This window comes from Maribellus sediminis (assembly GCF_011799805.1).
GTDB classification, from domain to species: domain Bacteria; phylum Bacteroidota; class Bacteroidia; order Bacteroidales; family Prolixibacteraceae; genus Draconibacterium; species Draconibacterium sediminis_A.
On sequence record NZ_WXUB01000001.1, the window covers coordinates 1,095,757 to 1,211,099 of the forward strand.

Sequence of the window (115,343 nt, forward strand, 5' to 3'; positions counted from 1 at the left end):
TAAATACTTCGGCAATGGTTGTTTCATCCGTGTCAAGGCGCTCGCCGCCCGAACTGGTAGAATATACTCCGCCCCGTACATGATACCTTCCGGTAAGTAACTCGGCACGTGTAGGCGAGCACACCGCACAAACATAAAAGCGGTCGAAAGTTACTCCCGTTTCCGCCAATTTGTCGATATTGGGCGTTTCAATATTGGTATTTCCGTTAATGCTCAGATCACCCCAAGCCTGGTCGTCGGACAATATAATTACGATATTGGGTTTGGACGGAGACTGTTTGTTTGTGCAGGCATTAAAAAAAAGAGAAGCCAGAAGTAATAAGATCAGGTTTTTCACAATAGCAGGTTTAAGTTGATTTTAAAAATAGAAAAACCAATCTGTTTTATCGCCTCAAAAAGGAAATATTCTTTTCTTAAAATTCTGATTTACCATAAAACTGAATTGAAACGGAAAAGAGCTACAGTTTCACCTGCAGAAATGCAGTTTTCTTTTTCTTACAATGCCAGGTTTACCACCGTGATCCCGGCGCCGCCAAAATCAACATGTTCGTCCTTGTAGTTGCGAACCATGGGTTCCGAACGCAAATAATCGCGGATGGTTTGTTTCAGAATGCCGTGTCCTTTACCGTGCAGGATGCGGAGTTGTCCCACTTCGAACATAATGGCCTCGTCGATAAATTCGGTGATCTTTGCAATGGCTTCGTCAACGCGTTGCCCGCGAATATCGATCTCGGGTTTGAAGGTCAGGCGGCGTTCCGAGAAATTTTCGGTCACCCTGGTGGCACGTGCACCTCTTGTTTTGTCGAGCTTTTTTGCTTCGTTATTACTGATGCGCTCAATGTTTTTTCGCGGGATGGTGGTCATCAGCTGGCCAAAAGCAACCACGGCATTTTTCTCGTTTACTTCGATGAGGTCGCCGATGGTGTCCTGTCCTTTTAAACGCACTTTATCGCCCGGACGCAGTTCAATGCGTTCTTCAAGCTTGTCTTGCGGAATGGACTTTTTAAATTCCTCGGGGCGGCGTTTATTTCGGTTCGACTCGCGCTGACGTAGTTTGTCCATTTTACCGGCAATCTGCTGGTCATCGGCCATCGATTTTTTTCCAACCTCTTTTTTCAGCGCATCCAGGCTTTCGCGTGCTTCGCGGGTTTTTTCCTTGTCGGCCTGTGCCTGCTTGATCTCACGGATGGTATTTTCGATGCGTTTGTTAACGTCTTTCAGCAAGGCATCAGCTTCTTCCTTCGCCTTTTTCAGGATCTCCTTGCGCTGTTTCTGAATCTCTTCCAGCTCGCTTTGGTAATTCTCCGCCGTGTTGTCCAGTATCTTTTCCACCTTGCGGATCTTCATCCGTTTGGTTTCCCAGTAGCGCTTGTCACGGTCGATCTGGCGCAGGTTGCGGTCGAAATCAATATGGTCTTTACCGATCTTCTCGGTGGCTTTTTCAAGAATGTCTTCGGGCAACCCGATTTTACGTGCTATTTCAAAAGCAAAGGAACTTCCCGGTTTCCCGATCTCCAGTTTGAAAAGCGGATTCATCAGGTGCGAATCGTACAGCATGGCGCCGTTTACAATCCCATCGGCCGATGAGGCAAAGTGCTTGAGGTTGGTATAGTGCGTGGTAATTACGCCAAATGTACGCAGCTGGTTCAACTTGTCGAGGATAGCTTCGGCAATCGATCCGCCCAGCATGGGCTCGGTTCCGGTTCCGAATTCATCGATCAGTACCAGTGTTTTTTCATCAGAATTACGCACGAAATGTTTCATGTTCATCAGGTGCGAACTGTAGGTACTCAAGTCGTTGTCCATCGATTGTTCGTCGCCGATGTCGATAAACAGTTGATTGAAAATACCTGTTTTACTGCCTTCGCTGATCGGGATGAGCAAACCGCACTGCAACATGTATTGCAACAAACCGGTGGTTTTCAGACACACCGATTTACCCCCGGCATTCGGACCTGATATCAGCAGAATGTGTTCTTCGTCGGTGAGTTTTATATCCAGCGGAACGATCTTGCGGTTTTCCCTGCGCAGCGTTTGCTGCAAAAGCGGATGAATGGCGTGGTACCATTCAATCAGCGACTCCTCGTGCAGTTCAGGATTGATGGCATCGAACTCGACAGCCAGCAAAGCCTTTGCCCGCAGAAAATCGATTTCGCCCAGGAAGTCGTAGGAATAAAACAGCTCGTCGAGGTAGGGGCGGATGTCATTCGAAAAGTTGGTAAGGATCTTGATCACTTCGCGGCGTTCGGCATATTCCAGTTCACGGATCTCGTTGTTGAGTTCCACAATTTCTGTAGGCTCGATGTACGAGGTTTTTCCGGTAGCCGATTCGTCGTAAACAATGCCTTTCAATTTGCGTTTGTTGGCGGCAGGCACCGGGATAACAGCGCGCCCGTCGCGGATGGATACGGCGGCATCTTCATCCACCCAGCCATCTTTCTGCGCCTGTTTTAGTATGCTGTGCAGGCGTTTCGACATGCTCGACTGCATATTAAAAATGCTGCGGCGTATCTGTGCCAACTCGGGCGAGGCATTGTCGCGTATCTTTCCAAATTTATTGATGATGGTGTCGATGCGGTCGTAAATGTAAGGGAACACCTGAACGTTGGCAGTTTTTTCCTTTAGCCGCGGAAAAACTTCCTCTTCCTGTTTGGCAAAAAAATTAACGATGGCCCGCACGGCTTCCAGCGAACGTTTCAGGTCGAAGAGCTCAACGGGCTCGAGGAAACGGCCTTCGATACGAATTTTTTTCAGTGCTTCGCGCAGGTCGTAATAGTGCCCGGCAGGAAAATTATCGTGTTCGCGTACGATCCTGCAAAATTCTTCGGTGAGCCCCAGTTGCAGCGCAATGGCCTCGTACGAAGTTTGAAACTGCATCGCTTCCACCCATTCCGTTCCCATGGTGCTGATGCATTTGTTACTCAGCATTTCACGGATGCGGTCGAAACCAATTTTCGCCTCAAAATTATTTGGATAGATGTTTTGCATTGCGGTGCAAAAGTAATGTTCAAAGTTCAATGTTCAAAGAGATAAGTTCAGAGTTCAGAGTTCAGAGTTGCGAGCTTAGAGCAATGAGCCGCGAGCTTGTGTCTCGTTCCAAATTGGATATTGAATATTCAGCATTGAATATTGGGAATTATTTGCTGCTGATCTGTAGAGATCGCGTCGGTCTCCGTCAGCTGACGGATTCCTCGAGATGACCCCGCTCTCGCACGATTGTATCGTGTGAATTAGCCCACAGGACGGAAGCGTCGGAAGCATGTTAGGAAATGTCAGTCACTACGATTAAGGGCTAAAGCCCGTTTTAGCATAGTTCTGCTTTACCCCGGGCTTAAGCCCGGGGTAATTCAAGACTAGTGAACCCCGGCTTTAGCCATTAAAGTCCGGTATTCGTGTTCCCGCTGCCTCGCTGTTGCGCGATTGTAAAGCTGAAGCAATCTCTTTTATTTAGCCGCGAGCTTCGAGCAGTGAGCCACGAGCTTGTTTGGCTTTCCAAATTGGAAATGGGCTATTCAGAATTCAATATTGAAAATTGTTTGGCTAACTCTGAACACGTCTGCTGGCGCATGCCGGGCTGACACTGAACTCTGAACTCTGAACATTGAACACTGAATACCGTGCCTTCCGCCTCCTTAACATAGTTTAATCTTTTTTGATGCCTGTTAATAGCTTTATTCCTGACCTTTGGAAAAACAAAGCCAGCTTATGAAGCACCTTTTACTCGCAACCTTATTGTTATCAGGTTTGTGTACCCTCGCCCAGGAAAAACGCATGACCATTCAGGGAAAGATCGTAGATGCAAGAGGTAATCCCGTTCCCGATGTGTACATTATCAACCTGGTGAGCAACGAAAAGGATATCACGCTGAATAACGGCGTTTTTACGATTCAGATCTTCCCGACTGATTCATTGATTCTTTCGCACATTTCGTATTTCAGAAAAGTGGTAACGGCCAACGCATTGCTGCTGAACCCGGTGGTGACACTCGAATCGGAGAGTATAAATGTTGAGGAGGTAACAGTTTCGCCCGAACAAAAGACGGATGCCGACAATGCCCTTGAAAACATCGAACAAATTGACTGGGACCCCAGGCCGAAGGTAGGCGATGGTTTTTCCGAAGCCGACAGGGTGAGCCAAACCATGAAGGAAAACAACCGCCTATTACGCACCGAAGCTGCCTCGGTATCCTTACTGAAATTCTCAGTAGGCGATATGCTGGCCAAATGGAAGAAAAAACGGCAGCGGCGGAAAAATCGCCGATAGCGTTGTAAGGGAATAAAGAACCGTTCTTTATGCGTAGCGACAAAGAGAGAACGGTTCTCTCGGAAGTCATTGAATAGCGCGAGATTATTTGATGCCGGCAATATGAGATTGCGTCTCCCGGGCACCCGAAATCCGCAACAACAACTTGCAATTGACCCCTGACAGTAATTACAGATTAACCCTTAAGCTATATGTGTTTTTGGGATGGACGAAACAAGAAGCAATGGGAGCAAAGTTAAATAATGCGATATTTCTGTAATAAATTTATGTTATAGTTCATAATACAAAATGAAAATTCCTTTATTAGTATAGCAAAAACTATCTTTCCTATGTAAAAGACTACAATTCGAAACTCTACAAAATCTACTATGAACAATAAACAAAAAACATTTTTACTGGCGTTTAGCGCCCTAATTTTGGGAGCTTTTGGTTTACAAGCCCAATCAACAGGGCGTCAAATGGACGATCCCGCTCTAAGCGATACTACCGGAAGAAGCATTGAAGCATACTTTGTTCCGGCCACAAAAGAAATTAAGACCCCGGATGCCGATGGTTTTATTCAACGTTGGAATCTCCTGGAACCCATTAGCAAACCAAACCGTACGAATACTGTTTTCACCGACAGTTACCTAAGGGAAGCTTTTGATACACTTTATTTTCCGAACCAGTTTACCATTCTTCCAAAAGATGGTGAAAAAGTAACAGTTGCAAACCAGCAACTAGCCTGGCATGCCCTGGATAGTAAACTGTTTAATGTAAAATTATTCCGTTTCGCTTACGGGTTAAATAAACCCATTTACGGTGTGGTATTTTGGGCTGTAACAGTGGTTAACAGTCCGCAGGAAATGAAAAATGTAAGGATGGCAGTGGGCTCAAATTCTGCATCCATGTGGTGGCTAAACGGAGAAGAAGCCGTATTACTTTCAGGTGACAGGCGCATGGTTATGGACGATTGTGTATCGCCCCGCCTGACACTTAACAAAGGGAAAAATATAATTCGCGGGGTTGTAATCAATGGCCCGGGTATGAGTGATTTCTGTGTTCGCTTCCTTGATGAAAAAGGGGAGCCGGTAAAAAATATCACCATAAGTTGCGAATAAAATTATTCAGTCATTCTATTAAAATTTTACTGGAATTATTATGAAACGAATAAAAATAGTAGGCTCAATAGCCCTGTTATCATTACTGTTAACCGGAACAATATCAGCTCAGGTTGGGAAACCATTTATACACGATCCTTCAACAATTGTTGAATGCGAAGGAAAGTACTATACGTTTGGCACATTTGGAGGCGGATTAATATCAGAAGATGGCTGGACATGGAACGGAGGTGCCGAAAGACCCGGAAGAGGAGCTGCTCCTGATGCCCTGAAAATTGGTGACCGTTATCTCGTAGCCTATAGTTCAACCGGCGGTGGCCTGGGAGGCGGTCACAACGGGAGAATACTTACCATGTGGAACAAAACCCTCGATCCAAATTCACCCGATTTTAAATTTACTGATCCCATTGAAGTTGCATCATCGGAAGGCATGGAAGATTGTGATGCCATTGACGCCGGGCTGCTGCTTGACCCAACTACGGGACGCTTATGGTGTACCTATGGTACGTATTTCGGATTTATTAGAATGGTTGAACTTGACCCCGAAACAGGAGAACGTGTTGAAGGTAATGAAGCCATTGATATAGCTATTGACTGTGAAGCCACAACCCTGATGTATCGTAACGGATGGTATTATCTGCTGGGTACACACGGAACCTGCTGCGATGGTGCCAACTCAACCTATAATATTGTTGTTGGCCGCTCAAGGGAGATAACCGGCCCTTATGTTGACAATGTAGGAAGAGAAATGTTAAAAGGAGGTGGCAAAATGGTTATTGCTGCACACAACCGGGTTACCGGCCCCGGACACTTCGGCCGTTGGATTATTGATGAGGGCGTTGAAAAAATGTCATGTCACTTCGAAGCCGATTTTGACCAGGGCGGGCGCAGCGTATTGGGCATTCGTCCTTTGTTGTGGAAAAACGACTGGCCGGTAGCAGGTGAGAAATTCAAAGAAGGTACCTACAAAATTGAATCGGAACGCAGGGGTTATGGCTTAGAATTGGAAGTTGATTTTGTGCGTATGCCACGCGGACCCCGACGATTTGGTCAGGAGGATAATGAGCCAATACTTCCCATTGAATCACAAAAATTAGAAGATGTAATTGCTACTTGGCCAACAGGAAACATCGGTGTAAGAATATCCGACTACATGTTCCGCCCACATCAGAAATGGACCATTACAGCGGTTCCCGGTGCAGGAGGATATCCCGGGGGTCCCTACTATAAAATAGTTATTGAAGGAACCGAACGGGCACTGACAGCAACAGCTGAAGCCGAAGTAATAACAGTTCCGGAATTTACCGCTGCTCCCGAGCAATTGTGGCGAATTGATCAGTTGGTCGACGGAACCTACAGAATTATGCCAAAGGTGGTTCCAAATTCCGACAAGAAGTATGCATTGATATCGATTGGCGACAGCACACCTACTCTTGCTGAATTTGACCCCAACAGCGACAATTCAAAATGGAATTTCAAGGATCACTAGAGGGAATAAAGAACCGTTCTTTATGAGTAGCGACACATAGAGAACGGTTCTCCCGAACGTCATTGAATAGTGGAGATTGTCTACCGCCGGAGGAATGAGATCGCTTCTCCCGAGGGTTCGGGATCGCGATGACGATGGATAGGTTTTTTATGCAGCGGACAATGATATATTCGGTTCGGAGATGATTTTTTACTGTCCGCTGCCGACACCCTTTATAACAAATGTCATTGCGATCCGATCCGTCAGCCGACGGAGAGGAGAAGCAATCTGTTTTATTTAGCCGCGAGCTTGTTTGTCGACCCAATTGGAAATTGGATATCCTGAATTGAATATTGGAAATTGCCCCGCAAACTTAACCCTGAACCCTTTCCTCTTTGCTCTCTGCCCTTTGCGCTCCGCCCTCTGCCCTCCGCTCTTTTCCCTCTGCTGTTATCTTATGTTTAAAAACTTTTGCTAAATTCGTGGGTATTAATGTGGTGATACCCCGTGACCGAACAGCAGCGAGAGATTTTTTTCACCCTTTAGTATCTGATGATTTATAGGAATTTCCTGTTAAGAATTAATTTACAATAAAAGCATTTAGATATGGTTATAGAATCTGCTTTGTTCATTTCGTTTGCGACATGGTTAGGGAGTAAGATAGCTGATAAAGGTTTTGAAGATATTTATTCAAAACTAACACAAGATGATAAGTTTGATAAACTATTTTTGCATTGTGTTAACGAAACTTCGAAAAAATTCGAAGAAAAATATCCAGATATACTTGGTAATTCGATAAGTTATTTTTTTACACAAGAAGAAGTTTTTGACGAATTATGTAAATTATTATTCGTTAACCAAGATATTAACTTAGATATTATCTCAGATTCTTTTTACGAGGCTACTTTACCTAAAGACTTTATTCTTGAATTTGTTTCAGAATTGAAGAATACCTTAGCTTCTAAGCCAGATTTTCAGGCACTTCTGTCAAACAAGGAGTTGTTTATCGCAGTAAAAGGAATTTCTAAGGATTTAGATGAACTCACTAAAAATTCAAGTCTGACCCTACAGGAAGTAAATCAAATAAAGAATATCCTTCAAGAGAGATTTAAAAACAAATTTAGTTTAGAAAGCTTTTTGTCTTTGTACACTAAAAATCTTGTAAATAATTTAGGAATTCTAAATTTTATCGGACTCGGTATCGATCCATCAATTAAGAAAGGAAAAAGAAAGGATTTAGAAAAAATCTTTGTAAAACCAAATTTAAGGTTAATTAGTAAGTTTCATATTGAAAAAGAAAAGAATGGTAAGATTAAGTATTTTGATGAGGAAAACGAGTTTGGTGAAGGAATTATAATATCTTACGAGCACTTATTTGACAGGCCATATAATTATGTGATATTAGGTAGTCCTGGTGCAGGCAAATCATTATTAATAAAATCAGTTGTATGCCATATTGCAAATAATGAACGAAAACAATTTTCAAACAAACGAATATTATCTTATATACCCTTTAGGATTGAACTAAAGAATTATTTATCATATAAAAGAGAAAAAGGAGGTAATCTCTTAAAGTATTTAACCGTTCTTTTGGAAGAAGAATATTCGGTCCCTAGTATTTTGGAAGAAAATTTATTTTCTGTTTTTTCGAATGAAAAAGTAATTGTATTTTTTGATGGACTAGACGAAATATTCAATGCTTCGGATAAAGGACATATAAAAAATGATATCCAAAATTTTCATAATATTTTTCCAAAAATAAGATCGATCACAACTTCTAGATTTATCGGTTACAACGAAGTCAAATTGGATGAAAAATTATTCTGTGAATTAAATATATTACCATTCAATCCCAAACAAGTAGAAGAATATGTAAAGAAATGGTACAATATTGAAGAAGAGGATGAAAAAATAAGAGAAATTGAAACACAGGATTTCATCTCTAAGATGAACAACGTAGATGGAGAATTATTATCCAATCCTTTACTGTTGTCACTGATTGTGATATTATTTAGGAATAACCTAAAAATTCCTGAATCAAAGCTGGAAATTTATCAAAGTTGTACCAATACTTTAGTTGATAAATGGGATGCGAGTAAGAATTTAGAGTTAAAAATAAGTGAAGAGATATTACAGAAAAAGGAACCAATTCTTGCAGATTTAGCATTCTGGCAATATGAACAGTTAAGTTCTAGAAAGACTAATATAACATATCAGAGAGCTAAACAAATAGTTTCAGAATCACTCATCAGAAAAAAAGTCGCTGACGAATTCAATTGTGACCAATTGGCTGATTCGTTTCTAAGCTACGCCCAAAAACGATCAATTTACTTTGATAACAATTTTACACATAAAACTTTTCTTGAATATTATACCGCATATTGGATTTATTCAAACATTGAAAAGAAACATAACATAAAGGAACGTAATAAGATTATTAAGAAATATATTAACAATCCTTTTTGGTTTATTGTATTGGAACTTCTTCTTAATATGATTGATAAAGACCAACCAGACTCTGAAATTATAGATTCAATTTTTGCTCAGCATATTGGAAGTAGTCTTTCACTGTCTTTTTTGATTTATATTGTACCAAACATAATAAATGTAAGTTCTGAAATTGTTATCAGGCTATACAAGGAAAGTATTTTTTATCTAATATCTACTATTGAAATAGATCAAAAAAGAAAGGATTTATTTGAAAAGATAGTTAAAAATGCACTCACATTTGAACATGGGGCCAAACTCATTACTGCATTCAACCAGATAGAAGAAAAAGATAGAAATTTAAATTATTATATTCTTATTAACGAAATGGAGTTTAGTCCAAAATATGCTGAAGTGAATATAGGTTTCCAATTCATAAAAGATTCTGAGCATTATAAATCTTTTATAGTAAAAGATCCATATTTATTCCAAATAGATAGAACGTACATATCTGATGAAATAGAACAAGAGACTTTTGTTGAAAAGACAATTGAATACCTCAGATTATTTAATCATGAAGAAATATTTCAAAATCATCCAAGTTTATATGATTCTTATTCGCTGGGATCATTCATGGGATATTTTTTCTATTTCCAACTTAGAAGTCGAAATATAGAAGATTTAGCACATAATATAGCGTTGTTAGAAAAGGAATCTTTATCATATATTTCATTGATTCGCTTTGTTGTAAGTAGAAGTTTTTATTATTCAAAGCCAGAAATTGAATCATTAAATTATTTATGTGAAAGGATTATCCATACAGAAACACACGATAAAATAAAATTACTTTTTATTTCAATCTTAAAAGAAATTCTTTCAAACAGATTTATTCAAAGAGGTGATAAAATTGAGATTGAAAACTTAGCAACTACATCTAAACTTAAAAGCCTTTTGAGAAAAGTTAAAAGAATGAAAAATAACAAAAAATTTATAGAAACGGCAGTGAAGGAATTAAAACTTATTGATAGAGACATTATTGAGGTTATGGAATCAATTGGCAATTGAAAGTACTCCCTCACTGGCGCAGCTTTGTAAACCGTACCTCCGCTGGCGCACATTTGTAATGTGTGCCTCAGCCAATGGCTGAAAAACATTTGCCGTGATAATGGCAATATATAGCGGCTCGGAATGTAAGCCGTGCCCTTTAAATAAACCAAAAAGCAAAAAAATGGAAAACCTTAATCCGCTCATTATTATCATCCCAATTCTGGTGCTGTTTTTTATTATTCTTTTTTTTCTGCCTATCGGGCTATGGTTTGCTGCAACTGTTTCCGGGGTTCGTATTTCCTTAATGGAGCTGTTATTGATGCGGATTCGGAGATCGCCGATACAGGAAATCGTAAGTGGTTTAATTGTTTCGGCCAAAGGAGGATTAAACCTGAGCCGCGAAGAGTTGGAAGCATTTGCATTAAGCGGTGGCAATATTCAAAATGTGGTGAATGGAATGGTGGCCGCTAAACAAGCCGGTTTTCCCTTGTCGTTTAATAATGCTGCAAAAGCCGATGCCCAGGGACTGGATATCGTAGCATCGGTAAAAGAAAAAATGCGCGAAACACAAAAAGTTCAGTTTGAGTAAACCCGCTTATTGCGCGATTGCATCGCGTGAAAGTTAAACCACAAAATAAAATCGTGCAGGAGCGCAAACAGCCTGCCGGTGGCTTCGACAAAATGAACCTTTAAAGATTGAAATACGAACTGATAGCCTGAATTTAAAATCAAACCAAAACTTATGAAAACCTTTACCCGAATTCTTGTTTTAATGCTGCTGCTTCCGGCAGTGGGGTGTAACGACGACGATGACAGCCCTGAATTCTTCCTTTTTGTTGAAAATTTTGAATACAGTACCGGCGTTTTACTCTCGGGACCGGAGCCGCCAATTTTGCAAATCGATTATCCAACTTACAGGTATCATGAGCAGGCAAATATACTGGAGGGTGAAATCGATTTTGAGCTTAACAAGCATTTGAAACTAATTTACGGAAGCGGTGTCACGTTAAGTGGAACTGCAGGTGGAGGCGGAGCAAGCGGCTTATACGAAATTACCGAACTGCCATTTGAAAAGGGGGTGTTTACGCTGCATGAGATAGCGCCCGACGGAAGCATTTCGGTAACTTACAGGGACTCCCTTTTTACCCTGGCCGTGAATGAAAAATTTATCTATGCCAAAACCACTATTGATACCGTTCCTTTTTATGCCGTTGGAAGTGAAGAAGCCGATACCTGCATTACGCAAACAACCACTACACGCGTCATCTCGAATTTTGGTTTTATCCCCCGCGAGAATATACAGGCCTGGGAGTGGTAAGGCGCTGCAAGCTGTTAGCTGCAAGCTTGTTTCGCATGTTCGACGGAAATTCAATATTGGAGATTAAAGAACCGTTCTGTATTAGCGACGACTAGGAGAGAACGGTTCTCTTTGAGGTTCGACTCGCCCTGCACGATTTTTTGACGTCCTGCACCTTTTTTTCGATTCCCTGTTGGATTTTTCGGATTCCTGCAGCTTATTTTGACGTCCTGTAACATTTTTTTCAAATCCTGCTAAGTTTTTTCCCGTCCTGTTTAGCAGGAAAGCCTGAAAATGTAACAGGGAGGATTAAAACCTTACGGGGCGGCTCAAAATCATACAGGACGGCTACCGCTATCGCGCGCTTGATTCGCATGAATTAGCCCACAGGATGGAAGCGTCGGTTCGGAAATGTGAGTCACGTGATTAAGGGCTAAAGCCCGTTTTAGAACAGATCTGCTTAACCCCGGGCTTAAGCCCGGGGTAATTCAAGACTAGTGAACCCCGGCTTTAGCCATTAAAGTCCGGTATTCGTGTTCCCGCTGCCTCGTTGTTGCGCGATTGTAACGCGGAAGCAATCTAATTTATTTAGCGTCGAGCTTCAAGCCGCGAGCTTGTTTGGCGTTGCAAATTGGAAATTGGCTATTCGGTTGTGAATAGAGGGAATGAGTTCTTGTCGTAAAGTTGTTTTGTTTTAGAAATAAATGATCAACCACCTCGACCTTTGCTTCGTTCCTACGCAAAGCCCACTCCTCCTGACCAGGAGGAGAAACGTTCGAATTCCTAACTTACATTGAAATAAAAGATATATTGAAATACGAATCCATTCCCCTCATCTCTGAGGAGGGGTGTCAGCGAAAATAAATTTACCATGTAATACAAAATCAAAATTCGCTGACGGGGTGGTGTAAAAGCTTCAAGCCGCGAGCTTGTTTGGCGTTGCAAATTGGAAATTGGCTGTTCGGTATTGAATAGAGGGAATGAGTTCTTGTCGTATAGTTGTTTTGTTTTATAATTAAATGATCAACCACCTCGACCTTTGCTTCGTTCCTACGCAAAGCCCACTCCCTGCCTGAACTGTGAACGCCCGCCTGACTATTCGGGCAGGGCAGGCAGGCTCCTGACCAGGAGGAGAAACGTTCGAATTCCTAACTTACATTGAAATAAAAGATATATCGAAATACGAATCAATTCCCCTCATCTCTGAGGAGGGGTGTCAGCGAAAATAAATTTACCATGTAATACAAAATCAAAATTCGCTGACGGGGTGGTGTAAAAGCTTCAAGCCACGAGCTTGTTTGGCGTTGCAAATTGGAAATTGGATATTCTGTATTGAATATTGGTAATAAGCCCCAAAACGAAAGTGTTAAGTTAAATACATGTTGTAAAAAACATTCATTTTTACCTTTGTTTTCGGGGTGTTTTCGCAACATTTGTTACTTTTGATAAGTACGTAACAGTACATTTAAAAATAACCATTAATCCGGATGATAACCTCCATTCCATCAATAAGCTGCATTGTTAAAGAACGATCCTGAATGCCTGTTAATAAGGTGCCTTGTCACTCTTATTTAGCCATTGTTTTAAAAAAATACGAATTAACTAACACAACAATTCATGAAAAAAATGCTCCGAATAGTCATTGCTTTGTTCCTGCTGACTAGTACACACCTTTTTGCCAAAGATTCAAAAATAAAGCTGGGTGATGTTCCCCGTGAAGAGATCGAAATGGAAATTTATGCCGCCGATTCATCGGCCCCGGCTGTGATTTTAAACGATCTTGGCGATTTGACTTTTCAAGTGCAGAATTCCCTCGAATATTCGTTCAAAAGGATCGTTCGCATAAAGATTTTAACGAAAGAAGGACTTGACTACGCCAATTTCTTTATTCCGCAGTACGACGGTGGTTCGTCAAGAGAAAGTCTGAGAAGCATAAAAGGCTTTACTTACAACATAACCGACGGAAAGGTGGAGAAAACCAAACTGGATAAGGAGTCGATTCACCGGGAGCAGACTTCCGATTCGTATGAGACTACCAAAATCACTTTTCCGAATGTGCAACCCGGTTCGGTTATTGAACTTGAATACACCATCATTTCCAACTTATTCGGAAAATTAAGAGGCTGGAATTTTCAGTCTGATATCCCTGTGCGTGAATCGGAATACACGGTAGAAATCCCGGAGTATTTTACATACCGAATTCACTCGAAAGGTTATGAGCCCATGGATGTTTCAGAAACAAGTTATGGTTCGCTGAATGGACTTACTACAAATAAGTACCATTGGAAAGCTTCCAACATGCCGGCTTTTAAGGATGAACCGTTCATGCTGGCCAGCGACGGATATATTGCAGGTCTCGATTTCGAATTATCCAAGGTAAACATTCCGGGCAGTGTGTATAAAGATTTCTCGAGTAGCTGGCAATCGGTAAAAACGGAAATGACAGACGAATACCAAACGGAATTGAACGGGGGAGCTTATTTAAAGGATGCTGAGATGGCTATAAATGTTTCGTGTGCCGATAATTTATCGAAAACCAAAGCAGCTTTTGAATACATTCAGCAAAACATGAAATGGAATGAACGCTATGGTATTTATCCTGCAGAAACACTTCGTAAAGCCTTTAACGATAAGGAGGGTAACTGTGCCGATATTAACCTGATGCTTGTGGTACTGCTAAACCGCCTGGGAATTGAAAGTTACCCAGTATTGGTTTGTTCCAGAGGTAACGGCATACTTAATATGTTTATCCCAAAAATTACGGCTTTTGATTATATGGTTGCGGTAGCCAATGTCGACGGACAGGAGGTGTTGCTCGATGCCACAGATGCGGTTAGCAAATGCGGCGACCTGCCTTTCAGGTGTTTGAATATGCAGGGCCTGAAAATCGCTCCGTGGAATGTGGCGTGGGTAGAGTTAATGAATTTTAAAAGCGAAAAGCGGGTGAATTGCAACCTCAACCTTAGTGATTTGGATAATATAAGCGGTCAGGTCGTATATAGTCACAAGGATTATTCGGCTTACCTGTTTCGGAAAGAAACCGAAGATAAAACCGATGACCGGATTATTGAAGACTTTGAAGCAGATTACGACTGGATTTTGGTTGACGAATTCAAGAAGAAAGATATGCCGGATAATGACCGCGCCGTGTCGGTTCAATACGATTGCGAATTCACCGACATTTTTCAGGAAAGTGGCGACATGCTTTATGTCAATCCAATAGTGGTTGAACGGCAGAAGACCAATCCTTTTACGCTTAAGGAAAGAAAATACCCGGTTGATTTTGGTTTCTCGAGCCGTGAAGACCTGGTCTTTATCATTTCTTTGCCCGAAGGTTACAAGGTTGAAACATTGCCCGAGCCTATTAAGGTTGTTTTACCCGAGGATGGTGGAAGCTTTACCTACCTGGTGCAGGAAAGTCCGCTTGGAATACAGGTGTTGAGTAAGGTGGAAATTAAACGGTCGGTTTTTGTCGACTCGGAGTACGCGTACATCAAAGAACTCTTCGACCAAATTGTGAAAAAGCAGTCGGAAATGATCGTGTTAAAAAAACAATCTTAAACTATGAAAGTAAATTGTTTAACGGCCCTGTTGCTGGTGGTGTTCAGTTTAAACGTATTCGGCAAAGAGGAGAAGAAATATCTGGTTTCCGATATTCCGGAAATCCTGAAAGAGGATGCTAATTCAGTAATACGGGTCGACGAGAAGCTCTACACGGTTGTTGATAATGAACAACTGAACCTGACACGTAAATTTGCCATCACCATTCTTAATTCCCGGGCCGAAGACCTGGCATCGTTTGGAATTTACTACGATAAATTCATGAAGATCGGTAAACTGAATGCACGTATTTACGATGCCGAAGGTAATTTAGTTGATAAAGTAAAGTCGTCGGATATTATGGATCTTAATATTGCAGCGGGACAGTCGGCCGCCATCGACGATTCGCGGATAAAAACCTACACCGCAAGACACAACAGTTTCCCCTTTACCTTCGAGTTCGAATACGAAATTGAAATAAAGGCAACACTGTTTTATCCCGACTGGCAGCCGGTTAAAAATTATTATCAGTCGGTAGTCTTTGATATGCTTTCGATTCAGGTTCCTCCGGGAATAGATTTTAGCTATAAGGAAAGCAACCTGACAACTCCGGTAGTGATGGAAGAGGTAGACGGAGCGAAAAAATACACCTGGAAACTGAACGATTTTCAGGCTTTGGAACCTGAGCCGTATTCGCCTGACATTTCTGAATTCACCCCTTTTGTATATACCCGGGCAAAGGATTTTGTAATGGATGACTACCCCGGCACCCTCGATTCGTGGGCCACGCTTGGTCAGTGGGTTGAGACTTTAAACCGTGGGCGGGACGAGCTTAGCCCTGAAACCATTGCCAAACTGAATGAATTGGTTGCCGGCTGCACCACTACCGAAGAAAAGGTGGCGAAGATTTATAGTTACCTCCAGTCGAATACACGTTATGTAAGTATTCAGCTGGGGATTGGTGGCTGGCAGGCCATTCCGGCGAATGAGGTGGACGAAAAAGGCTATGGCGATTGTAAGGCCTTATCGAACTACATGAAAGCGATGTTGCAGGCTGTTGGTGTCGATTCGAAATATGTATTGATCTCGGCCGGTTCAAGCGCCCGGTCATTGGATGAGGAGTTTCCAAAATCGCAGTTTAACCATGCCATTGTGATGGTTCCCAACGAGAATGACACCATTTGGCTCGAATGTACCTCGCAGCGAAATCCTCTCGGTTACCAGGGCCGTTTTACCGGTGCCCGAAAAGCACTGGTTGTTGATGGAGAAAAGACCAGGCTGGTAGAGACCACACATTATTCGGCCGAACAAAATGTGGTAAAAAATGTGGGCGAGTTCAAATTACTGGCCGACGGTAGCGCAACGGTATCTACGCAAAGTAGTTTTGGCGGTTTGGATTACGACGACATCAGAAGCATGTACTTTGAAGGCGCCGAAGAACAGGAAAAGTTTTTGTATGACTGGATTGATTTAAATGGAGTGAAAATAGACAACTATTCACTAAAACGTGAGGAAGGCAGAATCCCGCAGTCTGAACTTCAGCTGAATATGCAGGTAAGAAATTACGGCACCTCCATGAACGACCGCATGTTTGTTCCGGTAAATGGATTCAACAGGTGGACGAATGTTCCCAAACGAATTCGCGATCGTAAGACCGATATTGTAAAACGCTATTCATTTACCGAAGAAGATGAATACACCTATGTTCTTCCCGAAGGTTTCGAAATTGAAAGCATTCCTGAAAACATAAATATTGAAAACCAGTTTGGAACGTTTAATACGGCCACGAAAGTGGAAGACGGGAAAATTACGTATTCCAGAAAGCTGGTACTGTTCGAAGGAACTTTTCAAAAGGAAACTTATCCCGATCTGATCGATTTTTATAAGAACATTTCAAAAAGTGATAAAAACTCGTTTGTATTGAAACAAGGGGCGTAGTAAAGAGCAAAGAGCAAAGAGCAGAGGGCAGAGAGCGAAGAGCACAGAGCACATAGCAGGGAGCTAATAATATGTTTTTAAGGAACCGTTCTTTTTAAAGAGAACGGTTTCTTCGTTTTTGAAGAAGACGATAAGGACGGCGGATCATTTTGTTTTCTTCCCATAAACTCAACATTCAAAACATGCTGGTGTTATACTCACAAACAACTCATGCATGGCGATACCAACTAAAAGCAGCGCAACGCCAGAATACGATGTAGAAATGCTCGACCGGATTGTTGCCTTTCTGAACAGCGTTGGAATACCGGTGACCGAGACCCAATTGGATGATGCCTGTTTTCTGCCGGGGATGTTGCCAAAAGAAAATGGTGTATTGATCGATCGGGCACGCTTAAAGTACCCCGGCGATTTGTTGCACGAAGCCGGTCATGTTGCGGTAACCGAAGCTCATTTTCGCCCATTGATCGGAACTCCTGAAATGCCCGGAAGATGGCCGAATCAGGGAGAAGAGTTTGGAGCCATTCTCTGGTCGTATGCAGCAGTTCGCGCCATGGGAATTCCTGCTGAAGTTGTGTTTCATGGCGATGGCTATAAAGGTGACGGGGAGTGGCTCATCGAACAGTTTGAAAAGAAAAACTACATCGGCCTGCCACTTTTTGCCTGGATGGGATTTTGTTCAGCAGAAGAAAATGCTGATGAGCAATCACGGTTTCCCAATGTGCTAAAATGGCTGCGATAAAAATTCCTCCACTATTGTTGTCACAGATAAATCGTTAAGTTGGCTGCCTATCTTCTTTTTGATCTGATCAGCTAATTCGAATTTGAACAAGGATCAAAAAGAAGGATCGAATTGCCAAACATCGCGCAGGTTGCCGAAATGCTCGCAGGTTCGTCCTCCAACGATGTATCCGTAATTGCCTATTGCAAAACTGCCGGCCGATTTTCTGGCTAAACCTTCGAAGGTGATCGATGTCCACGCATTGCTGTTTGGATCGAACGAGAACCAGGAAGAAGTTCCGCCGCAGTACGAGAACATACCGGTACCCATGTACAATTTACCCATCAATTCAAAACCAGTTGTTTCCCGGTTCGGGGCAGGAACTGTGCCAGCCTGGTTCCATGAATTTTTTTCAAAATCATACTCCCACATGTCACGGCTGTTTAATCTGTAGTCTCCCAGGATAAAAGCTTTGTCGTCTACAGTATATGCTTCAATATCATCGTGGCTGCTGATTTCGGCTATATTGTTTTTTTGTATCCAACTGTCGCCGGTCGGATCGTACTCCCAAAAATCGGTTTTTGCCTGGTAATTGCCGTATGCGCCGCCTCCCAGGTATCCTTTTCCGGCGTGTGTGAATCCGAATGCACCATGGCGAGCTCCTCCCGGGAAATCTGATTTTTGGGTCCATGAACCATTTGTGATATCAAACTCCCATACTTCATTTAGGTTATCTTCATCGGTATACATATTGTCGGTATAACCACAGCACACATACAATTTATCGTCGACCACAAACCAGGCTGTTTCCCCACGTTTTATTGCCGGAAGTGGTTCGAGTTCTTTCCAACTGTCAGTTTCCGGATCGTATTCCCACAAATCGGAATAATGGTTTCGGAAAGTTTCATACGATCCCAGCCCTATGTATCCTTTCCCTTCGTAAGAGAAAGATACCGGATCAAGTCGCATATCGCCGGGAAAGTCATTTAGCTTTTTCCATCGCGCCTTGTAATTGATAAAAAGTGAATCGGAAGTAGTTGCCTGCTGATCGAGCGACTGCACAACTATGGGTAAGGTTTTTGTTACCGCTACATATTCGTTCGGAATGATCTGATTATTAATCCGGCACGTGATTTCTCCGGGAAAGCAAGAAATGATCGGTACTTCTTTGTCTCCGATAAATACGCGGTTTTTTGCTGCATCGGGATGAAAATTTTGTCCATAAATGTTAAAACTTTCATTGTAAGTTGTTATTTCATTAGGAGAAATTCCGTTAATCTGAGGAGGCTTAATTTTTAACTTGTTGCTGAAGGTTTTATTCGCACCTTCCAGTTCAACTTTTATTTCAAGCTGTGAGTTGCTGATCTCTTTAGGGATCACTGCTTTGAGCGTAGTTGGTGTAATTTCTGAAATGGAAACACTTACGGAATTGAAATACACCTTGCCCAAATCTGAATCTATTGGAAAATCGGTGCCAATGACTGTAACGGTGTCGTAAATCGCTGCAGTGGCTGGAGAATATCCAAGGATTACCGGATTGATATAACTAAACAAATCTCGGGATACTGACCGTTGACCATACAAAAGAACAAATACATTAACAGGTGTAATACTAGCCACCTCAGGAATTTCTACAGTAATTAACGAATCATTGCAGCTAAGAATTTTTGCGCTTGCATTGTCATTGAAAATCACATGAATCTGATCAGAAAAGAAGCTGAAGTTTTTCCCGAATATTTTCATTTCATTTCCCCATTTTGCACGCATAGGACTTATTGAATCTATTTCAGGAGCCGGAGATGTGAATTCGTTGGCAAAACTAATTCGTTCGCTATAAACCAGAAAGTCGGCCGTTCGGGCCCAGGCATGTACATAATAGGTTTTGCCCGGTGTTAAATCAACTTTACCTGTGGCGCCAAAAGTATCATTACCTTTGGTATCGGAACTAATTATTTTGGCATTAATGCCGTCGGCCGAACTAACCGTTGAATACATAAATCCCTTTTCAATGATCGGCGTACTTCCCTGCGAACGGATCTCTGCATTAAAATACACACCGTTTTCGTTTTGATAAACCTGCTTAGAAATACCTAAGCGCGGGAATTCCCGGTCGACATACTCCTCTTCTTTGCAACTTGTGAATATTGTAGAAAGCACTATGGCTAAAACTATTGCTAATATGGTATTTTGTATGAGGTGTTTCATTTTTTGTTTCCGGTTAGGTATATACCCATGTTTATTCCTACTTTCCTGAAAGATGTTTTATTGTTGCTATTTTGTGCTTTTGTTTGAGTATAGGTGGCAAAAACAAAAAACGGAATCTTATTTCTACTCAGATTGAAATCGCAACCTAAGCGCAGAAACCAACCCAAAGAGGATGGCGAAAATGGCGACTCACTTAATTCCTGAGTTTCTACTTTATCACTTTTCTCTGTTTCGATGATTAACCGTGAATCTATCGAAATGTTAACATCGAATAATGTTCCTGCTGCTATTGTTGGACGAAACTTACCCTTTGGATAGGTATATCTGAATCCAAACGAAGGTTCGAAAATGGTCTGAGATAGAAAGCTTTCAGAATAGGTTCGCCAAATGCCTGTGTTGTATTCATTGGAACCATGATAATTTACTTTAGTAAATGCAAGACCGAAGTCTAGTGAGATTTTTTCGTTTAGAGCCGGAGAATATAAATTCAGCATGATTCCTCCTTCTAATGCCGAAGTCGAGGGGTATTCCATAACTGGATAATCGCCGGATGAGACATTTAGCTTCCATACACCAAAACCTACCAGAGGACTTAGTTTTGCTCTTAAAGGAGGAAGCGGCTTTTCGAAAACAATGCATTCCTGATCGGTACAAACATAATCATGGTAGTCTTTTGTAATTTTTAATAGCGATTTATGGCTGAGTCTGGCTTTGTCAATTTCGGGTTGAATTTCCATGCAGTCTGCCATAGAGGTCTTTAACAATCCAATATAACGATTAGTATTCTGAATGGTCTTTCCTATTCCCGGCACCTCTTTTTCTATTTCCTCTTCCTGTAATCTCAACATTTGCATGTTTTTATCTTCCAAAAAATACATGTAGGTATATGATGTGGCGTAAAAATACAGTTTAGTAATTCCATCAAGTATAAATTCCAGAAACACCTGTTTCGTACCATCTTCTGTCTCAATTGATTTAGAAATATAATACTTGCTGTTGGTAAAACGGTAAGCTTTTATATCCGATGGTTCAAACTTAATAGGTTCAGCATCCTTGTTCGTTTTAAAAGCACAAAAGCTACTGTTTCGCACATTGCCTCTATAGTCCACCAGACCATGAACAGTATCGTTTTCCCAGGTAATGTAGTACCCAGGACGAAAATCGGTCTGACCAGATGCAGTTGTTGCAGTAAATAGTAAAATAATTAAAAGGAGTCGAATCGCTTTAAGCTGACTGGAATAAAAAATGTGCCTTCGAAAGGGGGAATAATTAGTAAACATCATCATAAAAGTTCGTCCATATTTGCTTATAAATATATAAATTTTATCACGCCATTAACATTTTAAGAATTTGAAAATGATTTTGTTTTATTTTAACCAGTTCGCTTTTTGGGTGTGCAACTAGAAATAATTCACCGTCAACTATCATGTGGTTTATCCGATTTTATTTCAAAAGTAACACTTTGCCAAAATCTAAAGAAGAGAGAAGTTTTATCCTTATTCGTGATCCTTGTAGGCGGCCATAAAGTCGTTGTTCTGGTTAATGTCTTCGAAATAAGCCATATCGTTTGATACAAAAACCGAAATCTCGGGGTGGTTCATCAATAAAAGAGGAACATATGCCGATTTTTTCCAAAAGTCTCTTTCTGCGTCATAGCGGTAAATGAAATTATAACGGGTGTCGTAAACATATCCGTTGTTGCGGTACGAGAAACCAACAGGAAATTGACTATAGCCTCCTGTTTCTATAGGATTTTGGTTTTTCTCAATCCATAAGTCGCCGTTTTCGATGTATTGATAAGTACGTTCAGCAACCATCATGTACATATTATTGTCGCTTTTGAATGCAAAACCAAATGCATATTCGAAATTCACCGGGAAATTACGCAGACGGGAATATTCTTCATTTTCAAAATCGCATAGCCAGTGTTCGCCCGTGTCGGTAATAACATGAGTACCGTTGGCAGTTTCGAAATAAGTTGCCGTTCTAAAACTGAATGGCAAATTGCCTTTTTGGGTCCAGGTTTTTCCTGGGATGTCGTACACCCAAAGGTCGTTATAGGTTTCGCCCAGCCAGTCTTGCCCGCCAACCAGGTACAGGCTGTCATTGTTTGTAATGTACAAGGCTCCCTTGGTGTTATGTGGAAAATAGTCGCTGTCCTCAGTCTGCCAGCTGTCGTTTTCGGGATCGTAAATATGAACTACTGGCCGCCATATTTCGTGAATGTAAGCCCGGTTGTTGTACGTGAAAAACTGGTTTTGAGTGGCGCTGTAATCCAGGCTGCTTTTCCTGGTCCACGAGTGTTTGATCACAAAATCGCCGGAATGAGTCACCGATTTCATGCCGCTTTGGTAGCGAATGCTCACGTTCATATCGTCGAAGAGCTGCTCTACGTAATACGTGGAAGGCACCAGGGCTTCAATTTTTGTATTGCTTAGCGACAGAATTTCCGCTTCTTTATCGTCGAAGTACAGCGCATGATGATCGCCGTACAACATGAAATTTTGTCCGGTGATGGTGAGGTAATCACCTGCAAAACCTGAGTTGGATGACAAGTTCTCGATTTCGGGCCCCAGAATGCGGAGGTATGCCGACGAGGTGGTGGATTTCTCGCCCACCTGTAATTCTATTTTGGTTTCGCCGCTAAAGGCCATTTCGGGGATAGTACATACTATCGAATCGGCACCGGACCTTAGTACCGGCGCTATAGTTCCATTTAAATAAATAAGATTGTTGCTTAATTTATGGCTGAAATTTGAACCGATGATCAGCAACTCAGCTCCTTCTGCAATTTCTTTTGGCGAAAAATCGGTAATAACCGGTTCCGCTGCTCCCTGGCTGGTAAAAGTAACAGTGGTGCCGTAAACCGTTTTTTCGGTAGTTCTTACATAGGCGCGGCATACAAACTGCTCGCCATTCTCCAGGTCGCTGCTGATTCTCACTGCGAAATCGTCTTCATTTTTTAGCGAGAGGCTGAACTCGTTATATGGATTGCTCCAATAAAATCCCCTGTCAACAATGGTGAAATCGTCTGCATTGGGCACACTTGCCGAAAAGCTGACTCCTGTGGAATTGATATCAGCGACAGGATTGGTGATTACAAAAGGATACGTTTTTTCCTGAATTTCGGCGTCTTTTTCGCAGGCAAACAAAAAAATGACCAACACCAGTAATGAAATGATTGCTTTTGTTTTCATGGTTAAAAGTTTATGGAGGTGATCACTTGCAGGTCGGAATTATCAATGGTTTGGATCGATTCCTTTTTTAGGAATTTATTGTAGCGCAATTCAAGAAACAGTGAATGTCGTGCATTCAAATGATACTCGAGTCCGAGGCCGGCGGCAATTCCCGATTGAAAGTCGCTAAACAAGGATTGGTTGTAAGCCGTGTTTATTTTAACAATATCGTTGTTGAAGGAGGTAACATACGCATCGCCATTTTTTTTAAAGTTATACGCTAATACACCACCGGCGTTAACAAAGGGGCTTATTTTGCGCGTGACAAAGGTATAACGCAACAAAACCGGAATTTTTAAAGAAGTTATGTTCGCTACAAAGTCAATTCCCTTGCTGTCGGCTTCTTCGAAATAAGAAAAGGCATGTTTTACCAAAATGGCTTCGGTGTGCAGCGAAAAATAAGTGGTCATTATCGGGATATCGGCAAACAAACCCACCGCAAACGACGATTCCTGCTTGTCGTTCACCAGTTGATAGGCCGGTTCAATGTACTTTTCAGAAACGATAAGCCTGGTATTTTCCCAGGCGGCCAAAGCACCGAAACGAATATGCGGGAAAGGGCGATCGAGACGCTGGTTGTAATCGTTAAAGAAACGGGTTAAAGCTGCCCGGTTGTAGTTCACGAAATTAATTTGATCCGCTATTTCGGGAAAATCAGATGTTATTTCGTGCAGTTGCTTTTTATAAATAACGGTTTTGCTGTCGTCGTTTTTTTTCAGCTCTACAAACAGCGTACTGTCGCGCTCCACAAAGTAAGTTTTCCCTGTTTTTGTGGCCAGAAAGTAGAGTTTTGTCGGGCCGTTTATCAGTCGCTCAAGGAAGTAAGCTTGTTCTATTCCGTTGTATTCCACCTTTTTCGATACATAAATCTCTCCATTTTGTATGCCGTAGCTCCTAATTTCGTCGGGACTGAAAGTCAATAAAGAATCTCTTAAATCGATGGTACACTGCAAAGCGTTGGTGATTTTATTGCTCATATTAATCTTAATTCCGCTATAGAGGCTGGTATCGCGGGCATAAAAGCCACGTTGAGCCAGAGCAGAAGTATTCAGGAGCAGAATAAGTACAAATAAAGGCAGGATATGCCAAATGCGTTGGTTGTTGACGTCCATAATGGTTTTGGTTTTTCAATATTGCTTCAAAAGCAAAGGAAGTATATTTATATGTAAAATATAAATTGCTAAGCAAACTATTTTCCGAAGTTATTAAGAAGAAAATGTGGATAGAAGTCAGCGCATGATCTTCAAAACAACATGCTTAATTTTTCGGCGCTTGTAGGTGTAGGAAATGTGTACCAATCCATCTTTGGTTTGAATGATGTCGGGATAACTGAATTCACCTTCCGGCTCGTCCTCCAGTTGAAAAATATCCGTCCAGTTTTTACCGTCGGCGGAGTAGTACAGGTCGAGTTTGTTACGGCCCGTTTCCCACGAGTTGCCACTTTTCAAGGGATTATTTACCAGTAGTTTTTCGCCGGATTGCAATGTGGTGGCATCGATCCCGGAATTGGGATGCCTGATGCCGGTTTGCTGAACGGCGCTCCAGCTCAGCCCTTCATCTTCCGACCAGCTTTCCATCACTACATTCTGATTACTTCGCATCAACGCCTGAATTTTGTTACCCGGGTAAATGAGTAACGCCGGCTGTATAACTTTTACCGAGTCGGGCGAAGGAATGTCGATTTTCGTCCAGCTTTGTCCACCGTCCTCCGAACGCTCGATGTGCGATTTCCACAACTCATGCGTAGCTTCAGTGCTCGACGGACTTAAAATAACGCCTGACTCAAGCAGTATCGGTTGATTTCGTATCGGGCCAAGAATACCATCGGGCAATTTCTCAGGTTTCGACCAGGTTTGTCCTTCATCGGAGGAATGCATCACCATTCCCCACCAGTCGTTTGGGCTTGGTCCAACTTTGTAATACAACGAAATGCTATTGTCGGCACGTCGGAACAACACCGGATTCCATGTTGGATATCTGAGTGTGTCGTTAACAATTCCGTCGGCTACTTTTTCAGGTTTGCTCCAGCTGCCCTTCCGCAGGCGTGAAGTGTAAATGCTTACGTCGGGATGGCGTTCATAGGGTCCGGCAAACCAGGCCAGCAGCAGGCCATCATTTGTCTCTACCAGCGTAGAGGCATGACATTGTTCGAATTGCGTGGTATCATCTATCAATTCGGAAGTCAATACTTCTATTCCGGGAAGCGAATTGTCAGGAGTACTGCACGATCCCAGCACAATGAAAAGTAGTATCCAAATCGAATTTTTAATCATTTAGGTTTAGCCTTTCGGTACTTTTTCTCCCGGATAGCGATCGGCATATTCTTTCCAGAAAGCTTTTACTTCCTGTTTCATTTCTTTCGACAAAGCCAGTATTCCGAACAGGTTAGGAATGGTCATCAACGCGATGGTGATCCCTGAAAGTGTCCAGATGATGGTGGTATCGGTAAACGATGCAAAGAAAAATCCGATCACATAAATAATGTGGTAGTAAATTACCTTTCCTGATCCGAAAAGGAAAGTGACTGCCCTGTCGCCATAATACGACCAGCTGATTGCAGTAGAGAAGGCAAACATCAGCAAGCCTACCGAAACGATGTATTTTCCCCAGTCGCCAAACCAGCTACGGGTAAAGGCAATGGTGGTAAGTGGTGCACTATGCATCAGCGATTTTCCGCTAAGTTTCAGCCCTTCGGTATTTACCAGTTTACCGTTATTAAACTGAATGTCGCCGGTGTACGGCTGGTTGTTCACAAAAACCTTTACATCTTCGGCTACTGAACGTGCATGAAGAATGGTTGGTTGATCGGCGATAACACCATTAACTACGTGCAGGCTTCCGGTAAAAACAGGAAGATCTTCTTTACCTACCAGGTAGTCGTGTAGATGTATAACATCGCTTTCACTTGCTTCAGAGTACGTTCCGTCGAGTACAACGAGGTCAGCTTCCTGGAACTGGTTCTCGTGTTTTTCGGTCCACACGCCTGATGACAACAACACCAAACCGGTAAGCGAACAAATAATGATGGTATCGATAAAAGGTTCGAGCAAGGCTACCAGACCTTCTGAAACGGGCTCGTGGGCGCGTGCAGCGGCGTGGGCAATTGGTGCCGATCCCTGTCCGGCCTCGTTCGAGAACAAGCCACGGTTTACACCGCGGTTAAAAGCAAAAGCGATGCTTCCGCCAAGGAAACCGCCGGCAGCTGCTGTTCCGGTAAATACATCGCCAAAAATAGCCTGTAGCGATGGAATAATATTTTCGAAGTTATACAGAATAACGGCCAGCGCACCAACAAAATAAATTATGGCCATTAGGGGCACTAGTCGCGAGGTTACTTTTGCAATTCGTTTGATCCCGCCGATGATTACAAAACCCAGTAACAGCGCCAGAATTCCACCGGTAAGCATGTGGTTAATGCCAAAGGTTTCGAACAGCGAATTGGAGATACTGTTGATCTGCGGCAAACTTCCGGTACCAAAAGACGACAGTACCGTGGCGATGGCAAAAATTACTGCCAGCCATTTCAGGTTCAATCTGTTTTTCATGTAGTACATCGGTCCACCGGCAATCGAACCGTCTTCGGCCACCTCGCGGTATTTGTGCGAGAGCGTTACCTCAACAAATTTGGTGGTCATACCCACGGCTGCTGTAACCAGCATCCAAAATAAAGCAGCAGGGCCACCCAGGTGGATGGCAAGTGCCACACCGGCAATGTTACCGGTTCCTACAGTACCCGAAAGGGCAGTGGTAAGCGCCTGAAAGTGCGAGGTGTCTCCCTGGTCGCCTTCTTTATCAAATTTACCGCGTACAATACGAAACGAGTGTTTCAGGTAACGGAACTGTGGGAATTTCAGGTAAATGGTAAAAAAGATACCCGTTCCCAATAACAAAAATACAAACCATTGAGAGCCGCCGATGTAACCATCGATGAGTGAGAGAATGTCGTTAAGTTTATGCATTGATTGTTGTCTTTTTTTCGGATGAAGTGCTAAAAATAGTAATCCTGTCCAAAATGTTAAAAAATGTGTGCTTTAAATTCCAATTTATTATGAACAGATTCAAAATTCGGTTAAAAAGATTTTTGGAAAAGGACTTGAGGTAGAATTAACCGGGAATGTATTGCACCGTCCTTTAGGGCGGTGTTAAGAAGAGTGTATTTTCTAAGGAAAACATCAGCTTATATCTTCTCCCGTAAAAAATTGAGCATTAAAAATAAATTATGTTGTACCTTAGCTTTACAATTAAAAAAACAATTAAGCATGCTACCCAAGTTTTTATTAGCCGACAATTCACTTGAAACACCCGACACTATTTTTGTGGTTCACACCGAAACTCCGCGTTTTATTGTTGAAGCCGACATCGAAGACTTCTGGAGCAACCAGGAAATTCACTGGATTGATGGCGAACCCGGTGACGAGGATTTAATTTCGGAACTGATCGAGGCAGCCGAAGAGTTTTTGGAAAAAGAGTTCGAAAACGAAGAGTTACTTTCGGAAGAAGACGACGAAGAATAAGCAGTGGCTTCCGGAAAATTATACCGGTCGCGCAACAGAATGCTTGGTGGTGTTCTGGCGGGTATTGCTGAGCATCTGGATGTTGATGTGGTGCTTATTCGCCTGATTTATGTTTTGCTGTCACTATTCTCGGCAGGTTTTCCGGGCTTGTTGGTTTATATCATCCTTTGGGCGGTTATTCCCGATCAACCAAACGAAAATATTCCGTACACGTAGCGAAGCTTTCCAAAGTTTTTAGAATAGGGAACCGTTCTTTTCAAGAGAACGGTTCCTTACTAATATTATGTTACTCTTGTTCCACTCCCTTCATCGAAAGCTGAATTCGTTTTCGCGGAATATCCACTTCTTTCACCCGAACTTTTACGTGTTCGTGCAGTTTCACAATTTCATTCGGATCGGAAACAAAACGGTCGGCCAGTTCTGAAATATGCACTAAGCCTGATTCCTTGATTCCCACATCAACAAAAGCCCCGAATTTGGTGATGTTGTTGACAATACCGGGTAGTACCATGCCAACATGCAAATCTCCAATGGAGAAAATACCATCGGCAAATTCAAACACTTTGATTGGTTTACGCGGGTCGCGGCCGGGTTTCAGCAATTCGCTTTTAATGTCGTTCAGCGTTGGAAGTCCAACTTCGGCAGTGACGTATTTATTCCAGTCGATTTTTGATACCAGTTCCTCGTTTCGAATCAGCTCTTTGAGTTCACATTTCAGGTCTTTGGCAATTTTATTTATCAGTTTATACGATTCAGGGTGAACTCCCGAATTGTCCAGCGGATTTTCAGCATCGGGAATGCGCAGGAAACCTGCGGCCTGTTCAAAAGCTTTTGGTCCCATTCGCGGCACTTTTTTCAGTGCATCGCGCGAAGCAAACATGCCATTTTCTTTTCTGTAATTGGTGATGTTTTCGGCCAGTTGAGGCCCTAAACCTGAAATGTAAGTTAGCAGGTGTTTGCTGGCGGTATTCAGGTTAACACCTACCGAGTTCACGCTCAATTCAACTACAGCATCGAGGCTGTCCTTTAATTTTTTCTGATCAATATCGTGTTGGTACTGTCCAACGCCAATGCTTTTCGGATCTATTTTTACCAGTTCAGCCAGCGGGTCCATCAGGCGGCGGCCAATGGAAACGGCACCGCGCACGGTAACATCGTACTGTGGAAATTCCTGGCGCGCCACCGAAGAAGCTGAATATACCGAGGCGCCGTCTTCGCTGACCACGTAAACCCGTACTTCGCGGTTATAGCGTAGTTTTTTTATGAAAGCTTCGGTTTCGCGACTGGCAGTTCCGTTGCCAATGGCAATGGCATCGATTTTATACACTTCCACCATCGAGGAAATCTTTTTGGCAGCCATCTTTTTTTCGTCCTGTGGCTTGTGCGGGTAAATAGTTTCGTTGTGCAGCAGGTTGCCCTGCTCGTCGAGACAAACCACTTTGCAACCGGTTCTGTATCCCGGATCGATGGCCAGCGTGCGTTTCTGTCCGAGTGGTGGCGCCAGTAAAAGTTGTTTCAGGTTTTCAGCAAAAACTTTTATGGCTTCGTCATCGGCCTTTTCTTTCGAGAGCTTGGCAAATTCCGTTTCAATCGAAGGTTGAATCAGGCGTTTGTAACTGTCTTTTACAGCCAGTGCCACCTGTTCGGCACTTTCGTTGTTGCCTTTTACAAAAAAGCGATCGAGGTTCTCCAGAACCCTGTCATCATCAGGCGAAATGCTGACCCGCAAGAAACCTTCGTTCTCGCCACGTCGCATCGCCAGCAAACGGTGCGAAGGACATTTTTTCAAAGGCTCTTTCCAGTCGAAATAATCGCGGAATTTGGCGGCTTCTTCTTCCTTGCCCTTAACCACTTTAGAGCTTACTTCAGCACCCTGTTCAAAGCCGCGGCGGGCGATGTTTCGGGCGCGTTCGTTTTCACTTACCCATTCGGCAATAATATCGCGGGCACCTGCCAGTGCTTCTTCAACCGAACTAACTTCATCGTTTAAAAACTGATTGGCACGAAATTCAGGATCGCGTTCCACCTGCTTCATAATGATTTTGGCAAGCGGCTCCAAACCTTTCTCGCGGGCCATGGTCGCCTTGGTCCGGCGTTTGGGTTTGTAGGGCAGGTATATGTCTTCCAGTTCAACGGGATCGTAACAGTTTTCAATACGCGACTGAAGTTCAGGCGTCAGCTTTTCCTGCTCATCAATGGTTTTCAGAATGGTTTCTTTCCGCTTCTCCAACTCTTTAAATTTCTCATTCTGCTCCTTGATTGCCAGTACCTGCACCTCGTCGAGGCTTCCGGTTCGTTCTTTCCGGTAGCGCGAAATAAATGGAACCGTGGCTCCTTCATCAAGCAGTGCGATGGTGTTGTTTACCTGGTTAGTTCTTACGCCCAGGTTTTGGGCAATTATTTCGATGATGGTTTGCTGCATGATTTGTTTTGTTGAGGTGCAAAGGTAGTAAGCCAAAACTTATATTTTGTAAGTCTGGCGTATAAAAAAGGCCCTGAAAGGGCCTTTGTATTTTCTTTTAGCTAAGGTTTAAAACAAATAGAGTTGAATCCAGCCCTGGATGATCTCACCGGTTTCAGGATCGAGTTCCGAACCGTACATGCTATGCGGAATGGAATAGACCAACAGCATTACCACTGTTGCAACTACTGTATAAATAGGTCGTTCTTTGTTGCGGTTCATTCCGAATGCCAGTAACCAAAACAGGAATGCAATTAATGTTTTATTATCGGTAAGGTCCCAGGCAAACGGTACTCCTGCCCATGCTTCGCCAAAGGCATAAAGTTGCACAATAGGGCCAAGGATCATTCCGCCTATAAAGAATGCGATGATGGTTAAGGTAGTATAAAACTTGTAGCGGTTGTGCTTGAAAATGGCCATAATTCCGGCCAGGTTACCCAATAACATCGCAAAAAACATAAAGAAAATGTGCGGTGTAAGTATCGATGGAGGAACTGCTCCTTTGAACCTTACTACAATGGGCTCATCTTTTAAATAGGTTTTAGTTCCGTTGCTATCAGTAATCTCGAAATAATACTGAATTTTTCCCGCTGCGGGTTGATCCGGAACATCGGCAAACCAACCTTTTTCTTCATTTATCCCGAAAATTTTGTTCATGATAAACGAATCAACCGGCTTGTTGGCGTAGGTAAAGGGCACAGAAGTGTACTCATCTTTTGTCAAATACCTTTTATAATAGAGCCTGGCTTCAATCGTTTCATCATCAATTGAAAGTTTAAACGGATCGTGGCTGCCAATTTCAATACTTCTGACCAGTTTCAGTTCGAAGGTTTTTCCGTTCACTTCAACATCAAACTTTTTATGATAGGTTGGCCCGGTCGTCCGCTGGTAGATTGCTGCTGTAAGGGTAACAATAATTGCGATTATCCAGTAAAAAAAAGTCTTCATAAGAATTATTTAAGATCAATAATTAGGTCTTGCTATTAAGTTTTGAATAACAAAAATATCAATTCAATGTTTTGAGCAAACATAATTGCCGAATATTATCGATTTTCAGACTGGTTTTTTGCACCTTCAAATTGAAAGCCCATAATTAACGATACTTTGTGAACAAAGATTCCCGGATGTTCCCGGCTAAAATTGTTTAATGCAGAACAGATTTTTACTTTTACGGAAATTTGAGAACTATTTTTCCGTACATTGACTTCCCTGTAAAATTACAGAAGGAAGAATTCTAAACAATATGGCACTGAATTACATCTTTATTTTCTTTTTCCTTGTTGCTTTTGTTATTGCTCTGGCACGTCTTATTTTCCTGGGCGATGCCGAAGTGTTTCCCCAAATGGTGCAGGCCACTTTCGACATGTCTAAAACAGGTTTCGAAATTTCGCTGGGACTTACCGGCGTTCTGACCCTTTGGATGGGAATTATGAAAATAGGGGAGAAAGGCGGAATTGTTCATGTTTTCTCAAAGCTGATCGGGCCGTTTTTTAACAAGCTATTTCCTGAACTGGGAAAAGAACATCCGGCTCACGGATCGATCATGATGAACATTGCTGCTAACATGCTGAACCTGGATAATGCAGCCACGCCAATGGGTTTGCAGGCTATGAAAGAAATGCAGGAGACCAATCCGGATAAAAAAGTGGCATCGAATGCCCAGATCATGTTCCTGGTTTTGAATACATCTGGGCTAACCTTGTTGCCAATCAGTATTATGGTTTACCGTGCTCAACTTGGGGCAGTGAATCCTTCTGATATATTTATTCCCATTTTGCTGGCTACTTATTTTTCAACCATTGCCGGACTGATCTCAGTGGCCCTTTATCAGAAAATAAATCTTCTGGATAAAGTGGTGCTGGCCTATCTTGGAGGGCTGACTGCCATAATTGTTGGCTTGATCTGGTATTTCTCTACCCTGGATAAAGATGCCATTACACAGGTTTCGAACATCGCCAGCAATACGATACTTTTTACGGTGATCGTGGCATTTATACTGATGGCATTTTTCAAAAAGGTAAATGTATACGAGGCTTTTATTGAAGGTGCAAAAGATGGGTTTAAAACTGCGGTGAAGATCATTCCGTACCTGGTAGCCATCTTGGTGGCCATTGGTGTTTTTCGGGCATCCGGTGCTATGGACTGGTTCGTGTCGGGGGTTACTTGGGTTTTTGAACAGATGGGAGTAAACACCGATTTTACAGCCGCTCTGCCTACTGCACTTATGAAACCTTTAAGTGGAAGCGGCGCACGCGGAATGATGGTAGATGCCATGAATACCTACGGAGCCGATTCATTTGTGGGCCGGGTTGCCAGCACAGTTCAGGGAGCTACCGATACCACATTCTACATACTTGCAGTTTATTTTGGTGCGGTGGGCATTAAAAATACCCGTTATGCAGTTGTTTGTGGATTGATTGCTGATTTTGTTGGAATTATTGCAGCCATTTTAATGGCTTACCTGTTCTTTCATTAACAGCAATTACAGATTGAAATCGGTGGAATCGTATACAATCACTTTATTCCAAAGGTGCTGATTTTCTTCAACAAATTTTAGATGGATCGGATCAACCTGGTAAGCATCCTGATCGGCCTGACTGTCGAACATGACCATGTACGAAACCGAATAGGAGTGATCTACTACATCACGGTTTTCGGTGCCTGCCGGCAAGCCAATGTGACTCAAACGGATCGTTTCCACTTTCAGCAGTTTTTCCAAAGCATCGAGCAGTTGTTTCAAATGCGTTTTATTATCCGGTTCTTTTAACCAGAAAAAAACATGATGAACCAAAGCACTTTCAAGCTTTATTTCGCCTGCGTTAGCTTTCCTGGTAAGTGGCGATAATCCGGCAAGGGCCATTCCTGCTGCCGCTTTCTTTAAAAACGATCGTCTGTTTTTCATTTCGTATTAGTTATTAGTTGGTTTATTTCTGATAAATGTAACTGAAAATGGAGCGGAAAATCGAGCACCATTTCTTTTAGTGAAACAAATTCATTTTCGTCTGCTTTCCACTGCTGATTTAGTTTGTCCGGATCGATTGCGCCGACTACATGCAAAAAGTGCAGATGCGCGTATTTCCAAAGCTGAACCAGATCTTCCCAGTTTTCATGCTGATAGTTTTGAATCGCGATCCAGCGATCGTTGTTGCCATAGGTGGCGTAGTTCGGAAAATCCACAGGCGACTCGCGATATTGTAAATGTACTATCCGGTGTGTATTGTTCGACGCAGAATCAACCATGTGCCCAACTATCTGACGAATGGAACGGTTCTGGCTGTTCTTTCGGTTTGAGCTAAGCTCATTATCCAGGCCGTTCAGCTTTTGCTCCCAGTCGTAAATTGCCGGTTTTAATGTATTGATGAGTTCTGCGAAGCTCATTTTAAAATTGGCTGATGGTTTGTCGTATTGCAACCAATCTTTCCAGTAAACCTTCCAAAAGATCGAGTTTCAGCATATTGGCTCCATCTGATTTTGCCACGGATGGATCGGGATGCGTTTCGATAAAAATACCATCAGCACCAACGGCAATACCTGCGCGGGCCACGGTCTCAATTAATGCCGGTTTGCCACCCGTAACACCACTTGTCTGGTTGGGTTGTTGAAGCGAGTGCGTGATATCGAGCACAACCGGAACATTAAATGCACGCATTTCGGGTATGCCGCGATAATCTACAACTAGGTCCTGGTAGCCAAAGGTTGTGCCGCGTTCAGTTAACACGATATTATTATTGCCGCTGTCGATCACTTTCTGAACCGCAAATTTCATAGCACCTGCCGAAAGAAATTGTCCTTTTTTGATGTTCACCACTTTACCAGTTTCCGCAGCTGCTACCAAAAGGTCGGTCTGCCTGCAAAGAAATGCAGGGATCTGGAGAACATCAACATATTCGGCGGCCATGGAGGCTTCCTGTGCCGAATGAATATCGGTAACCGTTGGAACATCAAAAGTCTCAGAAACCTTTCTCAGGATTTTTAATGCCTTTTCATCGCCAATGCCCGAAAAAGAATCGATCCTCGAGCGGTTTGCCTTGCGGTACGATCCTTTAAAAATGTAAGGTATTTTTAATTTGTCGCTTATAGCAACCACTTTTTCTGCGATTTCAAGTGCCATTTTTTCACTTTCAATAGCACAAGGTCCGGCCATCAAAAAGAAATTATCAGAGCCGGCGTATTTCAATAGGTCCAAGGATGGAATCATAGTATAATTTATTGTCCAAAAATAGCAAGAAAATAAGAATCAGAAAGCCAATTCAGAATTATAGAATGCTGCAATAATCAGCAAGCTTCCTATTTCACTGGTGCATCGATTTATAGGTGCTTCTATAAATGTTTTGTATGAGCGAATACATTAAAGCTGTCGACCAGCCAATAAGCATAATTCCATTAATTGCTTCGAATCCCGATAACATTCTCCATGGTGAACTTATGGTGAGATCTCCATATCCAAGTGTGGTAAAAGTAACCACCGAGTAATAAAACAAATCATTAGAGGTAGCAAAATCAATCTTTGTAGCAGGCAGAACGCCGATAAATACTGCCCAGATCAATGCGTGAATAAGGTGTAACAATGTCAGATAAAGGAAGGATAGGATCAATAAGGTTATGGCTCTTCTGGTAGTAATTTCATCGTGCCATTTTTCAACTGATGATGCAATCTTGCGGGTCCAATAGGTGCTGGCGATTGCCTGAAGTATAACATTTATCGCAATGACCGAAAAACCAATCAATAACATTTTAATCATATTCTGAAAGTTTAGTCTGGTAAAGTTTTGAGGTGAATGTCACCAGATTGCTTAATCTTTTTGATAAAGCTAGTAAAATCGGAAATATGTTACAATAGTTTTTATTGAAGGATGGATTATGAAGAACAGCAATAACAGGTTGTATAAAAACACAAATGGGAACTATTCTTTGACAAATAGTTCCCATCCACTTCCAAACAACCGAAGTTGTTTTTCGTGCCAGGCTACGGTTATTGCGACCGGCTTCTGATCGTTTTTTCAAACTTTCTTTGGCCCCTTGCTTTCCGATTTGACTTTTTACAGCCAAACTTTCCGGCAGTTCATTTGGTATTCGCGTTTTTACCTTCCTGAACGAAGTGCCTCTCAGCGAACTTTTCAATTTCCTTGCGGTCCTTGCCAGTTTTCACCCACATTTCAGGTTTCCCCGATCTGTGGTGCAGTTTTGTTGCCGGGGCCGAAACCCTTTTAACATCCTGCCTGGAGACTTCACCTTGTAAAGAACTTCTGGATTTTCTTTTAGATGATTAATTGAACCTTCGACCTTCCAGATGATCTTGGTTCAAACTTCGGCTTTTCCGTCGTGCCTTCCCGAAGGTTGGTTTGAATTGGTTCCGGTTTCAACTAAGAAACTTTTCCCTTTTCCACGATTTCCAAGCGGTCCTTTATGGCTCACCTGATGATTCAAATGTAGTTCGAAATTCCGAAAAAGCAAGTGATTTTCAATGGTTTATATTCACCTTGAATCAACCGCAGTTATTAACAATTGTTGATAAGCTGTTTGAGGGCTCAATTCACAGTCCAACTATTTTATCCACATCCATTGAAAATTCACACTTTCGTTTTTGGCAGGCTCAATGCTGAGTTCTATATCGTACATACCGGCTTCAGGAAAATGGATGGTGCCGAGGTTTTTCGATTTGAAATTTTCGATGTGCCAGTTCTCGTTTGGTTCGCCAACTGTTAACCCGGTTTCGCTAATATCACCCGTTAGTTCAGCTTTAAAAATCCGAACGGTGAATTTCCCTGAATTTGCCTTTCCCTGGAAACTGTAGGAAACATCCACTTTTTTGTCTCCCGGTTCATTGATGAAAACTTTCCACTTAAAAGTTTGCTCGTTTTCAACTACAACATGTGCCGGTACGGTGCCATAGTTTGAAGCCGGTGTCACCGAAATATTTTTAAGTCTGCTTATTTGATTGTGAGGTTTCAAAGCGTAACCACCATCGGTGGTCTTGGCGGCAATGTCGTCAACAATAGTGGGACGTTTGCTGTACTCAAGAACTACCACCGAAACATACGGATCGGGCTGATCGGACGGAAGGTCAATAGACGTGAATGTGCTGATATGTTCGAATTGCAGCTGCGTTTTTTCTTTGTCGGACAGTAGATAAATCTTTTCTGGAATTTCGTTGACTCCGGTAAGAAATAGCTTTTTATTCAGCGGCCAGTTGTATACGTGCAGGTATAATTTAAAGCTGTTTTCGTCCGGTTTGCAGGTAATCTTTCCCCAGTCGTGCTGGTCGGCGTGCAAATCGAAAGCCTCGCTGCCGTAAACCGATTCGCCGTTTACTTTTAGCCATTCTCCCATTTCAAGCAAACGCTGTGAAATTTCGAAAGGTACATCGCCATTGGCTCGCGGTCCGATATTCAGCATGAAGTTTCCGTTGAGGCTGGCATTTCCGATCAACGATTTCAACAGGGCAGAAGTCGATTTCCATTGGGTATCCGACGAATGAAAGCCCCATGAATGTGCAACAGTTGCCGGCGATTGCCAAGGGAAATCCTCTTTTTTGCTACCCAGCTGGTTGTCGCCCAAAGTTTTAAAATCGATATCGGGATCTTCCTCAATTGAAAGTCCGAGACGAGAGTTCACCAAACAGTTGGGTTGCAGTTCGCGGATCATGTTTTTAAGCTGAAGAAGCTGATCTTTGGAAACAACTGCATCCTTGTGGTTGATCCACATGTCGAACCACATCAGTGCGATTTCGCCGTAATTGGTAAGCAGCTCGCGAACCTGTGGTATCACCTTTTCCTGCCAGTATTGGTCGTATTCTTCGGGAGTGATGCCATAGATTTCGCGTTCGTGATTCCAACCGTACAGATGTTCCCAGTCGACCCAATGTGAATAATACAGCCCCAGTTTCAACCCATGTTTTTTACAGGCTTCGGCCATTTCCTTAATAATGTCGCGGTCGGTGTAATTTCCAAGGTCGTAATCGCTCACTTTACTGTCCCAAAGTGCAAAACCATCGTGGTGTTTGGCCGTGATGGTCACATATTTCATGCCTGCTTTTTTAGCCAGAATCACCCATTCCTCAGGATCGATGTCTTCCCAGTTGAAACGATCGAGCAAGCCCACATATTCATCCTTTTCAATTTGATTTCGGTAGTAGATCCATTCTGCATAATCGTTGTTGTTGCGCAGTTTTTCGCCTTTCCAGTAACCTTCAGCGGCACTGTACAAGCCCCAGTGAATAAACATGCCAAAGCGCGCATCGGTAAACCATTCCGCACGTTCATTCGTATTTTTTTGAGCAAAAATCTGAACGGAGAGGAACAGTAATAAAAAAGCAGGTATGGATTTCTTCATTTTATTGAATCAGGAAAGTCGGTTTTTGAAATCGTTGTACGAGAATTCCCGCACGATTTTAAGTTGATCATTTTCGGTCCAAATGGCAATAGCCGGATGGTTGACCCCGTTGAACATGGTGGTTTTTACCATCGTGTAATGGATCATATCGAGGAAAACGATTTGCTCGCCGATTTGGAGTTCGTGACCAAAATCGTAAGGTGCCATAAAATCGCCTGCCAGGCAACTACCACCGCCTAAACGATAAAGGTATTTACTTTCGTCGGTTGGTTCGCTTGCTCCAATAATTTTGGGGCGATACGGCATTTCCAGTGTGTCGGGCATGTGGGCCGTAAACGAAACATCGAGAATGGCTGTTTTTATACCACGGTGCTCAACAATATCCTGAACAGACGCAAGCAAAACACCGGTTTCCCATGCAATAGCACTTCCCGGTTCCAGAATGACTTTAATGTTGTATTTCTCCCTGAAGCGTTTCAGTAATTGAATGAGGTGATCGTGGTCGTAACCTTTGCGGGTCATTAAATGTCCGCCGCCCATGTTTACCCATTTTACCTGACTGAGGTATTTACCAAAGTTCGCCTCAAATTTCTCCAACACCTTTTCAAGGCTGTACGAATCTGATTCGCACAGTACGTGAAAATGGATACCTTCAATTCCTTCCGGAAGTTGATCGGGCATTTCTTCAATTCCAACTCCAAGTCGCGAACCGGCAGCACTTGGATTGTACAGGTCGGTTTCTACATCCGAGAATTCTGGATTAACGCGTATGCCACATGAAATGTGATGATCAGCCGATTTTGTTCGTTCGTAAGATTTATTGAACTGATTAAACGAATTGAATACGATGTGGCTGCTGTATTCCATCAGTTCGTCGAATTCATTTTCGAGATAAACCGGTGAATAGGTGTGCGCCCGTGTTTGCATTTCCTCGTAACAAAGCCGGGCTTCATTAAGCGAACTGGCGGTTGCACCTTTCAGGTACTCGCGCACCAGCGGAAATGCGCTCCACATGGCAAAACCTTTAAAAGCCAGGATGATCTCGATGTCGGCATCCTTCTGAACACGGTTGATCAATTCCAGGTTCTTTCGAAGCAGCTTTTCATCCAGAACAAAAGCCGGAGACGGAATTTCTTTATAGTTCAATGCTAATAATTTGGGCAGAGGGCACGGAGCAGAGGGCAGAGTGTTTCACTTCGCCCTTTGCTCGCTGCACTTTGCAATTTATACTTCTAAGTCGCCGTTAATTTCTTCCTGCCATGGCAAACCAAATTCGCCAATGCGTTCCATAAACGGATCGGGATCAAATTCTTCAACGTTGAAAACGCCTTCGCCTTTCCATTTTCCGGTAAGTACCATCATGGCGCCCAACATAGCCGGTACGCCGGTAGTGTAGGAAACACCCTGAGTTCCGGTTTCTTCGTAAGCTTGCTGGTGCCGACAGTTGTTCCAAACGTAGTAAGTTTTTTCTTGTCCGTCTTTTATTCCTTTAATTCTGCACCCAATCGATGTTTCACCGGTATAGTTTTCGCCAAGGTCGCCAGGATTTGGCAAAACAGCTTTAAGGAATTCGAGCGGTATAACATCTACTCCTTTGTATTTTACAGGATCGATGCGGCTCATACCAATATTTTGAATCACACGCAGGTGAGTCAGGTATTCATCACCAAAAGTCATCCAGAAACGTGCACGTTTCAGGCTTGGATAGTTTTTGGTAAGCGACTCCAGCTCTTCGTGGTACAATACATACGAATTACGCGGGCCAATATTTGGGTAAGTCAAGGCCTGTTTTATTTCAAAGGGTTTTGTTTCCACCCACTGGCCATTTTCCCAGTAACGTCCGTTTTGTGTGATTTCGCGAATATTAATTTCAGGGTTGAAATTGGTGGCAAATGCTTTTCCATGATCGCCGCCGTTACAGTCAACAATATCGAGGTAATGCATTTCATCGAAATGATGTTTGGCTGCATAAGCCGTGTAAATGCTGGTTACACCCGGATCGAAACCACAGCCCAGAACTGCCATAATTCCTTTTTCCTTGAAGCGGTCGTGGTAAGCCCATTGCCAGCTGTATTCGAATTTAGCTTCGTCTTTGGGTTCGTAATTGGCAGTATCGAGGTAATTCACACCGGTTTCCAAACAGGCATCCATAATAGGCAGATCCTGGTATGGAAGTGCAACATTGATTACCAGTTCGGGTTGAAACGATTTAATCAGTGCTACCGTCTCAGCAACATTATCGGCGTCGAGTTGAGCGGTTTGTATGCGGCCCTTTCCAACCTCTTTTGCAATTACATCGCACTTGGCTTTGGTACGGCTGGCCAGCAGAATTTCAGAAAAAACATCCGGATTGTCGGCACATTTGCTGGCAACAACACGTCCAACACCTCCGGCTCCGATTATTAAAACTTTACTCATTTTATCTACTCATTTAAATATTATTCAAACTTAAAAATCTTTCAAGGATTACATGCAATAATATGTACATCTCATGAATAAAAATAAGAAATTATCGTATTTTTTGCTGACTGTATGACCCGAAAAAAGCGGATAATGGATTGAAATAGCTTAATTTAGCATTTAATAATAAAGTGACTTCTGTAACTTGCTTTATTTGAGCATGTCAGATAAAACTTGCTTTCGTTTTAATTTTTAAGAAATGCGCCGAACATTTTGAGAAAATTTGATTTTATTTGCGATGGAAAATAATCAGCGAACAACATTACATTTATGGTTTAGATGAAAAACAGTTATTTTGATTTGATTGAGCAGAGCTACTACTTTCCGCAGGAAGGCTTTGATTTGAGAGACAACTACCTGACGTTTCACGGTATTTCACTCATGTACCTGATAAAGAAGTACGGAACTCCGTTCAGGTTTATATACCTTCCGAAGATTGGCGATCAGATCAAAAAATCGAGAAACCTGTTTAACAAGGCCATAAAAAAGAGCAACTACGAGGGTAAATACTACTATTGTTACTGCACCAAGTGTAACCACTTTTCGCATGTAATTAACGAGGCGCTAAAACACAATGTGAACCTCGAAACTTCTTCGTCGTACGATATCGATCTCATTCTGCATTTATACAAGGATAAAAAGCTGGATAAAAACCGGATCATCGTTCACAACGGTTATAAAACGGAAGAGTACCTGAGCAAGATCATTTCGATGCAGCGTTTGGGTTTCAAGAATAATATTATTGTTCTTGACAGTATGAACGAACTGGATCGTTTGGAGAAACTGGCGAACGGCGATAAGCTGAAGCTGGGTATCCGGATGGCGATTAATGAAGAATCGCAGTCGGCTTATTATACTTCCCGACTGGGAATCCGACACACGCAAATCCTTGATTTTTACGAGAAGAAAATAAAAGGGAAGAAAAACCTGGAGCTGAAAATGCTGCATTTCTTTGTCGATTCAGGAATTAAGGACAGTTTGTACTACTGGGGCGAGTTTCAGAAAGCAATCAAACTGTATATCGACCTGAAAAAGCAATGTACATCGCTCGATGCTTTTAACCTTGGCGGAGGGTTCCCGATTCGTAACCACCTGGGTTTTGAGTACGATTACGAGTACATGATCAAAGAGATCGTTTCGAACATAAAAACAGCTTGTGCAGCCGAAAACCTGCCCGATCCTGATATTTTTACCGAATTTGGCAAATACACGGTGGGCGAAAGCGGTGCCATCATTTTTGAGGTGCTGGAGCAAAAGCAGCAGAATGATACTGAAAGCTGGTACATTATTAATAACAGTTTGATGAATACGATCCCGGATTCGTGGTCGATATTCGAGAAATTTATTCTTCTGCCAATCAACAAATGGAACAACGAGTACCGGCGTGCGAACATTGGCGGTATCAGTTGCGATCATTCGGATTATTACAACTCGGAAGACTTTAACCAGGAAGTGCTGTTGCCATCGTATTCCGATGACGACAAGGAACCGCTTTACCTTGGATTTTTTCATACCGGTGCTTATCAGGATGCAATAAGCGGTTACGGCGGAATTAAGCACTGCCTGATCCCGTCGCCAAAACATGTAATTATCGATCGCGACGAAAAAGGAAACTTTATCGATTACGTGTACCGTAACGAGCAGTCGGCCGACGATATGTTCAAAATTCTGGGTTATAATAAAGAGGAAGAGTAAATCGCGGGTTTAGACCCACTTCTTTTTTTGGCTATCCCCGGGTTTAATTTCGATCAATAAGATTCAAACTTTTCTGTGAGAATCGTGTTTTTCTTTAGCAACTGACTTTTAAAAAAGAAAACATGTCGATTTCAGAAATAATCAAAAACAGGAGAGCAACGCCTCCGCGCTTTTTAACCGGGAAAGGAATTGCGCGCGAGACCATAGAAACACTTCTCGAGAATGCGTCGTGGGCGCCAAATCATAAAAAAACAGAACCCTGGCGTTTTCAGGTATTCACCGGCGATGCCAAACAAGAACTGGCGCAAAAGTGTGAGACCATACTTCGTGAGAAACAGGCTGAAGGTTATGAAATAGCCAGCGAAAAGATTGAGAAATTTACAGCCAACCTAAAGGGCGTTCCTGTGGCCATTGTTACTATTTTGCAGGTTGATTCTGCGCATCGTTTGCCCGAGTGGGAAGAGCTGGCTGCCGTTTCAATGGCGGTTCAGAACATGTGGCTGACGGCCACCGAAATGGGACTGGGAGCCTTTTGGGCAACACCCGGCTTTATGAATTTATTTGATGAAATTCTTGGTATCGGTGAAGGACAAAAAGCGTTGGGATTCTTCTATGTTGGCGAAGTGCTGATGGATTATCCATCGCCGGGAAGAGGCGATCAGGCACAAAAAATACTTTGGAAATAGTCTGGAAAGAATTTTAAGTACCCTTAACTTATAAGTGGTGGTTAAAGGCTTGTACTATTTTGTTAACTTTCGGGAAATTGTGTAAGAAAAATGTCAAATCTGAACAATGAAAAAACTGGTTGCATACTTTGTTTTTCTGATTATAACCCATTTCTCATTTGCCCAAAGTTTAAGTTCGGTAAATTATCATACACATCGTGAGGCGCTGCGAAATTCATTTCTAAAGTTTCAAAACGAAAAGAAGGGAAGAGTTGCCTTTCTTGGCGGCTCTATTACCTACAATCAGGGATGGCGAGATTCAGTTTGTAACTACCTGCAACAGAAATTCCCTGAAACGGAGTTCGATTTTATTGCTGCTGGAATCCCATCGATGGGATCTACGCCAGGGGCATTTCGTTTCAGGCGCGATATTGCAAACAATGGTTTGGTGGATTTGCTTTTTGAGGAAGCCGCGGTAAACGACAATTTAAATGAAAGAACTCCCGAAGAAATTATTCGGGGAATGGAAGGCATTGTACGCCACGCAAAAAGGACTAATCCTAAATGTGATGTAGTAATTCTGCATTTTGTCGATCCTGATAAAATGATGGATTACCGTTCTGGAAAGGTTCCTGAAGCGATTCAATTGCACGAAAAGGTTGCAACGCACTATAATGTTTCAACGATAAACCTGGCAAAAGAAGTTACAGAACGGATTGATGCAGGTGAATTTGATTGGGAAAATGATTTTAAGGATCTCCATCCTTCTCCTTTCGGACAGGGAATTTATGCACGTTCAATTATCCGTTTTTTAGAAGATGAATTCAGTCAGAATTTTACCGAGGACGATGGTGCTGAATTCCAGTTTCCTGAGCCATTGGATCCATTCTGTTTTGATAATGGTAAACTTGTGCCTCCCAATCCTCCGAAACCTGCAAAAGGCTGGATAATGGATGAAAACTGGAATCCGGGGAACGGAAATGCCACAAGATGGAATTATGTGGATGTACCCATGTTGGTTGGCGAATTTCCATCTAAAATTATAAAATTTGAATTTAGAGGAAATGCAGTTGGAATTGCTGTCGCTGCCGGACCTGATGCCGGGATTATTGAATATAGTGTGGACAATCAGCCCTGGAAAAAGCAGGATTTATATACCAAATGGAGCAAAAATCTGTACTTACCCTGGTATTATACCTTAGAGAGTGGTTTGAAAAACCGGAAACATATGCTTCAGATTCGCATGGCCCCTGAAAGAAATCCCGAAAGCTCTGGGAATAAATGTGTACTAAGGTATTTCTATTTTAACGAGAAATACTGAAGTTAATCCAGTTTCGTATTGCCTTTCAGCTCTATATCCTATTTACGAATACTTCGGATTAGAAACTATTTGATATTCTCCAGAACATCCACCAAATGCTTCCAGAATTTTTCGGTGGCTCCAATATCAAGTCGTTCGTCGGGCGAGTGTGCTCCACGAATGGTGGGGCCAAACGAAACCATATCGAGATGCGGGTATTTTTCAAGGAAAAGGCCACATTCCAAACCGGCATGGATGGAGCGAACGACCGGCTCGTCGCCAAATAATTTTTTATAGGAATCTACCGTGGTTTTTAACACTGCTGAATTCGGATTAGGCGCCCAGCCCGGGTAGCCATCGGAATGTACAACCTTTGCTGCGGCCAGTTTAAAAACTGCTTCCACGCTGTTGGCTGCAAAATGTTTACGGCTTTCCAGTTCGCTTCGCTGGCTGGTGGTTACCAGAATTTTGTGAGCACTAATTATTTTCACAGAAGCCAGGTTGGTCGATGTTTCCACCATACCTTCCATCCGGGTGCTCATTTCCAGAACTCCGTGCGGACAGGCGTAAATTGCATTCAGTAGTTTTGTTTGTGTGTCGCTGTCGATTACAGTTTTCGGCAGATCAGTTTCTTCGCAAACAAGTTGAAGTTTCGTTTCCGAAAATTCAAATTCCGTTTTTATTTCAGCTGCCAGTTTTTCAAATGCATTGATTACTTCTTTCTTCGATTCTGTTGGAACGGTTACTATGCCAAACGCCTCCCGGGCAATGGCATTTCGCAGGTTGCCTCCGTTAAAATCTGCCAGTTGTGCATTAAAATCGTTACTGAATTTCCAGAGAAAACGGTTTAGAATTTTGTTGGCATTACCACGGTTTTTGTTGATGTCGTCGCCTGAATGTCCGCCTAAAAGCCCGGATACTGTAATTTTTAAAGCAACGGAATTTTCAGGAACATCTTCAGTATGATAATCGAACCAGGCGAGTGTATCAATCCCGCCGGCACAACCGATAAAAATCTCTCCTTCGTCTTCCGAATCGAGGTTGAGCAAAATATCGCCACTCAGCGTACCTTTTTCTAACGCAAAAGCTCCTGTTAATCCTGTTTCTTCATCCACCGTGATCAGGCATTCCAGCGGACCGTGTTTTATTTCAGTAGAAGTGAGTACCGCCAGTTGAGCAGCAATTCCAATTCCGCAGTCGGCACCCAAGGTTGTGCCGTTGGCTTTTACCCAGCCATCCACAATCACCGGTTCAATCGGATCTTTATCAAAATCGAAAACCTTGTCTGAATTCTTTTCGCAAACCATGTCCATGTGTGTTTGCAGGATCACGGTAGGCGCATCTTCCATTCCGGAAGTTGCCGGTTTCAGAATCACTACGTTGCCGGCTTTATCGGTCTTGTTTTGCAGTCCATTTTTGTCAGCAAAATCAAGTAGAAATTTTCGGATCTGTTCTTCCTTTTTTGATGGACGTGGAACCTGGCAAATGTCTTCGAAATAGTTAAAAAGCGGCTGGGGTTGAAGTGCGGATAAAGTTCTTGTTTTCATACCTGCGAAGATGTTAAAAAGCTTTAGGGCCTGAAACGATTATTGTCAGTTTTCGTTCGGATTTAGTAGGAATGTTTTCCTGTGGTCCAGCCTTTTTTGTTCAGGTATTTTTCTCCCGATTCAATAGCGCCGCTTTCCATTTCTGTACCCATCGAATCGTTCCAGCGGTTGAGGTAGCCAAACAAAGCCACTACTCCGGTAATTTCCACTATTTCACCTTCATCCCAATATTTTCGAAGGTTTTCGGCAATGGCATCGTCCACTGAGTTTGGAATAATTGAAGCTGCAAATGCGAAATCGAGCGCTGCGCGTTCGGCTTCTGAAAATGCCGGATGTGTCTTATAATCCCAAATGCTATCAAGTTTTTCCTGTTCGGCACCGTAACGTTCGGCGGCGCGAATTGCATGAGCCTGGCAATAACGGCAACCTGCTGCATTGCTGCTGATGTAGGCGATCATCCGTTTCAAAGCACTTGTTACCCGCCCGTGATTGGCCATTACCGCTTTATTCATTTCAATAAAGGCATAAGCAATGTGTGGCCGGTGGTGCATCGTACGCACACTATTCGGGCAAAAGCCCAGCGTTTCATTGTAAAACTCAATCAATTTTTGAAGCTCAGGATCAGTATCTCCTGATTTTGGAATAACAAGCGGTTGTTTCATTTATTACTTTTTTGAAATAGGAATGATCAGTCGTTCTGTTCATTATTAATATTTCCCTGCTGACTCAAGAGGATAGCAAAGGGTCTTGTCCCCGGAAATTCGGACATGATCAGAATCAGAATAACTGTGATGGGTACACTCAGTAACATCCCCGAAATTCCCCAGATAACTCCCCAGATTGCGAGTGTAAGGAAAACCACCAGCGGACTGATGTTGAGCGAATTTCCCATAAGGCGTGGTTCTACCACATTTCCGATGATCATCTGAATAGAGCCGACTATCGCAAGTACCAAAATGCCGGGTGTAAATTCGCCAAACTGAAGAATCGCAAACATAGCCGGGAATACAGTCGCAATAAGCGAACCAATTGTCGGAATAAAATTCAATACAAATATGAGGAAAGCCCAGAAAACAGGAGCGTCGATGCCAATAAACAGAAGCGTAAAATAACTCAGAAATCCAGTCATCAGACTGGTAAGCGTTTTTAGGGCCACATAATTACCAATGCTGTGATCGATTTTGTTAACCACATCGGTAACGTGTTTGTGCTTTTTATCATCGGGGTACATGGCACGCAGTTTTTTCTGAAAAGTGGGTTCCTCCAATAACAAAAATACCAGGTAAAGTAACACTGTAAATGCATTTCCGAAAAGCCCGGTAAGTGTTGACAATAATGAGCTAAGCAGGCTTCCGAACTTAATGTTCTTGCTAAAGTCGCCAAGCAGGTTCATCACATCGATATTAAAACGTTCGTTAATCGTTTGCGTCATTTTATGTACGTTGGCTTCGTATTTGGGCATGGCTTTCGAAAGTTCAGCAATGTTATTCGAAATCATACTGACTGCCAATACCAGGAATCCGAGAAGCAAAAGGGTAGAAAATAAAGTCAACAACCAGCGTGGTAAACCACTGATAAATTTAACTTTCGATAATACTTTTTTGATTACACGAATGAGAAACCAAAAGAGAATGGCCAAAACAAAAGGGAGTATGATCGACTGCGCATAAATGCAAACCACAACGGTAGTAATGACGATCAGAAAAACATAAATTTTTTTGCTGTTTTCCATAACATTGGGTTTAAAGGCTACAAAATACAAATCATTTGGAGAACTACCCAAAGCATTTCACGAACAATAAATTAACCCAATTTTTCCGATTCAGGCAATCCCCATTCTTCTTTCATGGCAATCCCTAAGGTCTCCAATTCATTCAAAACCGGTTCGTAAATTGTTTTTGTATTTGGAATTTGAACTCCCGTATCGCTGATTTTTCCTTCGAGGATCATTTTAACCGCTATTGCGGCCGGTAATGCAACTGTCCGGGCAATTGAAGTATCTTCTTTTGTGGCAAAATCAATCAGGTGTGATTTTACAACTTCTTTCGATCCATCACTGTTTTGAACCAGAAAAGAGTGCATCATAATCACCATATCACGCGCGCCTTCGGGCAGCATCATTTTTTTCTGCATCCGTTCAGTAGTCAGGTCGAAAGTGGAACCTTCGCTCATTTTTACCAGGTCGTCGCTAAACAAACCAAGCCATTCCATGGCAATAATTGCCGGGCTGTTGATCGATAAGTTCAGTCGCTCAGCAACTTTTTCCTTCATGTTAGCCGGGTATACATCAAGCTGGCGCGCCATGACTTTTTTGTAGGTTTTACCTTCAAAGCTTTTGCGGTCGTAACTCAACATGCCAATTGCTTTAAGGGCGTCCATAATTTCGCACCAGTTTTTGTAACGGAAAGTTCCACGGTACATGGTATCAATCTCCTTTAGATTGTAGAGATCGATGTACATCAGCGAATCGCGATTCGGGTAAACTTCCATTTGCCCAACTTCCGGGAAATTGATTTGCAGCGGACGCTTAAAAAGGTCTTCTGTTGGAATTTCAACGATTTCGCCATTCTTTAAGTACCGGGCACTGTTGTTTCCGGCCATGATAACACCACGAGGCGACCACGAGAATTTATAGCGGAACGGGTTATTCGCTTCTTCAGGAGCAGCCAGTGCACCGCATAACGAATAGAATTCTTTTACTTTTCCACCCTGATCGTGCACTTTGTCGATGATGCGCATGGCTGTCATGTGATCGAAGCCAGGATCAACCCCGATTTCGTTCAGAATAATGATGCCTGCTTTTTTAGCCGCCGAATCGAGCGCCTTCATTTTTTCGGACACATACGAAGTGGTAAGCATGTTTTTGCCATGCTTAATACACAGTTTCGCAACTGCAACGTGGTAGATATAGGGCAATAAGCTAACAACCAGATTATTATCCCTGACCAAGTCTTCCAGCTTCTTCATGTCTTCCATGGTCCACGACACCGCTTTACCGTTGGCTTTGTTTTGCAGTAGCTTTTCTGCTTTTTCAATGGTGCGGCTGGCAACGGTAAGTTCTATATTGTGGTTGAGTAAGTATTCTGTAATGGGTTTGGTAACCATCCCGGCGCCAAGTAAAAGTACCTTTTTCATTTTCTAAATTACCTTAAAAACTTCCTGAATCTTAACGTGTTAAAAACGTGGAAGTCAATTTTCTGTTTTCTTTTAAATGCTATGTAAAGGTGGTGAAATTTTATCAGCTTGTGCTTCAGATGTTGTAAAAAATATCTTAAATAAAATATCTCTTATAAAGTTTGCTTAACTTAAGGCCATGATTCAATCGTATCAATGTCCGATTTTCTTCTACGTTGGGATGCCCGAGTGTCTCGATGAGGATACGGTTTCTCATTAGCTGCCTGCGCAGCTTCTCCATTAGAACGATTTTCCCGCATCAGGATGTGAATTCAGGTGCCTTCTAATTGCATTTTTATAAACCTTTTCAGGCTGACCTGAATCACTAACGACGGGAGTCGATTCCGATTTTTATGTGATGTTGTACAACGCTGCTTGTGCGTTGATCGTAAAACAAAAAAAACAGGTCATGAATTCTCACGAGTATATCAAAAACCTTGAAATGTCTGATGTTCTTCGTATGCTTGAACGCTATCAGCTAAATTTTGAAACCATCCAAACCATTCAACAGGAAAATCTTCTGCCTCCCGGACTTATAAAGCGTTTGCACAATGCTTATCCGCAACATTCCGGATTTTTCTACGACGATAAAATTATTTTTAATGAAAAGTCGCGTTACTCAGGCTTAAAGGGGTTTCGCGAAATTGTTCAAAAACTGAAAGACCACGGAATTTTGATTGATCGGATGAACGATCGCGAATTTTTTATTGAAGTGTACCGATTTATGGTCACCGGATTTGTGTTGAATACCATCGACTGGAAAAATTTAGAGCACGATTCAAATTACCAGCTGGTATTTCCGCAACCCGGAATGATGCCGGCCAAGGCTGTGAAAAAGTATGCCGAAGCCAAAACTGATGAGGAAAGGCAAAAAGTGGTGGATGAATATATGCTTAAAACCAATCCGCACGACGGCAAACAAAAACTGAATAAACCCTGGTACATTAACGACGAAGGTCAGCTGGAAATTCTGGAAGGGAGCCAGCACAAATACCCGCCGATTAAACTGATCCTCGACCAAACCACGCAAACCTGCTTTTCTTTCTGCACCTACTGTTTCAGGCACGCACAAGTGCGTGGTGATGAGGATATGTTTGTTCAGCGCGAAGTTTCGCAGGTGCACGAGTACCTTAAACGACACAAGGAAGTGAGCGATATTCTCATTACCGGCGGCGACGGTGCGTTTATCCCTTACGAGCGCCTGTTGGAATATGTCGATCCGCTGATCGAAGATCCGGAACTGATGCACATCAGGACTGTTCGAATAGGATCGCGGGCTATTAATTTTCAGCCCGAACTGATCTTGAGCGACCAATTCAAGGCGAATCTCGAATTGCTTAAAAAACTGATCGATCATGGCATTCAGGCCATTTGGGTGGCTCATATTTCTACTCCTCACGAAATCCTGAATCCGGCTTCTGTGGCCGCAATCCGAAGGTTGAAGAAATACGGGATCACTGTAAAAAGCCAAAGCCCGATCATGAATCACATCAGCCTGTTTTACGATGAAAACGGGAAGGTTGACATCGATCGTTCGGCTCAAAACTGGATCGATCTTGGAAATGTGTTGGGGATGCTGGGTATCGGATTTCATTCGATGTACTGTGCACGGCCAACCGGCGAACACCATTATTTTACAGCTCCTTTGGCTGATATCTCAAAGATCTTCAACAAAGTATACCGAACTCTCTCTTCTGTGAATCGCCCCTCGCGTTACATCACAATGACCTCCTCGGCCGGGAAAACCTCCTTGTTGGGAACTACCGAAATAAAAGGCGAGAAAGTGTTTGTACTCAAGTTTAACGAGGCACGAAACATGGAATGGATGGACACCACTTTCTTTGCTAAATACGATGAAACTGAGAACACCATTGAAAAACTGATCCCTTTCGATGGCGATAATTATTTCTACGAAGAAGAGCTGGAGGCAATAGAATCCAGGCTTTCCGAGGCACTTGAAAAAGAAATGAAAATAGCCGAAAATCATGATCAATAAAATTGTATCAACAGTAAATGAAGCTGTGGCTGATGTATTTGATGGCGCCACAGTTCTGATCAGCGGATTTGGTGAAGCCGGAAGTCCGGTGGAACTCATCCATGCTTTGGTTGATCAGGGAGCAAAAAACCTAACCGTGGTGAGTAATAATGCAGGTAGTGGACATGTTGGGCTGGCGGCGCTCATCGAAAACCGGCAGGTTCGCAAGATCATCTGTTCCTTTCCGCGTACTTCTATTTCCGTGGTTTTTCCTGAGTTATACCGAAAAGGCGAAATAGAACTGGAGTTGGTTCCGCAAGGGACTTTGGCCGAGCGAATTCGTGCCGGAGGTGCAGGAATCCCGGCATTTTTTACTCCGGCATCTGTAAATACTCCTTTGGCTGAAGGTAAGGAAGTAAGGACATTCGGTAAGCGTGATTTTGTGTTGGAATATGCTATTAAAGCTGATTTTGCCCTGGTAAAATGCAGTAAAGCCGATAAATACGGGAACCTGGTTTACAACAAAACAGCGCGGAATTTTGGCCCGGTAATGTGCACTGCAGCCAAAACTACCATTGTTCAGGCTAAACAAATCGTGGAAGTTGGCCAGCTTGATCCTGAATGTGTGATTACGCCGGGGAATTTTGTCCATCGTGTGGTGGAAGTTGCCAATCCTGCCGACGAATCAAAATTGGTTGCCGAAGAAAGGAGGTATCCGTGGAACTAAGCAAAGGCTGGAACCTGGCACAAATGGCTCAAAATGTTGCCAATGATATTCCTGATGGTGCTTATGTAAATCTTGGAATCGGTATGCCCGAGTTGGTAGCCGGTTTTATCCCCGAAGGTCGCGAGGTGATCTATCATACTGAAAATGGTTTGCTTGGAATGGGAGAAGTTGCCGAAGTCGGTTACGAAGATCCTGAGCTGGTAAATGCAGGTAAAAAATACGTGACTGCCATTCCGGGTGCTGCCTATTTTCACCATGCCGACAGCTTTGCAATGATCCGTGGCGGCCACATCGATATTTGTGTTTTGGGAGCCTACCAGATTTCGGAAGAAGGTGATCTGGCCAACTGGTCAACGGGCGATGAAGATGCAATTCCCGCTGTTGGAGGAGCGATGGATCTGGTGGCCGGTGTAGAGAACATTTTTGTGATTACAAAACATTGCACTAAAAGTGGTGAATCAAAAATTGTTAAACACTGCACATATCCCTTGACCGGCAAAAATGTGGTCAGCAGAATTTATACTGATCTTGCCATTATCGATGTAGTAGATAAAAAACTGGAAGTCCGGGAGCTTGCTCCGGGTATCAGTTTCGAAGAACTTCAGGAGCTTACCGCGGCAGAACTTTACATGTCAAACTATTCAATCTGAACGCCATGACCAAGACCAGTAACAGCGAAAAATTATACAAAAAGGCCGAAAAAGTGCTTGCTGGCGGAGTGAGTCGGAATACTGTATTCCGACAACCTTATCCGAATTATGCCAACACGGCCTCGGGGTGTTACATCAGCGATATTGAAGGAATTACGCGAATTGATTTTGCCAATAATATGGCGGCGTTGATTCACGGGCATTCATTTCCTCCGATTGTTGAGGCGGTGATCGAACAATTAAGAAAAGGAACCGCTTTTACGCTGGCATCAGAAATTGAAGTGGCCTTTGCACAGCACCTGATCAAACGAGTAAAAAGTTTCGAACGAATTCGATTCGTAAACTCGGGAACCGAGGCGGTAATGGCGATGATAAAAGCTTCTCGAGCCTTTACAGGCCGGCCAAAAATTGCCAAAGCCGAGGGTGCCTATCACGGAACTTACGATTTTGCGGAAGTCAGTCAAACAGCAAATCCATCCAACTGGGGTCGGATTGATCGGCCGGCCAGTGTTCCGCTGGCTCACGGCACACCTCCAAATGTGCGGAAAGATGTGATCATTTATCCTTATAACGACATCGAGAGAACCTTGAATATTCTCGATCGCTATGCCGATGAGATCGCCTGTGTGATCATTGATCCGGTTCCGCACCGCGTTGGTTTAATGCCGGGGACTGATGAATTTATTGAAGCCATTTACAACTGGACGCGAAAAAATGACGCGCTCATGGTTTTTGATGAAGTAATTACGTTCAGGGTGAATTATGGCGGAACCCAGGAAAACTACAAAGTTCAACCTGATCTGACATCGCTGGGTAAAATTATCGGCGGCGGTTTTCCGGTTGGTGCTGTAGCAGGTCGTGCCGACGTAATGAAGGTGTTCGATCCGCACGAGAAAAACCTGTTGTTGCCACACTCAGGAACATTTTCAGCCAATCCGATTACCATGACTGCCGGTTTCAAGGCCATGGAATATTTCGATCGGAAGGCTGTTAAAGAATTAAACGCCCTGACCCAAAAAGCCATTCATCAAATTCAGGAAGCGATCAAGCTGGAAGATGTACCGGTTTCGATAACTGGTGCAGGTTCCATGTTCAGGATGCATTTACGCGCAACTCCGCCTGCCACTTACCGCGAGGCCTGGCAGAATCCCGAAGAAAGTGCTGTGATTAAAGAGCTCCTGGAATACATGTACACAAAAGAAAATATTCTGATGATCAACACTTTTTCGTGCATGCTTTCAACTGTAATGACTCAGAATGAAATCGATAAGCTCACGGAAGGTTTGCAACGCGCCTTCCGGGCGTTAAAACCAAAAATTGGTAAGTTGAAATAAGTAAAATGATTAATCAAGCTCGAAGCTAATCGCTCGAAGCTCAAAGCTATAAGAGATGAAAGAAGTATTTATATGTGATGCCATTCGAACTCCGGTAGGAAAATACGGAGGATCGCTTTCCTCGGTTCGCCCTGATGATCTGGCCGCGATTCCTTTGAGAGCCATTCTTGAACGAAATCCCGGAATTGATGCAACCGAAATCGACGATGTAATTTTTGGGTGCGCTAACCAGGCAGGTGAAGATAACCGCAATGTAGCGCGAATGGGGCTTTTGCTCGCCGGATATCCTGAATCGGTACCGGGGGTTACGGTGAATCGCCTTTGCGCATCGGGGATGGAAGCGGTGGCCATGGCAGCACGAACCATACGCAGTGGTGAGGCAGAGTTGATCATTGCAGGAGGAGTGGAAAGCATGTCGCGTTCACCTTTTGTAATGCCAAAACATACGACTGCGTTTTCACGTGAGGCTGAAATTTACGACACTACCATTGGCTGGCGCTTTGTTAATCCAGAATTTTTGAATCGTTTTGGCACCGATCCGCTGATTGCAACTGCCGAGAATATCGCTGAAGAATACAATATCAGCCGCGAGGATCAGGATCGTTTTGCGCATCATAGTCAGGAAAAAGCAGCTGTAGCACAGAAAAATGGTCTGCTGGCCCGGGAAATTGTTCCGGTGACTATTCCGCAGCGAAAAGGCGACCCTGTGCTTGTTGAAGTTGATGAACATCCCCGACTGACATCGCTTGAGAAACTGGCCTCTCTGAAACCTGCTTTTCAAAAAGACGGAACCGTTACTGCAGGGAATGCTTCTGGAATTAACGATGGTGCAGCAGCACTTGTCGTTGCTTCTGCTGAAGCTGTAAAACTTTTTAACCTGGTTCCGAAAGTGAAGATTTTGGGAACTCAGGCTGCAGGTGTTCCACCGCGAATAATGGGAATCGGACCTGTTCCGGCCACAAAGAAAGTGCTGAGTCTACTCGGAATGTCACTTGAGCAGATGGATATTATTGAGTTGAACGAAGCCTTTGCTTCGCAGTCATTGGCGTGTATCCGCGAATTTGGACTCGATGACTTTGATCCACGAATAAATCCACTGGGTGGTGCCATTGCTTTGGGCCATCCGCTTGGAATGTCGGGAGCACGTTTGCTGACCACCGCTTTTCATCAGATGAGCAATACCGAATCAAAATATGCCCTATGTACCATGTGCATTGGTGTTGGTCAGGGGCTTTCAATGGTACTCGAAAAAATTTAATTCTAAAAAATATTCAAATGATTGACACAATGAAAGAAATAGATTTCAAACCTATTTTAAAAGAACTCCACCTCGAAGCAAAAAATCCTGGTGTATGTACCGGAACAGAATGGAAATACACTACCGGTAAATTCATCGAATCGTTTTCGCCATCCGACGGAAAATTGATAGCAGGAGTTCAGCAATGCGGCGTTGAAGACTACCATGAAGTAATTGAAACCGCCAAAGAAGCTTTTAAAAGTTGGAGAATGGTGCCGGCACCAAAACGTGGCGAGGTTGTCCGCCAGATCGGACTTGAACTGCGAAAATACAAAGAACCTCTCGGTAAACTGGTTTCCTATGAAATGGGAAAGATTTACCAGGAAGGTTTGGGCGAAGTGCAGGAAATGATTGATATCTGCGATTTTGCAGTGGGGCAGTCGCGCCAGTTATATGGTTTTACCATGCATTCCGAACGTGCTAAACACCGCATGTACGATCAGTATCATCCGCTGGGAATTGTCGGAGTGGTTTCGGCGTTTAACTTTCCGGTAGCCGTTTGGGCGTGGAATGCCATGATTGCACTGGTGGCCGGCGACGTTGTGGTTTGGAAACCGTCGTCGAAAGTGTATCTCTGCGCAGTTGCGGTGCACAAAATTGTTGCAAAGGTTTTAAAGGAAAATAGTGTTCCTGAAGGTGTGTTGAACCTCGTTGCTGCCGATTCAAAAGTGCTGGGCGACACACTGTTTTCTGATAAAAACATCCCATTGGTTTCATTTACCGGATCCACAAGAATTGGCAAAAAAGTAGGACGGCTGGTTGGCGAGCGTTTGGGACGCTCCATCCTTGAACTTGGGGGTAATAACGCCATCATTATCACTCCAAATGCCGATTTGGAAATGGCATTGCGGGCGGTTGTTTTTGGCGCCGTTGGTACCTGCGGACAGCGTTGTACCTCCACCCGCCGGATTATCATGCACGAATCGGTTTACGAAACGTTCAAACAAAAACTGGTGGCTGTTTACGAAAAGTTGCCCATCGGTCATGCTTTGGATGAAACTACACTGGTCGGACCACTTGTCGATAATTGGGCAGTGCAGGATTTCCGGAATGCCATTGAACGTGTGAAAAAGGAAGGTGGAAATATAATCACCGGTGGCAAAGTTTTGGAAGGGGAGGATTACAGTTCGGGTACTTATGTTCGCCCGTGTATTGCTGAAGTTGAGAATCACTACGATATCGTTCAGGAAGAAACCTTTGCCCCGATTTTGTACCTCATAAAATATAAAACGCTGGAAGAAGCTATTCAGATCCATAACGATGTGCCGCAAGGATTGTCGTCGGCCCTGTTTTCAACCAACATGCTCGAAACGGAAACTTTCCTCTCGCATGAAGGTTCAGATTGCGGTATTGCGAACATTAATATAGGTACATCGGGAGCAGAAATCGGTGGTGCTTTTGGCGGTGAGAAAGAAACCGGTGGCGGTCGCGAATCGGGCTCCGATGCCTGGAAAGCCTACATGCGCAGGCAAACAAATACCATCAATTTTAGTACCGAATTGCCACTTGCACAAGGTATTGAGTTTAGTGTGTGAAGTTTAAAGTTTAGGGTTCAGAGTTCAAAGTAGAAGAACCGAAAACGAGTTGATCAACGCATGAAAAACCCTGAAAGGGTTTGATTATAATGGCCCCGGGTTTTAACCCGGGGTTCGGCGCACGGGAAAAGGCGGATTGAAAATCCGACCAATCCTGCGCCGAAAAGAGCAGAAGTAGATCAGTATGAGGAAAATAGAAACCAGAGATAAAGTTTAGAATTTACCTATGAAGAACATATTAATATTCGGTGCCGGACGATCCAGTAAATATTTGATTGAATACCTGGTTGAACATGCCCGTTTGTATAACTGTAAAATACGCATAGCAGATTTGCAGCTTGATGAAAAACGGTCAACTCCGGAAGTTGAGTATTCCGTATTAAATGTCAGGGATGAATTTGCCCGCGATGCTGAGGTAAAAATTGCCGATCTGGTGATATCGATGTTACCGGCCCGTTTTCATAAACTGGTTGCTCAATCGTGCTTGAAATTCTCGAAAAATCTGCTGACTGCCTCTTACGAAACAAACGAACTAAAAGCTTTCGAAGAAGAGGTAAACGAAAAAGGACTTTTCTTTCTGAACGAATGCGGACTCGATCCCGGTCTCGATCATATGTCGGCCATGAAAATGATCGATGAAATAAAGAGTAGCGGAAATGAAATGCTTTCTTTCGAGTCGTTTACGGGCGGTTTGGTAGCTCCCGAATCAGATAATAATCCCTGGAACTATAAGTTCAGCTGGAATCCGCGAAACGTGGTATTGGCCGGTCAGGGCGGTCCGGCACAGTTTATTCAGAACGGAAAAATAAAGTACATTCCATATAATCGCCTGTTTCGTCGCACAGAAATGATCGACCTTGGCAAATATGGTATGTTTGAAGGATATGCCAACCGCGATTCGTTAAAATACCTCGATCGGTATAGTTTACAAGGTATTCCAACAATTTTCAGGGGAACGCTTCGCAGGCCCGGTTTCAGCAAAGCATGGAATGTGTTCGTTCAGCTGGGTGCCACCGACGATTCGTATGTAATGGAAGGCACTGAAAACATGACTTACCGCGAGTTTATCAATTCTTTCCTGCCATACCACCCAAGCGATTCGGTGGAGCTGAAACTGTTTCACTACCTGAATATTCCCCAGGATTCTGAAATCGTATACAAGTTGAAATGGCTGGGAATCTTTGAAAACACGCCCATCGGTTTGAAGCGTGCAACGCCTGCACAGGTGCTCGAACATATTCTGAAACAAAAATGGCAGTTGCGCTCCGAAGATAAGGACATGATTGTGATGTGGCATAAATTCATTTTCAGAAACAAGCACACCGGGCAAACATTAAAAAAGACAAGTTCATTGGTAGTAACAGGCGAAAACAGTGATGATACAGCAATGGCACTTACAGTTGGTTTACCACTGGCGGTGGCTGCAAAACTGGTGCTCACTGATCAGCTGAAACTAAAAGGCATGTTTATTCCCAACAGAAAAGAAATTTACGAGCCCATTTTGGATGAACTCGAGAATTATGGGATAACCTTTTACGAATCCGAAGTTGTTGAGGAAGAGACGTCGGTGTGTTATTGACTCTATTTCTTCAGTTTTAGCACACTCAATACAGCGCAGTGATCCGAGGCAACAGCATCACAAATCTCCCGGCTTTCAATAAGCTCCCAACGTTGAGCAGGGCGAAACAGGATGTAATCAATTTTCCGATCCGGCTCGTCTGACGGAAAAGTCAGAAATGATTTTCCCTTTGAACTGTCCGTCCATACTGTCTTTAAAATTGATATGGCCTCACTCTCAGGAGTGTCGTTTAAATCGCCGGCAAGAATCCCCGGATAGTCATCGTCTCCAAAAACAGCATTGATCTTTTTCACCTGATCGGTTCTGTCAGTACTGTTTTCCTGATGTTCGAGGTGTGTGGCAATAAAACGAATGGTATCGCCTGATTCGAGTTGAACCAAAACAGACAAAGCCGCACGAGGTTCGTTACCGGGAGAATGAGGAAGTGCTACATTTTCACTTTTCAGTATCGGCATTTTTGTAAGAATTCCTTCGCCATATGCTCCACCGTCGTAAGGCATGGCAATACCAAACAAGGGTGCCATTTTGGTCCGTAGCCCCAGTTCGGTGGCAAGATCATAATTCTGAGCACGTCGGGTTTTAAAATCCACTTCCTGCATGGCAACAAGATCTGGATTTGCATCTTTGATTACCGCAGCAATTTTATCGAGATCGAAATCACCCTGAGTCGTGGCACCATGTAATATATTGAATGTTAGAATTCGAAGCGTTGTTTCTTTTTGACCGTAATCCTGAGTGTAACCGGAATAACCAAGAAAAAGCAACATAAAAAGTACGAAAGTGGTAGTAATAGTTTTCAAAACTTCTGTTTTTTAATGAGCACCAAATGTAGCGAATTCATACTTCTTATGAACAAAAGGATGTCATCTTTCAAAAAGATGACATCCTTTACTATATTTGGTAGTAAGAATAAAAACCAACTACCATGAATTCTAAACTTTCAATCCTGATTTTTCTGCTCACCTTTGTTGTTGCAGCTTGTCAAAACAAAACTGCTAACTGGACTCATTTTCGCGGCTCTAACATGGACGGACATGCTGAAGTGGAAAAAGCTCCGCTACACTGGAGCGAGGCCGATAATGTGGTGTGGAAAGTAGCGGTGAAAGGACAGGGATGGTCGTCGCCGGTAGTTTTCGGCAATCAGATTTGGTTAACTTCAGCTGAAGAAGACGGCACGCAATTTTATGTGTGCTGTTACAATCTTGACTCCGGTGAATTGCTGCTGGAAAAGACGCTTTTCACCGCGGAAGAACCACAGCGTATTCACAGTACAAATTCGTACGCCACACCAACGCCATGTATCGAACAAGGAAAGGTTTATGTGCATTACGGAACTTTCGGAACGGCCTGTATCGATACCAAAAGCTTTGATGTACTCTGGAAGCGTGAAGACCTGAAATGCGATCACATGCAGGGGCCGGCATCGTCGCCGATTTTATATAAAAATATGCTTATCGTGCACCTCGAAGGCACCAAAGATCCGTATGTGGTGGCATTGGATAGGAACACGGGTGAAACCATCTGGAAGAGCGTGCGGCCCAAAGAAATTTATGATCCGCTGGAGCCGGTGTACCGGAAATCGTACCAGACGCCGATTGTAATTAATGTGAACGGGAAGGAGCTCCTGATCAGCAATTCGGCCTACATGTGTTTTGCACATGATGTAAACACCGGCGAAGTAATCTGGACGATCACTTATGGTTTCGATTCCACCGTCAGCCAGCCGTTGTACTGGAACGGGCTTGTATTTGTAAATTCGGGCTGGATATTCGAAGATAACAAACCCTATTTTACACGCCAATACGCTATTGATCCGACAGGAACCGGAGATGTGACTGAGACACATGTAAAATGGATGTACGAAGACGAAGTCCCGCAAATTCCAACTCCGGTAATTGTAGATGGAAAAATGTACATGGCGCACGACCGTGGAATGGTGACGTGTCTGGAAACCATGACCGGAAACCCGGTTTGGAAAGAGGAGCTTAAAGGCAACTTCAACGCTTCGCCGATTTATGCAGCAGGAAATATTTATTTCATGAGTGTGAAAGGCGAATGTACCATCATTAAACCTGGTGATACGTTTCAGAAAGTGGCCGAAAACGATTTGGATGAAATCGTAAAAGCAACTCCGGCTTTTGTTGGCGATAAAATGATTATTCGTTCGGATAAAAACCTGTATTTAATAAAATAATCCCTGTATTTCTTTAGATAAATTCCTTTATTTTGAAATAAAAACTATAATCATAGTATTAAATTTAATAATTTGATATATTTGATTCGAAGTTGAAATTAATACAGTGTAGTTATGCAGGAAATAACCAAAGCTCAGGAAGAAATCTTAAAGGCGCTCTGGACAATAGAAAGAGGTGCCGTGAGTGACATTCTTAATGCACTGCCCGATCCCAAACCGGCATACAACACGGTTGCGACAGTTATTAAAGTGCTGGAGAAAAAGAAATACGTTTCCTATAATAAATACGGAAAAACTTTTGTGTACTATCCGTTAATCAGTCAAAAAGAGTACGGGAAACAAATTTTTACCAGTACGCTAAAAAACCTTTACAACAATTCACTCACCCAAATGGTATCTCATTTTATGAAAAGCAAAAAGGTGAGTCTCGATGAATTGGAAGCCCTGAAAGCTTCGATTGAAGATGAAATCAAAAAACAAAAACCGTAAACGATGGGCACCCCAACTAATTACCTGATCGCAACGTCAGTCTGTCTGGCATTTACCTATCTCATTTATCTTCTTTTTTTCAGAAAGGAAACCAATTTCAGACAGCGCCGCTTCTTTCTTATTTTTGCTGCAGTTTTTTCCTTGCTTCTCCCAACGGGTAGCTACTACATTCTACTGCCTTTAACTAAAAATGCAGAAACACAAACAGAAGTCTTTGCTCCTCCTCCGGTTTGGGAAAGACCAGCTCTACAAACTACTCCAACCGATTTTTATCCTGTTAACCCGGTTTCCGTTCCCGATGCAGAACCGGTAAAAAAGAGAAATTCAATCAATTGGTTGCAGGCTTTACAATACCTGTATTTTGCCGGACTTGCTGTTTTGTTGCTGCGTTTTATTGCACAGCTTGTAACCATTAATGTTTGGTACTACAAGTCGCGAAAAGTAAAACAGCCACTATTTACGCTGTTGTTTCACGAACGGTTTTCCACGACCTTTTCCTTTTTTAGCTGGATTTTTTTGACAGAGAAAAGGATGCCGGAAGCCGATCTGGACAAGATTATTGCACACGAAAGCGTACACGTAAAACAAAGGCACTCATTCGACGCCGTATTTTTTGAGTTGCTCTGCATTTTTATGTGGTTCAACCCGATTGTTTGGATGATGCGCCGCTCCATAAATCTTACACACGAATTTCTGGCCGACGAAGGCGCCATTCAGTCGGGCATTGACAGTTTGCATTACCAGGCCTTGATGGTTAACCAGGTGGCTGAAGGAAACATTGTGAGCATAGCTTCCAATTTTAATAAATCGATGTTAAGCCGGCGTATAAAAATGATTGCCGACAGTCGCTTGTATAAAAAGGCGAAGTACAAGATCCTGGTGTTGGCTCCTGTGGCGCTGGTTTTGTTTTTATTTATTGCCGGCGTTAATGGCCTGAACCAGCGAAAGGTTCTGTACCGGAATCTCAAAAAGGATCCTGTAATCAGTAAAGTATTTTCAAAAGACGAAATAAAAGATTTGGTAGAACTGAGGTTGATGACCGATGAAATGGTGATTAATACAACCGGCGAGTCTGACACAAAGATTGCCTATCAGAAGTTTAATGAATTGCTGTCGTCGAAAAACACAGGGGAAGAAGTTGAGGGGATTATAACCGTGCCTCATGATTCATTGGTAACTGTGGTGAAATCGCATCCTGCCTTGTTGGAAATCTATGATGTATCGAATAGTAATTATATGAGTTTTAGCATTAACCGACAGGGAAAGGTAATGGAATTTCTACAAGAATTATCAAAACAAAATGGCGTATACAAAAACGTTCTTGAACGTATTGAAATTGCCGGGGATATTTCTCCTTCAAATATTTCGTCGTTTATAAAGGAGCCGGAAAAATACAATATGGAAAGCGAGGCAGAACGATTGTATGCATCAATTATTTATGGATTTTTGAGTAATGAAATAATATTGAAGGGAAAGTCACAAAATAGAAAGGTTTTGGAAAATGAACTTTACCAAAATATGTTGAAAGATCTGGTAATCAGTAAAGTATTCTCAAAAGATGAAATAAAAGGTTTAGTTGACTTACGATTGATGAATGATGAGATGGTGGTTAATGTAACCGGCGAATCAGACACGAAGATTGCTTATCAAAAATTTAATGAACTTTTAATTCAAAAAGAAACAACAGACGAACTTGAAAGCATGATCATTTTGTCTCCCGATGTTTTTAAAAATGTAGTGAGATCACATCCTGTTTTTGATGAAATATGGCATGTTTCGGGTGTTGGTTCCTGGGATTTTACTTTTAGAATTTTCGGAAAGTTTATGCAGTTTTTAAAAGCCATGAGCAAACAAAACGATGTATATTATGGCCTTGCTTATACGCTTGAACTTGCCGGGGATGTCTCACCAGGCTTGATTTCTCCATTTTTTCAGAATCCCGAAAAATACAAGATGGAGACTGAAGCAGAAAAACTTTATGCGTCTTTTATTTACGGTATTTTGGCGAATGGTAAGATCGTGAATCAGGATAAAACGAGTAACGATGATGAGCAAGAAGAATGCGGATGTTATAGTGGAATCGGTTCTTCCGAAACAGATAAACCAAGTATGGTGGTTGAATTCAGCAATCGAGTCAGTGTTTCGGTTTGTGGTTTTGAGAAAGAAAAGATATCAGATACGGAGGTTGTTGTATCGGAATTCAATGTTTTTGATTGCAAAACAGGAAAATCGTTGCTTGAATATGGTGCTGTAAACACCTGCAATGTAAAATTTGCAGATGGGAAGTTATATATTACTGAATTGGAGTATTTGCCAGCCGGGGAAAACTGGAAATGGGAATCAATTCCGATGATGCAGGAATACTTATTTGTGAATGGGGATAATTTATCAAAGTCACCACGGAAATTTGTTTACCAGAAGATTAATATCCCGCAAACCAGGGTTGACAGGTTTATGCAAGAAGTAAGGAACCTTAAAGGAAAAGGCTATAATAAGGATTTTGAAACGATTTTGGGTAGATTAGCTTTATTAGCACTAAATGGCAATATGGAAGCGAAAAATATCCTTTCGAATTTTGAAACATACTTCAATAGCAGCCCGGATGGATCGGTTGCAGAATTATTAAACAGATGGACATCATTGATTTCCTATTGGAAGGATTATCAGGATACAAGGATCGACTTTAAGGTAAATAATTCGGAAGTAATAATTCATGACGAGGACAACTATTCAACAAATTTTATGGCCGGTTTATTTAGTTTGCCGCCAGAGTATAAAAAGATAGAACTAAGAGGAAGTACACTCATTTTAAATGATATGGTTTTCGAACCGTTGCCTGATTATCTTGGTTTGGGTAAAACATATAAAATGGAAGCGACTGACGACAACATACATGTAGAGCTTTCATTTACCCAGAATACATACACTAGTATTGATTATGTTGTTCAGGTAAGTCAAAATGGTGAGCCTCAGAAACAATATGCAGGTGTGGCAGAATTGCAAGCTTCTTTTTTCTTTGGAACAGAGATAGTTTTGGATGATCTGAAAAATGAAATTTTCGATGCCGACCAGTTTATTGACAGTCAAGGGCAGTGGATCAATATTAAAATTGGAAAAGACGGACTCTACCAATTAAGATGCCTGGTAGAAAATAATGACTTCAAAAGTCCTGTTTTACGATCGAAAAACATTGAAATGCCCAATCAACCACGGCTAGGTCCAAATCATGTTGGCGATTTGCGTAAAATGAATGTACAAACGCTTTTCGCCCGCCTGCGTTTTAAATCAACGGTAAATTTTATGGCCGATCCGGATGAAGAAAAATTTATTGTTTACGGTGAAGCTTACGGTACTGATGTAAGTGGTACACGACTTGATGTTCGGAACTGGTTATCGTACGACGATCTGAAATTTTTAATGGATAACCTGGAGTCGCAGGAGGTTTGTAAGAATATGATGAGTGTATTTTCTTCTCATATCCCATACGATATGAAAAGTACTATTGGAGGATTTGCTGCACTGTTTCTGAATTTATACCGAAATAATCGTTCGTTTAGTGCTTTGGAGGCTACTCCGGCCACCACCCCCGAAATGGTTAAGGAACTTAAAGAATGGTGGAAAAATTACAAAAACGAAAATACCCGGTATTTTGAGATTGGCGATGTAACAGTAAAAGTTTACCAGTTAAATAACTCCGACTCGAGAATGGGTAATGATTTCCTCTGCCGTGGCAAACTAATAAGTTCCAAAAATAACCTGCCTGTTGATAGTTTAATTTTTAACGATATGGAGGCTGTAGGCGACCGCTATGGATTGAATTTTAATTCGCAACCGGTTAAGGGAATGGTAATTGGTACAAAGTTTGGCGATTACGATGGCCGTTTGATCCTGATCGACGAAACGGGTAAAATTCAAAACTTTCGGGGAGGTTTCTTTTTTATAAGCAAAGATCAGCGTTACATTGTTTCGCCTTGGCATTCAGATATGGCAGGGATTACTATTTACGATTTGAAAGACAGAAAAGTGAAAATGGACGAGGAGACTCGAATTTATCCGGCATTCTGGTATTATTTTGATGGAGAATACTACATCTCAAGATTTCAGTCTCAACCTGAAAGAATAGAAACCGATGAAATTTACCGGCTGGATTTAGAAAAAGGGAAGCTGGAAAAATCGGAAATTACCTTAAGCGAACTCCAAAATGGGGAGAAGGTTCAAATGTTCAATTCAGAACATTGTGAATGTAACTAACCTGCTGAAACATGAGAGGAACCATTCTTTTGTGAAAAATGGTTCCTTATGTTATGAGGTTGATTGATAATTACATATCAAACGCACTTCCGGCAATTTCCATTACCTGCTGAAATTCTCCTATCGATTTCAGATCGAGCGTTCCCGTTATATAAATGATCATATCGGAGCTAACCAGTAAAAACTCATTTTCGTTTTTACCTTCTTTTTTGTAAAAATGAAGCACTTCGTGATTGTCGCGCCTCGTCATTAAACGCGTGTAGCTCTGTAAGTCAGTGTTTTCCAGGAATGTCTTCACGATTATTTCACCGTGATTGCTGGCCGTTCTGCCGGGTTGGATCATCTTAAGTTTGTGCAGCTGTTTTATGTAGTTTACATACTCAGGACTAACGCCTTTTGACTCAGACAACATCGTAAACATGTCTTTGGTTACTTCAAAATACGAGTCACCTGGCGTAATGATCTTGTCCATTGCTTTTTCGATCGATAAACTGCCGTTTTGTGCTGCTCCAAGCAAGCTAAGTGATAATAGGAATAGAATTAATTTTGTTTTCATATTATTAGAATTGTTTGTTTTCAACGGTATAATATGGAACTCGTCCCGATAATTCGGGACTCGTTTCATAACTGATTGAAATTGATGTTTTTAAATGGATTGTTCTTGTTGATATTTACATTTTTTAGTGCCTGCATACTGGCTACAGGTTCTCCCATCTTTTTTTGGGCATCTTCCAGCTGGGTCAGGCATACATTCAGCTCTTTTGAAAAATAGAGCAGTGCCTGTGTTGTGTTTTTTTGAATTTCAGCAATCTCCCGCTTATGGACTTTTCTGGTAGAATAGTTTTGGTAAGCAAAAAACAGGCTTACCGCAACTACAACCGATGCAGCATAAGAAAGTACACGTTTAACGGTAAGTACGCGTTTCTTTTGTTCTTCTTTTAGTTTGGCAAAAGGATCAAACTCCGCTTTTCGAGCTTGTTCACCGCGAATCATTTCATCGTATAAACGATTAAATTCGCCTTCTTCCTGTGTATTTGTTGGAATGTGGTCAGTATTTCCCAAGTCAGGTTCTTCTTCCCAAAACAGATGTGAATTATTGGTACGCATCTTTCAATTCCTCCTTAAATAGTTCGTATAATTTTTTTCTTCCCCTCGAAACATTCACGCGTATGGTTTCAATATTGTGTCCCAGAATTTCGCTGATTTCAGCATAATCGAAACCTTCAATATCTTTAAGGCTAACCGCCAGTCGTTGTTGATCGGGCAGTCGGTACAGTTCCTGTTTTAGCTTTTCAACCAGATCGACCTGATCAATTGCAGGTTCGGTGGTGGCTTCTATTAAAATGTTCTGTTCGTAATTCTGCTGCTGTTTTTGTTTCCGTAGTACATCAAAACAATAATTCTTTAGCGCATTCAAACAATAGCTTTCCAGGTTTTTCGCCCGGTCAAGTGAACTTCTGTTCTTCCATAGTTTTAGCACAACTTCCTGAACAGCATCCTGTGCATCAGCTCCGTTTTTCAGGATACTGAACGCAAACCTGAATAGCTTGTCCTTGTGTTGAAAAATAAGTTGTTCAAATTCGCGATTGGTCATCCGTTTGATATTGCTTTTATGGAATACGTTTGTGCAACCGATTCATAACATCAGCAGGAAAATTAAATGAAATTTTGTTAAAAGTCGAGGACTTTTCCGGCAAACGAAACAGGTTTAGGAATAAATAAGGTAATAGTCGTCAAGCAGTTGTTCCAGAAACTTCACCGGAATCATATCTGATTCAATGTGCAGCTTCTTTTTTAGTGAGTTGCTGGTTTGTTTCAGCATTGTTGCCGCGGTGCCATAATATCCGGCTTCTTTTCCAAAGGCTAACACCTCGCGAATAAGCTCAATGTCTTTGTCTTCGAGCAGGTTCGCCTGGCTGAATACTACCTTTTTCCCTTCTTCCGGTTTCTTTGCATACCGAAGTTCCTGAAGTTTCTGTGAAGCCTCCTTCCTGATTACAAGGGTATTTGCAGCAATATCTCCAACCCGTTGTCCTTTTTTGCTCAGCAAAATTGAAACAACACCAACACTGGCAAAGAGCATCCAGATATCGACCAAACGCAATATCCATCGCAGAAGATAAGAAGTAAAAGGAACATTTTCCCCTTCGCCATGAACCACCTTAATTTTCATGACCATTTTCCCGAATGTTTGCCCGTTAAACAATAATTCGAGCAGCAGGGTGTAGAAATAAGCCGGGATCAGGAATATAGTGATAAACAAATAATCCTGAGAAAAAAGATTCGACAGAAAGATCCCTATCAATGCGTATGCGCCAATAACCATGGCATCAAGTACCGATGCAATCATTCGTTCACCAAGACTGGCTTTAGTTTGGTAGAGTAGTGTGTTTTGCGCTGTTTGTATTTTAATTGCGGTCATAGTTAGTTTTATTGCGGTGTCTTCGGAGAACTAATTTGTATTTTGTTATTTTAGCCTTGAAATTAACATATTCTTTTATTGAGAGCCGTTAATCAGAAAAAAATCTAATAAAAAACCAAACAGCTAACAAAACTGTTTTCCAAATCGAAGCATGAAGGAAGTCGTTTTTGTAAAACGAAATTCGGAAAAGTGGGGCCAGGTCGAAAAACTATTAAATGAGAACCTCCAGGTAAATCCCGACGAACTTTACAACATGTATGTAGGGCTGAACGATGATTTATCGTATGCTGCTACTTTTTATCCGCGCAGCGAAACGCTGGTCTACCTGAATAATCTTACAATTCTGCTTCACCAGAAAATTTATATCAACAAAAAGGTCAGTCGGAACCGTTTTGTCGAATTCTGGAAGACGGATTACCCTCTTTTGTTTTGGGAGAACAGAAAATATTTTTGGTATGCTTTTACCGTTTTTATTGTTAGCGCACTGATTGGTGCGTTTTCAACGGCAGTTGATGTCGATTTTCCGAGGCTTATCCTGGGCGATCATTATGTGAACATGACGCTTGAAAATATCTCGAACGGCGACCCATTGGCGGTTTATAAACAAGCCAACGAAATGAATATGTTTCTGGGTATAACAATTAATAATATCAGGGTTGCTTTTTTTGCCTTCGTGGCCGGAGTGTTCTTCTCGTTCGGCTCCGGATATATTTTACTTCGAAACGGAATAATGCTCGGTTGCTTTCAATATTTCTTTTACGACTATAATTTGCTGAGAGAGTCGGTATTAACAATTTATATACATGGAACTTTAGAGCTTTTCTCAATTATTGTAGCCGGTGCAGCCGGAATGGCAATTGGCAACAGCATCCTTTTTCCGGGGACTTTACCGCGCACTTTGTCGTTTCAGAAAGGAGCAGCTACCGGGCTTAAAATCGTGTCAGGCGTAATTCCACTGTTTCTGGTAGCCGGTTTTTTCGAAGGCTTTGTAACCCGGCACACCGAATTGCCTGATGTGGTCAGAGGCGGAATTATTGTGCTGTCGCTGGCATTTATTATCGCTTACTTCTTTTTATACCCGAAATATTTAAAACAAAAATCAATACCCTAAATTATGGAACAACATTTTGAATTTAGAAAAATCCGCGATTTCGGAACAGTTATGAACGATTCGTTCGATTTTATCCGTCTGGAATTCAAACGGCTTGGGAAAACGATTCTAATCTACATTTTACCGTTTTTTGTTTTTACCGGTATTCTGCTGGCCTATTCGCAAATAAGAATGTACGGATCAATTCTGGATGGTTCTGCCATGGATTCGGTTTCAAGTCTGTACATACGAATGATCCCGAGTTATATCGTTATGCTTTTGAATTATACCGTATTAACCACAGTACTTTATCAATACATTAATCTGCACCGTACAACAAAAGGCAATTTTGAACCTGAAGATCTTTGGCCGGGGCTGCTCACCGTTGGGCTGAAAATGCTGGCCGTTTATTTTGTAACTTTTTTTATTGTTGTGATTGCCAGTATTTTTCTGTTAGTACCGGGTATTTATCTCGGGATAGTATTTAGCTTCTTTCCCGCGGTGATTATTTTCGAAGAATTAAGTTTTGGTACTGCAATGAACCGTTGTTTTGCCGTTATTAAAGAAAACTGGTGGCAAACTTTTGGTATCATTATCGTTGGTGGACTAATTGTATATATCTTCAGCATTATAATGTCGGTTCCGTTAATTATTGCCACTGCTTTAAAAGTTTTCCATGCGGCCTCGAATAAAACTGAACCCCAGATTTTTTCAACCGGTTACATAATTGCATCAACAGTAATTTCCATGTTTCAAAATTTAGGCTATAGTCTGGTTTTGATTTTTGTTGCTATTCAATATTTCAGTTTAGTGGAAAAAAAGGAACGACCTACATTGCAAGCAAAAATTGATAGGTTGGTCGAGGAAACAAATGAGTAGATTGTTACCCAAAATAGTTGTTTTTATAGTGCTGTTCCTTTGCCTCGGAGCAAGAGGTGGTTTTGCATTTGCCGCTGACAGTGAAACCGGCGAAAGACAATTTAGCGAGACTAAGCTCGAAGAATTCCGGGCAGATAAAGATTTTCAGTATGATAGTGTTACGTACCGCCAAATTACAATTTGGGATAAAGTGCGTTATTATTTTTATCAATTGCTGAAATTCATGTTTGGTGAAGAAGGAGCTGCTCCCGTAATTCGCTATGTGTTTTTAGTGGCGGTTATACTGTTTGTTGTATTGCAGCTCACCGGCGCAAAAGTGCAATGGTTTTTAGGAAAAGGGAAACAGGCCGCGAAAGGGATTGTGAGTATTCCGGATGAAGATATTTCCAATATTGATTTACAGGAATTAGCCGATAAAGCGTTGTCGGAAGGCAACCTGAGACTTTGTATTCGTTACCATTATTTGCATTTGCTGAAAGTGCTCGATGAAAAGGCACATATAAGTTGGCACAAAGACAAAACCAATCGCGATTATCTGGCCGAAATAAAGGAACCTGAAATACGCAAGCAGTTTCGGCAGCAAACTTTGGTATTCGATTACGTTTGGTACGGTAATTTTAAGCTCAGCGATGAGCAGTTTGCGTGGGTGAATTCAGGTTTTCAGCAGTTAGTAAACAAACTTCAATCGCAAGAGTAGAAATGAAGGGATACTTCAAATATATTATTCTGATAGTTGCCCTTTTTGCGGTTCTGGTTTACTTGGAAGTAATTTCGCCGAAAGACGTGGATTGGCGGCAAACTTTTTCAGCCCGCGATAAAATACCTTTTGGGACCTGGGTGTTGCACGATGAGCTTAAATCGCTTTACCCCGCTACCGAAGTGAAAGATCTTACAAGCAGTTTTTATGAATACCAGAATCTAAGCGAAAACGTAAATAACAGCATCGTAATTATTACAAAAAACTTTGGGCCTGATTCACTGGATATGGACTTTTTGTTTCGGAAAGCCAAAGCAGGAGCCGATGTATTCATTTCAGCCAATTATTTCGATGATGTGCTGACCGATTCTCTCCGTATTCAAATAAAACAAAAAATGGGTGTGCTCCCCGATTCTGTTACCAACCTTCGGGTATGGAACGGGCAGGGGTGGGGCGATCATTTTCGTTTGAATAAGAGCGTTCAACCTACCTGGTTCGTTCTATCAGACAGTAGCCGGGTAATACCTTTGGGACTAGGAAACGACAGCATAAATTTTGTGAAGATTCCCTATGGCGATGGAAACTTTCTGTTACACTCGGCACCACTTGTTTTTACCAATTATCATTTGCTTTACAGCGATCACCAGTACCAGGAACAGTTGTTGAGTTGGTTTTCGGTACCTACCGGTACCTTGGAGTGGGATGAATATTACAAACCATTTCGGGTAGAAAATCGGTCGCCAATAAAAATGATATTAACAAACCGAAGTCTGCGTGCAGCATACTGGACTTCTTTAATCGGGCTCTTAGTTTATGTATTCACGAATATGTTGCGGCGGCAGCGAATAATTCCGGTTCTAAAAGCAAAAAACAACATGTCGCTCGATTTTGTGAGGACAATTGGCTTGCTGTATTACAACCGGAAAGACCATAAAGATTTGCTTATAAAGATTTTTACGGGATTCTCGGAAACTATCACTACGAGGTATTTCCTGCGTTTTGAATACAGCGAAGATTTTTATAAAAAACTGGCATTAAAATCAGGGGTAAGCGAAAAAATTACCCGGATGATTTTTTCCCGATACCGAATACTATCAGATAAAAAGCAGGTTTATGAAGATGAGCTTTTGCAGTTTAACGATTTGGTTGAACAGTTTTACCGCGAGAGTAAACAGACTTCTTCTACGAGATAAAAATGGAACAACAAAAAGGAATAGATATGGATGAAAATAATTTGTTTGAAACACGTATTGATTTTACGGCACTTAGCGAAGCCGTTGAAAAGATCAGGGCTGAATTGGCCAAAGTGATTGTCGGGCAGGGTCAAATGATCGACCTGTTGCTGATAGCTTTGTTAACCGGCGGGCATACCTTAATTGAAGGAGTTCCCGGGGTGGCAAAAACTTTGGTGGCAAAGTTGCTCGCCAAATCAATTGAAGCCGATTTTTCGAGGATTCAGTTTACGCCCGATCTTATGCCGTCGGATGTTATTGGCACCACGGTTTACAATATGGGAAAGGGTGAATTTCAATTTAAACAAGGGCCTGTTTTTTCAAACCTGGTGTTGATCGACGAAATCAACCGTGCACCCGCAAAAACACAATCTGCGCTGTTCGAAGTAATGGAAGAAAGACAGATCTCGGTTGATGGGATTACTTACCAAATGCCCTTGCCATTTTTGGTTTTCGCCACACAAAATCCGATTGAACACGAAGGAACTTATCGTTTGCCCGAGGCTCAGCTCGATCGTTTCCTGTTTAAAGTAATTGTCAACTATCCATCAGTTGGGGAAGACGAACAAATTCTTGATATTCACGATAAAGCCAAAGGGCAGTTGCAAACTGAGGCTATTTCTCCGGTATTGTCGGCCGGTCAGTTGGTCGAATTTCAAAAGCAGATTTTTGAGGTGACCATTGAGGACAGTCTTAAAAATTACATTGCCCGAATTGTTTCGGCCACCCGAAATCATAAAGATATTTATCTGGGGGCATCACCTCGCGCCGGTATTCACATTATGAATGCCGCTAAGGCTGTTGCTGCAATCAGTGGTCGCGATTTTGTTACGCCCAGCGACATTAAAGAGATTACCGGCGCCGTTTTGTGCCACCGCATTGTTCTGTCGCCCGACAAAGAAATGGAAGGAATCCGGCCTGAGGAAATGATAAAGCTACTGGTACAATCAATCGAAGTTCCGCGCTAGCTAAAGGCGAAAGCAATAAGATTATGAGCAAAATAAGGAACCACATTTATTTGTCAAAACGTTTTTTTATCAGCTTGCTGCTGGTAGTTGCCCTGTTTATTCTGGGCTATTCTTTTGCGTGGTTCTATTTTGCAGGCAGATTAACTCTGTTGGTTTTTATCGTACTCACAGTAAGCGACTTTTCCTGGCTGTTTTTCAATCGCGAAAGACTGACAATTCAGCGAAAACTTCCGGCGCGCCTTTCGCTTGGCGACGATAACCCGATACTTGTTTCAATCCGTAGTGATTTTCCGATGAAGATCAGTTATGAGGTGATAGAAGAATTGCCTCCCCAGTTTCAGAAACGTGATTTTTTGGTAAAAGGACAATTGTTACCGGGCGAAAGTTATCAACTCGATTACCTGTTGAAACCCTTGACGCGCGGGGAGTATAATTTTGGATACACCAACGTATATGTTTCAAGTGTTTTGGGTTTCATTCAGCATCGCATAAAAGGAAGTGAGCCGGAAACGGTTGCGGTTTATCCGTCGTTCATAAGCATGCGAAAACTCGAGCTAATGGCTATTTCCAACCGTTTGGAAGATGTAGGTGTTAAACGTATCCGAAAAGTGGGGCTGCATTCTGAGTTCGACCAGATTCGCGAATATGTTCCGGGTGACGATTCGCGCACATTAAACTGGAAAGCAACGGCACGGCGTGCAACGCTAATGGTAAATCAATACCAGGATGAACGTTCGCAACAGGTGGTTTCGCTAATCGATATGGGGCGTGTAATGGAAATGCCGTTTAACGGAATGGCTTTGCTTGATTATGCCATAAATGCCAGTTTAATTATTTCGAATACCGCCATGTTTAAACACGACAGGGCAGGGCTGATCACCTTTTCCGATCAGATTCATTCGCTCGTTGCCCCCGATCGTAAAGGCGGGCATCTGCAGCGTATTTTGGAGGTGCTTTACAAACAGCAAGCCGATTTTAATGAGTCGTCTTATGAAAAATTGTATGCTACTGTTTCTTCCAAAATCAGGCAACGATCCTTACTCATTTTATACACAAATTTCGAAGGAATGCCTTCGATGAGAAGGCAGCTTCCGTATTTAAAAAAGCTCGCCGGCAAACACTTGCTTCTTGTTGTATTCTTCGAAAATACTGAAGTTCAGCAATTGGCTGACGCGCGTTCCAGAAGTCTTGAGGAGGTGTATGTGCACAATATTGCACGTAAATTTATTCACGATAAAAAGCTAATGGTAAGGGAGATGAAACGGGCAGGGATAATGGCTTTGTTAACACCTCCTGAAAGCCTGTCGGTAAACCTGATTAACAAATACCTGGAGATTAAGGCCCGGGAATTGATTTAAACACCCGGTCCGGAACGGAGCAAAGTCATATTAAATTTCTACCAAACTCACCCTAATTTCTTCATTAATGTGTAAGGCACTGCAAATCTTTCGTACATTTGCGCGCCGATTTCAGGGAAGGTCATAGTTGTGTAATCGATTGATTGTGAAACGAACATGTAATCCGCCCATAGTGGAACACACAAATTATCCATTAAAAGCGAGTTACATCATACCCTTGGGAATTTACAATTATTTGAAATGAAAACAATTCAGGCTTTCGGCTGTTGGCTAAATGGATTGGAAAAAAGAAAATGACAGAAATTAGAAATATTGCCATTATTGCGCACGTCGACCATGGTAAGACCACATTGGTTGACCGCATTCTGCACCAGGTAAAATTATTCCGCGACAACCAGGAAGTGCAGGAGCTTTTGCTCGATAACAACGAACTGGAACGCGAACGCGGAATTACCATTCTTTCAAAGAACGTATCGGTACGTTACAAAGACACTAAAATCAACATCATCGATACTCCCGGTCACAGCGACTTCGGAGGCGAAGTTGAACGTGTTTTGAACATGGCCGACGGCGTGTTGCTCATCGTTGATGCTTTTGAAGGCCCGATGCCGCAAACACGTTTTGTGTTGCAAAAAGCCATCGAACTGGGATTGAAACCCATTGTGGTGGTAAACAAAGTGGATAAAGAGAACTGTACCCCTGATATTGCTCAGGAAAAGGTTTTCGACCTGATGTTCAGCCTTGATGCTACCGAAGAACAGCTGGACTTTCCAACTGTTTATGGTTCGGCAAAAGCTGGCTGGATGGGCCCCGACTGGAAAACACCCACCGAAGACGTAATTTACTTACTTGATACAATAGTAGAACATATTCCGGCAGCTACGCACAAGGAAGGAACCCTTCAAATGCGTATTACTTCGCTGGATTATTCTTCGTACACCGGACGTATTGCCGTGGGCAAAGTATCGCGTGGTCAGTTGGTTCCGGGAACACCGGTTTCGCTGGTAAAACGCGACGGAAAAATTGTAAAGGCAGTGGCAAAAGAATGTTACCTGTTTGAAGGACTGGGAAAAGAAAAAACAAAAGATCCGGTGCCATCGGGTGAGATTTGTGCAGTTCTTGGCCTGGAAGGTTTTGATATTGGCGACACGGTTGCCGACGCTGAAGAACCGGAAGGACTCAAGCCGGTGCAGGTTGATGAACCAACAATGAGCATGACTTTTGTGGCCAATAACTCTCCGTTTTTCGGAAAAGATGGAAAATTCGTTACTTCCCGTCAGTTGCGCGACCGTTTATTCAAAGAAACCGAGAAGAACCTGGCGCTGCGTGTGGAAGAAACCAATTCGGCCGATGCTTTCCTTGTATACGGACGCGGTATTCTGCACCTTTCAATCCTGATTGAAACCATGCGTCGCGAGGGATTCGAACTTCAGGTTGGTCAGCCAAAGGTATTGATCAAAGAAATTGATGGTGTAAAACACGAACCCATCGAGGCCCTGACTGTACATGTTCCTGAAATTTTTTCGGGAAAAGTAATCGAACTCGTAACTCAGCGAAAAGGCGACATTGCCAACATTGAAGTAAAAGACGATCGGGCACACCTCGACTTCCTGATACCTGCACGTGGATTGATTGGTTTAAGAAACCAAATGCTTACGGCCACTGAAGGAGAAGCCATCATGGCTCACCGGTTTTATGGTTACGAACCCTGGAAAGGTGAACTGGGAGTTCGCAGAAACGGAGCTTTAATTTCATTGGAGACCGGTACTGCCATTGCCTATTCGATTGATAAAATGCAGGATCGCGGTCGTTTCTTTGTAAATCCGGGAGAAGATGTATACATGGGGCAGGTGATTGGCGAAAACACGCGTATGGATGATTTAACGCTGAATATTGTTAAATCGAAGAAACTGACCAACATGCGTGCTTCGGGTTCCGATGAAAAAACAAGCATTGCTCCGGCCATTAAATTTTCGTTGGAAGAAGCGATGGAGTACATCCGTAACGATGAGTACATCGAAATTACGCCAAATTTTATGCGTATTCGTAAAATTTATTTGAACGAACACGACCGGAAGCGCATGGCAAAAACAATTTCAGAATAAGACTGAATACTATAAATTCTTAAAAGCTTCATCGAAAGATGAGGCTTTTTTTGTTCTCGCAAGTTCAGTATTCATAGTCCTTTTCATCGGTTTTAATCCATTATTTAAACTCGTTATTTTTAGTTTGGGCAGAATTTCATTTAATTCGCCTTGCTATGAAGAAGAATTGTGTTATCTATTGTAATTGCGGAGCGAATATTATTTCGAAGGAAAAACAAGCTCAAATTTCCTCAGTCATGGGGGAATTGAAAACTGATGTAATAGAATTACACGATTTATGTGCCTACTCGGTACACGAAAAAGAAGTACTGAGTGAAATCAGTTCCAGGTACGAAAAGAAATGGGTGGTGGCCTGTTATCCGCGGGCTATTGATAATATGTTCCGCCAGAACAACATTACTTTTGACAACTACGAGGTGCTGAATTTTCGTTTGATTTCGGCCGGCCAGATCAAAACCGAACTGGACGGAAAGCTGGAACCAAAGTCAGAAGATACGGTTTACGAGGTGAAAAAGACCAGCCTCGACGTTCCGGCATGGTATCCAATAATCGATGAAGAGCGCTGCATTTATTGTGGCAAATGTGCACGTTTTTGTGTGTTCGGAGTTTACAAATTCAGCAAGAAAAGTCTGGAGGTGGTTGAGCCACTAAACTGTAAAAATAACTGCCCGGCCTGTGGTCGTACCTGTCCGACTTCGGCCATAATTTTTCCACGTTTACCCGAAAATTCAGCCCTGTCGGGTGCCGAACCCGGAAGCGGTGAACAGGTAGTTGCCTCAGCACCAAAAGACGGTTTGTTTGTGATGTTGAACGAACGCAACAAGACCCGCAGAAGCATTTTTAAAAACGATATGATGCAATTGGCCGAAGACGAAAAACGCAAGGCCATTGAAGAACTGAAAAAAAGAGCCAAAGAGTAAGCATGATCAAACAGGTACTTTTCCATACCGATAAAAAATGCCTTTATAAGTTCTCCTACAACATGGGCGTTAAAGGAGCGATTGGCCTGAGTCGTTTTAAGAAACGATTGAAAAAGGGCGATTTTTATCCTGCCTTTCATTTTATATCGGTTACCGACGATTGCAACCTGAATTGCCAGGGCTGCTGGGTAACCGGCAAAAAGAAAAATGCACGTATGTCGCCGGCAATGCTCGACAAGATCATTACCGAATCCAAAGCCAAAGGCTCTTACTTTTTTGGTATTCTGGGTGGCGAACCACTGATGTACAAACCTTTATTTGAGGTTTTCAGAAAGCATTCCGACTGCTATTTTCAGCTATTTACGAATGGAACTTTGCTTACGGAATCGGTTGCCGAAGAATTGCGAAAGCTGGCCAATGTTACACCGCTTATTAGTTTTGAAGGTGATGAAGAAGTGGCCGATGTGCGCCGCGGAGGTTTAAATGTATACGAGAAGGCACAGGCTGCCATCGATCATTCCACGAAAGCCGGATTGATTACCGGTGTGGCAATGAGTGTTTGTAAATCGAACCTCGAACTGGCCTTTTCCGAAGAGTTCATTAACTCGCTGATAAAAAGGGGAGTGCTTTATTTGTGGTACTACATTTACCGCCCAGTTGGGAAAGATGCAACGGTTGAACTGGCTTTGTCGAAGGCTGAAATCCAGCAGCTTCGTAATTTTCTGGTTGAAGCACGTACTAAATATAAAATCGCGATCATCGACGCGTACTGGGATCAAAACGGCGACGGACTTTGTCCGGCAGCTTCAGGTTTGAGCCATCATATAAACGCTTCCGGCGATATCGAACCTTGTCCTGTGATTCAGTTTGCAGCAAATAATGTGGCCGACGGACCGCTCGAAGAAATCTATCGTAATTCGGAATTTCTGGCAGAATTTAAATCCGAAATTCCTACGCTAACAAAAGGCTGTGTGGTAATGGATAATCCGCAGTGGCTGGTAAATAAGGTTCAGAAACACGTTGCCAGAGATTCTTCGGGACGTGGCAACGAGCTGGAACGATTAGAGGAAATGGAGCAGGTTCCCAGTCATGGAGGTGTTGAACCGGTGCGCGAGAGAAAGTGGATTTACCGTTTTGCCAAGAAACACGCTTTCTTTGGTTTGGGCGCTTATGGATAACGAATGAACAAGAAGAAACGCATATTGAAAGTTCCAAAGGAGTCGTTCCTGCGTAACAAATTGCGCAAAGAAACGCATCAGCTCATCAGCGAGATCGGGCTGCGACCTCCTGCACCGTTTACGGTAATGGAACAACTTGCGATTGACTTGTTGCAACGACTTGAAATTTCAGAGGAATACATCGATTTTACCATCGTGCTGATTGGCAATGAAACCTGGAGAAAAACTGTAGAAGCCACACCGTTTCACCGCCGCTTGTTGTTGTTGCCACAGTGCCTGAAGGACAATAACTCGTGCCAGGGTGTTTTCGATGAGCTGGGTTTGAATTGTGCCGGCTGTAAAAGCTGTCCTATCGATGATATTTTAATCGAAGCCGAAAATTTGGGCTACTCAACACTGGTTGCCGAAGGCACAACTGTTGCCATTGGTTTGGTGGAAGAAGGCGCGATCGATGCGGTTATTGGTGTAAGTTGTATGCCGGTGCTACAGCGTTCGTTCGAGGCCGTTACAAAAGCAGCTGTCCCGGTCATCGGTTTGCCACTGATGTATGATGGTTGCGTAAATACCAAAATCGACCTGAAATGGTTATACGATGAGATTTGTACTGAAATAGAAGATAAAGGATCGAATCCGATTTCTATCAGCGGACTGAATTTACAACTTAACGAGTTTTTTGGTAACGGTACACTCGATAAATTCTTCGGCAAAAAAAGTGAAACAGAAAGGCTGGCAAAAGAGTTTCTCCAGGTTGGGGGACAACGAATGCGGCCTTTGATAACAGCTTTAAGTTATAAAGCTTATTCGCAGCAGGAGAACGACGATGTGCTTTATCCACTTTCACTGATTATCGAGTGTTTTCATAAAGCCTCGCTGATTCATGATGATATAGAAGACGAAACAGCTATTCGCTACGATACTGATACCGTTCATAAAAAGCATGGCATTCCGCATGCCATTAATGCCGGCGATTTCCTGATTGGGAAAGGTTACGAATTGCTGGCACAGCTTCCGGTTGAAGGGGCTGTAATTGCAAAAGCGTTACAAAAAGTTGCGCAGTCGCACACACAACTTACCCGCGGTCAGGGAGCAGATATTCAGTTTAATTCAGGAAAATACGTTCCGGGGCTTGAAGAGACTCTGGAGATATTTCAGCATAAAACCGGCGAAGCCATAAAAGTGGCGCTGGTTATGGGTGCCATTGTTGGCGGTGCATCCAACGATGAAATAACTATTCTGGAAAACTTTGCCGACTATTTTGGCATTGCTTACCAGGTTCGCGACGATCTGAATGAGTTTGAAGAGCAAAGAAGCGATGAGAAAATTGCCGATTTTCCACTTTTGGTAGCTTTACTGCGGGAGCATTCTTCCGAACCTCGGCTGACCGATGTAGTCACTTTCAAACGACAAATTAAAGAACTGAAACTGGATGAAAAGGCTCACTCAATTTTGAACAGTTATGTGGCGAAGTGTTATGCAGAACTCGACAAACTTGAAAATGACAGATTGCGTTTGAGTTTATACGGCGTTTTGGGAAAGATCTTTAAACCGCTCGTGGCAAATGAATAAATCGAATACTGTTCCGGTTTATCAGTTATTGGTCGAATATCTGAAAAAGGGATTCAGTGTACTCGATGCCAATATTCAGCAGGAAATAATCACTTTCGTTCGTAGTCAGCAAAATCAAAACGGTGGGTTTAGCGATCGTGCCGGAAATCCCGATTTATACTATTCATTGTTCGGACTTTGGCTCTGCCTGGCTACCGGACAGGATGAATCACTTTCTAAACTCAAAAAATATTGTTCAGGCATCGAGCTGCAAGGTCAGGGGCCGGTGGAGCAAATGGCGCTAGTTTTGACAAAAGCCGCACTAGAGCCCAAAACCAAAAAGCGATCGGTACTTTCTTTGCTTCGAATGTTGAATCAGCAGGGAAAAAATATCAGTCTATCGTACCGCTTTTTTTTGTTTGCCTTGCTGGTTGATGCCGCCGGAAAAAACAAGACAGTGTACTATTTGCTGGCCAGGATCTACCTCTTATTTTATCACCCAAAACCTGACTTCCCGTGTAGTTTGGTGGCTGCATTTACTTATGCCCGAAAAATGCTGGGATTGAAGGTTCATAAGTTCCAGGAACTCGTGATGAATTATTACGTAGAAGGCGGAGGATTTAAAGCATTCGATACAACTTCTAATAGCGATATGTTATCAACCGCAGTTGCACTTTTTGTATTGAAAGAAATTGATGCCGACCTTCGCTTGATACGTCCGGCAACGCTTGAATTTGTGCAAAATAATTATTTTGAAGGCGCATTTTTGTCGGGCGATGGCGATGAGACCAAAGATTTGGAATATACTTTTTACGGCTTGCTGGCTCTGGGTAGCCTGGTAAATAATGAAAAATGAACGAATGCTGAATGCTTATAATTTTTTGTCAAGAACCACAAAGTCGCTCTAAGTCCGGCTCAAGGTCTCACGAAGTTAATAGTAAAAACTTTGCGGTTCTTCGTGAAAGACTCCGTGCTACTTTGTGGTAAAAGTTAAGAATCGACAGGACTTTGGGAACATAAAAAGTATGCAGTGAATGAAAAATATGACTGATCTTGAAATACGGTTTAAGGAGCTAAGCGAAATACTTCTCTCAGAAATGAATGAAGACGGTTTCTGGTCGGGGCAATTATCGTCGAGTGCCCTGGGAGTTGCTGTGGCTGTTGCAGCACTTCATTTTTACGATTCCGAAGAGAATGCTGCGCAAATTAAGGCCGGATTAAGCTGGTTAACAAGCAACTTAAATACCGACGGAAGTTATGGCGACACTCCGGAAAGTCCGGGGAATATTTCAACTACTTTACTGGTTTATGCAGCTTTGAATCTCTATTCAAATGAAGATGAAAATATTGCTGCTGTTCAGAAACAATCGGAGGACTGGTTGCTTGCGCAAAACATTAATCTGCGAACCGGCGATGTAGCAACAGCAATTCTTGCTCATTATAAAACCGATTATACTTTTTCTGTTCCGATACTTACCATGTGTGCCTTGTGTGGAATTCCCGAGAAAGATGGTTTTCAACGTATTCCGCAATTGCCTTTCGAGCTGGCATTGATGCCACAGAAATTCTACCGTATGTTGAATTTAAGCGTGGTGAGTTACGCGATTCCGGCGCTAATCGCAGTGGGAATTGTAATCCTGAAAAAGAAAAGATCAGGCAAAATTGGCAAATGGATAAGAGGCGGAGCCGAAAAGAAAGCTTTGAAAATTTTACAGAAATCGATGCCCGAGAGCGGAGGTTTCCTTGAAGCCATTCCACTAACTGCTTTTGTCGCTTTAAGCCTGATCCACGCCGGTTATCGTGATTTGGATGTGGTGGAAAAAGGAATTGCTTTTCTGAAACGTACTCAACGCGAAGACGGTGGCTGGCCAATCGATATCGATCTTTCAACCTGGGTCACCACGTTAAGCATCAAAGCGCTGGGAAACAGAAAGGATGAAGTGCTGGCAGAACAACAGCAAAATAAACTGACAAAACATTTAAAATCGGTTCAGAATAAAATCGTTCATCCTTTTAACGGCACTTCGCCGGGTGGTTGGGGCTGGACCAACTATTCAGGCTCGGTGCCGGATTGCGATGATACACCGGGGGCGATCCTTGCCCTGCTTCGATTGAATGCTCCTGAGAATGTGAAACATGAAGTGATTGCTGGTGTTGAATGGCTTTTTGAACTGCAGAATTCGGATGGAGGTTTTCCGACCTTTACAAAAGGTTGGGGGAAATTGCCTTTCGACCAGAGTTGTGCCGACTTAACCGGGCATTGTTTACTGGCCCTGGCTACCGCCAGGTCGGTATATAAAAGCGAAATGCCGGCTGATTTTGTTTTAAGGCTGAACAATGCACTTCGCAATGCTTTTGAATACCTGCGAAAACATCAGCAGAAAAACGGAGCCTGGCTGCCACTTTGGTTCGGAAATCAGTGGGAAAGGGCCCACCAGAATCCGGTTTACGGAACTGCCCGTGTATTGGCGTATTTAAAGGAAGCGCTTTTGGCCGAGGAGGATGATCTGGCATTTCAGGAAGAACTGGCAACATTAATACCTTCAGCCGAAAGATTCCTGGTTGAGGTTCAGAATGAAGACGGTAGTTGGGGAGGAGCCAAAAGCATTAACGGCACTATTGAGGAAACAGCACTGAGCGTTACTGCACTTGCCGACAGTAAGCATAAGAATGCCTGCGAGGAAGGCCTGAAATGGCTGGACGAAACCTTCAGACAAAACGGATTGAAGTCAGCTCCAGTCGGCTTATATTTTGCTTCATTGTGGTACGACGAAAAATTATACCCGCTGACTGCTTATCTCGAGGCGATCACAAAAAGCTTACAAACCAAATAGTCTTATTCTTTCTGTACTACTACTCACTGATTTCCTAAATTCTTTTTCGCCGATTCCTCATTATTTTGATGTCAGAAAGTCATAATTTAGATAGATACTAAATTATCGTAAACCATTGGTCAAATGAGAGATTGATTCTATTTTTAGGGGCTTATCACAATAACCTAAGTCATGAGAAAGAAGACAATTTTATCCTTATTTTTTATACTGATTTTTACCTCGGCATCACTGGCTCAAAAACCAACCGTTTGGCGGGGAGGAAACAATGGTGTTTATGCCGAAACTGGCTTATTACAAGCCTGGCCTGAAAACGGCCCCGAAATTCTGTGGTCGTATGAAGAACTGGGAGAAGGTCATTCCTCTCCTGTTTTTGCCAACGACAAAATTTATCTTACCGGAATGGTGGATGGCGAAGGTTTCATTTTTGTGCTGTCACAGGATGGAAAGCTCTTGTGGAAAAAGTCGTATGGCAAGGAATTTACAGATAGTTATCCGGGTGCACGTTCATCGGTTGTAGTGGATGGCGACCTCATGTATGTATACAGCGGCTATGGTGTTTTAAGCTGCATGGACTCCGGTAACGGGGATGTGAAATGGACAAAAAATGCATTTGAAGATTTTGACGGTGCAAATATTACCTGGGGAGTTACTGAGACAGTAGTAATCGATGGTGATATACTTTATTTTACTCCCGGTGGAAAGAAGAACAACGTAGTGGCTCTGAACCGTTTTAATGGAGACCTTATCTGGACTTCAGCAGGAAAAGGCGAGCTTTCTGCATACTGCACTCCTCTGTTGGTTGAACTTCCGGCGAGAAAACTTTTGGTTACACACACTGCCGATCATATCCTCGGACTTGATGCAAAAACAGGGCAGTTGCTTTGGGATTTTCCGCATACCAACCGCTGGAAGGTACATGCCAATACTCCGATATTCTACAACGGTGGTTTGTTTTGTTTTAGCGGATACGGTCAGGGTGGCGTAAAACTCAATTTAAGTGTGGACGGAAGCAGCATAACAAAAGCCTGGACAAAAACCGAACTCGACAGCCGAATGGGAGGAATGGTGGTTGTTGACGGTTACCTCTACGGATCGGGCGACAATGCCCGCGAGTGGCGTTGCGTAAACTGGGAAACCGGTGAAGAAACCTACGCTGCCAAAGACATTGCCAAAGGCGTCACCATTTATGCCGATGGAATGTTGTATTGCTACAGCGAGCGCGGTGAACTGGCACTGGTGAAAGCCGATCCGAAAGCTTTCGAAATTGTTAGCAAAACTAAGGTTGAGCTGGGAAGTGCTCAACACTGGGCGCATCCTGTCATCAATAACGGACGCCTGTTCGTTCACCACGGCAATGCTTTGATTGCCTATAAAATTAAATAACAGTCAAACTGCTCAACTTCGCTTTGAAGCTGGTATTTAACTCAGTAATTTGAATATTGAGCAGACTTAAAATAAGTTTGAACGTACATTTAACCAAAACCATAAACCATGAAGTATTTATTAACCACAGCATTACTGATTTTCTTAGGAGCCGGTATCAAAGCTCAGGTCGTTCAGTGGCGGGGGCCTGCCCGCGACGGTCAATTCACCGAAACCGGGTTGTTAAAGCAGTGGCCTGAAGATGGTCCCGCGCAAGTACTCGAAGTAGAAGGAATTGGGAAAGGTTATTCTTCTGCCATTTTCGAGAATGGAATGATCTATACTTCAGGAATGATCGATACAATGGACTATCTGACTGCCATCAATCCCGATGGTTCTTTTAAGTGGCAGGTAGCTTACGGACGGTCGTGGAATAAGTCGTTTCCCGATACCCGCAGTACTCCTGTTATTGAAGAAAACCGCATTTATGTGCAGAGTGGTACAGGCCAGGTTTCCTGTATCGACAAAGAAACCGGAAAGGCCATCTGGGAAGTTGATGTTGACAAAGATTTTAACGGAGAATATCATATCTGGGGAAATTCAGAAACGGTGTTATTGTGCGACGACAAAGTGATTGTTTCTCCCGGAGGACAGGAAACCAGCATTGTGGCACTGGATAAAATGACCGGCAAAGAAATCTGGCAAACCAAATCGTTGGGTGGCCCGCGTGCATACGCTTCGGCTACCATCTACGAATGGAACGGATTGCGTTACATCCTTGCAGTAATTGGAACCGATTTAATGGCTATTGTTCCCGAAACTGGGGAGATTGCCTGGAGCTACCGGTACTGGGATTCAGAAAAATGGGATCAGAACGGATTGATCTGGACCAACACTCCTACATTCAGCAACAACACTATTTTCCTGACCATGGGTTACGATTATCCGGCGGTGATGCTGGAAATGGACTCAACCGGAACCTCGGTTTCAGAAAAATTTGTCGACCATACTTTCGATAACCACCATCACGGTGTAATTCTCAATGACGGTTATTTGTATGGTTCGAACTGGTTCGATAATAAACGTGGCCGCTGGGTATGCATGAAATGGGATACCGGCGAAATAAAATACGTTACCGATTGGGATACAAAAGGAGCCATGGTGATGGCCGATGGATTATTGTATTGCTACAACGAGCGCGGAAGTGTTGGCTTGGTGAAACCCGATCCGGATGGTTTTGAGGTGATCAGCGAATTCAAAATAAAAAAAGGAGCCGGTCCGCATTGGGCACATCCTTTTATTGCCGACGGAAAATTGTTCATGCGTCACGGTGATGTGTTAATGGTATACGATATTCAGCAAAAATAACGGTGAAACACGCGCTGACCATATTGATTCTGTTAGTCGGATGGAGTGCCGCTGCCCAGGAACTGGTTCAGTTCAGGGGAGTTGATCGTAGCGGTTACTACAACGAAACCGGGCTTCTGAAAAGATGGCCGGAGAATGGTCCGCGTATGTTGTTGAAGATAGAAGGAATTGGAAAGGGTTTTTCACAGCCCATTCTTGCCGATGGAAAAATATTTGTGACCGGTATAAAAGAAGATACGCTTGATATTCTCTCTGCTTACTCGTTGAATGGGGAAATGCTCTGGGACGTTGCCTATGGTCGTTCGTGGACCGCTTCGTACATCGACAGCAGAAGCACTCCCACTTTTTGCGACGGAAAACTTTATGTGGTAAGTGGCACCGGACAGGTGAATTGCATCGACGGAAATACGGGTAAGATAATCTGGCAGGTTGATGCAATTAAGAAATATGCTGGTTCAATACACACGCATGGCGATTCGGAAGCGCCCTTGCTTGTTGGCGATCTGGTGGTGTATACTACCGGCGGTGAAGCTTATACCATGATTGCTTTCGATAAAAATAATGGGAACCTGGTCTGGAAAACCAAAAGTCTGGGAGGAAACAAATCGTATGCTTCTCCAACATTGATACGGCATAATAGCAAACCAATCATTCTGGTGCAAACTGCCGAAAATTTTATTGGAATCAATCCTGAAAATGGTACTTTACTGTGGAGTCATAATCTTATGCAGTATCATTTAAACAGCTCAGGAAAAGGTGGTAATACGAATCCGCCGCTTTACCACAACGGGGAAATATTTGTGACCAGCGGTTACGATCATCCCGGGTTGATGTTCAGGCTTTCCGAGGATGGCAGATCGATCAGCTTAAAATGGAGAAACGATGTGCTGGACAACCATCATGGTGGGATTGTACTGTTGGATGGAAATATTTACGGAGCCAACTGGACCAATAATTCAAACGGTAAGTGGGCGAGCATAAACTGGGAAACCGGGGAAACCAACTGGGAACAGGATTGGATTAACAAAGGATCGATAATTTCTGCGGATAATATGCTGTATTTTTATGAAGAAAAGCGCGGCAATGTTGCGCTTGTTGAGCCTTCACCCGAAAAACTGAATATTGTAAGCAGTTTTAGGATTGAAGATGGAGCAGGGCCGCATTGGGCGCATCCTGCCATTTATAACGGGACTTTATTTATCCGGCACGGAGATGTGATGATGATGTACGATATACAGGCAAATTAGAATTCAGCCGAAATTATGAAGCTGAGAAAATGAAATGACAATACGTAAGCTAAATATTATTCTTATTGCAGTAGGAACCATTGCGTTGGTTACGCTTTTCTGGTGGCTAAGTGCCGACCCAACAAAAGATTTCACGGTAAACCTGGAAGGTGCTGATAACCGGGGTGAAGGTGTTGCATTTGTACAGGATGTGAATATAGGGGAGTACTTCGAGGAATTCAGCACCGACTATAAACCACTGAACGAAACGTGGACCAATTTCCGCGGCGCCGATTACGATAACATTTCAAAATCTCCTGTAAAACTGATCGATAAATTTGGCCCCGAAGGACCAAAAATCATGTGGTCGGTTGAGTTGGGTGAAGGACACTCGGGTGCTGCTATCTACAAAGGTTTAGCATACATTCTCGATTACAATGAAGAAGAGCGTGCCGACCGTTTGCGCTGTTTTTCACTCCTTGACGGAACTGAACAGTGGAGCCGGGGTTACGATGTGGCCGTCAAGCGAAATCATGGCATGTCGCGAACCATTCCTGCAGTAACCGAAGATTATATTGTGACCATCGGGCCGAAGTGCCATGTTATGTGTCTCGATCGCGAAACAGGAAATTTCCGTTGGGGACTTGATATCGTTAAAGAATATCAGAATGAAATTCCTTTTTGGTACACCGGGCAGTGTCCTTTGATCGACAATAATGTGGCGATTCTGGCGGCCGGTGGTTCAAAAATGATGGTAGCTGTAGATTGCGAAAGCGGCGAAAAACTTTGGGAAACTCCCAATCCGAATGGTTGGAAAATGTCGCATTCATCCGTTATTCCCTTCACTTTTGGTGGAAGAAAAATGTATGTGTACAGTGCCATTGGAGGCTTGCTTGGTGTAGCGGCCGACGGACCAGATGTAGGTACTATTTTATGGGAAACCAATGCCTGGACTCACTCGGTAGTTGCTCCTTCGCCACTTTGCATGCCCGATGGAAAAATCTTCGTGACTGCCGGATACGGTGCGGGAAGTATGATGGTGCAACTTCACGAGAATAATGGGGAATTTAGTGTTGAAGTTATCGACGAATACACACCTAAAGACGGGCTGGCCTGCGAACAGCAAACACCAATTTTCTGGAATGGATATTTGTTTGGAATTCTGCCAAAAGATGGTGGTCCGCTGAGAAATCAGTTGGTTTGTGTTAATCCGGCCGATACGAAAAAAGTGGTGTGGTCGAGCGGAAAGGAAACCCGCTTTGGTTTAGGACCTTATTTTATTGCTGATAATAAAATGTTTATTCTGAATGACGACGGTACGCTGACCATTGCACGGCCAAGTACCGAAAAATACATTCAGCTCGATCAGGTAAAAGTAATTGAAGACGGGCACGATGCATGGGCTCCCTTTGCATTGGCCGACGGTTATTTGTTAATGCGCGACTCAAAAACAATGGTTTGTATTGATCTGAATAAGTAATTGACAGATTGTGAAACTGAAAAATTGCGAAAACAGATAAAGAAATTATTGAATGAGAACCGACACTGAAAGTGTCAAATATGAATAAAGGTTGATAAAGGCGCTTTCACGAATGTTGATTGAAAATCAGGCTTAGCAAGCGCCGCACATGGATAGTTGAATAGAATAATGAAAAACAAGGGAATCGTCATATTTCTGATTGTACTGGCAATTGTCATCGTAGGAGTGATGGTGGTCGACTGGTATTCAAAACGTCCCGACCGGATGGAGGCCAATAAGTTTGAGTTCAGTGTGGATGAATTTAAAAATGTGCCGGAAGAACTGATTCAGTATAAGGAAACCAAAAATTTCAATCCCGGATTTGAAAAGCCTGCCGGACTGAGGATCAGCGACGATCAGATTTACCTGGTTGGCGACAGGGTGCTAAAACAAATTGACAAGTCCGGTCAGCTGATCAGGGAGATTGATCTTGATGACGAACCTTCAACAGTTGAAGTAAGCGCCGATCGGATTTATATCGCCTTTAAAAATAGCATTCAAATCTACGATAAGTCCGGACATTTAATTGATGAGTGGAGGCTTGACAACGAGAATAGCCTTATTACGGCAATTGGAGCAGCAGATGACAATGTTTTTGTAGCTGATGCCGGAACCAGGAGAATTTTGAGGTTTAGTGTTGCCGGCGAACTTTTGAACGAAATTAAAGGGAAAGCAAGTGCCGACGACTTGCATGGTTTTATCATCCCAAGTCCTTATTTCGATTTGGATATAACTGAATACGACGATTTGTGGGTGGTTAATCCGGGGCTGCATACCCTGGAACAATATACCGAAGACGGAAATCTGCGTGAGCACTGGCGTGCGAGTGGTGCGCGAACAGAAGGATTTAGTGGATGTTGCAATCCGGCTCACTTTTGCTTTCTGCCCGATGGAAGTTTTGTTACCAGTGAAAAAGGTTTGGTGCGGATCAAGGTGTACAAACCTTCCGGTGAATTCTCCGGCGTAGTAGCTGCACCAACAAAGTTCGAAGACAAAATTGAAGGCGAGGCACCGGATGTTGCTGTCGACAGTGAGGGAAATATTTACGCTCTCGATTTCGACCGGAAAGTACTGCGGGTATTTGAGAAGAAAACTCCGTAGGAGTTTGAATTTAATAACACCGGGCTTTAGCCCGGAGATAATGAGCGAAGCGAATAAAAGGCGCTGATGGGAAAGTCGATTGAAACAGAAACTTTTCAAGCGCCGCACAAACAAAAGCTGAATAGAAGAATGGATCGAAAAAAATTCATACAAACAGGAGGAAGGCTGATGCTGCTTGGAGGGATTATCGCGGCATCGGGTTACCTGGTAAAGAATAACCGGGTAACTGCCAGTTGTTCGGTTTCTCCAACATGCGGGAATTGCGGAAAATACAGTAAATGCGAACTGCCGCAAGCAGAGGATTTTAAGTCACGAAAAGTAACTCCATAGGAGTTGATTAATAGCACCGGGTTTTAACCCGGGGTAGATAAGTGAAGCGAATGAAAGGCACATCAGATTCAGTAGTTTGAAAAGATTTTATTCCATGTGCCGCACACAGAAATGTTGATCAGAAAGACGATGGAAAAGAAAAATAAAGCACAATCCAGACGAAAATTCATCCAGAACGGGATGAGGTTTTCCCTGTTGCTATCGCTGGGAACAGTTAGTGCTGCCGCCCTGCGAAAGGTAACAACTGATGATTATGTCTGGCAGATCGATCCCTTTAAATGCACGCAATGCGGGCGCTGTGCTACGGAATGTGTTATGTCGCCGTCAGCTGTAAAATGTGTTCATGCATTCGATTTATGTGGCTACTGCGATTTGTGCGGAGGTTATCTGAAACCTGACGCCAATGCGCGCAGTACAGCGGCTGAAAACCAGTTGTGTCCCACTGCAGCCATCGAACGCAGGTTTATTGAAGAACCTTATTTTGAATACCACATCGACGAAGATTTGTGCATCGGTTGTGCCAAATGTGTGGCCGGCTGCACATCGTTTGGAAACGGTTCGCTGCATTTGCAGATCATCCATGACATCTGCCTGAACTGCAACGAATGTTCCATTGCCCGTGTTTGTCCGTCGGATGCAATCAGCCGGGTACCGGCCAGTGAGGCCTACAAAGTAAAAGGAAGTTGGACGAACCCAACATAGATTGAAATAAATGAACCAAAAAACCAAAATAGAATCAAGTCACGAGCTACGAGCTGCGAGCTGCAAGTCATTAGTAAATGAGACTGCAAACTGCGACTGGAAACTTCATGCATTCAAATATGCAAAGTTCATCGTTTTCGCTGTCGTCTTTTTTCTTTCAACTTTTACCTTGAGCGCACAACAACAACGGTTTCCAAAGCCTGAATTTGATACAGGATACGAACAGCCTTCACCAATAACACCGGAACCACGTGCCTTAGCCCTCGAATACTTTGATGTGCTGGTACTTCTACTGGTACTCTCTGCTGCTACCTGGATGGCCCTGAAAAGCCGTTCACGACAGGGACTGATCTGGTTGTCGATATTTACTCTGGCCTATTTTGGATTTTACCGGAATGGCTGCATCTGCAGCATCGGATCGATACAAAATGTAACACTTACGTTTTTCGATCCCACCTATGCCATTTCACTTACGGCGCTATTGTTTTTTGTGTTGCCCTTGTTATTTACCTTGTTTTTTGGGCGAACCTTTTGTGCCGGAGCCTGTCCGCTGGGAGCCATTCAGGATCTGATAGTAATCAAACCAATCAGTCTTCCAAAATGGCTGAACAAAACGCTGGGATTGATACCTTACCTTTATTTGTCGCTGGCAGTATTGTTTGCAGCCACCGGAACTGATTTTATTATTTGTCGCTACGATCCGTTTGTTGGTATCTTCAGGATGGATGCAAAACTGCTGATGGCCATTTTGGGCATTTCCTTTTTATTGATGGGAATGTTTGTGGCACGACCGTATTGCCGCTTTTTATGCCCGTACAGTGTGCCTCTTAGCTGGATGTCGCGTTTCTCGAAATGGCACCTCACCATAACACCTTCAACTTGTATTCAGTGTAAGCTTTGTGCCAATTCGTGTCCTTTCGATGCAATTGATTATCCGACCAACGAGAAGGAAGTGGTGAAATCAGGCCTGGGACCCAAACGATTTCTTACTTATGTCCTGGTCATTCCATTGTGGGTGGCGTTAGGTGTATTTGTCGGAAACCGTTCGCATGTATTCCTGTCAAAAGCCAATTCAACGGTTTATCTCGCCGAGTTACTGATCTCGCATCCGGAAGTAAGAAATGATCCCGACAATATTGATGTACAAACTTTTATGTCGCTGGGGAAAACCATGGACGAGTTGGTGGTGGAAGCAGAAAAAATTCAGGATAAGTTTTACCTCGGAAGTATGATCGCCGGAGGATTTATGGGACTGGTGATCGGAATGACTTTGCTGAACACGGTGGTTTTCAGAAAACGGCAGGATTACGAACCGCACAAAGGAAACTGTTTTAGCTGTGCCCGTTGTGTGGATTATTGTCCGGTAGAAAAGTGATAAACCGGTAAATTGAAAAATTGTGAAATTGAAAAGAACTGACGATATTTTTTAACGATGAACTCCGTAGGAGTTCGATTTTGGTAGAATCAGTAAATAAATAGGAATAGAAAAGGCGCTTACATAAAACGCGTATGAAAAGCAGGCATCGCAAGCGCCGCAAAAGGAAAGAAACATTAAAAATGTAGCAACTCCGTAGGAGTTCGATTATGGTAGAAAATTGAATTAGAATACAAAAAGGCGCTTCCGCCGAAGCTGAATTGAAAAACAGACTAAGCAAGCGCCACACAAACGAACCAGGATTGAAAAACGAATAAAAGCATGATGGAAACCTGGTAGCTGAAGAAACTCTTCCCGCTTCCTGCTTCCATCTTCAAACCAAAAATATATGACCAACAACGATAAAATAAAAATAGCACAAAACATCGCCCTGATTGCCGGCATATTCTGCACGGTAGTGGCGATCCTGTTGTTGCTTAATTTCTGGCAGATTTCAAAGAGCGACCCCATTGAAAGTAAAGCTCTGGAAGCACTTGTTGAACGCCTGAAGCAGGAGCCCAATAACGAAGAGTTAAAAACGGAGATCCGCAACTTCGATCTGTTGGCGCGCAAAGCTTATTTTAATAGCGAGTGGCAGGTAAAAACCGGCGCTTATTTGATGTTGATTGGGGCAATCGTTCTGGCTTTGGCCTTACGATTTTATTATTCGCTGAAAAGCAAAATCGAAGAACCCGATACCCGTTACGAAAATGAAATTACCAGCAGGATTCTGGCTCAAAAGGGAGTGATCATTGTTGGGGCAGTAGTGATGGTTCTGGCTTTTGTCGCATCATTTGCAACCGTAAATCATTTGGATGACTACGATGCCGCTTCAGCTCAGGTGGCCGAAAATGAGGCAAGTGCAGATGAAGATCAGATTGAAGTTATTGAAGTCAGCAAATCACCTGTTGCTAATGAAACGGATGTGGAACCTGAAGTTCAGCAGGAAACGGAATCGGCTGTCGTTGTTGCAGAAGAAAAAGCAGCTGCGGAAGAAACAGCACCTGAAAAAATAGAACAGGTAGCTCCCGAAAAAACTGCGGCGACATCTTCAGGATTAACACTGGAAGCGGTCAGGGTAAATCATAACTCATTAAGAGGGCCGTTGAGTCAGGGAGTAAGTTTTCGTAAAAACATTCCGACCGAGTGGGATGCCGCCGCAGGAACAAATGTTCTGTGGAAATCACCCATCGCAAAGCATGGCTTCAATTCACCGGTAATTTGGGGTGATAAAATATTTATTGCGGGAGCAGATGCAGCCAGCCGAGAGGTGTATTGCTATGATAGAAACACCGGAAAACTTTTATGGACAGGTGTTGCCAACAACATCTCCGGATCACCAACAACAGTCCCCAAAGTTACTCCCGATACCGGACTTTCGGCACCTACACTTACAACGGATGGGAAAGCGGTTTTTGCAATTTTCGCAACGGGCGATGTAATTGCCTTCGATATGAATGGCAAACGTCTGTGGGCACGTAACCTCGGGGTGCCAAACAATCATTACGGGCATTCATCTTCGTTGACTACCTGGGACGGAAAACTTATCGTTCAATACGATACCAACAGTGGTGGAAAGGTGCTGGCGCTCGACAATACCACCGGAGAAAACGTTTGGGAAACCGAGCGTGAAAGTAAGATTTCATGGGCCAGCCCGGTTCTTGCTGAAATTGATGGAAGCTATCAGGTGGTGCTGACTGCCGATCCGATTGTAGCCGGCTACGACGTAAAAACCGGAAAAGAACTTTGGCAGGTGGAATGTATGATGGGTGAAGTTGGTCCTTCTGTGGCTTATAGCGATGGAATTGTATTCGCAGCTAATGAATATGCCCGACTGGTTGCCATCGACGTGAAAAAGAATTCAATTATTTGGGAAGACGATTATTATTTGCCTGAAGCATCGAGTCCGGTTGCATATAACGGCCTCTTGATCGTATGTACCAGCTACGGTGTTATTGCCTGCTACGATGCCAAAAGCGGTGAAATGTACTGGGAAGAAGATTTAGGTACCACATTGTATTCTTCACCGATGGTAGCCGAAGGGAAGCTGTTCATTATGGACAACGACGGTGTAATGCGCATTTACGAATTCAGTAAAGAACTGAAGAAAATTGCGGAGAATGAATTGGGTGAAACTGCAGGAACAACGCCTGCCTTTGCCGATGGCCGGATTTACATTCGAGGAGAGAACAATTTGTATTGCATAGGTAAATAGTTCCGAAGCAGTTTAATATGAATAACCCCGGGTTTTAACCCGGGGATTGAAAAATAACCATAAGAAAAGGCGCATTCACGCTCAGAGATTAAAACTCGACTTTATCATGCGCCGCACGATAATAAGTCGTTTGAAATAGGAAAGTGAAGGAATAAAAATTCATGTCAGAATACAAACAATATATCGATCAACTGATTGCTGAAAAAGGCTCTACTAAAAAGAGTTTAATTCCGATTCTGCAAGCCATTCAGAAGGAATACAACTATCTTCCTGAAGAAGCGCTGCGTCTGTTGGCGGATAATTCAGAGATAACAGCTGCCGAGATTATCGGTGTGGCAAGCTTTTATTCGCAGTTCCGTTTGCATCCTGTTGGCGAACACATGATTAAAGTGTGCGTGGGAACGGCTTGTCACGTTAAAGGAGCAGTGCAGGTTTACGATGCTTTCCGTCGCGAATTAAAATTGAAGGATGGAATTGATACCGACGAATCGGGCAAATACACCATTGAAAAAGTAGCCTGTCTGGGATGTTGTACGCTGGCTCCAGTTGTTCAGATCGACGGAACGACTTATGGACATGTGGCATCCGATCAGATAGAGCAGATCATCGAGGACTTTGAAAGTATAAAAAGTAAAAAAGATACCGGCAAAGCCCGAAAAGCAGATGGAACTGAAATTCAGGGCGAAATCAGAATCGGACTCGGATCGTGTTGTGTGGCCAGCGGTAGCAAGGAAATCCAGGAAGAAGTGGAACATGTGGTCAACGAAAGTGGTTTACGGGTTAATCTGAAGCATGTGGGATGTGTCGGAATGTGTCACCAGGTGCCTTTGGTCGAGGTGGTTCCCAACGAAGGTGAACCAACCTTGTACGCCAAAGTAAAACCCGAAGACGTAAAAAATATCGTTGAAAATCACTTTGACGCGCCCGGACTGTTTACTAAACTGAAGAATAAACTGATACGCACCGCTGAAACGATTCAAACCGACCGGAACTGGGAAGGTGTGCAGCGTTACGAGATCAGCATGCGCGAAAAACCGGTGGCTTCTTTCCTTGGAAATCAGTTACCGATTGCCACCGAATACCGGGGCATGATCAATCCGCTCGATTTAAAAGAATACAGAACCCGCGGAGGTTTCGAATCGTTGAAGAAGGTACTTGAAACCATGTCGCCCGACGAGGTAGTCGATGAAGTAAAACAAAGTGGTATTCGTGGTCGTGGTGGCGCAGGGTTTCCAACCGGCTTGAAGTGGGAATTTGTAAAAAAGGAAAAGAGCGAACTAAAATACCTGATCTGTAATGGCGATGAAGGTGATCCCGGTGCGTTTATGGACCGCATGTTGCTGGAATCCTATCCGTATCGAATCATCGAGGGAATGACCATTGCTGCTTATGCAACGGGCATTCATCAGGGGTATTTCTACATTCGGGCTGAATATCCGCTCGCAGTTAGTCGTATTCGCGAAGCCCTTAAAATCTGCAGGGAAAATAATTACCTGGGAAAAAATATTCTGGGAAGCGGTTTCGATTTAGATCTTCAGATTTATGAAGGTGCCGGAGCTTTTGTATGTGGCGAAGAAACAGCTTTGATTGCTTCCATCGAAGGAAGTCGTGGATTTCCGCGTATTCGTCCGCCTTTTCCTGCTCAGAACGGTTTGTTCGGTCAGCCAACCCTGGTAAACAACACCGAAACATTTGCTCAAATCTCCTACATTCTGCGTGAAGGCTGGAAGAGATTTGCCGAAATTGGAACCGGAAGAAGCACAGGAACAAAAGTATTTGCACTGGCCGGGAAAGTGGCCCGTGGCGGATTGATAGAAGTTCCCATGGGTATTACGATTCGTGAAGTGATTGAAGAGATCGGTGGTGGCATTGCCAATGGCCGGAAATTCAAGGCTGTTCAGATCGGCGGGCCATCGGGAGGATGTATTCCTGCGGAATATGCTGATACCCCGATTAATTACGAGTCGCTCCAGGAGATGGGAGCCATGATGGGATCCGGAGGATTGGTGGTACTCGACGACACCGATTGTATGGTGGACATTGCCCGCTACTTTTTGTCGTTCACGCAGGAAGAATCGTGCGGAAAATGTACCTTCTGTCGTGTGGGAACTCGTCGGATGCTGGATATTCTTGAAAATATAACCAGCGGAAAAGGCAAGCAGGGAGATATTGAAGAACTGGAACATCTGGCCGAATGGACGAGAAAAGGAAGCTTGTGCGGACTGGGAAGAACGGCACCAAATCCGGTGCTGAGTACATTGAAATATTTCAGGGAAGAATACGAGGCACACATTAACGGAACCTGTCCCACCGGGAAATGCATGGAACTGATCACCTATTCTGTAAATGACGAGTGTATTGGTTGTACCAAATGCGCGCAAAAATGTCCGGTCGACGCCATTCCATTCACGCCTCACGAAAAACACAGCATCGATACTGAATTATGTATAAAGTGCGATGCCTGCCGGGCTGCTTGTCCGGTTGATGCGATTGACGTAAAATAGTTTAAAGTTCAGTGTTTAAAGTTCAAAGTGATCCAGTATCCAATATCGAATATCCAGAATCGAGAAACAGATGATCAAACTAAAAATAAATAATAAGGAAATTCAAGTTGAAGCGGGCACCTCAGTAATGAAGGCGGCGCAGTCGCTGGGTTTCGATATTCCAAACATGTGCTGGCACGACGAGCTGGAGCATTTTACTTCCTGCATGTTGTGCATGGTAAAAGATCATGGCACGGGTAAATTGCTGCCATCGTGTTCGGTGAATGTGGTGGACGGTATGGATATTGAAACCGACAACGAAGAAGTGGCTGAATCGCGAAAAACCGCACTCGAATTACTGATGAGCGAACATACCGGCGATTGCGAAGCTCCTTGCCAGATAGCGTGTCCGGCTCATATGGACATTCCAAAAATGAACCGTTTGATTGCCGCCGATAAACTTGATGAAGCCTTGCAGGTGGTTAAAAAAGATATTGCGCTCCCGGCTGTTTTGGGGCGCATTTGCCCGGCACCCTGCGAAGGTGCTTGCCATCGGAAAACGGTGGATGAGCCGGTTTCAATTTGCCTGTTGAAACGGATTACCGGCGATGAAGGAATTGAGTCAGAGATTCAAAAAGTACCATCAACCGGAAAAAACGTGGCTGTTATTGGTGCAGGTCCGGCCGGATTGGCAGCAGCCTACTACCTTCAGCTAAAAGGCATTCAGGTAACTTTGTTCGATAAAAGCCAAAAAGCAGGTGGTTTGCTGAGAACAGCACTAAGCGAAGAAATATTACCCAAAGAAGTGCTTGATAAAGAAATCGGGTCGATACTGAAAACGGGTGTTCTGTTCGAAGGCGGTACAGAAATTACGGCCGAAAAATTCGCTCAGATAAAGAACGAATTTGATGCCGTGGTTTTAGCCACCGGTGCCATTTCAGAAAATGCCGAGGTTTTTGGTTTGAAATCGAATCCCAAAGGAATTGATGCCGAACGTTCGACTTATCAGACTTCGGATGAAAAAGTATTTGCCGTTGGAAATGTACTGCGTTCCTCGCGATTGGCAGTACGTTCGGTGGGGCAGGGTAAGGAAGTGGCTTTTTCGGTATTGCAGTTTTTAAACAACCAGGAAATAAAAGGTGAACCACGCTTGTTCAATTCGCGGGTTGGAAAATTGGTGGCTGAAGAATTTGCTGAATATTTAAAAGAATCGGTTCCGGGAAAACGGACATTCCCGAAAGAAGGCGGACGCTCCGGTTTCACAAAAGAAGAAGCCATTGCCGAAGCTAAACGTTGCCTGCATTGCGATTGCCGTGCTATCGATGATTGCAAACTGCGAACATATTCCGATCATTATCAGGTAGATCAAAAAAGATTTAAAACCAGCGCGCGACGCAACATAACCAAACAAATCAATCATGGTTCGGTGGTTTACGAGCCACAAAAATGCATTAAGTGTGGTATTTGTGTGCGCTTGACAGAGAAATATTCCGAGCGTTTTGGTTTTACTTATGTTGGGCGTGGTTTTGATGTGGTAATTGGTGTACCTTTCGACGAAGCTTTGGAAAAAGGCCTGACAGAAACAGCCGAAAAAGTGGCAAAAAGTTGCCCGACCGGTGCTATAAGTTTAAAAGAAAAAGAATGATGATTAACCCCGTCTGAACGGGACGGGCAGGGATTTTGGATTTATGAAGGAAATCTTCTATCGAAATTCGTTAATCACTATTCACAAATCAAAGGATTTATGAAGTATTGGATAATTATATTACTATTTCTTACAAGTGTAAATATATTCGCACAGCCGTCAGATTCATGGCCTATTTTCAGGGGCGATCAGAAATTAAACGGCTTATCAAAATCTTCAATCCCGGAATCACCAAAATTGAAGTGGACCTTCGAAACCGGCGACAACATCAAATCTGCTCCTGTAGTTGCCGAAGGTAAAGTGGTGGTTGGTTCAACCGATGGAATTGTTTATTGTCTCAACACTGAAGGTGAACTGCTGTGGAAATTCGAAACCACCAATTCGATCGAAGCTCCGGCTTTGATCGTGGATAAAACCATTTACATTGGCAACCTTGATGGGATGTTGTATGCGCTAAGTCTGGATTCAGGAGAGAAACTCTGGGAGTATGAATGCGAGAACCAGATCATTGGTTCTGCCAACTGGTGGAAATCGGGCGACAAAACGCGTATTGTTGTCGGAAGTTACGACTATTATCTACACTGTGTTGATGCTCAAACCGGAGAGGGACTGTGGAAGTATGAATCGGACAATTTTATAAATGGCGCACCGGCCTGCGAAAACGGAATGGCCATGTTTGGTGGTTGCGACGGCTATTTGCATTTGGTAGATATCGCCAGCGGAAAACTCATCAAAAAAGTTGATGTGGCAACTTATGTGGCCAGTTCGGTGGCTGCCGAAGTCGACAAAGCCTATATAGGTGATTACGATGGGCGTTTTTTTCAGGTTGATTTGAAAAGCGATGAAACAACCTGGGTGTGGGAAGACGAAAATACTCACCTGCAGTTTATTGCTTCGCCTGCAATTATTGGCGATAAAGTGCTCACGGCTAATTACAATAAGTTTCTGTATTGTTTCAATAAAAACACGGGGGAGAAGCTTTGGGAATACAACACCGGCCGTAATGTGGAGGCTTCACCTGTTGTTGTTCAAAACAAGGTGATTGTGGCAAATATGCGTGGCGATCTGATTATTGTAAACCTTTCGGATGGGAAACCTGTTTGGAAGTATGAAATTGGTGGTCAGATTATTAGTAATCCGGCAATTGCCGGCGGGCAGATTTACGTTGGAGCCTTTGATGGCAATGTATATTGTTTCGGGAAATAGCTTGAAACACAAAGACGCAAAGGCACTAAGATTAATTGCGAAGATTATGAGGAGAACTTCGATGAGAGCAAACATGTTATTGTGAGTAGCTCTAAACATAAAGACTTGATGATTTAATTTGTGGTTTCGTGTCTTCGTGTTAACATATAAAAGATGAACATTATTCAGATCATACCGGGTTCAGGAGGTAGTTTTTACTGCGGAAACTGCCTGCGCGACAGCAAATATTTCAATGCGCTTCGGGCCGAAGGTCACCAGGTGACCAAAATTCCGATGTACCTGCCTTTGTTTGCCGACGAACATGATATTTCTGAGATCCCGATTTTTTATGGTGCCATTAGTACTTACCTGAAACAGCTTTATCCGGTTTTCAGGAAAGCACCGGCCTGGTTCGATCGCCTGCTCAATTCGAAGCCCATGATGAAAATGGCCGCATCGATGGCCGGCTCAACAAATGCAAAAGGCCTGGAAGACATGACGGTTTCGATGCTTTTGGGCGAAGAAGGTGAACAAAAGGACGAACTCGACCACATGGTGAACTGGATTGCAGATCATTGCAAACCGGATATCATTCACATATCGAATGCATTGTTGCTGGGTTTGGCTCGACGTCTGAAGGAGAAAATCGGGGTGCCGGTTCTCTGCACGCTGCAGGATGAAGATGTTTGGATCGATCCGATGAAACCACAGTTTCAGAAGCGAATTTGGGATTTAATGCACGAACGGTCGAAGGATGTGGATGTGCTGGTGGCGGTAAGCGATTTTTTTGCCGGTGTGATGAAGGACCGTATGAAGCTCTCGGATGAGCAAGTGAAAACGATTCATCTTGGGGTGAATGTGGAAGATTACCAGTTTATGTCGGTAAAAGAAAAGCCACGTAATGTTGGCTATATTTCACGAATGTGTCATAAAGATGGGTTCGATATTGTTGTTGACGCCTTTATTGAATTAAAGAAAAAGTCGGGTTTTGAAGATGTGAAACTCATCGCAACGGGCGGATCAACTGGCGATGACAACAAATTTAATAAAGAGCAAAAACGTAAACTGAAGGAAAATAACCTGCTGGACGACTTTGATATCGTTCCCGATTTTGAAGGAAAAGAAGTAAACGATTTTTTCAGGAAAGTGCGGTTGGTTTCTGTGCCGGTTCGTATTGGTGAGGCATTCGGTATGTATATGATCGAATCGATGGCTTCGGGCGTTCCGGTGGTACAGCCAGCATTAGGGGCCTTCCCTGAGATTATCGAACTATCAGGTGGAGGCGTGACTTACATGCCCAATTCCCCAAAGAAACTGAGCGAAACATGGGCTGAATTACTCAACGATCAGGACAAACTTGAAAAACTTAGTCTGGCCGGTTACGAGGGAACGCGCCAAAAGTTCAACATTCACAATCACACCAAAGAAATTATAACTTTATACGAGAGTCTTCGTCAGTAATCATTGCGAAAGTTGCGCTACTTGGCGCTCTTTGCGCTTAAATAAAAATGATGTTGCTACAATTAAAAAATATTTCGAAAGGATACGGAGAGCCCGGAACACATAGTTTTCGGCCGGTTTTGAAGGGGTTGAACCTAGAAATTGGAAAAGGAGAGAAAGTGGCCATTATCGGGCCAAGCGGATCCGGAAAAACAACTTTACTAAATCTGATTGGTGCATTGGATTTGCCTGAATCAGGCGAAGTCATTTTCAATGATAACGATCTGACCACCTATTCGAAAAATCAGCTGGCTGAATTTCGTAACAAAAATCTGGGCTTTGTTTTTCAGATGCATCATTTGATGCCGCAACTCACCTTAATGGAGAATGTGTTGTTGCCGATCCTTCCGCAAGGAAAAGTGAAAAAGGAACAGAAAGATTGGGCGGAGTACCTCATAAAAAAAGTGGGTATCTGGGAACAGCGCAATCAGAAGCCTTCGGAAATGTCGGGTGGTGAATGCCAGCGGACAGCTGTGGTTCGTGCACTGGTCAATAAGCCGGAACTGATCCTGGCCGACGAGCCAACCGGAGCACTCGACGAAGACAATGCCACGGCGCTAACCGACCTGCTCATTCAGCTTAGCGATGAGGAAAAAGTTACACTGGTAACCGTAACGCATTCCGCAGAAATGGCAGCAAAAATGGATCGGAAACTCGTTTTGAAAAACGGACAATTAAGTTCAGAGCTCAAAGTTTAAAGTTCAAAATAATTCTCCCCTTGAGGGGAGAGCCCCGAGTATTCGGGGGGAGGGGTGAACATGACACGATTACAATTCATACTAAAATCTTTTATTCATTATTTCAAGGCCAACTTACTGGTAGCGCTTGGCGTGGCCATTAGCGCCATGGTTTTGACCGGTTCACTGGTAATTGGCGACTCGGTGCGATACAGTTTAACGCAGGCAACCTTTTACCGGCTGGGCGAAACAACCCACCTGGTTTCGGTAAAGGAGCGATATTTCAGACAGGAAATGGCTGCTGAGATGGAAGCCCGGCAACCTGAAATTAAAGCTACGCCAATTTTGTTACTGGAAGGAATCGCTGTGGCCGATGGCGGTCAACGACGCGCGAATAAAGTTCAGGTGGTCGGTGTAGATTCCGATTTTTCAGAAATTTCGAATACTTCGGTTTTCTCCGTACTTGAAAATAATGAGATTGCGATTAGTCAAAACCTGGCGGAAAAACTACAGGTTCAGGAAGGTGATAATCTACTGATCAGAATAAAAAAAGCCAGTTTAATTCCGATGAATGCACCTTTTGTTTCGGCCGAAGAAACTACTGTTGCCTTGCGCGCTTCGGTGAGAATTGTGCTCACAAAAGAGCAGCTCGGAAGATTCAACCTGAAAAATTCGCAGACGGCGCCTTTCAATATCTTTTTATCGATTGGTCGACTCAATCAATTAATGGAGTTTGAGGGAAAAGCAAACCAGATTCTGGTGAAAAGTAATCTGGATAATGGCGCAATCCTGCAAACAGTTAATGATTGTCATACACCAGCCGATGCCGGACTTCAAGTCAAACAGATCGGAAAAAGTAATGAAGTTGAGATTTCTACGGAGCGGGTTTTTATTGAAGAAAAAGTGGCTGAAACGCTTCAAAAACTACCGGATGCTGATCCAATTCTGACCTATTTTGTAAATGAGATTGCAGAGGAAACGACGAGCCACGAGCCACGAGCCGCGAGTTCAGCTAACAATCAATCTCTATCAATCTCAACCAATCTCCATCAATCTCCAACGATTCCATATTCCTTCGTTTCATCACTTCAAGGTCTAGGCGAAAACGAAATAAGCCTGAATAAATGGGCCGCTGATGATCTTGGAGCGAATGTTGGCGATTCTATCGTTTTAAAATACTGGCAAATCGGGCCACTCCGGAAACTCATTGAAAAGGAATCTTTGTTTATAGTCAGTGAGATTATTCCTATGAATTCAGTGTTGTGCGATCCTGAACGTGTGCCGGAATTACCCGGACTTTCCGATGCCGGACACTGCCGCGAGTGGGAAGCCGGCGTTCCGATCAACCTGGATGCCATTCGCGATAAAGACGAGCAGTACTGGAACGAATACAAAGGAACCCCAAAAGCATTTGTGTCGCTCGGCAAGGCGCTGGAAATGTGGTCGAACCGTTTTGGGAATTACACGGCATTTCGTTTTCCGGCAGCTACATTCAGCGAGGAAAAGTTTACCGAAGTTTTCAAACAGAATATCACTTCTGCTGATCTCGGAATGATGGTCGAACCAATCCGGGCAAATGGTGTGCAGGCCGCACAAAATGGTACCGATTTTAGTGGTTTGTTTATCGGGCTCAGTTTTTTTATTTTGATCGCTGCGATTATATTAACGGCACTGTTATTCCGCTTTAATCTCGAAAACCGTTCCACGCAGGTCGGTTTGCTGGCAGCGCTTGGTTTTCAGCAAAAACAGATCCGACGGATTTATATCTCCGAAGGTCTGGTAACGGCCGTATTTGGCGCCGTGCTCGGCGTAATCGTCTCTGTTTTCTACACGCGTCTCGTATTTCGGATTTTGAATACCTTGTGGTTTGACATTGTTCGAACCAATGTCCTGGAAATAGAAATAGTACCGTTAACATTGGTTACAGGATTTTTGATCAGTGTATTGGTTTCACTGGTTGCTATTTTTATTTCGGTTCGGAAGTTTCAGCAACGCCAAATTGCGGAAATTCAGAAATCGGTGTCCGGGAAATCGACTAAAAAATTCAATGTTATTTACGATGTGCTGATGTGGGCTTCGCTGCTAGTTGTAGTGGTTATTTCCATTTTACAACTCACTGCGGGTAAGCTGGAGCCTTCCATGTTTTTTACCTCCGGTGCGCTTCTTTTACTCGGACTCTTGCTTTTGTTCCGAAAAGTTTTGAGAAGAATTGCAAAAACGGGGAGTAATGAACCAACGATTTTTACGCTAATCAAAGCCAATCTTGGTCGTAACCTTAGTCGTTCGTTAACCGTTGTGATCCTCTTTGCACTGGGAACATTTATCGTAGTTTCAACAGGGTCAAACAAACTCGATCTCTTCGCCAATGCGCAGAATAAAACAAGCGGTACCGGAGGTTTTCTCTATTTTGCAGAAACAACTGTTCCTGTTCTTTTCGATATTAATGATCCGCAGAAAAAAGCTCAAGAAGGTATTTTTGAGTCATTTGATGTCGTGCAATTCCGAAAGGTTGATGGCGACGATGCCAGTTGTCTGAATCTGAACAGAATTGCACAACCAGCCATTTTGGGAGTTGATCCGGAAGCATTGGCCGACCGATTTTCGTTTGCAGTAAAGGAAAAGGAAGTAGAAGGTGATCCGTGGTTGGCTTTAGACACAGATTTAGATGATGGTACCATTCCTGCCATTGCCGATCAAACTGTAATCCAGTGGGGGCTTGGGAAAAAAGTTGGCGATGTTATTCAGTACCAGAATGAACTGGGCGACACTTTAAATCTAAAACTGATTGCGGGCACCACACCGTCTATTTTCCAGGGATTTGTAATCATTTCAAACCAACAATTCCTGAAAAGCTACCCCAGCAGTAGCGGCAGTTCTGTATTCCTGATTGATGGAGCTCCTGCCAATGAACAGGCGATTGGAGATGAGCTGCAATCGGTTTTCCGCGATTACGGTTGGGAAATGGAAAATTCCGCAAAGCGTTTGGTCGAATTTTACTCCATAACAAATACATATCTTTCGATATTTCTGGCACTCGGAACACTCGGACTTATTCTTGGAACGATCGGGCTGGCGGTGATCCTTGCGCGAACCATCCTTGAACGTCGTCGTGAAATTGCTATGATGCAGGCGGTGGGTTTCCGAAATTCCTCCATTTTCCGGGTTCTGGCAAATGAATATTTGGTGTTGCTGGTAACGGGAGTACTAATGGGATTTGTGGCTGCAGTGGTCGCTACATTGCCGGCATTTTTATCGACCAACAGCGATGCCTCTTTTTCGACCGTATTGTTTGTTGTGGCTGCTATTCTGGTAAATGGTGTTATCTGGATTGCTGCATTGAGCCGGTTTTCATTAAATAGAACAATTGTGATAGAAGGCTTACAGGCTGATTAAATTGGATTTTCCAAAAACGTGCTTAGGAGTTTTTTGGATGGTGATCATGCTTGAGTTGATACAAGGTGTACAAAACAGGAGAATTCAATACCTCAAAATGTCATCCAACCCTTGTTTTAGCTCTGCCAGCTGTTTTTCTGTAATCGTACCAATTTTCTTTATCAGTCGTTCTTTCGAAACGGAACGAATATGAAAAGTAAGAACCTCCGATTGCTGTGATAGCTTGTTGATACTATCCGCTTCCAAAATCAAATTTCCTTTGTAACCTTTAATTTTTGTTGTTAGCGGACAAACAATTACGATTGGCATGTAATCGTTTAGAACATTCCCGCTTAGTATTACTACAGGGCGCATTCCTTTTTGCTCGCTACCTTTTACCGGATTCAGGTCAGCAAGCCAGATTTCACACTGTTTCATCGCCGAGCTGTTTTAAATAGTCCTCCATGCCTTCCTCTGCAATCTCCTGGATACTTTCGTCGGAAGCAGCCTGTTTATACGATTTTATATACTCGGCTCTCGTAAGTTGGTCGAGGTAGATTTGCAGGGCTTTTTCGATGATCTTGTTTTTGGGCAGGGCAAGTTTTTGAGCCATTTCATTGAGTCGGTTCAAAATATCGTCGGGCAATGTGCTGGTAAATGTTGCCATTGTTATTTGTGTTGAATATTTATAAAATACAAATATAAAACATATTTATACATATCGCATCTCTCATTTGTGGTTATAATTCAATCGATGTACACGTGAGAAGATGACCCGATTTACCGAGGATGTGTAAAATTTTAAATTTTCCAATAAAAAAAGATGTTTTTGACTGAAATGTAAACAAATTGTTGTTTTTGATCAGGCGTAAAACAATCATTTTTTGCATTTGTTTCAATAGTAAAAATTTGTACAAATGCCTGTTAATATACCAAAAACGGGACAGCCGCGTGTTGTTATCATCGGTGCCGGATTTGCCGGGCTGAAACTGGCCCGTAAATTATATAAGCACAACTTTCAGGTTGTGTTGATCGATCGCAACAATTATCATCAGTTTCAACCCCTGTTTTACCAGGTTGCTACTTCGGGGCTTGAGCCGAGTTCAATCTCATTCCCTTTAAGAAAGGCTTTTCAGAATATTGAAAATGTGTTCATCCGTATTGCTGAGGTAAAACAAATAATGACCGGTGAAAAAATGATCGACACCACTCTTGGAACCGTTTGGTACGATTACCTGGTGATAGCAACCGGAGCAACCACCAATTTCTTCGGGATGGAGAGTTTCTCGAAAAATGGGATTCCTATGAAATCGGTTTCGGAGGCACTTTACCTGCGAAACACCTTGCTCGAGAATTTTGAAAAAGCCGTAACCCGAACAGATAAAGAAGAGAAGCGTCGTTTGCTGAATGTGGTTGTTGTTGGAGGTGGCCCAACCGGTGTGGAGGTTTCGGGTGCACTGGCTGAAATGCGAAAGTTTGTGCTTCCGAAAGATTATCCTGAAATGGATTTTAACAACATGACCATCACGCTTGTGGAGGCGAACACACACCTTCTGCACGGAATGAGTGAAGAAGCAGCATCGAAAGCGTTCGATTACCTGACTGACTTGGGAGTGGAAGTAAAACTCAATCACAAGGTGCTGAATTATAACGGAGAAGTAGTGGAGCTCGAAGACAAGGAAAACTTTCAAACCAATACGCTCATTTGGGCGGCCGGGGTAAAAGGGCAGATGCCTGGTGGAGTAAATCCTGATATCGTTGTACGCGGCAACCGCATAAAGGTCAATCAGTTTAACCAGATTGAAGGAGAAGAAAATATTTTTGCCATTGGCGATATCGCTTACATGGAAACCGAAGCCTATCCCAATGGCCATCCCCAGGTTGCCCAGGTTGCCCTGCAACAGGCAAAATTACTTGCTAAAAACCTCCTGAATATCCGGGACGAAAAATCCCTGGTTGCTTTTAAATACAACGATAAAGGTTCGATGGCAACGGTAGGAAGAAACCGTGCAGTGGTGGATTTGCCAAAGCTGAAATTTGCCGGATTTCCTGCATGGATGGTGTGGATGTTTGTTCACCTGATGTCGATTGTAGGGGTAAAAAACCGACTGGTAATTTTCATCAACTGGTTATGGAATTACATGACTTACGATCAGTCGCTGCGCCTGATAATCCGTCCTTCGGCAAAAAGTGTTGAATGGCAGAAACGAAAGCAGTAAGCAGGCTTTTCCTTGCTTTTCTGTTGGGGGAAACTTAACTTTAAACGCGTACAAACACGCTGCAGAAGTATGAAAGAAGCTGACGGAAATTTTATGCGGGCTGCCATTCGGCTGGCTGAAAAAGGCATGCAGATGAATGCCGGCGGTCCTTTTGGTGCCGTGGTGGTAAAAGATGGTGAAATTATTGCCGAAGGATTTAACCGCGTAACTTCAGATAACGATCCAACTGCACATGCGGAGGTAATTGCCATTCGTGAAGCCTGTAAAAAACTGGGAACTTTTCAGCTCGACGACTGCGTAATTTATACTTCCTGCGAACCTTGCCCCATGTGTTTGGGCGCTATTTACTGGGCACGTCCTAAAAAAGTGTTTTATGCATGTACACGCGAAGATGCTGCACTGGCAGCTTTCGACGACCAGTTTATTTACGACGAACTAAAAGTGAATATTCAAGAACGTAAAGTTGATTTTGAAAACATTATCCGCGACGAAGGCCTGCACCTTTTTTCGCAGTGGAAAGCAAAGTCGGATAAAATGGAATACTAAGCCTGGAAGTGAATTTCTACCTCCTCTGATTTTTGTTCAAGACTGAATGAGCCTTTGTTTTCAAGGGTGATGGAATCCTGCAGTGCCACATCCGAGAGTTTTTTGTAGAGTTGGTTTTTATCTTCCGGATTACAATCATTGTGAAAATAGCAGAACAGGTTTTTCTCGTTCGCGTCGTTAAACTGAATTAAAAAAGCCATGTGTTCCGGAAACACCAGATCTTCGTAGGCATAAGTAATTTCAAGCCCCGTGGCTTCTTTTATGATATAGCGTACCGCTTCTAAATTTCTGAATTTCATACCTATTGTTTTATAATAGTGAAAACCACATTTTTATTTGCTGAACTTCTTCGGCTTGTTCGTAGGTTTGGCATTTTACCAGTTGCATAGTAATGGCGTCTTCGAATTCTCCCATGTCGAAACCAAGTTTTTGTAGCAAATCTTCTTTTGAATTACTTTGGTAGCAGGATTTTCGAAGTTGTTTATCGTTGCCTGCCTGCTTAATGAATTTGATTGCTTTTCCAAGTGCCATAATTTTCGTTTTTAAGAACAGGATGATGAACAGCTTGAACACGAACTTTTGTTGCAGGCCTGATACGTCCTTGATTCGTTTGCAGTATATAACTCCAGTTCGCTTTCGTTGAAAAGACGAATGTTTTCGTCAATATCGGTGCTTCGCGCCTTAAGTACTTCAATGCTGTTACGCCTGAACATATTTAGCACCATCGGAGTAACTTTCAAACTGATTATGGTATTTACTCCACGTTGTAGTAACGCTCCATTCAGTCCGCCGGGAGTTGAACTGAGATTTTTGGCTTCCAGCCATTCGCAGGCTTTCATGCTGCTGTCGTATATACAAACGTATTGAATGTTGTGAAATCCCTCTGCGAGTTCCTTTTTCGAAGAACCAGCCTCTTTTACCGGTAGCATCACTTTCATTGTTCCCGTTTTTTAATTTGCTGAAAACGGAGGCAAAGCCGGTGCCAAAAAGATCCGGTACTTGTATTTCAGAGTTTTAACAGTATTGAACGACTTGACATTCTTCAAAAATGTATGAAATTGAAAACTAAATCCTACAAAAATGTAGGATTAGCAGGTGTTGAATCCTTTGATTTGTGTGGTATAACTTTCAGTTTGCTTTTCCTGTTCTGTCGTATTACTTTTAGTACCTGCTTTTATCCCTAATTTAAATGGATCAGGAAAAGAAAAAGGAATTTACGGCGCGGCTGGAGAAACTGGAAAACCAGCTTTCAGAATTAAGGATTCAGTTGGAGGATACTTCGATCCTGTATCAAAATGAACTGGAGAAAAGGCAGTTTTACCAGTTGATAGCTGATTTTACTTTTGCCTGGGAATTATGGTTCGAACCCGACGGGAACATTAAATACTGTTCGCCGTCGTGTTACGATCTCACCGGATATACATCCAACGAAATCATTCATGCCAGCGGGATTGATGCCTTGCTGGTTTATGAAGCCGATAAAGAAAATTTTAATGCTTTTCTGAAAAATTCGCTGAATCAGTCGCAGATTAATCAAACACTGGAGTTTCGTATTTTAACCCGAACCAAGCAATTGCGCTGGTGCATGATAAATGTGCGGGGCGTTTACGACAAACTTGGAAAATATCTGGGAATTCGTGCCTCGGTACAGGATATTTCGCGACTGAAGAGGGCGATGGGTCATATTTCTGATCTGGAGAAAGGGAAAGAGTTTGAACAGCGAAACAAACAGCGTCTTCAAAATCAACTCGAATTAAAAGACCGGGAACTGGTTTCCTTTTTGTTGCAGTTGTCGCAAAAAAATGAATTGATTCAGAAAGCTGCAATCCTGATTCAAGAATTAAAAACTACTGAAAGTAGAAAAGGAAATGTTGTCCTGAATCAATTATCAACCGCCTTTGATCAGCATAATTCGGTACTTGTAGATTGGAATATGATCGAGAGCCAGGTTGAAAAAATTCATCCCGGATTTTTGGCGCGCCTTCAAAAGAAACATCCTTCAATCACCGAAAAGGATAAAAAGCTTTGTTCGTACATCAGGCTGGGGCTTTCAAGTAAGGCTATAGCCGGACTGATGAACATCACTGCAAAGAGTGTTGAAATCGCCCGCGTTCGTCTGCGGAAAAAACTCAATCTCGATTCAGGAACACGCCTGACTTCCTACCTGTTGCAATTTTGATAAGGTATTTTCTATTTCCCTGTAAAAATATGTTAGGTTTGTTCGTATTCAAAAACGTTGATATAGTTTAATATTTGTTAGAAGTGTAATGTATTATTAGGATACATTTGTGTTGGTGTTAGGTTTTGTATTTGCATTCGAGTATTTATGCCGTAAATTTGAGCATCTAAAGCTTGAAAATAGTTATGGTTCAAAATACCTCAGCAATTTACCGCAACTTGCTCGATGAAGAGATCGGACAGCTGGTTCATCAGGGCTGTTCCTCAACCGACTGGAGTTTGGTGAAAGTATCTCCCGATTTTATTCCCGATTGTATCGAAAACACAAAGTTCACAGGGCGAATCCGTCTGAACAGTTTTTCAGGGACCGTTAATCTTACGGGAGGTATCACCTTTAAAACGGGTATTTACAACGCCTGGCTGCACAACTGCGAAGTTGGTCGCAATGCCTTGATTCATAATGTCAGGAGTTATATAGCCAATTACAACATAGGGGATAACGTCATTATCCATAACATCACAACGCTGGCGGTTGACGGGAGAACCGCTTTTGGTAACGGCGTCCGGGTTGAGGCCATCAATGAAGGCGGGGGCCGCGAGATACCAATTTACGATTACCTGTCGACGCATGTTGCCTACATTATGGCCTTGTATCGTCACCGGCCCAGGTTGGTGAGTACGCTCAAGGAAATGGTGCAGGATTACACCGATTTTGTGAGTGATGAGATCGGAGTTATCGGTGCCGATTCAAAAATCCTTAACTGTAACACCATATTGAATGTGAAAACCGGCCCGGCCACGTTGATCGACGGCGCTCAGAAATTGACGAACGGGAGCATTAACAGTAATTACGAGGCACCGGTAAAAATTGGGGAAGGTGTGATCATGGAGGACTTTATTTTGAGTTCGGGCACGCTGGTAGCTGATGCAACACTTATCTCAAAATGTTTTATCGGACAGGGGAGTGTGCTGGATAAGCACTATTCTGCAGAGAATTCTTTGTTTTTCGCCAATTGCCAGGGATTTCACGGCGAGGCATGTTCTATTTTTGCGGGACCATATACGGTTACACACCACAAATCCACTTTGCTGATTGCCGGGATGTTTTCGTTTCTGAATGCCGGAAGCGGATCGAACCAAAGTAATCATTTGTATAAACTCGGCCCGATTCATCAGGGAATTATGGAGCGCGGCGCGAAAACCACCAGCGATTCCTACCTGCTGTGGCCTTCGCATATCGGGGCATTTTCGCTCGTAATGGGGCGCCATTATAAACACTGCGATACCACCAGTTTTCCATTTTCGTACCTGATTGAAAGTAAGGATGAAAGTATCCTGGTTCCCGGTATCAACCTTAAAAGTATTGGTACCATTCGCGATACACAAAAGTGGCCGCGGCGCGATAAACGCACCGATTCGCACCTGCTCGATTTTATCAATTTTAATTTGCTGAGTCCGTATACCGTTCATAAAATGCTGTCGGGGAGAGAAAAGCTTATCGCTTTGCGTAAGTCTGCCGGTGAAAATGTAAAAGTTTATGATTTCGACCGGATGAAGATTGAAAAGCACGCGCTCGACCGCGGTATCAGCTTGTATGAAATGGCAATTTGGAAATTCCTGGGGAACTCGCTTATTACCCGGCTTGGTGATCGTAACTATTCGAGCGATGAAGAGATTCAAAAAGCACTTCAACCCGATACCCCTCTGGGCAAAGGTTACTGGGTGGATCTGTCAGGAATGTTGTGCCCCTTCGAAGCACTGGATCAATTGCTGACTTCGGTGGAAAGTGGAGCTGTTCAGTCGCTGGAAGAAGTAAATGCCGGCCTGGCCATGCTGCATAAAAATTACTACAACTACGAATGGACCTGGGCGGCGGATGCCCTCGAGCAATTTTATGGAAAGGCACTGGCAGAATTCCGTTCAGAAGATGTGATTCAGGTAGTGGAAAAATGGAAGGAGAGTGTTTTGGGAATCGACAAGTATTTATATGAAGATGCGAAGAAAGAGTTTTCGATGGCCAAAATGACCGGTTTTGGGGTAGACGGACAAAACGGTGCCCGTGAGCTGGATTTTGCTGAGGTTCGTGGTGAATTCGAAAATAACGAAACAGTAACCGCCATTCAGCAACACATGGAGAAAAAGGAAGCTCTGGGAAATAAGATGATTGCAGCAATGAATCGGGTTATGGCTCCAACTTTGAACTCTAAACAAATAAAAGCCTAAAAATACTTTTTCATCCCCCGCTCTCCGTCAGATGACGGATCGCTTCCCCTTTCGAAGGGGGATTAGGGGGATGATGGATAGCACAAATATGTAATAGTAAACACTGATTATTATGTGTGGAATAGTAGGATATATTGGAGAAAAACAAGCTTTCCCGATTTTGATAAACGGGTTGAAGCGACTGGAATATCGCGGTTATGATTCGGCCGGAGTGGCACTTTTAAATGGTTCGCTGGAGAACTTTAAAAGAAAAGGCAAGGTGGCCGAACTGGAGGAATTCGTGGCAGAAAAGAGCTGTAATGGCACTGTAGGAATCGGCCACACACGTTGGGCCACACATGGCGAACCAAGTGATAGTAATGCGCACCCGCACACGTCTATGAACGGCGTATTTTCCATCGTTCATAACGGGATCATCGAGAATTATGCGCGGCTAAAAGAGGATCTTGTAAAACACGATTATAGTTTTAAAAGCGAAACGGATACCGAAGTTCTGGCCAACCTGATAGAATATTTTTACCTGCAGAACGATGAAATGTCAAGCGAAGGCGCGGTTCAGCTGGCTTTGTCGAAAGTAGTGGGAGCATACGGAATTGCCGTATTGTGCAGCCGCGAAAGCGAAAAAATTGTAGTGGCCCGCAAAGGCAGTCCGCTGGTTGTTGGGCTAGGCGACAAAGAATATTTTATTGCCAGCGATGCTTCGCCGATTGCCGAATATACCAGCCAGGTGGTTTACTTGAACGATGAAGATATTGCCATAATTCAGCGCGATGGTTTTACGCTGAAAAATGTACAAAACAATCCTGTTTCTTTAAAAATATCGAATCTTGATCTGGAAATCGGAACTCTGGACAAAGGCGATTTTGATTACTTCATGCTGAAGGAGATCTACGAGCAACCTGATACCATTAAAGAAACCTTTCGGGGACGTTTGCGCGAGGATTATTCCGAGATTGTTTTGGGTGGCCTGCTTAATGTGTTTCCAAAAATTGAAGCCGCAGAGCGAATAATTATCATTGGTTGTGGTACCTCGTGGCATGCGGCACTAATCGGTGAATACATGCTGGAAGAATATGCCCGTGTTCCGGTTGAAGTGGAATATGCCTCGGAGTTTCGCTACCGGAAACCGATCATCAACTCAAACGATGTGGTTATTCTGATCAGTCAGAGTGGTGAAACCGCCGATACTCTGGCGGCGCTGCATCTGGCTAAGGCAAAAGGTGCTACGGTAATTGGAATCTGTAACGTAGTAGGTTCATCGCTGGCACGCGAAACCGATGCCGGTGTTTATACCCACGCCGGAGTTGAGATTGGCGTGGCATCTACAAAAGCTTTCACTGCGCAGGTAACGGTGCTGACCATGATCGCACTGAAGCTGGCCAAACGAAAAGGTACCATCGATTTATACGAATACCAAAACCTGGTAAAAGAGCTGTCACAGATTCCTGAAAAGGGGAGAATTATCCTCGAAAGCGATGCCAAAATTCAGCAAATAGCTGAAAAGTACCACGAAGCTGTGAATGCACTTTACCTGGGGCGCGGCTACCTGTTTCCGGTGGCTTTGGAAGGCGCACTGAAGTTGAAAGAGATCTCCTACGTTCATGCCGAAGGATACGCAGCCGGTGAAATGAAACATGGTCCTATTGCTTTGGTCGATGATAATCTGCCGGTTGTGGTGGTGGCTCCCGAAGATGCCTATTACGAAAAGGTGGTGAGCAATATTCAGGAGGTAAAAGCGCGGAAAGGAAATGTGATTGCCATTGTTACTGAAGGCGATTCAGGATTAAAGGAACTGGCAAACGATGTAATTGAAATTCCGAAGTCGCATCCGGCGGTGGCGCCTTTGCTGGCGGTAATTCCGCTGCAGTTGTTGGCCTATCATATTGCCTTGCTAAAAGGGTGTAATGTCGATCAACCGCGTAATTTGGCAAAGAGTGTAACCGTAGAGTAAGTTTGGTTTTTTTATTTGGCCGGACAAACGGGCTTTTCGCTTTACCTGTCTTGTCAAGCCTGGTTTTTGTAAACGGTACGTGGGCTCCTTTCATCCGCCTCCGTCCGATAACAAAAAACTCATGCTTGCCTGCAACAGGGTGTCGCTTCAATCCCTGCCGGGGTGCTTCGTATAATTTTCTTTCATCGAATGATTTAAAAGTTAGTTTTAGTAGAAGCAATTTCTTCGTTAGGTGTGTCACCGTGGTGCATTTGCTTACACTCAATGTACTGCCTTTTATCAGTGGCGGCTAAATGTTCAATTGCGAAACCCTGCCACGGATGCGCGGCACTACTTTGTATCCTTTACAAACCTGTGCCACCGAAGCACGACAACCTTATATTCACGTACGAAACCACCCCGCGGGTGCGTGGCAAGGCTTTGTAAGCCTTACAGACTTATGCCGCCAATGCACGGCAATACTTTGCAAGTGTTACAAAGTGTTGCCTTTGGCTGGTGGCGGCCTCTCTTTATCAGTAAGTTAGGGTGTTTTTCGTTGTGGTGTTTTTTCTGAAATCCGCTGCTGGCGAGGAAACCGGGCTAATGCCCCTGCACTATGTGGTATTCGCTAAGCCCAGGCTTAAGCCTGGGCTTAATCATAGCGTACTTAACCGGGTTTTAGTCCTCAATAATGCTTTTGATGTTTTCTGTTCCCAGAATTCAATTATTTCGTTAAATTCGGCAATCAATTAATTGACCCAGATTTACAGCAATGAACAAGATTAGATCCCACAATATGCCCTATAAACAAGGACAAAATGCCATGGGATTTTTCATCACTGCGTATGAGGATTATATAGCAGCACGACAACTTCTAATAAACGAATTATTGATACAAGGATGTATCCTTGCCAATACCTCTATCGAAAAATATTTTAAAGGAATGAAAGCTATTCTGGGAGAAGAGATACCAAGGCACCATGATATTACGGTTAGAAAGTTTAAAAACACATTGAAGAATAAATTCGGGAGTATCTATCAAGTAATAAATTTCGAATTCATTGAATTTCTTGCCAAATGTTATCAATTAAGGTATTTTGATGAAATTGAGAATAATTACAGCATTGCGATAATTAGAGCAAAAACTCTGGCAGAACTCGATTTTATAGTAAAACATATCGAAAACAGTTTTAGTTTTAGAGAACCAGGCAAGGAAGCGGCAGAGAATAGATTTACGCTTGAAAAGAATGAAAAGAATCCAAAACTTTGGGACTTTAACCATATATTACACGGAATTGATAAACAACATTATATTGAAAAGCCAGACAAGGTTTATGAGTTTAGAAAATTACACAATGGACAAATTATGCAGGTTCATTACGTGACGGATCAAATTAAAGATGATGGCAAATTTATTTATGAAGCCATCAAACCAAAGGCAGAAGACCCAAAATCTTTTACGCTTTGTTTTACCCCGTATGGACAAAATAATTGATGACCAAAGAATAAAGATTTATTAGTAATATAAATGGCAAACAGCAACCTTACCGAAGCAAAACGCGCAAAAAACGACGAGTTTTATACCCAATACCACGATATTGAAAAAGAAATAAATGCCTACATCGAATACAACCCCGATGTGTTTCGCGGGAAAACTATTCTGCTGCCTTGCGACGACCCCGAATGGAGCAACTTTACCAGGTTTTTTGCGCAAAACTTCGAGCGTTTTGGCCTGAAAAAGCTGATTAGCACCAGCTATGCCGCCAACAGCAAAAAATACAAAAGCGGTTACCAGCCCTCGCTTTTTGAGGTAAACGACCCGCAGTACGATGCATACAAAACCAAAAAGAACGGAAAGATTTTTATTCTTGACCACGATCGTAGTGGCGATGGAAAAATAGATGTGGACGACCTTGAATGGCACTACCTCGAAGGCGATGGCGATTTTAAAAGCGCTGAAATCTGCGGGCTTCGCGACGAAGCCGATATCATTATCACCAACCCGCCCTTTTCGCTGTTTCGCGAGTTTTTAGCCTGGATTATCGAAGCCGGTAAACAGTTTGTGATTATTGGCAATATGAATGCCATTACTTATAAAGAAGTTTTTCCGTTAATTAAGGATAACAAACTTTGGCTAGGAGCAACAGGAAATGGAAACGATATGGTTTTTGGTGTTCCGAAAGGAACTGAAGTTGCAGAATCAGACCGACAAAAAGCTGCACGATTAGGTTATGTGGGTGATTATACACGTTTAGGCAATTCATGTTGGTTTACCAGTGTTGACCACGGCAAACGTCACCAACCCTTAGCCCTGATGTCGATGGAAGAGAATCTTAAATTTAATAAAAAGCTTAAGGGGAAGGAATCATACGATTGCTACGACAACTACGATGCAATTGAAGTTCCTTTTACTGATGCCATTCCAAATGATTATGATGGTGTAATGGGTGTACCAATTAGCTTTTTAGATAAATACAATCCAGACCAATTTCAAATTTTAGC

At 43.0% G+C, this 115,343-nt stretch carries 90 protein-coding genes (2 of these 90 only partly in view); 59 read left to right on the plus strand and 31 right to left on the minus strand.

The window, feature by feature from the left end; translation table 11 throughout:
- Nucleotides 1–337, minus strand: the start of a protein-coding gene (locus tag HFD85_RS04260) for an arylsulfatase (RefSeq protein ID WP_167605356.1). 1,427 nt of this gene lie to the left of the window's left edge; the window shows 337 of its 1,764 coding nt (coding positions 1–337); its start codon is at nt 335–337; the stop codon falls past the left edge of the window.
- 158 nt (nt 338–495) lie between these two features.
- Nucleotides 496–2,988 (minus strand): endonuclease MutS2, encoded by a 2,493-nt coding sequence (locus tag HFD85_RS04265; RefSeq protein ID WP_167605357.1) that lies wholly within the window; start codon nt 2,986–2,988, stop codon nt 496–498.
- A gap of 717 nt (nt 2,989–3,705) precedes the next feature.
- On the opposite strand from HFD85_RS04265, the gene HFD85_RS04270 reads away from it, so the two are divergent.
- The 9 genes from HFD85_RS04270 (at nt 3,706) to HFD85_RS04310 (ending at nt 17,819) form a co-directional block, all read left to right on the plus strand.
- Nucleotides 3,706–4,263: a hypothetical protein gene (locus tag HFD85_RS04270; protein WP_167605358.1), complete on the plus strand. Its 558-nt coding sequence runs from the start codon at nt 3,706–3,708 to the stop codon at nt 4,261–4,263.
- A gap of 368 nt (nt 4,264–4,631) precedes the next feature.
- Entirely contained in the window at nt 4,632–5,363 is a 732-nt protein-coding gene (locus HFD85_RS04275) for an acetylxylan esterase (RefSeq protein WP_167605359.1), read from the plus strand.
- A 40-nt stretch (nt 5,364–5,403) separates the two neighbouring features.
- Nucleotides 5,404–6,852, plus strand: a complete 1,449-nt coding sequence (locus HFD85_RS04280) for a family 43 glycosylhydrolase (RefSeq protein ID WP_167605360.1) — start codon at nt 5,404–5,406, stop codon at nt 6,850–6,852.
- 585 nt (nt 6,853–7,437) lie between these two features.
- Nucleotides 7,438–10,323, plus strand: a complete 2,886-nt coding sequence (locus tag HFD85_RS04285; RefSeq protein WP_167605361.1) for an NACHT domain-containing protein — start codon at nt 7,438–7,440, stop codon at nt 10,321–10,323.
- A gap of 163 nt (nt 10,324–10,486) precedes the next feature.
- Nucleotides 10,487–10,894 (plus strand): flotillin-like FloA family protein, encoded by a 408-nt coding sequence (locus HFD85_RS04290; protein WP_167605362.1) that lies wholly within the window; start codon nt 10,487–10,489, stop codon nt 10,892–10,894.
- A gap of 153 nt (nt 10,895–11,047) precedes the next feature.
- Entirely contained in the window at nt 11,048–11,623 is a 576-nt protein-coding gene (locus HFD85_RS04295) for a hypothetical protein (protein WP_167605363.1), read from the plus strand.
- A gap of 1,596 nt (nt 11,624–13,219) precedes the next feature.
- The gene (locus tag HFD85_RS04300) at nt 13,220–15,163 is read left to right on the plus strand and encodes a DUF3857 domain-containing protein (protein ID WP_167605364.1); all 1,944 of its coding nucleotides are present in this window, start codon (nt 13,220–13,222) and stop codon (nt 15,161–15,163) included.
- 3 nt (nt 15,164–15,166) lie between these two features.
- A complete protein-coding gene (locus HFD85_RS04305; protein ID WP_167605365.1) occupies nt 15,167–17,080 on the plus strand; it encodes a DUF3857 domain-containing protein in 1,914 nt (637 codons plus the stop codon).
- Nucleotides 17,081–17,294: 214 nt separating this feature from the next.
- Entirely contained in the window at nt 17,295–17,819 is a 525-nt protein-coding gene (locus HFD85_RS04310; RefSeq protein WP_206081856.1) for a hypothetical protein, read from the plus strand.
- A gap of 93 nt (nt 17,820–17,912) precedes the next feature.
- Here HFD85_RS04310 and HFD85_RS04315 read toward each other — a convergent pair whose 3' ends face one another.
- The 6 genes from HFD85_RS04315 to HFD85_RS04340 all read right to left on the minus strand — a co-directional run bounded on the left by HFD85_RS04315 (nt 17,913) and on the right by HFD85_RS04340 (nt 27,198).
- The gene (locus tag HFD85_RS04315) at nt 17,913–20,003 is read right to left on the minus strand and encodes an IPT/TIG domain-containing protein (protein ID WP_167605366.1); all 2,091 of its coding nucleotides are present in this window, start codon (nt 20,001–20,003) and stop codon (nt 17,913–17,915) included.
- Nucleotides 20,000–21,289, minus strand: a complete 1,290-nt coding sequence (locus HFD85_RS04320) for a hypothetical protein (protein ID WP_167605368.1) — start codon at nt 21,287–21,289, stop codon at nt 20,000–20,002. The genes HFD85_RS04315 and HFD85_RS04320 overlap by 4 nt, the downstream gene beginning before the upstream one ends.
- A 210-nt stretch (nt 21,290–21,499) precedes the next feature.
- Nucleotides 21,500–23,200, minus strand: a complete 1,701-nt coding sequence (locus tag HFD85_RS04325; RefSeq protein WP_167605370.1) for an IPT/TIG domain-containing protein — start codon at nt 23,198–23,200, stop codon at nt 21,500–21,502.
- A 2-nt stretch (nt 23,201–23,202) separates the two neighbouring features.
- Nucleotides 23,203–24,351 (minus strand): porin family protein, encoded by a 1,149-nt coding sequence (locus tag HFD85_RS04330; RefSeq protein WP_167605372.1) that lies wholly within the window; start codon nt 24,349–24,351, stop codon nt 23,203–23,205.
- A 117-nt stretch (nt 24,352–24,468) separates the two neighbouring features.
- Entirely contained in the window at nt 24,469–25,512 is a 1,044-nt protein-coding gene (locus HFD85_RS04335) for a sialidase family protein (RefSeq protein ID WP_167605374.1), read from the minus strand.
- A 6-nt stretch (nt 25,513–25,518) separates the two neighbouring features.
- A complete protein-coding gene (locus HFD85_RS04340) occupies nt 25,519–27,198 on the minus strand; it encodes an alanine/glycine:cation symporter family protein (protein ID WP_167605376.1) in 1,680 nt (559 codons plus the stop codon).
- A 300-nt stretch (nt 27,199–27,498) separates the two neighbouring features.
- Between HFD85_RS04340 and HFD85_RS04345 the strand changes: the two genes are divergently transcribed.
- Nucleotides 27,499–27,753, plus strand: coding sequence for a hypothetical protein (locus HFD85_RS04345; protein ID WP_167605378.1), 255 nt, complete (start codon nt 27,499–27,501; stop codon nt 27,751–27,753).
- Nucleotides 27,754–27,756: 3 nt separating this feature from the next.
- Nucleotides 27,757–27,969, plus strand: a complete 213-nt coding sequence (locus tag HFD85_RS04350; RefSeq protein WP_167605380.1) for a PspC domain-containing protein — start codon at nt 27,757–27,759, stop codon at nt 27,967–27,969.
- Between the two features lie 70 nt (nt 27,970–28,039).
- Here HFD85_RS04350 and HFD85_RS04355 read toward each other — a convergent pair whose 3' ends face one another.
- Both HFD85_RS04355 and HFD85_RS04360 read right to left on the minus strand, forming a co-directional pair.
- A complete protein-coding gene (locus HFD85_RS04355; protein ID WP_167605382.1) occupies nt 28,040–30,175 on the minus strand; it encodes a Tex family protein in 2,136 nt (711 codons plus the stop codon).
- A 108-nt stretch (nt 30,176–30,283) separates the two neighbouring features.
- A complete protein-coding gene (locus tag HFD85_RS04360) occupies nt 30,284–31,162 on the minus strand; it encodes a hypothetical protein (RefSeq protein ID WP_167605384.1) in 879 nt (292 codons plus the stop codon).
- A gap of 295 nt (nt 31,163–31,457) precedes the next feature.
- Here HFD85_RS04360 and HFD85_RS04365 point away from each other — a divergent pair, with 295 nt between their 5' ends.
- Nucleotides 31,458–32,690, plus strand: a complete 1,233-nt coding sequence (locus HFD85_RS04365; RefSeq protein WP_167605386.1) for a nucleoside recognition domain-containing protein — start codon at nt 31,458–31,460, stop codon at nt 32,688–32,690.
- Nucleotides 32,691–32,696: 6 nt separating this feature from the next.
- Here HFD85_RS04365 and HFD85_RS04370 read toward each other — a convergent pair whose 3' ends face one another.
- The 7 genes from HFD85_RS04370 to HFD85_RS04400 form a co-directional block, all read right to left on the minus strand.
- The gene (locus tag HFD85_RS04370) at nt 32,697–33,116 is read right to left on the minus strand and encodes a Dabb family protein (RefSeq protein WP_167605387.1); all 420 of its coding nucleotides are present in this window, start codon (nt 33,114–33,116) and stop codon (nt 32,697–32,699) included.
- Nucleotides 33,113–33,592 carry a DinB family protein gene (locus HFD85_RS04375; protein ID WP_167605388.1) on the minus strand — a complete coding sequence of 160 codons (480 nt, stop codon included), beginning with the start codon at nt 33,590–33,592 and terminating at the stop codon, nt 33,113–33,115. The genes HFD85_RS04370 and HFD85_RS04375 overlap by 4 nt, the downstream gene beginning before the upstream one ends.
- A gap of 1 nt (nt 33,593) precedes the next feature.
- Nucleotides 33,594–34,412, minus strand: a complete 819-nt coding sequence (gene kdsA / locus HFD85_RS04380) for a 3-deoxy-8-phosphooctulonate synthase (RefSeq protein WP_167605390.1) — start codon at nt 34,410–34,412, stop codon at nt 33,594–33,596.
- 94 nt (nt 34,413–34,506) lie between these two features.
- A complete protein-coding gene (locus HFD85_RS04385; protein ID WP_167605392.1) occupies nt 34,507–34,956 on the minus strand; it encodes a potassium channel family protein in 450 nt (149 codons plus the stop codon).
- An 802-nt stretch (nt 34,957–35,758) separates the two neighbouring features.
- Nucleotides 35,759–37,546, minus strand: a complete 1,788-nt coding sequence (locus HFD85_RS04390; RefSeq protein ID WP_167605394.1) for an alpha-L-fucosidase — start codon at nt 37,544–37,546, stop codon at nt 35,759–35,761.
- Nucleotides 37,547–37,555: 9 nt separating this feature from the next.
- Nucleotides 37,556–38,692, minus strand: a complete 1,137-nt coding sequence (gene nspC / locus HFD85_RS04395; RefSeq protein ID WP_167605396.1) for a carboxynorspermidine decarboxylase — start codon at nt 38,690–38,692, stop codon at nt 37,556–37,558.
- Between the two features lie 78 nt (nt 38,693–38,770).
- Nucleotides 38,771–39,964 (minus strand): saccharopine dehydrogenase family protein, encoded by a 1,194-nt coding sequence (locus HFD85_RS04400; RefSeq protein WP_167605398.1) that lies wholly within the window; start codon nt 39,962–39,964, stop codon nt 38,771–38,773.
- A 321-nt stretch (nt 39,965–40,285) separates the two neighbouring features.
- Between HFD85_RS04400 and HFD85_RS04405 the strand changes: the two genes are divergently transcribed.
- The 3 genes from HFD85_RS04405 to HFD85_RS04415 all read left to right on the plus strand — a co-directional run bounded on the left by HFD85_RS04405 (nt 40,286) and on the right by HFD85_RS04415 (nt 43,687).
- A complete protein-coding gene (locus HFD85_RS04405) occupies nt 40,286–41,701 on the plus strand; it encodes a type III PLP-dependent enzyme domain-containing protein (protein ID WP_167605400.1) in 1,416 nt (471 codons plus the stop codon).
- A 122-nt stretch (nt 41,702–41,823) separates the two neighbouring features.
- Nucleotides 41,824–42,387, plus strand: a complete 564-nt coding sequence (locus HFD85_RS04410; protein ID WP_167605402.1) for a nitroreductase family protein — start codon at nt 41,824–41,826, stop codon at nt 42,385–42,387.
- A gap of 106 nt (nt 42,388–42,493) precedes the next feature.
- The gene (locus HFD85_RS04415; RefSeq protein ID WP_167605405.1) at nt 42,494–43,687 is read left to right on the plus strand and encodes an SGNH/GDSL hydrolase family protein; all 1,194 of its coding nucleotides are present in this window, start codon (nt 42,494–42,496) and stop codon (nt 43,685–43,687) included.
- Nucleotides 43,688–43,752: 65 nt separating this feature from the next.
- On the opposite strand, the gene HFD85_RS04420 is transcribed toward HFD85_RS04415, so the two are convergent.
- The 4 genes from HFD85_RS04420 to HFD85_RS04435 all read right to left on the minus strand — a co-directional run bounded on the left by HFD85_RS04420 (nt 43,753) and on the right by HFD85_RS04435 (nt 48,348).
- On the minus strand, nt 43,753–45,213 hold the full coding sequence (locus HFD85_RS04420) for an aminoacyl-histidine dipeptidase (protein WP_167605407.1): 1,461 nt from the start codon (nt 45,211–45,213) through the stop codon (nt 43,753–43,755).
- Nucleotides 45,214–45,275: 62 nt separating this feature from the next.
- Nucleotides 45,276–45,875, minus strand: a complete 600-nt coding sequence (locus HFD85_RS04425) for a carboxymuconolactone decarboxylase family protein (protein ID WP_167605409.1) — start codon at nt 45,873–45,875, stop codon at nt 45,276–45,278.
- Nucleotides 45,876–45,901: 26 nt separating this feature from the next.
- Nucleotides 45,902–46,945, minus strand: a complete 1,044-nt coding sequence (locus tag HFD85_RS04430; RefSeq protein ID WP_167605411.1) for an AI-2E family transporter — start codon at nt 46,943–46,945, stop codon at nt 45,902–45,904.
- Between the two features lie 71 nt (nt 46,946–47,016).
- The gene (locus HFD85_RS04435; protein ID WP_167605413.1) at nt 47,017–48,348 is read right to left on the minus strand and encodes a saccharopine dehydrogenase C-terminal domain-containing protein; all 1,332 of its coding nucleotides are present in this window, start codon (nt 48,346–48,348) and stop codon (nt 47,017–47,019) included.
- A 448-nt stretch (nt 48,349–48,796) separates the two neighbouring features.
- On the opposite strand from HFD85_RS04435, the gene HFD85_RS04440 reads away from it, so the two are divergent.
- The 7 genes from HFD85_RS04440 to HFD85_RS04470 all read left to right on the plus strand — a co-directional run bounded on the left by HFD85_RS04440 (nt 48,797) and on the right by HFD85_RS04470 (nt 57,484).
- Nucleotides 48,797–50,383, plus strand: a complete 1,587-nt coding sequence (locus tag HFD85_RS04440) for a hypothetical protein (RefSeq protein WP_206081857.1) — start codon at nt 48,797–48,799, stop codon at nt 50,381–50,383.
- Entirely contained in the window at nt 50,373–51,089 is a 717-nt protein-coding gene (locus HFD85_RS04445; protein WP_167605415.1) for a 3-oxoacid CoA-transferase subunit A, read from the plus strand. The genes HFD85_RS04440 and HFD85_RS04445 overlap by 11 nt, the downstream gene beginning before the upstream one ends.
- On the plus strand, nt 51,080–51,739 hold the full coding sequence (locus HFD85_RS04450) for a 3-oxoacid CoA-transferase subunit B (protein WP_277345445.1): 660 nt from the start codon (nt 51,080–51,082) through the stop codon (nt 51,737–51,739). The genes HFD85_RS04445 and HFD85_RS04450 overlap by 10 nt, the downstream gene beginning before the upstream one ends.
- A 5-nt stretch (nt 51,740–51,744) precedes the next feature.
- Nucleotides 51,745–53,073, plus strand: coding sequence for an aspartate aminotransferase family protein (locus HFD85_RS04455; protein ID WP_167605417.1), 1,329 nt, complete (start codon nt 51,745–51,747; stop codon nt 53,071–53,073).
- Nucleotides 53,074–53,128: 55 nt separating this feature from the next.
- Entirely contained in the window at nt 53,129–54,331 is a 1,203-nt protein-coding gene (gene pcaF / locus HFD85_RS04460; RefSeq protein ID WP_167605419.1) for a 3-oxoadipyl-CoA thiolase, read from the plus strand.
- Nucleotides 54,332–54,360: 29 nt separating this feature from the next.
- The gene (gene amaB / locus HFD85_RS04465) at nt 54,361–55,905 is read left to right on the plus strand and encodes an L-piperidine-6-carboxylate dehydrogenase (protein ID WP_167605421.1); all 1,545 of its coding nucleotides are present in this window, start codon (nt 54,361–54,363) and stop codon (nt 55,903–55,905) included.
- Nucleotides 55,906–56,131: 226 nt separating this feature from the next.
- Nucleotides 56,132–57,484: a saccharopine dehydrogenase C-terminal domain-containing protein gene (locus HFD85_RS04470; protein ID WP_167605423.1), complete on the plus strand. Its 1,353-nt coding sequence runs from the start codon at nt 56,132–56,134 to the stop codon at nt 57,482–57,484.
- 2 nt (nt 57,485–57,486) lie between these two features.
- On the opposite strand, the gene HFD85_RS04475 is transcribed toward HFD85_RS04470, so the two are convergent.
- The gene (locus tag HFD85_RS04475; protein WP_206081858.1) at nt 57,487–58,284 is read right to left on the minus strand and encodes an endonuclease/exonuclease/phosphatase family protein; all 798 of its coding nucleotides are present in this window, start codon (nt 58,282–58,284) and stop codon (nt 57,487–57,489) included.
- Nucleotides 58,285–58,409: 125 nt separating this feature from the next.
- Between HFD85_RS04475 and HFD85_RS04480 the strand changes: the two genes are divergently transcribed.
- The 3 genes from HFD85_RS04480 to HFD85_RS04490 all read left to right on the plus strand — a co-directional run bounded on the left by HFD85_RS04480 (nt 58,410) and on the right by HFD85_RS04490 (nt 64,418).
- Entirely contained in the window at nt 58,410–59,678 is a 1,269-nt protein-coding gene (locus HFD85_RS04480; RefSeq protein ID WP_167605425.1) for an outer membrane protein assembly factor BamB family protein, read from the plus strand.
- Nucleotides 59,679–59,792: 114 nt separating this feature from the next.
- Nucleotides 59,793–60,167 (plus strand): BlaI/MecI/CopY family transcriptional regulator, encoded by a 375-nt coding sequence (locus tag HFD85_RS04485; RefSeq protein WP_167605427.1) that lies wholly within the window; start codon nt 59,793–59,795, stop codon nt 60,165–60,167.
- 3 nt (nt 60,168–60,170) lie between these two features.
- Complete coding sequence (locus HFD85_RS04490; protein ID WP_167605429.1) at nt 60,171–64,418, plus strand: M56 family metallopeptidase; 4,248 nt, start codon at nt 60,171–60,173, stop codon at nt 64,416–64,418.
- 70 nt (nt 64,419–64,488) lie between these two features.
- Here the strand turns inward: HFD85_RS04490 and HFD85_RS04495 are convergent, their stop codons facing one another.
- From HFD85_RS04495 to HFD85_RS04510, 4 genes are all read right to left on the minus strand, one after another.
- Entirely contained in the window at nt 64,489–64,974 is a 486-nt protein-coding gene (locus tag HFD85_RS04495; protein ID WP_167605431.1) for a DUF4252 domain-containing protein, read from the minus strand.
- A gap of 65 nt (nt 64,975–65,039) precedes the next feature.
- Nucleotides 65,040–65,525, minus strand: a complete 486-nt coding sequence (locus HFD85_RS04500) for a hypothetical protein (RefSeq protein ID WP_167605433.1) — start codon at nt 65,523–65,525, stop codon at nt 65,040–65,042.
- Nucleotides 65,512–66,012, minus strand: coding sequence for an RNA polymerase sigma factor (locus HFD85_RS04505; RefSeq protein WP_167605435.1), 501 nt, complete (start codon nt 66,010–66,012; stop codon nt 65,512–65,514). Before HFD85_RS04505 ends, HFD85_RS04500 begins: the two co-directional genes overlap by 14 nt.
- 114 nt (nt 66,013–66,126) lie before the next feature.
- Entirely contained in the window at nt 66,127–66,840 is a 714-nt protein-coding gene (locus HFD85_RS04510; protein WP_167605437.1) for an RDD family protein, read from the minus strand.
- A gap of 151 nt (nt 66,841–66,991) precedes the next feature.
- Between HFD85_RS04510 and HFD85_RS04515 the strand changes: the two genes are divergently transcribed.
- The 27 genes from HFD85_RS04515 to HFD85_RS04645 all read left to right on the plus strand — a co-directional run bounded on the left by HFD85_RS04515 (nt 66,992) and on the right by HFD85_RS04645 (nt 103,766).
- Complete coding sequence (locus tag HFD85_RS04515; RefSeq protein ID WP_167605438.1) at nt 66,992–67,951, plus strand: stage II sporulation protein M; 960 nt, start codon at nt 66,992–66,994, stop codon at nt 67,949–67,951.
- Between the two features lie 3 nt (nt 67,952–67,954).
- Complete coding sequence (locus HFD85_RS04520) at nt 67,955–68,809, plus strand: hypothetical protein (protein ID WP_167605441.1); 855 nt, start codon at nt 67,955–67,957, stop codon at nt 68,807–68,809.
- Nucleotides 68,802–69,506 carry a DUF4129 domain-containing protein gene (locus tag HFD85_RS04525; protein ID WP_167605443.1) on the plus strand — a complete coding sequence of 235 codons (705 nt, stop codon included), beginning with the start codon at nt 68,802–68,804 and terminating at the stop codon, nt 69,504–69,506. The genes HFD85_RS04520 and HFD85_RS04525 overlap by 8 nt, the downstream gene beginning before the upstream one ends.
- 2 nt (nt 69,507–69,508) lie before the next feature.
- Nucleotides 69,509–70,699, plus strand: coding sequence for a DUF4350 domain-containing protein (locus tag HFD85_RS04530; RefSeq protein ID WP_167605445.1), 1,191 nt, complete (start codon nt 69,509–69,511; stop codon nt 70,697–70,699).
- A gap of 2 nt (nt 70,700–70,701) precedes the next feature.
- A complete protein-coding gene (locus HFD85_RS04535; RefSeq protein ID WP_206081859.1) occupies nt 70,702–71,706 on the plus strand; it encodes an AAA family ATPase in 1,005 nt (334 codons plus the stop codon).
- Nucleotides 71,707–71,729: 23 nt separating this feature from the next.
- Nucleotides 71,730–73,064, plus strand: a complete 1,335-nt coding sequence (locus tag HFD85_RS04540; protein WP_167605447.1) for a DUF58 domain-containing protein — start codon at nt 71,730–71,732, stop codon at nt 73,062–73,064.
- Between the two features lie 293 nt (nt 73,065–73,357).
- Entirely contained in the window at nt 73,358–75,169 is a 1,812-nt protein-coding gene (gene typA, locus HFD85_RS04545) for a translational GTPase TypA (protein WP_167605449.1), read from the plus strand.
- A gap of 236 nt (nt 75,170–75,405) precedes the next feature.
- The gene (locus HFD85_RS04550; protein WP_167605451.1) at nt 75,406–76,089 is read left to right on the plus strand and encodes a 4Fe-4S binding protein; all 684 of its coding nucleotides are present in this window, start codon (nt 75,406–75,408) and stop codon (nt 76,087–76,089) included.
- Nucleotides 76,090–76,091: 2 nt separating this feature from the next.
- Nucleotides 76,092–77,267, plus strand: a complete 1,176-nt coding sequence (locus HFD85_RS04555) for a radical SAM/SPASM domain-containing protein (protein ID WP_167605453.1) — start codon at nt 76,092–76,094, stop codon at nt 77,265–77,267.
- A 3-nt stretch (nt 77,268–77,270) separates the two neighbouring features.
- Nucleotides 77,271–78,833: a polyprenyl synthetase family protein gene (locus tag HFD85_RS04560; protein ID WP_167605455.1), complete on the plus strand. Its 1,563-nt coding sequence runs from the start codon at nt 77,271–77,273 to the stop codon at nt 78,831–78,833.
- Entirely contained in the window at nt 78,826–79,668 is an 843-nt protein-coding gene (locus tag HFD85_RS04565; protein WP_167605457.1) for a prenyltransferase/squalene oxidase repeat-containing protein, read from the plus strand. Before HFD85_RS04560 ends, HFD85_RS04565 begins: the two co-directional genes overlap by 8 nt.
- A gap of 178 nt (nt 79,669–79,846) precedes the next feature.
- The gene (locus HFD85_RS04570; protein WP_167605459.1) at nt 79,847–81,646 is read left to right on the plus strand and encodes a prenyltransferase/squalene oxidase repeat-containing protein; all 1,800 of its coding nucleotides are present in this window, start codon (nt 79,847–79,849) and stop codon (nt 81,644–81,646) included.
- Between the two features lie 171 nt (nt 81,647–81,817).
- Nucleotides 81,818–83,029: an outer membrane protein assembly factor BamB family protein gene (locus HFD85_RS04575; protein WP_167605461.1), complete on the plus strand. Its 1,212-nt coding sequence runs from the start codon at nt 81,818–81,820 to the stop codon at nt 83,027–83,029.
- Nucleotides 83,030–83,137: 108 nt separating this feature from the next.
- Nucleotides 83,138–84,376, plus strand: coding sequence for an outer membrane protein assembly factor BamB family protein (locus HFD85_RS04580; protein ID WP_167605463.1), 1,239 nt, complete (start codon nt 83,138–83,140; stop codon nt 84,374–84,376).
- Between the two features lie 2 nt (nt 84,377–84,378).
- The gene (locus HFD85_RS04585) at nt 84,379–85,623 is read left to right on the plus strand and encodes a PQQ-binding-like beta-propeller repeat protein (protein ID WP_167605465.1); all 1,245 of its coding nucleotides are present in this window, start codon (nt 84,379–84,381) and stop codon (nt 85,621–85,623) included.
- A gap of 34 nt (nt 85,624–85,657) precedes the next feature.
- Nucleotides 85,658–87,082 carry an outer membrane protein assembly factor BamB family protein gene (locus tag HFD85_RS04590; RefSeq protein ID WP_167605467.1) on the plus strand — a complete coding sequence of 475 codons (1,425 nt, stop codon included), beginning with the start codon at nt 85,658–85,660 and terminating at the stop codon, nt 87,080–87,082.
- A gap of 168 nt (nt 87,083–87,250) precedes the next feature.
- Nucleotides 87,251–88,222 carry an NHL repeat-containing protein gene (locus tag HFD85_RS04595; protein ID WP_167605469.1) on the plus strand — a complete coding sequence of 324 codons (972 nt, stop codon included), beginning with the start codon at nt 87,251–87,253 and terminating at the stop codon, nt 88,220–88,222.
- Nucleotides 88,223–88,351: 129 nt separating this feature from the next.
- Complete coding sequence (locus HFD85_RS04600) at nt 88,352–88,552, plus strand: hypothetical protein (RefSeq protein WP_167605471.1); 201 nt, start codon at nt 88,352–88,354, stop codon at nt 88,550–88,552.
- A 129-nt stretch (nt 88,553–88,681) separates the two neighbouring features.
- Nucleotides 88,682–89,254 carry a 4Fe-4S dicluster domain-containing protein gene (locus HFD85_RS04605; protein ID WP_167605473.1) on the plus strand — a complete coding sequence of 191 codons (573 nt, stop codon included), beginning with the start codon at nt 88,682–88,684 and terminating at the stop codon, nt 89,252–89,254.
- A gap of 169 nt (nt 89,255–89,423) precedes the next feature.
- Entirely contained in the window at nt 89,424–90,629 is a 1,206-nt protein-coding gene (locus tag HFD85_RS04610) for a 4Fe-4S binding protein (protein ID WP_167605475.1), read from the plus strand.
- A 388-nt stretch (nt 90,630–91,017) separates the two neighbouring features.
- Complete coding sequence (locus tag HFD85_RS04615; protein ID WP_167605477.1) at nt 91,018–92,883, plus strand: outer membrane protein assembly factor BamB family protein; 1,866 nt, start codon at nt 91,018–91,020, stop codon at nt 92,881–92,883.
- Between the two features lie 161 nt (nt 92,884–93,044).
- Nucleotides 93,045–95,387 carry an NAD(P)H-dependent oxidoreductase subunit E gene (locus HFD85_RS04620; protein ID WP_167605479.1) on the plus strand — a complete coding sequence of 781 codons (2,343 nt, stop codon included), beginning with the start codon at nt 93,045–93,047 and terminating at the stop codon, nt 95,385–95,387.
- 70 nt (nt 95,388–95,457) lie between these two features.
- Nucleotides 95,458–97,011 carry an FAD-dependent oxidoreductase gene (locus HFD85_RS04625; RefSeq protein WP_167605481.1) on the plus strand — a complete coding sequence of 518 codons (1,554 nt, stop codon included), beginning with the start codon at nt 95,458–95,460 and terminating at the stop codon, nt 97,009–97,011.
- A 99-nt stretch (nt 97,012–97,110) separates the two neighbouring features.
- A complete protein-coding gene (locus HFD85_RS04630) occupies nt 97,111–98,217 on the plus strand; it encodes an outer membrane protein assembly factor BamB family protein (RefSeq protein ID WP_167605483.1) in 1,107 nt (368 codons plus the stop codon).
- A 153-nt stretch (nt 98,218–98,370) separates the two neighbouring features.
- Complete coding sequence (locus HFD85_RS04635; protein WP_167605485.1) at nt 98,371–99,657, plus strand: glycosyltransferase family 4 protein; 1,287 nt, start codon at nt 98,371–98,373, stop codon at nt 99,655–99,657.
- A gap of 47 nt (nt 99,658–99,704) precedes the next feature.
- On the plus strand, nt 99,705–100,394 hold the full coding sequence (locus HFD85_RS04640; RefSeq protein ID WP_167605487.1) for an ABC transporter ATP-binding protein: 690 nt from the start codon (nt 99,705–99,707) through the stop codon (nt 100,392–100,394).
- A gap of 60 nt (nt 100,395–100,454) precedes the next feature.
- Entirely contained in the window at nt 100,455–103,766 is a 3,312-nt protein-coding gene (locus tag HFD85_RS04645; protein WP_167605489.1) for an FtsX-like permease family protein, read from the plus strand.
- Between the two features lie 84 nt (nt 103,767–103,850).
- Here the strand turns inward: HFD85_RS04645 and HFD85_RS04650 are convergent, their stop codons facing one another.
- Together HFD85_RS04650 and HFD85_RS04655 are read right to left on the minus strand one after the other, a co-directional pair.
- On the minus strand, nt 103,851–104,183 hold the full coding sequence (locus HFD85_RS04650; protein ID WP_167605491.1) for a type II toxin-antitoxin system PemK/MazF family toxin: 333 nt from the start codon (nt 104,181–104,183) through the stop codon (nt 103,851–103,853).
- A complete protein-coding gene (locus tag HFD85_RS04655; RefSeq protein ID WP_167605493.1) occupies nt 104,170–104,412 on the minus strand; it encodes a ribbon-helix-helix domain-containing protein in 243 nt (80 codons plus the stop codon). Before HFD85_RS04655 ends, HFD85_RS04650 begins: the two co-directional genes overlap by 14 nt.
- 250 nt (nt 104,413–104,662) lie before the next feature.
- On the opposite strand from HFD85_RS04655, the gene HFD85_RS04660 reads away from it, so the two are divergent.
- Together HFD85_RS04660 and HFD85_RS04665 are read left to right on the plus strand one after the other, a co-directional pair.
- Nucleotides 104,663–105,964 carry an NAD(P)/FAD-dependent oxidoreductase gene (locus HFD85_RS04660; protein ID WP_167605495.1) on the plus strand — a complete coding sequence of 434 codons (1,302 nt, stop codon included), beginning with the start codon at nt 104,663–104,665 and terminating at the stop codon, nt 105,962–105,964.
- 69 nt (nt 105,965–106,033) lie between these two features.
- Nucleotides 106,034–106,510, plus strand: a complete 477-nt coding sequence (locus HFD85_RS04665) for a nucleoside deaminase (protein WP_206081860.1) — start codon at nt 106,034–106,036, stop codon at nt 106,508–106,510.
- Here the strand turns inward: HFD85_RS04665 and HFD85_RS04670 are convergent.
- Genes HFD85_RS04670 through HFD85_RS04680 form a run of 3 tightly spaced genes read right to left on the minus strand, consistent with a single transcriptional unit; the run spans nt 106,507 to nt 107,448 of the window.
- Complete coding sequence (locus tag HFD85_RS04670) at nt 106,507–106,809, minus strand: hypothetical protein (RefSeq protein ID WP_167605497.1); 303 nt, start codon at nt 106,807–106,809, stop codon at nt 106,507–106,509. The genes HFD85_RS04665 and HFD85_RS04670 overlap by 4 nt on opposite strands.
- 10 nt (nt 106,810–106,819) lie before the next feature.
- Nucleotides 106,820–107,041, minus strand: coding sequence for a hypothetical protein (locus tag HFD85_RS04675; RefSeq protein WP_167605499.1), 222 nt, complete (start codon nt 107,039–107,041; stop codon nt 106,820–106,822).
- An 11-nt stretch (nt 107,042–107,052) separates the two neighbouring features.
- On the minus strand, nt 107,053–107,448 hold the full coding sequence (locus tag HFD85_RS04680; RefSeq protein ID WP_167605501.1) for a NifB/NifX family molybdenum-iron cluster-binding protein: 396 nt from the start codon (nt 107,446–107,448) through the stop codon (nt 107,053–107,055).
- Between the two features lie 251 nt (nt 107,449–107,699).
- Here HFD85_RS04680 and HFD85_RS04685 point away from each other — a divergent pair, with 251 nt between their 5' ends.
- From HFD85_RS04685 to HFD85_RS04705, 5 genes are all read left to right on the plus strand, one after another.
- Nucleotides 107,700–108,689, plus strand: coding sequence for a PAS domain-containing protein (locus HFD85_RS04685; protein ID WP_167605503.1), 990 nt, complete (start codon nt 107,700–107,702; stop codon nt 108,687–108,689).
- A gap of 185 nt (nt 108,690–108,874) precedes the next feature.
- On the plus strand, nt 108,875–110,911 hold the full coding sequence (locus HFD85_RS04690; protein ID WP_167605505.1) for a DUF4954 family protein: 2,037 nt from the start codon (nt 108,875–108,877) through the stop codon (nt 110,909–110,911).
- A gap of 112 nt (nt 110,912–111,023) precedes the next feature.
- On the plus strand, nt 111,024–112,862 hold the full coding sequence (gene glmS / locus HFD85_RS04695) for a glutamine--fructose-6-phosphate transaminase (isomerizing) (RefSeq protein ID WP_167605507.1): 1,839 nt from the start codon (nt 111,024–111,026) through the stop codon (nt 112,860–112,862).
- A gap of 751 nt (nt 112,863–113,613) precedes the next feature.
- Nucleotides 113,614–114,336 carry a HEPN domain-containing protein gene (locus HFD85_RS04700; RefSeq protein ID WP_167605509.1) on the plus strand — a complete coding sequence of 241 codons (723 nt, stop codon included), beginning with the start codon at nt 113,614–113,616 and terminating at the stop codon, nt 114,334–114,336.
- Nucleotides 114,337–114,369: 33 nt separating this feature from the next.
- Nucleotides 114,370–115,343, plus strand: partial view of an adenine-specific methyltransferase EcoRI family protein gene (locus HFD85_RS04705; protein WP_167605511.1) — the 5' portion only. Its footprint extends 220 nt past the window's final position; 974 of the gene's 1,194 nt are visible here — the first part of the coding sequence; it begins with the start codon at nt 114,370–114,372; its stop codon lies beyond the right edge, outside the window.

Bases quoted from the DNA above. Each gene is read 5' to 3' on its own strand.
- HFD85_RS04265 (WP_167605357.1), bottom strand. From the start codon at position 2,988: ATGCAAAACATCTATCCAAATAATTTTGAGGCGAAAATTGGTTTCGAC.
- HFD85_RS04270 (WP_167605358.1), top strand. From the start codon at position 3,706: ATGAAGCACCTTTTACTCGCAACCTTATTGTTATCAGGTTTGTGTACC.
- HFD85_RS04275 (WP_167605359.1), top strand. From the start codon at position 4,632: ATGAACAATAAACAAAAAACATTTTTACTGGCGTTTAGCGCCCTAATT.
- HFD85_RS04280 (WP_167605360.1), top strand. From the start codon at position 5,404: ATGAAACGAATAAAAATAGTAGGCTCAATAGCCCTGTTATCATTACTG.
- HFD85_RS04285 (WP_167605361.1), top strand. From the start codon at position 7,438: ATGGTTATAGAATCTGCTTTGTTCATTTCGTTTGCGACATGGTTAGGG.
- HFD85_RS04290 (WP_167605362.1), top strand. From the start codon at position 10,487: ATGGAAAACCTTAATCCGCTCATTATTATCATCCCAATTCTGGTGCTG.
- HFD85_RS04295 (WP_167605363.1), top strand. From the start codon at position 11,048: ATGAAAACCTTTACCCGAATTCTTGTTTTAATGCTGCTGCTTCCGGCA.
- HFD85_RS04300 (WP_167605364.1), top strand. From the start codon at position 13,220: ATGAAAAAAATGCTCCGAATAGTCATTGCTTTGTTCCTGCTGACTAGT.
- HFD85_RS04305 (WP_167605365.1), top strand. From the start codon at position 15,167: ATGAAAGTAAATTGTTTAACGGCCCTGTTGCTGGTGGTGTTCAGTTTA.
- HFD85_RS04310 (WP_206081856.1), top strand. From the start codon at position 17,295: ATGGCGATACCAACTAAAAGCAGCGCAACGCCAGAATACGATGTAGAA.
- HFD85_RS04315 (WP_167605366.1), bottom strand. From the start codon at position 20,003: ATGAAACACCTCATACAAAATACCATATTAGCAATAGTTTTAGCCATA.
- HFD85_RS04320 (WP_167605368.1), bottom strand. From the start codon at position 21,289: ATGATGATGTTTACTAATTATTCCCCCTTTCGAAGGCACATTTTTTAT.
- HFD85_RS04325 (WP_167605370.1), bottom strand. From the start codon at position 23,200: ATGAAAACAAAAGCAATCATTTCATTACTGGTGTTGGTCATTTTTTTG.
- HFD85_RS04330 (WP_167605372.1), bottom strand. From the start codon at position 24,351: ATGGACGTCAACAACCAACGCATTTGGCATATCCTGCCTTTATTTGTA.
- HFD85_RS04335 (WP_167605374.1), bottom strand. From the start codon at position 25,512: ATGATTAAAAATTCGATTTGGATACTACTTTTCATTGTGCTGGGATCG.
- HFD85_RS04340 (WP_167605376.1), bottom strand. From the start codon at position 27,198: ATGCATAAACTTAACGACATTCTCTCACTCATCGATGGTTACATCGGC.
- HFD85_RS04345 (WP_167605378.1), top strand. From the start codon at position 27,499: ATGCTACCCAAGTTTTTATTAGCCGACAATTCACTTGAAACACCCGAC.
- HFD85_RS04355 (WP_167605382.1), bottom strand. From the start codon at position 30,175: ATGCAGCAAACCATCATCGAAATAATTGCCCAAAACCTGGGCGTAAGA.
- HFD85_RS04360 (WP_167605384.1), bottom strand. From the start codon at position 31,162: ATGAAGACTTTTTTTTACTGGATAATCGCAATTATTGTTACCCTTACA.
- HFD85_RS04365 (WP_167605386.1), top strand. From the start codon at position 31,458: ATGGCACTGAATTACATCTTTATTTTCTTTTTCCTTGTTGCTTTTGTT.
- HFD85_RS04370 (WP_167605387.1), bottom strand. From the start codon at position 33,116: ATGAAAAACAGACGATCGTTTTTAAAGAAAGCGGCAGCAGGAATGGCC.
- HFD85_RS04375 (WP_167605388.1), bottom strand. From the start codon at position 33,592: ATGAGCTTCGCAGAACTCATCAATACATTAAAACCGGCAATTTACGAC.
- kdsA (WP_167605390.1), bottom strand. From the start codon at position 34,412: ATGATTCCATCCTTGGACCTATTGAAATACGCCGGCTCTGATAATTTC.
- HFD85_RS04385 (WP_167605392.1), bottom strand. From the start codon at position 34,956: ATGATTAAAATGTTATTGATTGGTTTTTCGGTCATTGCGATAAATGTT.
- HFD85_RS04390 (WP_167605394.1), bottom strand. From the start codon at position 37,546: ATGAAGAAATCCATACCTGCTTTTTTATTACTGTTCCTCTCCGTTCAG.
- HFD85_RS04400 (WP_167605398.1), bottom strand. From the start codon at position 39,964: ATGAGTAAAGTTTTAATAATCGGAGCCGGAGGTGTTGGACGTGTTGTT.
- HFD85_RS04405 (WP_167605400.1), top strand. From the start codon at position 40,286: ATGAAAAACAGTTATTTTGATTTGATTGAGCAGAGCTACTACTTTCCG.
- HFD85_RS04410 (WP_167605402.1), top strand. From the start codon at position 41,824: ATGTCGATTTCAGAAATAATCAAAAACAGGAGAGCAACGCCTCCGCGC.
- HFD85_RS04415 (WP_167605405.1), top strand. From the start codon at position 42,494: ATGAAAAAACTGGTTGCATACTTTGTTTTTCTGATTATAACCCATTTC.
- HFD85_RS04420 (WP_167605407.1), bottom strand. From the start codon at position 45,213: ATGAAAACAAGAACTTTATCCGCACTTCAACCCCAGCCGCTTTTTAAC.
- HFD85_RS04425 (WP_167605409.1), bottom strand. From the start codon at position 45,875: ATGAAACAACCGCTTGTTATTCCAAAATCAGGAGATACTGATCCTGAG.
- HFD85_RS04430 (WP_167605411.1), bottom strand. From the start codon at position 46,945: ATGGAAAACAGCAAAAAAATTTATGTTTTTCTGATCGTCATTACTACC.
- HFD85_RS04435 (WP_167605413.1), bottom strand. From the start codon at position 48,348: ATGAAAAAGGTACTTTTACTTGGCGCCGGGATGGTTACCAAACCCATT.
- HFD85_RS04440 (WP_206081857.1), top strand. From the start codon at position 48,797: ATGAATTCTCACGAGTATATCAAAAACCTTGAAATGTCTGATGTTCTT.
- HFD85_RS04445 (WP_167605415.1), top strand. From the start codon at position 50,373: ATGATCAATAAAATTGTATCAACAGTAAATGAAGCTGTGGCTGATGTA.
- HFD85_RS04455 (WP_167605417.1), top strand. From the start codon at position 51,745: ATGACCAAGACCAGTAACAGCGAAAAATTATACAAAAAGGCCGAAAAA.
- pcaF (WP_167605419.1), top strand. From the start codon at position 53,129: ATGAAAGAAGTATTTATATGTGATGCCATTCGAACTCCGGTAGGAAAA.
- amaB (WP_167605421.1), top strand. From the start codon at position 54,361: ATGAAAGAAATAGATTTCAAACCTATTTTAAAAGAACTCCACCTCGAA.
- HFD85_RS04470 (WP_167605423.1), top strand. From the start codon at position 56,132: ATGAAGAACATATTAATATTCGGTGCCGGACGATCCAGTAAATATTTG.
- HFD85_RS04480 (WP_167605425.1), top strand. From the start codon at position 58,410: ATGAATTCTAAACTTTCAATCCTGATTTTTCTGCTCACCTTTGTTGTT.
- HFD85_RS04485 (WP_167605427.1), top strand. From the start codon at position 59,793: ATGCAGGAAATAACCAAAGCTCAGGAAGAAATCTTAAAGGCGCTCTGG.
- HFD85_RS04490 (WP_167605429.1), top strand. From the start codon at position 60,171: ATGGGCACCCCAACTAATTACCTGATCGCAACGTCAGTCTGTCTGGCA.
- HFD85_RS04495 (WP_167605431.1), bottom strand. From the start codon at position 64,974: ATGAAAACAAAATTAATTCTATTCCTATTATCACTTAGCTTGCTTGGA.
- HFD85_RS04500 (WP_167605433.1), bottom strand. From the start codon at position 65,525: ATGCGTACCAATAATTCACATCTGTTTTGGGAAGAAGAACCTGACTTG.
- HFD85_RS04505 (WP_167605435.1), bottom strand. From the start codon at position 66,012: ATGACCAATCGCGAATTTGAACAACTTATTTTTCAACACAAGGACAAG.
- HFD85_RS04510 (WP_167605437.1), bottom strand. From the start codon at position 66,840: ATGACCGCAATTAAAATACAAACAGCGCAAAACACACTACTCTACCAA.
- HFD85_RS04515 (WP_167605438.1), top strand. From the start codon at position 66,992: ATGAAGGAAGTCGTTTTTGTAAAACGAAATTCGGAAAAGTGGGGCCAG.
- HFD85_RS04520 (WP_167605441.1), top strand. From the start codon at position 67,955: ATGGAACAACATTTTGAATTTAGAAAAATCCGCGATTTCGGAACAGTT.
- HFD85_RS04525 (WP_167605443.1), top strand. From the start codon at position 68,802: ATGAGTAGATTGTTACCCAAAATAGTTGTTTTTATAGTGCTGTTCCTT.
- HFD85_RS04530 (WP_167605445.1), top strand. From the start codon at position 69,509: ATGAAGGGATACTTCAAATATATTATTCTGATAGTTGCCCTTTTTGCG.
- HFD85_RS04535 (WP_206081859.1), top strand. From the start codon at position 70,702: ATGGAACAACAAAAAGGAATAGATATGGATGAAAATAATTTGTTTGAA.
- HFD85_RS04540 (WP_167605447.1), top strand. From the start codon at position 71,730: ATGAGCAAAATAAGGAACCACATTTATTTGTCAAAACGTTTTTTTATC.
- typA (WP_167605449.1), top strand. From the start codon at position 73,358: ATGACAGAAATTAGAAATATTGCCATTATTGCGCACGTCGACCATGGT.
- HFD85_RS04550 (WP_167605451.1), top strand. From the start codon at position 75,406: ATGGGGGAATTGAAAACTGATGTAATAGAATTACACGATTTATGTGCC.
- HFD85_RS04555 (WP_167605453.1), top strand. From the start codon at position 76,092: ATGATCAAACAGGTACTTTTCCATACCGATAAAAAATGCCTTTATAAG.
- HFD85_RS04560 (WP_167605455.1), top strand. From the start codon at position 77,271: ATGAACAAGAAGAAACGCATATTGAAAGTTCCAAAGGAGTCGTTCCTG.
- HFD85_RS04565 (WP_167605457.1), top strand. From the start codon at position 78,826: ATGAATAAATCGAATACTGTTCCGGTTTATCAGTTATTGGTCGAATAT.
- HFD85_RS04570 (WP_167605459.1), top strand. From the start codon at position 79,847: ATGAAAAATATGACTGATCTTGAAATACGGTTTAAGGAGCTAAGCGAA.
- HFD85_RS04575 (WP_167605461.1), top strand. From the start codon at position 81,818: ATGAGAAAGAAGACAATTTTATCCTTATTTTTTATACTGATTTTTACC.
- HFD85_RS04580 (WP_167605463.1), top strand. From the start codon at position 83,138: ATGAAGTATTTATTAACCACAGCATTACTGATTTTCTTAGGAGCCGGT.
- HFD85_RS04590 (WP_167605467.1), top strand. From the start codon at position 85,658: ATGACAATACGTAAGCTAAATATTATTCTTATTGCAGTAGGAACCATT.
- HFD85_RS04595 (WP_167605469.1), top strand. From the start codon at position 87,251: ATGAAAAACAAGGGAATCGTCATATTTCTGATTGTACTGGCAATTGTC.
- HFD85_RS04600 (WP_167605471.1), top strand. From the start codon at position 88,352: ATGGATCGAAAAAAATTCATACAAACAGGAGGAAGGCTGATGCTGCTT.
- HFD85_RS04605 (WP_167605473.1), top strand. From the start codon at position 88,682: ATGGAAAAGAAAAATAAAGCACAATCCAGACGAAAATTCATCCAGAAC.
- HFD85_RS04615 (WP_167605477.1), top strand. From the start codon at position 91,018: ATGACCAACAACGATAAAATAAAAATAGCACAAAACATCGCCCTGATT.
- HFD85_RS04620 (WP_167605479.1), top strand. From the start codon at position 93,045: ATGTCAGAATACAAACAATATATCGATCAACTGATTGCTGAAAAAGGC.
- HFD85_RS04625 (WP_167605481.1), top strand. From the start codon at position 95,458: ATGATCAAACTAAAAATAAATAATAAGGAAATTCAAGTTGAAGCGGGC.
- HFD85_RS04630 (WP_167605483.1), top strand. From the start codon at position 97,111: ATGAAGTATTGGATAATTATATTACTATTTCTTACAAGTGTAAATATA.
- HFD85_RS04635 (WP_167605485.1), top strand. From the start codon at position 98,371: ATGAACATTATTCAGATCATACCGGGTTCAGGAGGTAGTTTTTACTGC.
- HFD85_RS04640 (WP_167605487.1), top strand. From the start codon at position 99,705: ATGATGTTGCTACAATTAAAAAATATTTCGAAAGGATACGGAGAGCCC.
- HFD85_RS04645 (WP_167605489.1), top strand. From the start codon at position 100,455: ATGACACGATTACAATTCATACTAAAATCTTTTATTCATTATTTCAAG.
- HFD85_RS04650 (WP_167605491.1), bottom strand. From the start codon at position 104,183: ATGAAACAGTGTGAAATCTGGCTTGCTGACCTGAATCCGGTAAAAGGT.
- HFD85_RS04655 (WP_167605493.1), bottom strand. From the start codon at position 104,412: ATGGCAACATTTACCAGCACATTGCCCGACGATATTTTGAACCGACTC.
- HFD85_RS04660 (WP_167605495.1), top strand. From the start codon at position 104,663: ATGCCTGTTAATATACCAAAAACGGGACAGCCGCGTGTTGTTATCATC.
- HFD85_RS04665 (WP_206081860.1), top strand. From the start codon at position 106,034: ATGAAAGAAGCTGACGGAAATTTTATGCGGGCTGCCATTCGGCTGGCT.
- HFD85_RS04670 (WP_167605497.1), bottom strand. From the start codon at position 106,809: ATGAAATTCAGAAATTTAGAAGCGGTACGCTATATCATAAAAGAAGCC.
- HFD85_RS04675 (WP_167605499.1), bottom strand. From the start codon at position 107,041: ATGGCACTTGGAAAAGCAATCAAATTCATTAAGCAGGCAGGCAACGAT.
- HFD85_RS04680 (WP_167605501.1), bottom strand. From the start codon at position 107,448: ATGAAAGTGATGCTACCGGTAAAAGAGGCTGGTTCTTCGAAAAAGGAA.
- HFD85_RS04685 (WP_167605503.1), top strand. From the start codon at position 107,700: ATGGATCAGGAAAAGAAAAAGGAATTTACGGCGCGGCTGGAGAAACTG.
- HFD85_RS04690 (WP_167605505.1), top strand. From the start codon at position 108,875: ATGGTTCAAAATACCTCAGCAATTTACCGCAACTTGCTCGATGAAGAG.
- glmS (WP_167605507.1), top strand. From the start codon at position 111,024: ATGTGTGGAATAGTAGGATATATTGGAGAAAAACAAGCTTTCCCGATT.
- HFD85_RS04700 (WP_167605509.1), top strand. From the start codon at position 113,614: ATGAACAAGATTAGATCCCACAATATGCCCTATAAACAAGGACAAAAT.